Source organism: Ruegeria sp. AB10, assembly GCF_056542745.1.
Genome location: NZ_JBQGAI010000004.1, coordinates 173,014 through 288,356 on the forward strand (window position 1 = coordinate 173,014; position 115,343 = coordinate 288,356).

The window sequence follows — 115,343 nt, forward strand, 5'->3', positions numbered from 1 at the left end:
GATGGGGTCTGACCTGGCGATCTCGGGCACGACCGGCAATGTGCAGGACGGCCAGCAAGTCACAGTCAGCCTGAACGGCCAGACCTATACCGATACCGTCTCGGGCGGCACTTGGAGTGTGACAGTCCCCGCCGCCGATCTGGCCGCCCTGCCTGACGGTGGGAATTTCACAATCTCTGCGGACGTTTCGGATGCCGATGGTCTGGCGGCGCCTCAGGCCAATGTACCTTTGGCCAAGGACGCGACCGCCCCGGCGCTGTCGGTTGACAGTTTCTCGGATGGAGCCGTACTGAACGCGGCTGAGCAAGGCACCAACCTGACCATCACGGGTTCGACCACGGCCGAAGATGGCCAGACCGTGACCGTTTCGATGAATGGTCAAACCTACACCGGTGCAGCATCCGGTGGTGCGTGGTCCGTCACCGTTCCTGCTGCGGATTTGGCAGCCTTGTCGGACGGGGCCACCATTGCGGTCACTGCAGATGTGACCGACCAGGCAGGGAACCCTGCGATCCAGGCCAGCAACAGCTTTGATACCGATTTCACCGCACCAACGGTGAGCATCACAAACCTGTCGGATGGAGCTATCATGAACGCCGCGGAACAGGGCACTGACCTGACAGTGACCGGCACCTCTGACGCTGCCGATGGCACGGTGATCACGGTCGAAATCGCCCGCCCCGACGGGACTGTTGATGTCACCGGCACCGCCACGGTCAGCAGCGGCACCTGGAGCTACACGGCCCCGGCCGCGGACTTGGGCGCACTGCAGGATGGGGTCGCTTACGAAGTGGACGCGTCGGTGTCGGATGCGGCTGGCAACTCCGCCCAAAACAGCGCGAGCTTTGACACCGATTTCACTGCGCCGACCGTAACACTCGACCCCTTGTCCGTGGGTTCCGAACTGGACGTGACCGAGCAAGGCAGCGACCTGACCATCACGGGCACAACCAGCGCCGAAGACGGGCAAACTGTATCTGTCACCCTGAACGGCCAAACCTATTCCGGTGTCGCCTCGGGCGGTGCTTGGTCGGCAACTGTTCCTGCAGTCGATCTGGCCGCTTTGTCGGACAGCACCGGCTATCCGATCTCGGCCAGCGTCGCCGATCAGGCCGGCAACCCGGCAACACCGGCCATGACCACTCTGACTACGGATTTCCGGCCGGTTTTGACGCTGAACCCTGTCGGCACGAACAACGCTGTTTCGCTGGCTGACGCTCAGGCATCCGGCGTTACCGTTTCGGGAACATCAACCGGCCTGAGTGCCGGCCAGGCGGTTGATATTTCCCTCAACGGAAGCCCGATTGGAAGCACGACCGTGGCAGCCGACGGCAGCTGGTCTCTGGCGGTCCCGGCCTCGGACTTCTCGGGCATCGACTCGGGTGATGCCCTTGATTTTTCGGCGGACGCAACGGTTTCCGGCGGACCGGACCCGCTGACCGCAACCGACGAAAACACGGCGCACGAACCCGCAGGATATGTCATCACACAGGCTGGGATTTCCGGGAACACAGTGACCTTCGAGGTCTACGCCGACTCGGACATGGACATTTCGGGCGGGCTCGCACTGGACGTGAAGCTGGGTTTCGATCCTTCGGTCACGACCTATGACCTCGGTTCCGAGATCCCGAACAGTGGTATCTTCGGTTTCTTCGCCAATCCGGACGGGGCCTCGTTGATCCGTTTCTCCGGTATCTCGAACACCATCACAGATCTGAGCCAACCCTTGATGACCTTCGACATGACTGTTGTCGATGCAAGCAAACCCATTGAACTGACGATCGCGACCTCTGTTGGCGGGCATTCCGTCTTTCAGCTTGGCACCAATGGTGATGACACGCTGGTTGCAACCGACGTGGACAACATCATCCGCGGGCAGGATGGCAACGATGCGATTGATGTTTCGGCTGCAGGACGCGACGTTGTCGTGTTCGAGGCAGACCCGGCAGCCAATGGCATCGACACGGTGACGGGCTTCACAATCGGCCCCGCAGCCGAGGTGACCGACGCCATCATGTTCAGCGGTCTGAGTGTCGGAATCCTGCGCGGGGACGGAACGGATGTCGAAACTCTGGCTGCTGGAGATGCGATTGGTGCCGATACCGGTTTCGTCGGTCTGACAACGGTTTTGGGTGATTTGTCCCAAAACACGATCGAAACCGCGGTTGAGAGCTTTACCGGGCTCCAGACGGGTGACGAAATCTACGTCATGGCAACGGACGGGACTGACAGTGTGCTGGTCAAGGTCGATTACAGCGCTCCCAATGCCGCGTCGGTTGAAACCGTCGCGCAATTCACCGGTCTGGACGATCTGACCGGTCTGAACGCAGACAACATCCTGCACACCGATCCCACCGGGGCAACCGCCTAAACAATGAAATGGCTGCCGTTCGCACCGATCGGCAGCCATCCTGAAAAGCAAGGGGCAACAATGGCGCAGAACGGCCTGGTTCCAGTCACCGCCGCACGGCATGGGCATCAGTACTGGAAACGTTTCACCTCCTACAGATTTGCAACCAATCGCACTGATTGCGCGATTGTGTTGCAGGAAGTACCGCAAACTGCCGGAGCCTTTCCGATTGTTTTCCGGGAAACCAGCGAAGGCGTCGAACCCAAAGCCATCTTGTCCCTGTCAGAGGATATGCCCACCCCTTTCGTTTCCCCAAAGGGACAATGGTTGGCAGCCTATGTTCCATCCGACTTGCGCTGCCACCCCTTTCAGGCAGAGACCATCGGACAAAACACGCCTGACAGGCCTGCCCTGTTTCGGCTGACCGTGGATGAAACTTCAGGTCTTCTCAGCACAGATCCCAGAGATGAGTCCTTCTTTGACGGGGCTGGGTCTCTGTCACCAGCATTGCGCGACGTTCAACGCTTCCTTCAAACCCGCGCTGCTGCCCGCGAAGCGACTCTGAAGCTGTGCCAGACAATCAAAACCATGGGGCTATTTGAACCCGCTGACTCCCATGGTGGAATCGCTGTGCCCTCCGGGACCTTGGGCATTTCAGCCCTGCGGCTAAAGAAACTGTCACAGGCAGAAAAACTTGATCTGGTGGATTCGGGCGCGTTTCTGCTGATCCACGCCCACCAGATCTCACTATGCCATTTCGCTTGGCTGTCGCGTGTGCAGAACCAGCAGGCAGAGCAAATCTCGCAACGGAAATACACCGAAAATTCAGACATTTCCGGTTTTCTTAGTGCAATGGCCAACGCGCAGAATGACGATTTCCTTGGAACCAGTGGGGTGTGAAACACCTATGCCAATACTCAACCGCAGACTTGGATTTGCACCAGTACTCTTCTTTGCCGCCGTGTTGTCGGCCTGTACGCCCACGCCCGATCTGACGGGCGTTGCGATGTCCCTGTCCAGCGGGTCCGTCGGGGCTGGCGCAAGCGAGCCTGCGCCTCGGCTGGCGCAGAGCGCGTTTGGTCAGCGGATCAGGGCGGCTGTGGACTCAAACCCGGACTTCGCGCAAAGCGCGACGCGGTTGGAAATTGCTGCAGCCAACGAGGATGCCGCCAAGGGGGCCTTTCTGCCCCGGCTCTCCGTTGGCGTAAACGCGCGGTCAGAACGCATCGAGTCCGACATTGCCGATGTCACGCCGTATCTGCGCATCTCACAATTGGTGTATGATGGTGGGGCTGCATCGAATGAATTGGCGGCGGCAAAGGCGCGCGTGCTGCAAAGCCGCGGAGATCAGGTGCAAACCGCATCAGCCGTCGCGCTGTCGGCAATCGAAGCCTATGTCGTGGTTCTCAACCGGCGAAAAATTCTTGAAATTTCGATCCAAAACGTCACGGTTCATGACGAACTGGTGCGTCAGATCACAGAACGCTCGGCACAAGGAGTGGGGTCGAACGCTGACGTTCTGACAGCCCGGTCTCGTATGGCGGATGCGCAGACGCGGCTGGCAGATGCCAGGGCGCGTTTGGACCGTGCAGATGCCCAGTATCGTGAGTTCTTTGGCACGGCCCCCGGGGCTCTTCCACCTGCTGTCACGGCTCCGAAACTGTCGCGGACCGACTCTCAGATCGTGCTGGATAGCCCGCAGGTCAGACGAGCCGACGCAGCTCTGCTGTCGGCAAAGGCAGAGCAGGCGGCCGCGCATGCACGACGCCAGCCCGGCGTTGAAATCGCAGCTTTTGCCGACCGGGATGACAGCAACGACGCAAATTTCGGGGTCGATCTGTCATTCAACTACGAAATCGACAGTACGGGGCAACGTCAGGCCGCCATTGCGGCCGCAGAAGCACAGGTCAAGGAGGCGGAATTCGCACGGGATTCGGTGATCCGGGGCATTCGCCGTGAGCTGGAGTTCGTCCGTTCTGACCAACAAGCCGGCGCGGTTCGTCTGCAAGCCGCCCGGGTTGCCGTTCAGGCCAACGCCGACAGTGTTACCGCCGCGCGCGAGCAGTTCACCATCGGCAGGCGCAGCCTGATCGAGATACTGGATGCACAACGGGATTATGTGAACGCGCAGGAACGACTGATCCTGGCCGAACAGAGTTTCTTCCTGACCAACTACGCCGCGCTGAGCCTGACCGGTGACATTCTGGACCTGCTGGGTGTTTCAACGGTGAAATGGGATGACAGTCCATGACACAGCTTTTGCCAATTTCGCGCGCACCATCGCTTTCTGCTCTCGAGGCTTGTCTGTTGCATGTCGCGGCCCAACTGGACCGCCCCTTGACGGTGGCCGCCCTTCACGCCGCACAAACCGGCGCATCGGATGAGCTTACCCTTCGCGATGCCATTGAGGCGGCCCAGAACGCAGGGTTGCAAGCGGGTTATGGCAAGCGCAGGTTGCAGGATTTCGACACGAACCTGTCACCTGCACTGTTGCTCCTGCAGGATGACAAAGCCGTTGTCTTCCACGGTCGCACGCCCGACGGCAGCCTTCTGATTTTCGACCCTGACCTCGGCGATGGCATCGGTGAAGTGTCTGAGGGCAAACTGGCCCGCACCTACACCGGATACGCGATCCTGTTTCGCCGCAACCATCGGGCCGAGGTCTCAGGCGGAGAGGCCCCTACGTCAGGTCACTGGTTCTGGTCGGCGATGGCGGCAAACCGGTGGTCCTATACACAAGTGATCCTGGCCGCAGCGCTGGCGAATTTGCTGGGCCTGTCCACCTCGATCTTCATCATGGTCGTGTACGATCGCGTGCTTCCAAACGAAGCGACAGAGTCCCTGATTGCCCTGACTGCGGGGGTTGGCCTCGCCCTGGGGTTTGATTTCCTTCTGAAACTGTTGCGCGCTGGCTTCATCGACCGCGCCGGACAAAAGGCCGACATGCAGATGGGGCGGCGCGTGTTCGATCAGGTGCTGAACATTCGCATGAAGTCTCGCACCGGGTCTACCGGCGCCATGGCGAGCACCGTGCGCGAATTCGAAACCCTGCGAGAGTTCTTTACCTCGGCAACGTTGGTTGCATTGGTTGATCTGCCATTCATTGCCCTGTTCGTCTTTGTCATCCATTTGGTCGGCGGCCCGCTGGCCCTGATCCCGGCCCTTGCAGTTCCGGTTGTTTTGCTGGCCGGGGTGGCCGTGCAGCCGGTGTTGTCGCGTCTGGCCGAGAAGAGCTTTTCCGACGGCCAGTCCAAGCAATCCGTTCTGGTGGAAACCGTCTCGGGGCTTGAGACGATCAAGACCACAGCGGCAGCCAGACCAATGCGAACCCGCTGGGAAAGCGCAATCGAGCGTCAATCCTCGCACGGTGCGCGCAGCCGTATGGTGACGCAATTCGCCCTGAACCTGACCGGGTTCACCCAACAGGCAGCACAGGTTCTGATCGTCTTCTACGGCGTTTTCTTGATTACCGATGGTCAGGCGAGCATGGGGGCTCTGGTCGCCTCGGTGATGTTGACCGGGCGGGCTCTGGCGCCATTGGGACAACTTGCCCAGACCCTGACTCGCGTCAATCAGGCCCGCAGCGCGTATCGCAACCTGAACGCGTTGATGCAGGCCGAGAGCGAACGGCCACATGGGCGCAGCTGGATCAGCCGAAACAGCTTTGACGGGCGGATCAGTTTCAAGAATGTCCACTTCGCCTACCCGGATCAGCCCGAGGACACACTGGCCGGGGTGTCCTTCTCGATCGAGCCAGGTGAAAAGGTTGCGATTTTGGGGCCTATCGGGTCCGGGAAAAGTACAATCTCGCGCCTGTTGTTGGGGCTATACGAACCGCGGACCGGTTCAGTCATGCTGGATGGCGTGGATATCCGCCAGATCGATCCGGGCGATCTGCGCCGCAATGTCGGGTCGGTATTGCAAGATATCTGGCTGTTTTCCGGGACGGTGCGCGAGAACATAAACAGCGGCACGGTCCGGCCACGCGATCAGGACCTGATCCGCGCAGGAAAAGTGGCCGGAGTGGAGGATTTCGTCGCCCATCATCCCAATGGCTATGATTTGAAGCTGGCCGAACGCGGTGAAGGTCTGTCCGGCGGCCAACGACAGGCCATCGCGCTGGCCCGGGCTTTGATCGGGCACCCTCCGGTTCTGTTACTGGATGAACCAACCAGTGCGATGGACGTGAAAACCGAAGCCGAGGTGATCGGCCGTCTGAAACAGGCCACGCAGGACACTACCATGATCATTGTCACACATCGCACCAGCCTGTTGGAGCTGGTGGACCGGGTCATCGTGATCGAAGGCGGGCGTGTGTCTGCCGATGGGCCCAAGAGTATGCTCGCCCAACACGCGCGCAAGGCAGGGAGGCATCTGAATGTCGCGGCATCCTGATCTCGCCACCCTCGCGCGCGAGATGCGCGGGCGTTCACCGATGCGCGGATCCCTGCTTTTGCTGGTGATTGCGTCGTGCCTGATCGCACTGGGTCTTTGGGCGCATCTGACTGAGTTGGACGACGTGACCCGAGTGGACGGGCGAATTGTGCCTTCGGCTGATGTTCAGGTGATCGAAGCCACGGAACCCGGCGTTCTGCAATCGCTGAAAGTTCGCGAGGGACAAGTGGTCGACAAGGGCATGTTGTTGATGGAGTTCGAAACAACCCAGATCGACAGCCAGTTCAGCCAGGAGCAGCAACGCGCTTTTGGCCTGATGGCGCGAACGCAACGACTGCAGGCGGAAATCGACGGCACTGAACTGGATTTTTCACCGGAACTGATCAAAGGCGCGCCCGAGGTCGTGCGATCGGAAACGGCTCTGTACCAGGGGCGGCAATCTGAACTGTATGCCGAGATCGCCATCCTTGAACGCCAGCGCCTGCAAAGGCAGCAGGAATATGAAGAGGGCCTTGTGGATCGGGTCACTGCCGACGAAACGCTCAGGCTGTTGGCGGAAGAGCGCGCGATGATGGAACCTCTGGTGAAAAAGCGGATGGAGCCTGCGACGACGCTTTTGACGCTGCGCCGGGGAGAGGCCGAGTGGGAAGGTCGTAAAACCCGGGCTGTAGCCGCGACCAACCGCCTGAAAACCAGCCTGGACGAGATAGACGACCGCATCCGCGCAACCCGAAGCCGGTTTCGCAGTGCCGCGCTGACCGATCTGGCTGTGGCAACCACCGAGCTTGCTGCGCTGCGACCTGTCCTGCCCGCGCTTCGGGATCGGGCCGACAGGGCGCAGGTGCGGTCTCCGGTACGCGGCATCGTCAACCGGGTGCATCGCAGCACAATCGGGGGATTGGCGCGCAGCGGTGAGGAACTGGTTGAAATCGTTCCTTTGAACGACACTCTGCTTGTCGAAGCCTACGTTCGTCCCGAGGACATCGCATTCCTGCACGCGGGGCAATCGGTCAAGGTCAAGATTACGGCCTATGATTTTGCCCGGTACGGGGCGCTGGACGGTCAGATCATGCGGATCGGTGCCGATACGATCACGCGATCCGAGCGCAATGATGAAGAGGTTTTCGTCGTGGAAATCGAAACCAGCAATGTGATGCTGGATGCAGATGGTGTCGCCGTCGAGATCATTCCTGGCATGATTGCCGAGGTTGATATCCTGTCAGGCCGCAAGACGGTTCTGGAATATCTGCTGCAGCCCGTAGTCAAAATCAAGGACAGGGCTTTGCGCGAATAGGAGTTTCGACAGTCGGCACAGGCCTGCTTGTGCCGATTGCATCCCTTTGGCGCCCACACGTTATTGCGAAGAGGTAACCCCTTCGGACGCTGGCTGTTTGAACTGATGGTCGAACAACTGGCGGAACACCCCGTCCTTCTCGATCAGGGTTTCAAGATTGCCTTCTTCAAGAACTTCGCCTTCCTGAATGACGACGATCTTGTCTGCCTCAAGCACGGTCGACAATCGGTGGGCAATGACAATCGTGGTCACATTCTCGGTCAGCCGGTCCAAAGCCTTTTTCACAAGCGTCTCGGATTCCGCGTCAAGAGCACTGGTGGCCTCGTCCAGCAACAGAATTTCCGATTTGCGCAGAATTGCGCGTGCGATTGCGAGACGCTGTTTTTGCCCACCGGACAAAAACGCACCATTCTCTCCGACTGGCGTATCGTAGCCATATTCCAGCTTGCTGATGAAATCATGGGCATGGGCGGCGCGGGCGGCCTCCATCACTTCTTCATCGGTGGCGTCCGGGCGCGCATATCTCAGGTTATCCATAACCGAGGACGAAAACAAAAATGTTTCCTGGCCGACATAGGAAATCTTCTGGCGCAGTGAAGCAAAACTCACGCCCTGCAAGTCCTGATCATCGATCTCAACAGTTCCGGAATCGGGATCATAGAAACGCATGATCAGACCGAAGATCGTTGATTTACCACCACCGGATTGACCGACCAGAGCCGTCGTCTTGCCGGCCTCGAATGTCAGGTTCATATTCGAAAGGACCGGTGTGTCTCCTTTGTACCCAAACGTCAGGTCCTTGAGACGGATTTCACCCGCCCCCGTGACCAGGGTTTTGGCGTCGGGGCTTTCCCGCATCTGATCTTCTTCGTCCAGAAGCTCGAACATCATGTTGATCGGAACCAGGGTGGTTTCGATGATAACACGCATTTTCGACAGGCGTTTAGCGGGCTCGTAAGCCATCAGCAACGCTGTGATAAAGGACATCAGCTGACCTGCCGAAGTTGGTTCGCTGTTTCCGATGCCGATGGTGCTAATCACCAGAATACCCGCAATCGCAAAACCTGCCAGAAGTTCCATCAACGGGCTGGCGATCGACTGCAGCTTGGAAATCGAGTTTGCACGTTCCTCGACCGTCCGGATGGCCCCGTTCATGCGATTCGCCATGTGGTCTTCAAGGGCAAAGACTTTGATGATCGTGATCCCGCCAGACGTTTCCTGCAGAACCTTGATGATTTCAGACAGTGCCATCATCTCGGATTGCATGATCGCTTTCACGCGTTTCAGCAACATGCGAACGCTGATCAACGCAACCGGGCCGACGACGAAAAATAGCACCGAAAGCATCGGTTGCTGGTAAATCATGACGAATATCAGACCGATCAAAGTCAGCAGGTCACGCACAAAGCTTGTCACGACGACATCAACCAGCCGCCTAGCCGCCTGCGCACCCTGCGTCACGCGTAGCAACAGGCCCGAGGATTCGTTTCTTGAGAAAAAACCGACCCCGCGTTTGATCAGCTTTGCGTAAAGGCGCTCTTGCTGAACAGCAATGATGCGGTTGCCGGCGCGCGCCAGAAAGACTGCCTGAATGTACGACGCAAGCGCCTTGCCAAGAAACAGCCCTATCACGGCGGCGGCAATCAGCCCGACCTTGGATCGCATCTCCGGCTCGGTCATCGCGTTAACGATGTTTTCCATCATCCACGCGGTACCCGCCGTTGTTCCGGCGACACCGACCATGGCCACCATCGCGATCCCGTACAGCCAGCCCTGATTCCTGAGGCTTTCGAACAGCAGGCGGCCAATATTACCGGATTTCCATTTGGCCCAGGTTTTTTTGATCATTCTATTCTCCAAAACCCTCAGCGGTTCCGATGCCTGACTGCGTCATGGTCTTACCCCGACCCCAAACCACACCATTGCGGCAACGGTCGGACGCGGTGCTGTTAGTTATGCGCGACTGCGCCAAGAATCCATAGGCAGCGCGCAGATATTGGGGCCGATGTGTCCCGGTTGACATCCGAAGCAACCTTTTTCGGTTTGGTTTGCATGTAACAATATGTAATTGCTTGTCTATTTCATAAGTGTGACAACGATAACAACAGTCGCACCAGATATTGATCGGCGTTTTATCGCCACTCGACATCCCCCAGGAAAATATATCCCGCCCCATAGATCGTCTTGATAAGGCGCGGATTTTTGGGATCTTCGCCCAGTTTTGTCCGCAGCCGGGATATACGCACATCCATCGCCCGGTCGAAACTGCCACCTGCGGCACCGCCCAGTGCTTCCTGCATCTGCGCCCGGCTGATCAGGCGTTTGGGGCTTTCCAGAAACAGCCGCAAAACCTCGCCTTCCGCATGGCTGAATGGTGTTTCCGCGCCGCTGCCGTCCTCCAGCACATAGCGGTCAAAATGTGCGATCCAGCCATTGAAACGCGCCACATCCGATTGCGACACCTGCGTGCGCGGGGACCGCAACCTGGCCCGGATGCGCGCCACGACCTCGGCAGGGTCGAACGGTTTGGTTATATAGTCATCGGCTCCAAGTTCCAGCCCGGTGACGCGATCCTGCACCTGCGCCCGGCCCGAAATGATGATCACCGCCGCCCCTTGTTCCAGCGCCAACCGATGGACAAGCGCCAGACCGTCGGTATCGGGCAGGGAAAGATCGACCAGGCACACATCCGGTGTCACGCGTTTCAGTGCGGCTTCGAATTCCCGAGCTCGGGCGAAGCACTGGGTGCGAAACCCCGCCTCTTCCAGCGCATCGGTCAGAACACGCCGGATTTCAGGTTCATCATCAACAATAGTGACCAGCGGTTGTGTCATCAGGCGGCCTCGGTTCTGATCAGGGCGGACAGTTGCGCCCGGGTAAACGGTTTGCTCAGCACCGGGGCCAGCGTCAGCGCCTGCCGGTGCAGCGGATCGGAATAAGGCAAAGAGGTCATCAGAATGCACGGCAGCGCGGGTTTCAGCTGCGCCAACAAATCCAGCCCGGTCCCCTGCCCCTCCAGCCGAATGTCCGACAGCACAAACACGATATCGTCGATATCCGCCGTCAGCGCCAGGGCTTCATCGACCGAGGTCGCTTCGATCACCGAAAACCCGAGGTCGACCAGCATATCCCGAAACTGCCCGCGCAGCTCGTCATTGTCTTCGACCAGAAGGACAAGGCCCTCTTGTTTCGGTGGGGCGGGGCGAAAGGGCAAACGCATGGCCACGGTCGCGCCCGAAGGGGTATTGCGCAGATTCAGGTCTCCACCCGCAAGTTTGACGGTGTCGTAGACCATGGGCAGCCCCAGCCCGGATCCCTTACTGCCTTTGGTGGTAAAGAACGGGTTCAGCGCCTTTTCCAACCCTTCCTCGGAAAAGCCCGAGCCGGTGTCCGAAACCGCGACCTCGATCCAGATATCGCCAATCTTATGGGCGCTGATGGTGATCTGACCCGACCCGCCGCAAGCATCGCGCGCGTTCAACACCAGATTCAGCAGAGCATCCTGAACCATGCCCGGATCCAGCATCAGCGCCTCGTCGGGCAGTGTGTTCACCACCGACAACCCCACGCCACGCGGCAGGGAGGGCGAGGCCAGAATACGCAGGTCCTCGAGCAATCCGCGCATATCGGTCGCTTTCGGCTGAAAGGTGCGGTTTCCAGTCATATCCGCGATCCTGTTCAGCAACTGCCCCCCTCGCCGGGCCGTTTGCTGGGTGGCGGCCACCAGTTCCCGCGCCTCGGCGGACAGGTCCATCTTTTCCAGCCGGGACTGCATTCCCAGAATGATCGTCAACAGGTTTGAAAAATCATGCGCCAGCCCGCTGGTCATCTGCGCCGCCATGGCCCGGCGCCGGGTTTGTTGAAGGGCGACGCGCGCCTGGGTTTCTTCGGTGATATCGACCGACATCACATAGACGCCGCCTTCGCCATCCGGAGAAAACGACACGCGGATGCGGCGGGAATCCTGATCTTCGGTAAACTCGAACACCGAGGCTTCGCCGCCATAGGCCTTTTGCAGATGGGGTTCGACACGCGGGAAGGCCGCAGCTCCCAAAGCCTGAGAAACATGCATACCCAGAATCTCTGACGGGCGGCCCGGCATGACCGAGCTGAGCCGGCGGTTCGAATAATCGTACCGCCCATCCGGGTCGAGATGCGCAATATGGGCCGGCATCATTTCGGTCGTCATGCGCGTACGGGCTTCGATTTCGGTCAGCTGGCGCTTGGCCTCTTCCAACGCGGCATTGGTAGCGGCCAGTTTACGGTTGGTCGCTGAAAGCTCTTCGGCGCGGTCCAACAACTGATCCGATAATTCCTCGGACCGGGCGCGCAGCAGTGCCTCGGCCTGTTTGGTGTTGGTGATATCGGTGTAGACCGAAACCCAGCCACCTTTGGGCAGCGGCGCCCCTTCGACCGAAATCACCCGCCCGTCGGCCCGGACACGTTCCATATAGTGCGGCTCAAACGTCAGCGCCTGTTGGACCCGCAAATCCACGATGGCCTCGACATCTGCGTCGGTACCGTATTCGCCACGCGCCGCCAGATAGCGGATCGTGTCCCGGAACCGCGCCCCTGGCTGGACCAGCTCATCCGGCAAATCGAACATCGCCTGAAACGGCCGGTTGCTTACAACCAGCCGCAACTGACTGTCATAAATCGACAATGCCTGCCCGATCAGGTTCAGACCGGCGGTCGTCATCTCTTTTATGTGCTGTTCGGTAATGTCCAAACTTACCCTCTCCGTAACACATGCGTAACACCGGATTTGTCACAGGTGTAGAGGGCACAGACGCGACAGATTGGGATCGGCTGTTGTCGCCGCGGTTCAATACCGGGGTTTCGATTTCGGCCCTTCGGCGGTGATCGAATGCAGCGACAACGTATGATCCATGTTCCGCATCCGGTGCCGTAGCATCATCCGCCCCAGACGTGCCAAATCTGCGGCATAGTCGGGGTTTTCCGCCACGTTCTCCATTTCGCCTTTACCCTGTTGATCGAACAAAAGCGGCGGCAGGTCGGCGGCGAACTCGACCAGAGTGAACCGCTCGTCCCGCAGGATACCCAGACACGAGTCGCTGTTGCCCGTACCCAGCTGCTGTTGCCACAAGCTGGGTTTTTCGGGGGCCGAGAAATCCAACTCGCTGAACGAATAGCTGCGCCAATCCTCGGGGACCTCTCCTTGCAGCAACGGCATCAGGGACCGCCCGTCCATCGCGTTCGGAATAGGCAAACCGGTCCAGTCCAGTATCGTCGGGGTGATGTCGATGGACTCTGTCGGCACTGTCACCACGGTTCCTGCATGATGCTGGTTGCCGGGCATCCGGATCATCAACGGCGTATGATAGGCCGCGTCATAAACTGTCATCTTGCCCCAGGTGTGGTGATCGCCCAGCATCTCTCCGTGGTCGGCGGTGATCACCACAAGGGTATCGTCATATTGACCGCTGTCCTTGAGAAACTGGATGACACGACCAACATGATGATCCACCTCGGTCGCCAGTCCCAGATAGACCGAGCGTAACATCCGAACGTTTTCGGGTGTCGGGTCCAAGGTATCGAACCCTTCGACGAAATCCTTCGCCGACTGTTTTTCCATCGCCGGGCCAAAGAAGGGATGCATCGCGCGTTCGTCGGCTATATCTGCAAACCCGGCTGGCAGAGGCAAAGCACTGGGATCATACATGTCATTGTAGGGCGCCGGGGCAACCAGAGGCGGATGCGGCCGGATATAGGTCAGATGCGCAAACCAGCTCTGATCCTTGAACGGCGCCATGCTGCTGAGGAACGCGTCGGTCAGAAAGGCGGTGTCGCTGTCCTCGGCCCGGTACAAGGTCGGGCCGTTCAGACGCGGGGCACCACCATTTGGCGAAACCGGCTTGTATACGTCCCAATACTCGTCGAACGCGTACCCCTTTTGCATCAGATAGGACCGCCAGGGATAGGATTCCTCCAGCCGCATTTCGATGACCTCGTGAAACCCGGCCATCGGGTTTTCATAGGATTTCAGGATCGGATCACCCGGATCGAAAACTCGTGGATCGGCCGAGGTATCGGTGTAGCCGTACAACATGGGCAGGTAACCGGCCTTGCGCATCTCGGTCGCGATATTCGGCGTGTCGTGCCGCAACGGCGTACCGTTGCGAATTGACCGGTGGTTCATCGCATACTGCCCCGTCAGGATCGAAGCACGCGACGGCCCGCAAGGGTTGGTAACTGAAAAGTGCCGATCAAACGTTACGGCCTCAGCCATGAACGCGCGCAAGTTGGGCAGATCGACATGGGCCGCAAGGGCCCCATTCAGGCAATCCGCCCGCAACTGATCGATGATGACGAACAGGACATTTCCGGGTTTCTTCATTTGACCTAACCTGATTCCACCGAGGCGTTTCAGATGTGATCTTTGTCGCGGTTCGCCCCTTCCGCAACCACTTCGTGACGTTGGGTTTTGATCAGGCGTAAAAAACTGAACTTAAACGAAAAGCAGAGTTGATGCGCGCAATCCGCTGCTCTGACGCCCGGTCGATCCGAAATTGTCACACTGCTGCTATTGTGCGGCAACAATTCCCGGTGGTGCGCAGAAATCCGTTGCAGCGCTACCCGGTTTCACATCTCATACGGCCATGACGCAGCCCATGATACATTCGGACCCTGACGCCGACGGCGTCTGCCTGCGTATTTCGGGCGAAATGCTGACCCAGTCTCTGGAAAAGGTGGAACAGGCGTTTGCTGCGGTGCAGCCTCAGGGTCGCAAGGTCACATTTGATCTGTCCAATGTCGAGGCGCTGGACACTGGTGGGGCATGGCTGATCGCAAATCTGGCGCGGCGCGTGCGCGCCGTCGGGGCCGAGGTCAGGTATGAAGGGCTGAGCCCTGCGCATTCCGCCCTGCTGGATACCGTGGCTGAAAACATACCCGACGATCCGGGGATCGAGACCGAGCCCCGCAGCTTTGTCGACTGGGTCGCCAGCATTGGCGAACGTACGGTCGGGGCGTGGAAAGACTCGCTTTCGATGCTGGGTTTCCTGGGGCTGACGCTGCATCGCCTTGTCCGGACCATCGTCATGCCCTGGCGTCTGCGCCGCGCGGCGCTGGTGTCACAGATGGAAGAGGTCGGATTCAAGGCGATCCCGATTGTGGCTTTGATGGGGTTTCTGATCGGTGTCGTGCTGGCCTTTCAGGGGGCAACTCAGCTGAAACAGTTCGGGGCCGAGATTTTTGTCGTCGAGCTGATCTCGATCTCGGTTCTGCGTGAGTTGGGCATCCTGCTGACGGCCATCATTGTCGCGGGTCGGTCCGGGTCGGCCTTCACCGCCTCGATCGGCTCGATGAAGGTGCAGGAAGAGATCGACGCCATGCGCACGCTGGGTCTGGACCCGATCGAAGTGTTGGTCATTCCGCGGGTCGTCGCCCTGTTGATCATGCTGCCGATCCTTGGCTTCATTTCCGATATGGCCGCCCTGTTCGGCGGCGGTTTGATGAGCTGGATCGATCTGGACATCAGCCCCGGCATGTTCGTGACCCGATTGAAGGAAAGCACCGGTATCTGGCATTTTGCCATCGGCATGATCAAAGCCCCGTTCTTTGCGCTGGTGATCGGGGTTATCGCCTGCTGGCAGGCAATGCAGGTCAAGGGATCAGCCCAGAGCGTCGGCCAGAGAACGACCGCATCCGTGGTGCAGGCCATCTTCATGGTCATCGCGCTGGACGCGCTGTTCTCGATCTTCTTTTCGGCGTTGGATGTCTGATATGGACGGAACCGTGCTGGAACAGACCTCGGACACCAACGCCCAGCGAGAGGCAGTGATCCGCGTGCGCAACCTGACCAATCGGTTCGGACCACAGGTCGTGCATGAAAACCTCAATCTGGATGTCTGGCGCGGCGAGGTGCTGGGCATCGTTGGCGGCTCGGGTACCGGCAAATCGGTGCTGCTGCGAACGATTGTCGGGCTGAACAAACCCGCCGCCGGCAGTATCGAGGTGCTGGGCGTCGACGTGCTGAATGGCCCGGAACAGGAACGTCGTCGCATTGAAAAACGCTGGGGTGTTGCGTTTCAGGATGGCGCGCTGTTTTCCTCGCTGACTGTCCTGCAAAACGTCATGGCGCCGCTGCGCGAACATACCGGGATCAGCGAAAAGCTGATGCAGGCCCTAGGCAGCCTGAAGATCAGCCTTGTTGGCCTGCCGCAACTGAGCTGTGGCAAGTTTCCCTCGGAACTGTCCGGCGGGATGCGCAAACGCGCAGCGCTGGCCCGCGCTTTGGCGCTGGACCCCGAGATCGTGTTTCTGGACGAACCCACCGCCGGGTTGGACCCGATCGGGGCTGCGGCCTATGACGAGTTGATCGGAGAATTGCAGCACGCGCTGGGGCTGACGGTGTTCATGGTCACGCATGATCTGGACAGCCTTTACGCGATTTGCGACCGCATCGCGGTTCTTGCGGAAAAACGCGTTCTGGTTGAAGGTCCGATTGAAGAAATGACCAAAGTCGATCATCCTTGGGTGCAGGAATACTTCACCGGCCCCCGGGCGCGCGCAGCGCAAGAGAAGGGGTAGGACAGGTAGAGGCCATGGAAACCCGAGCGAACTATATCCTGATCGGCGCCTTCACCCTTGCGGGGATCCTTGGCGCATTTGGCTTTTTCCTGTGGCTCGCCAAATTCGAAGTCTCACGGCAATACGCCTATTACGACGTGCTGTTCGACAATGTCTCGGGCCTGTCGGCTGCGGGCGGCGTCAGCTATAACGGCCTGCCGGTCGGGCAGGTGATCTCGCTGCAACTGGACGATGAGGACCCGTCCAAGGTGCGGGTCAAGCTGGAGGTCGACGCCGATATCCCGGTGACCGATGATACAATCGCACAGCTGCAATCCCTGGGCGTGACGGGCGTCAGCTATGTCGAACTGACCGGCGGATCGGCCAGCGGCACCAAATTGCCGGAAAACAGCGTGATCAAAAGCAAGCGCAGCGCGATCCAATCGCTGTTCGAAGGCGCGCCGAAAGTGCTGGATGAGGCGGTCACGTTGCTGGAAAACCTCAATGCCGTGGTCGATGACAAGAACCGAAAGTCGGTCAGCGACATTCTGGACAACGTCGCCTCGGCGTCGGGCAAGCTGAACAAGACGCTCACGGATTTTGAGAACCTGTCAACGGATCTGGGCGGCGCGGCCAAGAAGCTTGGCGATTTCACGGATCGGCTGGACAAGTTGGCGGATACCGCCGAAAGCACTCTGAACGCAGGCACAGACACGCTGAACAGCGTGAAAACAGCATCGGAATCCGCAACGGACGCACTGGACAGCGCCAAAACCACTATCGAATCCGCCGACCGCGTCATTCAGCAAGATATCCGTCCGCTCATCGAGCGGGTGACGACATTGGCCGAAAACCTGAACGGCCTGTCGGGTGAGGCTGACGTTGCCCTGGCGACGATCTCGGAAACGTTCCTGAACGCCAACAAGACCCTGGGGTCGATCACCGGCACGATGGAGACCGCAAAAGGCACTCTGACCTCGGCGGAACGCGCCTTCGACTCGGCCAACAAGGTCATAAACGAAGACATCGGCACGGTAATGAATGACATCCGCACGGCCGCCAACGAAGTGTCCTCGACCGTCAAGAACGTCACCAAGCGGCTCGACGATATCTCGGCCGATATCCTCAGCGCCTCCCAATCCGCCTCGGAGCTGTTGGGCACCATCGACGGCATCGTGCAGGCCAACCGCCGCCAACTGTCGGACTTTCTGCGGGTCGGCCTGCCCCAATTCACGCGTTTTGTCGAAGAGTCACAGCGTCTGGTCATCAGCCTGGACCGGCTGGTGGACAAGGTCGAACGTGACCCCGCGCGCTTCCTACTTGGAACCCAGGCATCGGAGTTTCGTCAATGATCAGGTTTCTTCTTTTGGGTCTTGCCCTTGTGTCGTTGGGGGGATGCACGGGTTTGGAGACGCTCCGGCAAGCTTCCAAGCCTAATGACCTGTATCTGCTGACGCCCAAAAGCACGTTTTCTGCGTCCTTGCCGCGTGTTCAGAGGCAGATCGTGGTGCAGGAGCCGACGGCCACCGCAGCGGTCAACACCGATCAGATCGCCATCCAACCCACGCCGTTACAGGTTCAGTACCTGCCGCGCGCACGCTGGGTGGACCGGGCCCCGCTGATCGTGCAGGCACTGCTGGTCGAAAGCTATGAAAACAGTGGCAAAGTCGCCGCAGTTGGCCGATCCACTGTTGGCCTACGTGCGGATTACGTCATCGTGCCCGACCTGCGGGAATTTCAAGGGATAGTGATCAATGATGTTGACGGCAAACAAACCATCCGGGTGGAAGTGCGTATCAACATCAAGATCATCGACGAGTTCGAAGACAAGATCATCGCTTCGGACTCGTTTCAGGAATACGTGATCGCGGCCAGCGATCAGACACCGGATCTGGTTAAGGCTTTTGACGAAGCTCTGGGCAAGACCATGCGGGATGCGGTGGAATGGAGCGTGCGCAAGATCAACACCCACACCGCCAACACTCCGCGACAGTTCTAGGACCCGGAGAACTGGGCGCCGACGGATGCCAGCACCCAGAAGCCAGTGTTATCGCGCCAGCGTTTCGGCCAGGCGCATCAGTGTGATAGCCTCGGCCCGGTAGCCGAACGGGTCCTGACCCTTGGCGCCAATGGCCAAAGCGATTGCATCTTCATACGACCAACCGCCCAGATATTCCCCGCCACGCAGCAACTGGCCAAACCCTGCGATGGCATATGAGAACCGGACATCCTCGGTCGACTGTCCCTGCCCCGGCAGGATCGGTTCTTCAATCAACTGGCTTTCGGACGCGCCGGGCTGTTTGTAGCGCAACTTGAAGAACCCGATCTCGTCTGACCCATCGGAAGCCGATTGTTCGGCATAGCGCAGCGGACCATTTCGGATTGCATCCGAGCCCACGGGCGTCACCTCGTAGATTGCCGTCACCGTATGGCCAGCGCCGATATCCCCTGCATCCACCTTGTCGTTCGAAAAATCCTCGCGCCGCAGGGCACGGGTTTCATATCCGATCAGACGATATTCGGCGATTTGCGCCGGGTTGAATTCGACCTGAATTTTTACGTCATTTGCAATCGGAAACAGGGCGCCGGTCAGCTGATCGACCAGCACTTTGCGCGCCTCGCCCAGCGTATCGATATAGGCCGCCTGCCCGTTGCCGTTCTGCGCCAGCGCCTGCATGGTCGCGTCGTCCAGATTGCCGCGGCCAAAACCCAGAACGCTCAGGAAGGTGCCGCTGTCTCGTTTGCGGGCGATGAAGTCTTTCAAGGCGTCGGGGTCCGACAGGCCGACATTGAAATCCCCATCGGTGGCCAGAATGACGCGGGTCACCTCTCCGTCCTCGGCCATTCCTTCGGCTACCTGATAGGCTTGTTGCAGCCCGGCCTGCCCAGCCGTCGAGCCACCGGCCTGTAACTGATCCAGCGCCGTCAGGATATTGGTTTTCTCCGACGCCGCCGTCGGCTCCAGCACCTGCCCCGCGCTACCCGCGTATGTGACGATCGAGACCTGATCCTCGGGCCGCAGTTCCGACAGCAATAGGCGGAAGGACTGTTTCAGCAATGGCAGCTTGTTCGCATCCTGCATCGACCCCGAGGTATCGATCAGAAAGACGAGGTTCAGAGGCGGGCGATCCTCGACCTGCGGAAGCGCCCCCTGAATGCCGATATGGACCAGTTGCGTGCCCTCGTTCCACGGCGTTGGAGAAACGGTAATGGTCGGGCGGAACGGTGCATCCCCTTTGGGCGCGGGATAGCTGTAGGGGAAATAGTTCACCATCTCTTCCACCCGCACCGCGTCTTTCGGCGGCAACTGGCCGCGCAGCAACGAGGACCGGACAATCGAGTATGAGGCCGTATCGACGTCAATCGAGAAGGTCGATACCGGTTCGTCCGCTGTAACTTTCAACGGGTTGTTTTCGGCATTGGCAAAGGCTTCGGTGTTCTGTTCGGGTACAATATGAAGATCACTTTGAACGGGTGCCGGCGCCATTGAGGCTGTGCCGCCGAACCAGTCCGCACCCTCCCTAAGCTCGGTTGTAGCACCCAAACCTGTGGTTGCCCGTTTGCTTAAAACGCGGGGGCGCGTTGAAGACGGCATAGCTTCTTCAAGCACCATTGGTTCCTCAACAATCGAGTCCGGCAGGGCATCCTGCAATAGGCTGTGTTCAACCGCAGCCTCCTGATCTGTTTCCACTGTTTGAACCGGCACTTCAGCCCGTCGGTTTTCGGTCCAAGATGTGGGGTTCACCACGTAATCGCGGGTCTGCGGCAGGATCACGACCAGAGCCACAGCAGCGATTGCGGTTGTCGCGGTCAGAGCACCGCGATGCGAGAGGGCATTCAACATGGATTTCGCTCCTTCTGTCATGCGGGCCATCAGGCCTCGCTTGACAGTCGGACGCATGTCGGCGCGCGATCCTTGGACGCGGGCGAAAACTTTTTGCGCCTGTTGCAGATTTTCAGCCCGCCGCTGCGCATCAGGTGCGGGGGTGGCGGCATCTATCAGGGTTTTGAGGTCTTCAAGATCGTCTGTCATGGGGCCAGCTCCTCTTGCCGCAGGGCGCGCAGGCGCTTGCGGATATCCGACATGCGCCAGGACACCGTGCCCTCGGACACGCCCAGCACTTCGGCGGCTTCGGCATGGGTCATTTCGTCTTCCAGCGTCAGGGCCAGCGTGTCCTGCAAATCCTGCGGCAGGGATCGCATGGCCCGTTGCAGCCAATCGACAGCTTCGGCGGTTTCCGCAGCTTCGGCCCGCCGCATCTGTTCCACATCACCCCACCCCGCAGCAGCGCGGCTGTGGCTGGCCCGACGACGGCGCGCGTCTTCGGCGGCATTGACGACAACCCGGTACAGCCAGGTGGTGAATTTGGCCTGTGCCCGGAACCCGGCAATTTTAGCCGGTAAAGCAGCACAGATATCCTGCGTCAGGTCCTCGGCCTGATCGGCCCGCCCGGTGAGGCGAAAGGACAGGCGAAAAACCCGATCATAATGCCGCGCCAACAGGGCAGCGAACGCGTCAGCGTCGCCTTTTGCGGCGGCTTTGGCCAGATCCTCATCCGATGTTGTCATGCGCATCACGATGGGTAAGACGGATCGGAAAGGTCAATCCTTGGCGGCAGGACGAAAAAAATCAGAAATGATCCGCCGAGGCCATTTTCCAGTCCTTTGCAAACTCATCCGGGATCGCGTCCGTCAACAGAACACCTTCGTCGATGAACGTGTAGAGATCGGCATAGGACCATTCCCGTTCATCCGCCGTACGGCGGCGAATATCGCCCGGATGCAAGTCCAAGACCTTTTCCTTGCCCATGGCACCCAGAAGTTCGCGAAAGCTCTCCAATGTGGCGTCGTGGAAACGATGAACCCGTTTGCGTTTTTGCGGCACGTGTACCGCGCGTCCACGGATCGGGTCCTGCGTTGCCACGCCCGAAGGGCAGCGGTTGGTGTTGCAATGCAACGCCTGAATGCAGCCCACCGCGAACATCATCGCCCGCGCGGCGTTGCACATATCGGCCCCAAGCGCGAATTTTTCGACCATGTCATAGCCGGTGGCCACCTTGCCCGAACAGATGATCCGAATCTTGTCGCGCAGGCCCACGCCGCGCAGGCAGTTGTTGGCGAAGATCAGCGCCTCGTTCAGCGGCATCCCCAGACGGTTGGTGAATTCGACCGGTGCCGCGCCGGTGCCGCCCTCGGCGCCGTCGATTGTGATGAAATCGGGCAGAATGCCGGTTTCCAACATCGCCTTGCAGATCGCCATGAACTCGGACGGCCTGCCGATACACAGCTTGAACCCAATGGGTTTGCCGTCCGACATCTCTCGTAGATGTTGCACGAAATGCAACAAGCCGGTCGGCCCCTCAAAGGCCGAGTGGATGGGCGGAGAGATGACATCCTGATGCTCGGGCACGCCACGGATTTCCGCGATTTCCTTGTCGACCTTGGCGGCTGGCAGCACCCCGCCATGAGACGGCTTTGCACCCTGAGACAGCTTGATCTCAATCGCTTTGACCACATCCTTCTTGGCCTTTTCAGCGAACAGGTCCTTGTCGAACCCTCCTTCCGGCGTACGACACCCGAAATACCCGGTGCCAATCTGCCAGATGATATCGCCACCTTCGGCCAGATGGTGCGGGGACAGGCCCCCCTCACCCGTGTTATGCGCAAAACCGCCGTCCTTAGCCCCGCCGTTCAGTGCCCGGATCGCATTGGCGCTGAGCGCACCGAAGCTCATGGCCGACACGTTAAGACGCGAGGCGCTGTAGGGTTTGGTGCATTGCGGACCTCCCAGCATGATCCGCTCTTCGCTTTCCGGAACCTCTTTGGGCGCAAGCGAGTGATTGGCGCGGTGATATCCCACAGTCAGGATATCGTATTGCGTGCCGAAGGCCTGCGTATCCACCTGCCCTTTGGCCCGCGAATAGACCAGGCTTCGAATGATCCGGTTGTAAGGGCGCCCGCTTTCGTTGGTCTCCACGAAATACTGCCGGATTTCCGGGCTGACGAATTCCAGCATGTACCGGAAATGGCCCAGAACCGGGTAGTTGTTCAGTACGTTGTGCTTGGTGGTCAGCATGTCGTACAGGCCGATCACCGCATAAGGGACCAGAATGACCAGCAACCAATGGGCCGGTGGCCAGAAAAACCCCCACAGCAAGGTCAGGGGAAGGCACACATAGCTCAGGACATAATAGAGTCTGCGTACAATCATTTCGTGCTCTCCCAAAGTGCTGCCATATCAACCTTGTAGCAACCGTGGATCAAATCGGCATTTGATTGCAAGCGTTTGCGCCCCGGGCTCACGCGATCCGACGGGATTGTGAGGCAGGCAGAGGATTTGGCGGCAGTTGATCCAAGCTTCGGCAGTAGGTATGCCGAAACAGAGGTAAACTTGGGCAGGACAACCGGCCGTGACACAAACCCGACCCGCCGTCCGGACCACGGCCATCATGTTCACCGCCGTTTTCGTGGGCGGCGCGGCAGGGTCCCTGCTGCGCGAGGCGTTTTCGGCCCAGATTCCCGGCGCTCCGGTGCTGACGGCGACCTTCGGGATCAATGTCGTGGCCTGTTTCGTGCTTGGTTGGCTGTATGCGGTTCGAAACCGTGTCCACGCGCATGTGTTGCATCTGGGGGCTGTCGGGTTCTGCGGTGGGCTTTCGACCTTTTCCTCTTTTGTGGCCGAACTGGAACGAATGGCCGAAGCCCACCTATTGAGTGCGATTTCAGCCGCCTCGCTGGAAATTGCCGTCGGCCTTGCCGCTGCCATTCTGGGTGAGTCCATCGGGCGGCGGGTACACGGCCCGAGGTCGGCGGGATGAGCGCGTTTTTCCTTCACGCGATGTTCGGACTGGGCGGTGGATTGGGCGCAGTTCTGCGGCACTGGATCGCTTTGCGCGTCCACCATGACCTGCCCTTTGCAACGCTGATCGTAAACGTCTTGGGCAGCTTTCTTCTGGGTCTATGGGTTGGATACCTCGGCGGGCCGGTCGATCTGGGTGAGGAGGAAAGACGGCTGGTATTTGGCTTCTGCGGTGGCTTTACCACCTTTTCCAGCTTTGCCTATCAATCGCTGGAACTGCGGCGGGAACGGACGATTGTGCTGGCAGCCGGGAACATCCTGTTCAGCCTTGGCCTGTGCTGGTTTGCCCTGTGGCTGGGGTTGGTGCTGATGCGCTAATGCGCGGCAACGGCAGCCTGCGTGCCAGGTTTGGGCGCTTTGCAGAAAAACAGCAGCGGTATCGTTGCCAAGGCCAGCAATCCCAGATTGTTGAAGACAGTCAGATAAGAAATCAGCTCGGCCTGCTGGCCGATCACCTGCCCCAGAATGGCAGCCCCTTCGGCACTTTCCGGCGTCAGGCCGAGCGGCTGCAGATAGGCCTGCGCCGCCGAGTTGTAAGGCGTCACATTCTGGCTCAGCACCGCCGTATTTGTCTGCAACCCGCGCACGACCCATGTGCCCACCAGAGATATCCCAACCGATGAGCCCAGTTGCCGGGTCACGTTGAACAGGCCCGATGCCTCGTCCTGCCGCGATTTCGAAATGCTCTCGAAGGCCAGAATCGACATCGGAACAAAAACCAGCCCCATGCCCAACCCGCTTACAGCCCCCGGCCAGGCCAGTTCCCAAAACCCGGCATTCATGTTCAGCGCGCCCATCATGAAGTTGCTTGCGGCCGTCAACAGCATCCCCACCCCGGCCAGAAGACGCGGATCGAACCGCGACACCAGCACCGCTCCGGTCACAACCATCGATAGCCCGGCGGTGATGCCACGCGGAATGAACAGATGCCCCGAGGCGATAACGGGATAATCCAGCAGGTTCTGCACAAAGGTCGGCAGGATCGCGATGCCGCCAAACAGCGAGATGGCAAAACCCGCGATAACCAGATTGCACAGGGCAAAGTTGCGATCTGCGAAAAACCGCAGGTCCACTACTGGCCGTTTGGTGGTCAGCGCGTGGACGATGAACCCCAATGCGCCCAGAACCGACGCGATCAGCGCCACCTGAATGACGCGGGACGACAGCCAATCTTTGGTCTCGCCCTGATCAAGGATGAACTGCAAACAGCCGATGCCAATTGCCAGCAGGGCCAGACCCGCCCAATCGATCCGCACCTCTTCGGTTTCATCCTCTGGCAGCTCGCCCGCCAGCAGCAGCAGCGCCATCGCGGCCACCGGAAGGTTGACGAAAAACACCATCCGCCACGAGAAATACTCGGTCAGAAGCGCCCCGACCGTCGGCCCCAACACGGGGGCCACCACGACGCCCAGGCCAAAAACGGCCATCGCCTGTCCACGTTTTTCACGGGGGAAGGCATCGAACAGGATGGATTGGGATAGCGGGATCAGGAATGCGCCGAACATGCCCTGGGCAAGGCGAAAGATGACAATGGTCTCAAGGCTCCAGGACAGGCCGCACATGACGGACATCGTGGTGAAACCGGTGATGGCCGTCAGGATCAGCCGCCGGCGCCCGACCCGGCGGGCAACAAAGCCGGTCAGGGGCATGGCGACAACCGCAGAGACGATATAGCTGGTCAGAATCCAGGTCGCCTGATCGGTCGTGGCCCCGAACGCGGCCTGAATATGGGGCAGCGCGACGTTGACGATGGTGCTGTCCAGCACCTCGAGAATGGCGCTGAGCACAACGGCGACAACAATCACCGGGTTGACGCGGCTGGCTGCCGAATCGGTCATTTGCCGGGCTGGTCCGCTGTGGTGTCCACGGTCACTTTGCTGCTGCCACCCACGCGCAGCGGCATATCGGTCGGATCAAGTTCCACACGCACCGGGAACCGGCGGGTCACCTTGACCCAGTTGCCGCTGGCGTTCTCGGACGGCAACAGCGAGAACGTGTCCCCCGATCCGCGCCCGATCGAGGCCACTTTGCCGATCAAGGTCACCCCGGGAAGCATATCAACCTTCACCGTGACCGGCTGGCCGGGCCGGATCCGCGGCAGTGCAGTTTCCTTGAAATTCGCGTCCACCCACCATTCCGAAGCCTCGACGATGGAAAACTGTGGTGCGTTGGCTGAAACCGCCGATCCAGGACGCAGGGACAGGTTGGCGACCCAGCCATCTGCGGTGGCGTAGACTTTGGTCCAGTTCAGATCGGCCTGTGCAATCTCAAGCTGCGCGCGCGCGGCCAAGACTTCGTCCTGCTTCGCGGCAAGCCCGCTTTGCAGCGCCAACAGTTCGGATTGACTGGTGGTCAGACGGGCCGAGGCCTCGGCAAACGCCGTTGTCGCCTGATCCAGCGAGACCTGCGCCACATCGCCGTCCGAAAACAGCGCTTTGGACCTTTCAAAATTGTTTTTGGCGGTGTTGTAGGCCGATTGAGACGACTGAACCGCAGCCTCAGCTGCGGTAATCTGATTGGAATAGGATTGCGCCTGTTGCAGCGAACTGTCCAGATCGGCCTGTGCCTGATCCACAGAGGCCTTGAATTGCGTAGCGTCGATCGTGAACAGCAGATCACCCGCCTTGATCGGCTGGTTGTCGGTGATCGGAACCTCGGCGACCTGCCCGGTCACCTGCGCTGCCACGTTAATGATGTTGGCGCCGACATAAGCGTCTTTGGTCGAGGGATACCGTTCCTCGTGCTGCCAATACAGAAACAGCCCGGCGGCGATGGCGATCAGCATGGCTGCGACGGCGGCGATTTTGACGGACTTCATGCTTCGGGCCTCTCGCAGGTCATTACATCGGATAGGTGTGCATCCGCACCGCCAGATTTCCCATGATCCAGACGGTCCCGAGGATGATGATCAGCAGCACCAGCGTGGAAAACAGGATCAGATCGAGGTCTTCGCGGCTGCTGCGGCGGCGGTCGATATGCAGGAAATAGACCAGTTGCACGATCAGTTGCGCCAGCCCCAGCAATGCGATCGAAAGGTAAACCCCCTTGGTTTCGATGCCGTATTTGTAGGCGATGAGGAACACCGCCGCCGTCAGCAAAAGCGAGCCGCCATAGCCGATGACATACCGCCGACGTTCGCGCCGGTGCATCTCGCTGCGCTTATCCATAGGTCAGCCCTCCGAAATAAACGATGGTGATGATGCCGATCCAGATCAGGTCGAGAAAGTGCCAGAGCAGCGCCAGCCGCACGACGCGCGACATCAACAGGTCGGTCAGGCCGAACATCCGCAGTTGGATGCCCAGAACGATCAGCCACAAACACCCTGCCGCGACGTGTAGGCCGTGTAGCGGCACCAAGCCGTAGAACGCGGACAGGAATCCACTGCGCTGGGGGATGCCACCCTTTTCAGCCATGGCCAGGAAGTCGCGGATCTCCAGCACCAGAAAGCTTAGGCCCAATACCAGCGTCACGCAGAACCAGAATACGATCCGCCATCTCGGCAGGTTGTATTTCAGCGCCAGCATCGCCAGACCCACGGTCAGACTGCTGGTCAGCAGGATCAGCGTTTGGGCAAAGATGCTGTAAAGGTCGAACAGCTCATGCGGCCCCGGCCCCCCCACCTGTGCGTCGATCATGGTGATGTAGATCGCGAACATCAGGCCGAAATAGACCAGATCGCTCATCAGAAAGACCCAGAATCCGAAGGTGACGACCTCGGTGGCCCGGTGGGCGCTTTCATGGCGCCGCCCAAGGTTCAGACCGGGATAGCTATGGGTGGGCGCGCGCTTCATGTCGCAGCCTCCAGATCGGGACGGGCAAGGCCGCGGTTTTCCGGGGCGGTTTCATGGTCACGATCCACGGCTGAGGCGTTGCGCACCAGATCGAGCCAGGCTTCGTGCTGCCTGCGCACCTCTTCGGCGGGGATGACCTCTTCAAAGTTGATGTTGAAGGTCCAGGCGATAAGGGACACAAGCATCAGCACTGTCATCAAAGCCGCCAGCCACCAGATCCACCAGACCAGCGCGAACATCCACACACCGCTGAGCACACATAGGGTAAACCCGATCGCAGTATTGCGCGGCATCGTGATGTCCTCATAGGCGTCGGGGCTGGGGTAGGCCTCGCCCCGCTCTTTGGCGGCGGCGAAATTATCCCGGTCGGTCACCTGCGGGATGATGGCAAAGTTATAGGGCGGCGGCGGTGACGGGATCGACCATTCCAGCGTGCGCCCGTCCCAAGGGTCACCAACAGGGGCGCGGGTTTTCTCACGGTCCCGGATGCTGACCCACAGCTGGACGAGGATGGACAGCAGCCCGCATGTGATGATCAGAGCACCGACAATCGCGACGATCATGTAGGGATGGAAAGAGGCGTCGCTATAGCTGAAGGACCGGCGCGGCATCCCCATGAGACCCACGAAATAGAGCGGCATGAAGGTCAGCAGGAACCCGACTGTCCAGCACACGACCGAAACCCGGCCCCAAAACTCGTTCAGGCGGAACCCGAAGGCCTTGGGGAACCAGTAGTTATAAGCCGCCAGCAGGCCGAACAGCACGCCCGGTAGCAGCGCGTTGTGGAAATGCGCAACAAGAAACAGCGTATTGTGCACCTGATAGTCGACCGTCGGGTTGGCGAGGATCACGCCCGACAACCCACCGATGACAAACAGCATCAGGAAGGCCAGGCCATACAGCATCGGAACCGAAAACCGGATGCGACCGCGGTACAGGGTGGCCATCCAGTCATAGACCTTCACCCCGGTCGGGACGGCGATCAGCATGGTTGCAATGCCAAACACCGCATTGATCAGCGCGCTTTGGCCCATGGTGAAGAAGTGATGCAGCCAGACGGTGAAGGAGAGTACCGCGATACACATGGTGGCTATGACCAGCGAGTTGTACCCGTACAGCCGCTTGGCGGAGAAGGTGGCAAACACCTCGGAATAGATGCCATAGGCGGGCAGAACCAGCAGGTAGACCTCGGGGTGGCCGAACAGCCAGAACAGGTTGGCATAATTCATCATGTTGCCGCCCAGGTCGTTGGTGAAAAAGTGGAAGTCCAGATACCGGTCCGCCGCCAGCATCAGCGCGGCAACACCAAGCGGCGGCATGGCAAAGATGATCAGGATCGAGCTGCTGATGATCGTCCAGCAATACATCGGCAGCCGCATGAACTTCATCCCCGGTGCCCGCAGCTTGTAGATCGTGACGGCAAAGTTGATGCCGGTTAGCGTTGTCCCGATGCCCGAGACAAAGATGGCCCAGATCCAATAGTCCGGCCCCACCCCGGGATTGAACGCTGCACCGGTATAGGGCGGGTATGCCGTCCAACCTCCGGTCGAGAAATTGCCCACCACCAGCGACACCATCAGCATCATACCGGCCGAGACCGTCAGGCCGAGACTGATCTGGTTCATCACCGGAAAGGCCACGTCCCGCGCACCGATCATCAGCGGCACCAGATAGTTCGCAACGCCAAAGACAAAGGGCACGGCCACAAAGAACACCATGATAGTGCCGTGGGTGCTGAACAGTTCGGCGAAATGTTCGGCCTCAAGGAAACCATCGCCCGGCCCTGCCGCCTGCTGGGCGCGCATGACCACGCCCTCGAGCACGCCCCGCGCCAGCATGACGATGGCAAACACGATATACATGATGCCGATCTTCTTGTGATCGGCGCTGGTCAGCCAGTCACGCCACAGCGGCCCCCACAGGCGGAACCATGTCAGCAACCCGACCACGGCGATCACGCCGACGACAACAATGCCAGCGGCCGCGTTCGCCACGATTTCGTTGGTGTTGGGCGTTTGGATCAGACCTGCGATTGGAAACGCGTCCCAGCTCAGGCGGCCAAAGAAACCGGTATCGGTCATTGCGGGGCCTCCTGCCCAAACTCAACCGTTCCCGGCTGTTGATCCGTCGGCAGAGGTTGCCCGCCGTGATAACGATGCAGAATGGACTGGAACAGATCACCCTCCTCCAACGTGAAATACAGAGCATTGAGCGGCATAAGGGCAGTCCCCAAAGCCGCCTGTACTTCGTCCCGATCCGTACGCATCGCGAGCGTGCGATAGGTGTCCTCGGTCAGGGGGATGCCGTGGGCGCGGACACTTTCAACCCAGGCGTTGAAATCCTCAGGCTGCATGGCCTGAGTCAGGAACTTCTGTTTGGTGAAACCACGGCCGTTATACTGCGTGTTTTCGCCCTGCATCGTCTTGGGCGCGTCCGCCACCAGATGCAGTTTTGTCGTCATCCCCGGCATGGCGTAAATCTGCCCGGCCAATGCCGGGATCATGAACGACTGCATGACCGTGTCCGTGGTCAGCGTCATTGCAACCTGTTGTTTGACCGGAATGCCCAACTCACCGACGGTTGCGATACCCAGATCGGGGTAGATGAACAGCCATTTCCAATCGAGACCGACAACCTGCACGTTCAGCGCCGGGGTCTCGCCGAAAGCAGCGGAATAAGGATCCAGCCGATGCGTCGCTTTCCACAGATAGAAGGACAACAGCGCCACAATCAGCACCGGCACGCCCCACATGACGAATTCCAGCCGGGCGGAAAAATCCCATTTCGGCCGATAGGCGGCTGAGTCACCTTTGCGCCGCCGATACCGCAGGGCAATCAACGGCACCAGAACCAACACCGGCAGCACCGCCACCATGATCAGAACGGTTGCGCGCAACAGATGCGTTTTCTGGATCGCGGCAATCGGCCCCTGCGGGTCCATGAAACTGCCACTCGCCCACGCCATCTGCGCCGAAGCCGCCACAATCGTGACTGCAAGCGGTATTGCACATGACAGATTTGAAGGTCTGAGCAAAGCCACGCCTGGATGTCCTCTTGTCCTTCGTTTCGGCCAACTATCGGCAGAGTCAGGAAATTTCTCAAGGTTTTTTCCAAAACCACCAATTGTATCAGGCACTGTCCCATCAACCGGACCTCAACAGACGCAGGTGCCGCTGTTGACTTAACCTCACGACCGGGCGAGACATTCCGGTGATGCGTCGGATATTAATCGCTTTCAGTCTCTGGTGCCTGTCGACGGGTGCGTACGCGCAGGACCGCGCGGCGGTTGAACGGCAATTCCAGGCGTGGCTTCAAGATACGGTTTGGCCTCAGGCCAAGGCCAAAGGCGTCTCACGCAAGACGATGAAACGGGCTTTTGACGGGGTAACGCTCAACTGGAAGCTGCCGGATTTGGTACCGCCGGGCCAAGCGTCGCAGACACCCAAACACCAAAAACAGGCAGAGTTCGGGTCGCCCGGGCGCTATTTCAACGCGGGCTCCGTTCAGGGGGCCACGGCCATCGGGCGGCAGATGGCGCGCCGCCACGCGGCGGCCTTGGCTCAGGTCGAAGCGCAAACCGGCGTGCCCGGCCGCATCATCCTTGCCATCTGGGGCCGCGAGAGCGGATACGGTCAGGTCCCCATCCGCCACAACGCGTTTCAGGTGCTGGGCACAAAGGGCTTCATGAGCACCCGTGCCCGGTATTTCACCGATGAACTGATCGCCGCATTGCAAATTGCCGAGGCCGGGCACGCCCCGTCCAGCACTTTGAAAAGCAGCTGGGCCGGGGCGTTGGGCCAACCGCAATTCATGCCCTCGAACTTTCTGACCTATGCGGCGGATGGCAACGGTGACGGGCGGTCCGATATCTGGGCCTCACCCGAGGATACAATCGCATCCATCGGGAATTTCCTATCTCAACACGGCTGGATCGCCGGGCGCGACTGGGGATTCGAAGTGACCGTCCCAGCCTCGGTGTCTTGTGCCCTAGAAGGGCCGGATCAGGGCAAGCCCATTCAGGACTGGGCCGCGATGGGCATAACCCGCGTGTCGGGCAAACCGTTTCCGAACCATGAACTGCAGGGCGAAGGCTTTCTGATGATGCCCGCAGGGCGCAACGGCCCCGCCTTCCTCGTCACGCCAAATTTCTACGTTCTGAAGGATTACAACAAAAGCGATCTCTACGCCCTGTTCGTGGGCCATGTCGGAGACCGCATTCAATTTGGCGTAGGGGATTTCAGCGCCCGCTGGGGCAAGGTCGGCAATCTCTACCGGTCCGATGTGGCCGCCATGCAGAGAGCGTTGGAGCGCCACGGCCATGATGTTGGCGGCGCAGACGGGTTGCCGGGATTCAAAACCCGCCGTTCGATCGGGCGCTGGCAACAGGCCACTGGGCGCACCCCGACCTGCTTTCCCGAAACCAGCATGAAAGCCGCCCTGAAACCTTAGCGATTCGCCTTGCGCCTTGCGCCATCGGGGCGGTCAAACCCGCCCCCGAGGGCCAGCGCAAATTGCACCCTTCACAAAAGTGTTAAGAAGCTCGGCAGTTTCATCATTATATTTCGGAACCACCCCGGGTTTCATTCACAATCCACCTATAGCGGCCTCTTTTTCAGGCAAAGGCTTTATCCTTTTTTGAAATAGTGCCACTTTCCCCGGCAGTGAAAGGCGACTTTTGCAAACACGTTCCCGACTTCAAACCGAGAGACTGCGACGCGGTGTTCATTGCGATCTGACAGAGCAATCCTTGAACCATCGGCGATCTTTCTGAGTCGGACAAACATAGCGGTCGGCAGCCATCCTGAACTGATGCGGGTGCCGTGCCGCCAAAAATGGGAGTAGAACAACATGAACAAGTACATTCGGACATCTCTGGCGGGGCTGTTGACCTCGACCATGATTACCGGCGCTGCTTTTGCCGCAGGGACCCATCCTGAAACCGGCGAGGCGCTGGCGGATGACCAGACCTTTGTCTATCGCATTCTGGACGAGCACAGCTCGGTCGATCCGCAGGTGGTCGAGGACGTAACGGGCGCTGAAATCGTCCGCGACCTGTTCGAGGGCCTGATGAACCAGGACGCGGACGGAAACCTGATCCCCGGCGTTGCCACTGGTTACACCACCAACGACACCAAGGACGTTTACACCTTTACCCTGCGCGATGACGCCAAATGGTCCAACGGCGACCCGGTGACCGCCAGTGATTTTGTCTTTGCCTGGAAACGCGCCGTCGATCCCGCCCTGTCCTCGCCCTATGCCTGGTTCATGGAACTGATGTCGATCGAGAACGCATCGGAAATCATTGCCGGCGAAAAACCGGTGGATGAGTTGGGCGTGACTGCCATCGACGACAAAACGCTTGAGGTCAAGCTGAGCGCGCCGCTGCCGTATTTCGCGCAGATGACCACGCATTCGACCACCTTCCCCGCCCCGCAGAAAGTCATCGAAGAGTTCGGCGACGCCTGGACAAAACCTGAAAACATCGTCTCGAACGGCGCCTATGTGCTGACAGAACACCTGCCGCAGGAACGCTCGGTCCGCGAACGCAACGAGATGTATTGGGACAACGACAACACCATCATCGACAAGGTCGTGGCGATGGTCATCAACGACGAAAACGTCGCCCTGACCCGCTATCTGGCCGGTGAGCTGGATCGCACCGAAGTTCCCGCAGGCCAGTTCCCCCGTCTGCAGAAAGAAAACCCCGAAGAAGCCATCAGCTTCCCCCGTCTGTGCAACTATTATTACACCTTCAACCTGTCCGAAGGTGGCCCCGAAGAATTCAAGGACCCCAAGGTCCGTCAGGCCCTGTCGCTGGCCGTTGACCGTGACATCATCACCAAGAACGTCAAAGCAGGCGGCGAGCCGCCCGCATACACGTTCGTTCCCGAAGCCACCGCCGGCTTCACTGTCCCCGCCGTGGAAATGGCTTCGATGACGCAAGCCGAGCGCGACGAGTTGGCCAAGGAACTGCTGGCCGAGGCCGGTTATGGCCCGGACAATCCGCTGAGCTTCGAGATGGTCTACAACACCGACGAAGCGCATAAGAAAGTGGCCGTGGCCCTCAGCCAGATGTGGAAACAGAAGCTGGGCGTTCAGGTCGAACTGGCCAACATGGAATGGAAAGTGTTCCTGGAAGAGCGCGGCAACCAGAACTTCGATCTGGCCCGTGGTGCATGGTGTGGCGACTATAACGAAGCCTCGACCTTCCTGGACCTGCTGCAATCGGATTCCGGCTATAACGACGGCAAGTACAACAACGCCCGCGTTGACGAACTGCTGGCCGAGGCGAAAACCTCGGACGATCCGGCCCCCCTGTATACCGAGGTTGAACGGATCATCGCGCAGGAAACTCCGGTTATCCCGATCTATCACTATGCTGGTGTCTACATGATGGACAGCGATGTCGGAAACTGGCCGGTCAATAACGTAGAGCAGAACTGGTACTCCAAGAACCTCTACAAACGCGCCGAATAACCATCCTTAAAACACGCTTTGCCCCGAGAATCTCTTCGGGGCAAAGCCAATAATGGGGGCATGAAATGCTTGCCTATATCATCCGGCGATTGTTGATCGCCGTTCCGACGATACTGCTGCTGATCGTCGCCTGTTTCTTTCTGATGCACTTCGCGCCCGGCGGGCCATTCACGTCAGAGCGGCCTCTGCCGCCGGCGGTTCTGGCCAATATCGAGGCGCGCTACGGGCTGGACCAGCCGCTGTGGAAACAGCTTTGGGACTACCTCTACAATATCGTGGTGCATTTTGACTTCGGCCCGTCCTTCAAATTCAAGGACCGGGACGTCAATGACATCATCGCGCAGGGTTTCCCGATCTCGCTGACCTATGGCTCGCTGTCCTTTCTGGTTGCGACCGTCATCGGCGTGGGTCTTGGGATCGCCGCTGCGATCAAGCACAACAGCTGGATCGACTATTTCGCTGTTGGTCTGGGCATTGCCGCGCAGGCGCTGCCGAACTTCATCATGGGTCCGATTCTGATCCTGACTTTCACCCTGTGGCTGGGTTGGCTGCCCGGCGGGGGCTGGAACGGTGGTCAGTGGCAATATCTGATCATGCCGGTGATTGCACTGGCGACCTCATACATGGGGTCGATCGCCCGGATTACGCGGTCGTCGATGCTTGAGGTTCTGAACTCGAACTTCATCCGCACCGCCCGCGCCAAGGGTCTGCCGACCAGAACCGTGATCTGGCGCCATGCGCTGAAACCCACCTTGCTGCCGGTTGTGTCCTATCTGGGTCCGGTCTTTGTCTACGTGCTGACCGGATCGGTTTTTGTGGACATCTATTTCTCGACCGGTGGTCTGGGGCAGGCCTATGTCGGCTCAGCCCTGTCGCGGGATTACGCAGTGCTGCTGGGGGTCACGATCCTGTACGGCGCGCTGACCGTCATCGTGAACCTGCTAACCGACCTGGCCTACGCCTGGTTCGATCCGAAAATCCGCTACTGAGGGGCTGGCAATGCTTGGAAAATCACAAAAAGCCGCCCAACTGGCCGAAGATGTCACCGACTACACGGTCATTCAGGGGCGTTCGCTCTGGCAAGACGCGCGGATGCGCTTTGTCCGCAACAAGGCCGCAATGGCCAGTGTGTTCATTCTGGTGTTGATCGTTCTGTTCACGATCCTCGGCCCGTATTTCGCCGTGTGGAACAACGAGGAGATCGACTGGAACGTCATGGGTGACGTGCGCGGCATGGGTATGCCCTCCGTCGAGACCGGGCACTTTTTCGGGGTCGATGACTTGGGCCGCGACCTTTACAGCCGGGTCATTCAGGCGACGACCACCTCGTTGCTGGTGGGGCTGATCGGGGCTGCGACTGCGCTGATCGTAGGCACCTTCTATGGTATCGCGGCAGGCTACATCGGCGGGCGCACCGACAGCGTGATGATGCGTTTCGTCGATATCCTGCTGGCCATCCCGGCCACACTGATCATCATCCTGTTGCTGGTGGTCGCAGGGCGGTCGTTCTTCATGCTGTTCATCGCCCTCGGCGCGGTCGGCTGGCTGACTATGGCGCGGATCGTCCGGGGACAGACCCTGACCCTGAAAAACCGCGAATTCATCGAGGCCGCACGGGCCGCCGGTGTCAGCGAGTTCACCATCATGTATCGCCATATCCTGCCCAACCTGTTGGGTGTGGTGATCGTCTATGCCTCGTTGCTGGTGCCCGAGATGATCCTGACGGAAAGCTTCATCTCGTTCCTCGGCCTCGGGATCTCGGAACCCTACACTTCGTTGGGTCGTCTGATCGCCGAAGGGGCGGGCACGATGGGCTATGGTACCCTATGGCAGCTGTTGTTCCCCCTGACATTCTACGTCGCCATCATCATCACGATGTTCTTCATCGGCGATGGTCTGCGTGACGCTCTGGACCCGAAGGATCGCTGATATGAGCCTGTTTTCTGTAAAAGACCTGAGCGTCCAGTTCGACACCCCCGATGGCGTGGTCGAGGCCGTCAAAGGCATCAGTTTCGACATCAACCCGGGCGAATGCCTTGGTATCGTCGGCGAAAGCGGGTCTGGCAAAAGCCAGACCTTCATGGCCGCGATGGGACTGTTGCCACCGGCCGGGCGGGCCTTGGGATCCGCCACGCTGAACGGCGAGGAAATCCTGAACCTGCCCATCAATAAGCTGAACAAGATTCGCGGCGACGACGTCGGCATGATCTTTCAGGATCCGCTGACCGCGCTGACTCCGCATTTGCGGGTTGGCCAGCAAATGCGTGAGGTTCTGCAAGTTCATGAAGGGCTGCAGGGTTCTGCTGCACGGGCGCGGTGTCTGGAATGGCTGGAACGTGTCCGCATCCCTGAGGCGAAGCGGAGGCTGAACCAATACCCGCACGAGCTGTCGGGCGGGATGCGCCAGCGCGTCATGATAGCCATGTCGATGCTGTGCAATCCCAAGCTGCTGATCGCGGATGAGCCCACGACCGCGCTGGACGTGACCGTTCAGGCCGACATTCTGGACCTGATGGTGCGCCTGCAAAAGGACGAAGGCACCGCGATTGCACTGATCACCCATGACATGGGCGTTGTCGCACGGATGTGCGACCGCATTCAGGTCATGCGGTTGGGTCAGTTCGTCGAGGCCGGGGACACGCGCGAAATCTTCCGCGCGCCGCAGCACGAATACACCCGTACGCTGCTGGAGGCGATGCCGCGCATCGATGCGGGCGACGCACCAAAGGCGTTGGCCAAGGTCGATGAGCCGCTGCTTAAGGTCGATGACGTCAAGGTGCACTTCCCGATCCATGTCTCGGGCGGGTTGTTTGGGCACAAGGTACCGCTGAAGGCCGTCGATGGGGTCAGCTTTGACATCCGCAAGGGGGAAACACTGGGCGTCGTGGGCGAGTCCGGCTGCGGCAAGTCCACGCTGGCGCGGGCGGTGCTGCAACTGATCGAACCCAGCGCAGGCAACGTCAGCTGGCTGGGCCACCCAATCGTCGGGCTAAGACGGGCAGAACTGAACAAGTACCGCAAGGATCTTCAGATCGTGTTCCAGGACCCGCTGGCCAGCCTTGATCCACGGATGACGATCTCGGCCTCGATTGCCGAGCCGCTGAAGACCTACCGCCCCGACCTGACCGATCGCGAACGCAAGGACTTGGTCGCGCAGATGATGGAGCGGGTCGGCCTGAAAGCCAACATGATCAACCGCTACCCGCACGAGCTGTCCGGCGGTCAGAACCAACGGGTCGGAATTGCACGGGCGATGATCAACAAACCCAAGCTGATCATCTGTGACGAGGCGGTTTCGGCGCTGGATGTGTCCATTCAGGCGCAGATCGTGGAACTGCTGCGCGAGTTGCAGCAAGAATTCGGTCTGTCGATGATCTTCATCAGCCACGACCTGTCGGTGGTGCGGGCGGTGTCGAACCGGATCATGGTTCTGTATCTGGGCCGGATCGTCGAACTGGGTGACGGAGAGGTGATCTGTTCCGATCCGATCCACCCCTACACGAAGTCCCTGATTTCAGCGGTGCCGATCCCGGACCCGGAGGTCGAACGGACCCGTCAGCGGTTGAAACTGCCTGGTGAACTGCCCTCGCCTATGGATCCGAAAGCTGCGCTTCGGTTCCTGCCCAGCCGGTTGGCCGCAGGTGAAACCAACTATGTACCGAAGCTGAGCGAGGTGAGACCCGATCATTTCGTGGCCGAACATGACCCGCTGGACGCCATCATAAACACGGGCTGAGCCCCCTGCCCCGAAGCCAGTTACCCGGCTTCGGGGCAAATTGCTGCGACACCTCCGACCGGCCGCTTTTTCCCTGCCAGGGCACACATCGGGCGGATGCCTCATTTCGCCGCAGAGGGCGCAGAAAACCGCGATGTTTCAGCATGTGGGACCCGATCGTTTTGACTTATACCCCCCTGGGTGGCACCATCTCGGAAAATCGCGGTCTGAATTCCCGTTGGCGTTGAATGTTCGCGCCACGGGTCCTAAGAGGTCTTCGTAGCAAACAGACTGCCAGACATTGTTTAAGTAACTTGAGAGGTCAAATGGCACGTAAAGTCACAAAGGCGATCTTCCCCGTTGCAGGACTTGGCACCCGGTTCCTGCCAGCAACAAAGTCGGTCCCGAAAGAGATCATGACTTTGGTCGATCGCCCGCTGGTGCAATACGCCATCGACGAGGCGCGCGCCGCCGGTATCACCGAATTCATCTTTGTAACGTCACGGGGCAAATCCGCTCTGGAGGACTATTTCGACCACAATCTGGTTCTCGAGCAGGAATTGAAAGCCAAGGGCAAGGATCAACTGCTGGAAACGCTGAGCGCGACCAACATGGAAAGCGGCGCAATCGCCTATATCCGCCAGCACAAAGCGCTGGGTCTGGGCCACGCGGTCTGGTGTGCCCGCCGTCTGATCGGCGATGAACCCTTTGCGGTGATGCTGCCCGATGACGTGATCGCTGGCGACACGCCCTGCCTGAAGCAGATGGTCGAAGCCTATGAGGAAACCGGCGGCAACATGGTTGCGGCCATGGAAGTTCCGGCTGACAAAACCAGCGCTTACGGCGTTCTCGATGTGGGTGAAAACATCGGCTCGGTCGTCCGTGCACGCGGTATGGTCGAAAAACCGAAACCCGAAGAGGCGCCGTCGAACCTGGCCGTCATCGGGCGCTACATTCTGGGCCCATCGGTCCTGTATAACCTGAACCAGATGAAAAAGGGCAGCGGCGGTGAAATCCAGCTGACCGACGCCATTGCTGAAGACATCGGAAACGGTGTGCCAGTCTTTGGCTACAAGTTCGACGGTCAGCGGTTTGACTGCGGATCCAAATCCGGCTTCCTGCAGGCCACGGTTGCCTTTGCACTGGCCCGCGATGACCTACGCGAAGACCTGAGCCAATATCTGCACGACATCGTCGCCACAGGTCAGGCGGCGCAGTAAAGGGCTGCTTTCAGGATTTTGGCCGGGGCACTCAGCGCCCCGGCTTTTTTGTGCCCTCAAAGATTAGCAAAACGTTCTTCGGGCGTCCGGCCCGGTCAGACGGGATTCATGCACAGCACGGCAATGTGGCGCGCAATGCAATTGTCTGACCGACAGCCTCAGGAGGACGCCCGTGTCACAGAACTCTCCCCGATTTAACCTGCCTTTTCTGCAACCGTCGCAGGCTCAGAAACACGTCACTCATAACGAGGCGTTGCGGCAGTTGGACCTGATCACGCAACTGAGCGTGGCCACGACAAATGCCTCGACTCCGCCCGCCGTTCCGGATCAAGGAGAGGTGCACGCATTGGGCGCAGCCCCCACGGGGGATTGGACTGGGCAGGCCGGAAAGCTGGCCGCGTGGCTGGACAATGCCTGGCATTTCGTCACGCCCGGCACGGGCTGGCGTGCCTGGGACGAAAGCGCCGGGCAAACGAAAATCTGGGATGGTGCTGCTTGGATTGACCCTCCGGTCGCGACACAAAACCTGAACGGCATGGGGATCGCCACAAGTTATGACAGCACGAACCGCCTTTCGGTGCGGTCTCCGGCAACGCTTCTCAGCCATGACGGCGGCGGGCACCAGTTGAAGATCAACAAGGCCAATGCGGGCGACACTGCCTCGTTGCTGTTTCAATCCAACTGGACCGGACACGCCGAGATGGGTCTGTCGGGCAATACCAGCTTTGCGATCAAAGTCTCGCCCGATGGCAGCACCTGGACTGACGCGCTGAGCTTCGACCCCACGACCGGAGCCGCCAGCGGTGCGGCGATTCAGACCAGCGCCGATGACATTACCGCCGGTCGCCTGATGCGGGCGGATTATGGCTATGGCCCAGGCAACCTGCTGGGTGTCGCGGCGCAGAACGGCGGCACTCCGACCGGGGCCGTCATCGAACGCGGGTCGAACGCAAACGGTGATTATGTGCGCTTTGCCGATGGCACCCAGATTTGCACCGTCTCTCTGGCGGCCACAGGTTGCACGAATGCAGAAGGTGCCTTGTTCGCAAGCGGCGCAGCGGTCTGGGATTTCCCGGTGTCTTTCGCAGCAGGCTCAACCGTTGCGGTGTCCGGCAGCGGAGGCGCTGCCACCCGGTTCATGGGGTTTGATGCGCCGACTGACGCTCAGGTGGGGTTCAAGGTTCTGTCCACCGTAAGCGATGCGACGGCGCTGGCACCAACGGCCACTGCAATTGGCCGCTGGTTCTGATCTTGAATTGCCCGGGTTCGCGCCCGGGCTTTTACTTGGCGCGCAAATCCGCGTCTGCCTGATCCAGGAACCAGGCATAGGTTTCGCGAATTCCGTCTTCCAGACCAACACGCGCGCGCCAACCCATATCGGCCAGACGAGACACATCCATCAGTTTCCGCATGGTGCCATCCGGTTTGCTGACATCCTGTGTGATCTTGCCGGTGAATCCCGTGGTTTTCGCCACCAAGGCCGCCAGTTCCGCGATCGAGACATCCTCGCCGCAGCCCACGTTGATATGGCTCAGCATCGGTTGGGTGTTTGCCTCGTAGACGTCGCGCGGCAGGTCGAGCACGAACAGCGAGGCCTCGGCCATGTCATCCACATGCAGGAATTCGCGGCGGGGTTTGCCGGTGCCCCAGATCACGACCTCATCTTGCCCATCCCGCTGCGCCTCATGGAACCGACGGATCAAGGCAGGCAGCACATGGCTGTTTTCCGGGTGGAAATTGTCGCCCGGCCCATAGAGGTTGGTCGGCATGACCGAGCGGTAATCGACACCGTGTTGCCGGTTATAGCTTTCGCACAGTTTGATCCCGGCGATCTTGGCCACCGCATAGGGTTCGTTGGTCGGCTCAAGTACGCCGGTCAGCAACGCATCTTCGCGCATCGGCTGCGGCACAGCGCGCGGGTAGATGCAGGAACTGCCCAGTTGCAGCAGATGCTTCACCCCGGCGGCAAAGGCCTGATGGATCACGTTACATTCGATCATCAGGTTGTCGTAGATGAAATCCGCCGGATAGGTGTTGTTGGCGTGAATACCGCCCACCTTGGCCGCGGCCAGAATCACGACGTCCGGGCGTTCGGTCTGCATGAAGTCGCGCACGGCGGCCTGATCCGTCAGATCCAGCTCAGCATGCGTGCGGGTGACCAGCTCAAGCGCTTCGCCCGCATCCTTGCGATCCTGCAAACGGCGCAGGATTGCACCACCGACCATGCCGCGGTGACCTGCTACGTAGATCTTGCGCATGGCGCCCTCCTCAGCCGTTTTCCAGACTTACCGGCAACTCATAGCCATGCTCTTTCAACAGCGCATGGCGTTTCGCGGTCTTGAGGTCCTCGACGACCATCTCGGCGCACATTTCCTGAACAGTCAGTTCAGGTTCCCAACCCAGCTTGGTTTTGGCATTTGACGGATCACCCAGCAGCGTTTCCACCTCGGCCGGGCGGAAATATTGCGGATCGATCCGCATGATCACGTCGCCCGGCTTCAGGGCCGGTGCGTTGTCGCCCTCGATCGATTTGACCGTTGCAATCTCATCAACGCCCTCACCCGAGAACTCCAGCGTGACACCCAGTTCCGCCGCCGACCATTCGATGAACTGACGGACCGAGTACTGAACGCCGGTCGCGATCACGAAATCTTCGGGGTTGTCCTGTTGCAGCATCAGCCATTGCATCCGCACATAGTCTTTCGCGTGGCCCCAATCGCGCAGGCTGTCGATGTTGCCCATATACAGGCAGTTTTCCAGACCCTGCGCGATGTTTGCCAGACCACGGGTGATCTTGCGGGTCACGAATGTCTCGCCGCGGCGGGGGCTCTCGTGGTTGAACAGGATGCCGTTGCAGGCATACATGCCATAAGCCTCACGGTAGTTCACCGTGATCCAGTAGGAATACAGCTTGGCCACCGCATAGGGCGAGCGCGGGTGGAACGGCGTCGTCTCGCGCTGCGGGATTTCCTGCACCAGACCATACAGCTCCGAGGTCGAGGCCTGATAGAACCGGGTTTTCTTCTCAAGCCCGAGGAACCGGATCGCCTCAAGCAGGCGCAGCGTGCCGATGGCATCGACATCGGCAGTATATTCCGGGGATTCAAAACTGACCGCCACATGGGACTGCGCGCCGAGGTTGTAAACCTCGTCCGGCTGCACTTCTTGAATGATTCGCGTCAGGTTCGACGTGTCGCTGAGGTCACCGTAATGCAGGTGCAGTTTCGGGTTGGGAACATGCGGGTCCTGATAGATATGGTCGATCCGCTGCGTGTTGAACGAGGACGCGCGGCGCTTAATCCCATGAACTTCATAGCCTTTTTCCAGCAAGAATTCGGCCAGATAGGACCCGTCCTGTCCGGTAATACCGGTAATCAACGCCTTTTTTGTCATCGTTTTTTCCCACGGAATACTGTGTGCATCTTTGACGCCTCAGAAACAGCAAGAAGTCGCGGAATGCAACCCAAGGCGGGAAATCGCTGCGAAAACCGGCGGCAGGTTCCTGCCTGCACGCCGGTCAGGGAAATCGAACGATAACAGAGGTTTTGCAACAGCGACGAAGTCAGCGGCTACCGCTGTCTGCCGTGGTCAGCTTGCACCATATAACGGAACCGCGCTTTTGGCCCCATCCGCCAGCGCCTTGCTCTGATCCCGGCGCACCTGCTCGTAAAGGGCCAGCGCCTGATCCGAGAACAGGTGGCTTGGCGGCTCGACATGCACAAAGTTTGATTGCCCGTCCTGCCCACGCGCCAACATGGCATAGTCACGATCCGCAACCAGCTGTTTTGCATTGGGGTTCAGATAGCGGATGGCGAGGCCGATCCTACGGTCATCGGACCGGTTCGGGCCCGAGCCGTGAATGGTCAGCCCGTGATGCAGGGACATCTGTCCCGGTGCCAGTTCGATATGGGTCTTGTCGTCCTCTGCCACCTCAACGGCAACCTCCTGCCCGCGCGACAGCAGGTTGGTTTCGGAATAGGTGTCGTTATGCGGCAGGATCGGGTTCTTGTGGCTGCCCTGCACGAAATCCATGCAGCCGCTTGCGACCGTGGCCGGAGACAGCGCAATCCAGGCGGTGACCTGATCCGGCGTTTCACCCATGCCCCAATAGGTCAGGTCCTGATGCATACCCACGGTGTGATCGGTATGCGCCTCTTTGATGAAAAACTCGGCAGACCAGACCATGATATCCGGGCCCAAAACACCCTCGACCACATCCAAAACTCTGGGGTCCAGCGCGATCCTGGTCGCCAGCGGGATTACCAGATGCGCATTTACGCGCTTGTAGGTGTTCAACGGCAGGGGCAAATCCGCCGCCAGCCAATCCTGCTCGAGTTGTTCCAGTTCCGCACGTATCTCGGCGCTTTCCTGCGGTGAAAAAACCGTCAGTGGGAAAAGAAACCCGTCTTCCCAATATTGCGCGGATTGGGCTGCGGTCAGCGCGGTTTCAGACTGTGGGGCGGTTTGCGACATGGCTTACCTCATAGCTATGTGTCGCTGCAGGATAGGGCACAAACCAATCAGACCAGCGCGCAACCTCTTGCCCGTAAGGATAAGTTCAGCTTAGCCTTTGTTTATGTCGTCCCGCATCCCCTCTCTCAACTGGTTGCGCGTGTTCGAGGCCGCGGCCCGCACCGAAAGCTTTGCCCGCGCGGCCACTCAGCTGAACATGTCGGCAGCAGCCGTCAGCCAGCAGGTCAAGGCGTTGGAAACGCGGCTGGGCACCCCCCTGTTTCAACGTCATGCTCACGCGGTGACCCTGACCGAGGCGGGACGGGCCTATCTGCCGTCGGTCCAACAATCCCTGCTGATGCTGGAAACCGCCACTACAGGGCTATTTGGCGAAACCCGGGCACAACGGTTATTTGTGCAGTCCGTCCTGTTGTTCGCGCACGGCGTCATTGCCGGTGGCTTACCGGATTTTCAAACAGCGCATCCTCAGATCAACCTATCCCTGACCACTGGAAATCTGGTGTCGGATTTCGCCAACCAGTTCACCGATCTGCAGATCGTGTTCGGCAACCCGGCGCTTTATGGGGCTGAAAGCGACAGGGTGTTGCATGAAACGCTTTACCCGATGGCCCCGCCGGAGATTGCAGCGCAGATCCAAAGCCCGCCGGACCTGTTTCAATTCCCGCTGATCGAGGTGTCGACCCATCGCGCAAGCTGGCTGCACCTGTTCGAAACCCTGCGCCTTCCGGCCGGTCAGGCGCGGTTTTTCTTTGCCGACAATTCGCTGATGGCGGCCGAACTTTCGGCCAGCGGCGGTGGCATCGCGTTGGCCCGTGCGCCTGCTTCGGATCGCATCATGCACCTGTCGGGCCTGGTCCCCTGCCTGCCGGACATTCAGATTGCCGGGCAGGAAGCCTATCATCTGGTCTATCCCTCGCGCGCCGCGCTGCGCCCTCCGGCACGCGCCTTTCGCAATTGGCTGCTGGATTACAGCGCCGCAGTCCAGACCCGGTAACGCCCCTGCCCCGTCACCTCGCGGATCAAACCGCGCCGAGTGAAACGGTCGATATTGCGCTGCACCGCCGCGCGTGAGGCTTTGGTCAGTTCTTCGGCCAGCGGCGCCGAAACCATGGGCCATGCGGTCAGAACATCGATCAACAGGGGTGGTGTCCGCCCGCTAAGCCCGCTGGTGGCCTCGCGCGCGCGCTGCTCCCAGGCGCTGACCCGGTCCAGATGCATCAGCGCGGCCAGCGCCGCCTGCCCTGCCCCCCGAACCCAGGCCGAGAGCTTTTCGTCCACCTCCCCTGCCCCGCGCAACGCGCCAGGACCGGATAGGGCCAAAGGCATGAACATCGCCCCGCCCCGCCCCATCGTGGCCGCATGGCGGGCCGCGATGATTGCGGCCTCGGTATCCTGGCCAATGCCCTGCGACAGCGCGCGCCAGGCGTGAAAGGCCATTGCGGCCTGCGTGACCGGGTGCAACCCTGCGGAATTTCGCATCACTTCGGCCAGATCGGCCACTGTTTCCGGAATGTCCTCGTACCCCTGTGCCATCCGGTCCAGAAAGGCAGTCAGGCCAGTCTCCCACCCGCCCTCTGAGGGACCGGGACCTGCCGTAAGCCGCCGCACCGCCCATCCGGCGCGGAACAGCGCCTGAACGTCGTCTCCGGTTGCACCGATGCGCAGACCGGTCCACAGCGCCAGCCGATCCACACTGATCCGGTCGCCGGTCCACCAGCCCAGATCGGACACATCCATCAGGGCCAGCCGATGGGTCCACCCATCCGGCCCCGTACGCAACCGTTCGTCCAACGCACCGAAGATCGCAGCCAGATCGGCCAGTTCATAAGACAGCTCGGCCTGCGCCGCGCGCCAGTCCCGCGGATCGAACAACAGGCGACGGTCGGCCTTGGGGCCGGGGATCAGGTAATCTTCTGCCGCCTCTTCATCGTCGGGCGGCAGAAACCACAAATCTTCGTCTTCGGGCGGGTCCGCGTCATAGATACTGGGAGGACCAACCGCATCGGCGTCCTCATCCGGATCAGGTATGACAGGTTTTGTCGTCATATCCGGTATATTTCGGGGAATTGCCGCGGTTCACAAGGCGTTTTTGCACCCCGCGCGCTCAGCCCGGGAAACTTGTGGTCAGGATGTCCAGCTGCCCGGCCAGATCGGTCTGATCCCTGGCGCCAATCAGCATGTATCCATACCCATCCTGCGCCCAGGTCGCCGTGGCCAACCCGCTGAGAACCGCCTCTTTCAGTTCCCTTGTCGGCGCGCCTTCGCCCTGCCGGATCACACAAAAGGCAAAAGGCTGACCCTGTTCGTCGGCAAATACGACCTGAACCAGCGGCTTGCCTTTGAAGGACAGAATCTGCGCGCGCTTCAGCTCTCCGCCCGGCAGCGCCTCAAGCGCCGCGCGGTTCAGCGACCGCCCCAGCTGTTCCTCGGCCATCGCAAACTGCGCATCCAGCGCCTGGGGCGAGCTGTCCAGCGACGCGATCGTGTCCGGTGTATAGAGCGACTGATAAATCGCCGCCTGCGCGGCCCAGCCCAAAGGTTTCGGACGCGTGAACCAGTAGGTGGCGGATACGGCCACAACCGCGACCGAGGCCACTACGGCCAACAATCGCAACCCACCGCCCGCAGGCCGAACGGGCGCAGCAGGCGCGTGCTCGGGCAGATCGACCGAAGGCGTTTCGGCAGGGACACGCTCGAACACCGCCTGCACCACAGGCGCAAACGGGTCCAGCGCCATCAGGCGCTGTTCCAACTCGGGGTCGGCCTCAACCGCGCTTTCGATGGCGCGGGCCTCGGCCTCGTCCAGTTTGCCTTCCAGATACGCTGTCAGCGTCTCGTCGGAAAACTTCATTTGCCACTCCGTCGAACGGCGTCTGCCGCCTCATGCTGCATCACGGTTTTCAGTTTCTGCCGGGCGTTGGACAGCCGGCTCATGATCGTTCCTATCGGCACCTCCAGCAACGCGGCGGCCTCGCGGTAGCTATAGCCCTCGACGAACACAAGCATGACCGTCTCGCGCTGCGCTTCCGGCAGTTGCATCACTTGAGTAAACACTTCAGCGGCGAAAATATTCGTTTCCGCGTCCGGCCCGGCGGCAATCAGCTCCGCTTCGGGCGTGACCGACAGCGCCTGTGCCTTGCGGACCGAGCGCGCCCGCACCTCGTTCAGCCAGATCGAGCGGCAGATTGTGATCAGCCAACTGTCCAGCCGCTCATAGGATGTCACCTGATGATGGCGTTCCAGCGCGCGCAGACAGGTGGATTGCAACAGGTCGTCGGCCACGTCCGACGCACCGGACAGCGCCAGCCCGAACCGCCAGACACGTTTCGAGTGCATCTGGATCGCGCCGCGCACGGCCTGTTCCGAGCTTGTTTCACCACCCATCGAATAATTCGCGACCTGTGTATCTGTCATTCACGGACCGGGGTCCGAAGGCTCAGAATTGACATAGCCCGAGGAAGAAAGAAATGAAACGTCTGATCCGAGCCGATATGTCAAAGCCGCAAAATCCCGGTGCGATGATCCGCAGGGCTTTGCCGAACAGGTCCGATCCCCCTTCCCCTTGGGGATGCGGCTGGCTAAGAAGTTCGTCCAGACATTTTCAGGAGGCCCCCTTGGACCGCATTGCCCGCACCATCGCCACCGAGATCAGCGCCCGCCCCGAACAGGTTGGCGCCGCGGTGAAACTGCTGGATGAAGGGGCCACCGTCCCCTTCGTCGCCCGGTACCGCAAAGAGGTGACCGGCGGGTTGGACGATACCCAACTGCGCACCCTGTCCGACCGCCTGACCTATCTGCGAGAGCTTGAGGCCCGGCGCGAGACCATTCTGGGTTCGATCAAGGATCAGGGTAAACTGACCGACGATCTGGCCAAATCCATCGCGCAGGCCGAGACCAAGGCGCAGCTGGAAGACATTTATCTGCCTTACAAACCCAAGCGCCGCACCAAGGCAATGATTGCACGAGAAAACGGGCTGGAGCCGCTGGCCGATGCCATTCTGGACGACCGGTCCTCTGATCCCGAAGCTTTGGCGCAGGGCTATGTGACCGAGGCGGTGCCGACCACAAAAGACGCGCTGAACGGCGCACGGGACATCATCACGGAACGGCTGACGGAAAACGCCGCCTTGCTGGGCGAGCTGCGCGATTTCATGCAACGCGAGGCGCTGCTGACCTCGAAAGTGATTGACGGCAAGGAACAGGAAGGCGCCAAGTTCAGCGACTATTTCGGCCACACAGAGCTCTGGGCCAAAACTCCGTCGCACCGCGCGCTGGCGATGCTGCGGGCCTCGAAGGAAGGGATCGTTACGCTGGATATCGCGCCGGAACCCGAAGCGGGTGCCGCGCGGGCTGAAGCCATCGTCGCCGCCCATCTGCATACGCGCGGCGAAGGCCCCGCCGATGTGTGGCTGCGCAAAGTGGCCGGATGGACCTGGCGGGTGAAATTGTCCCTGTCGATGATGGTTGAACTGATGGCGGACCTGCGCAGCCGGGCTCAGGACGAGGCCATTCAGGTTTTCTCTCGCAATCTCAAAGACTTGCTATTTGCCGCACCAGCCGGAGCGCGGCCGACACTGGGTCTGGACCCCGGTATCCGTACCGGCGTCAAAGCAGCTGTGGTAGATGCCACGGGCAAGGTGGTCGCGACGGATACGCTCTACCCGTTTCAACCGAAAAACGATCTGCGCGGCGCGCAGGCGGCTGTTCTGAATCTGATTGCCACCCACAAGATCGAACTGATCGCCATCGGCAACGGCACCGCCAGCCGCGAAACCGAGAAGATGGTGGCCGACGCGTTGAAGCTGCTGCCTAAAACCGCCAAGGCCCCGACCAAGGTGGTTGTGTCCGAAGCCGGTGCGTCGGTCTATTCCGCCTCGGAACTGGCCGCGCGCGAATTTCCCGACCTCGACGTGTCGCTGCGCGGCGCCGTGTCCATCGCCCGACGATTGCAGGACCCGCTGGCCGAGTTGGTCAAAATCGAACCAAAGTCAATCGGCGTCGGTCAGTACCAGCATGACGTGGACCAGCACCGCCTGTCGCAATCCCTCGCCTCGGTGATCGAGGACGTGGTGAACGCAGTGGGCGTCGATCTGAACACGGCTTCTGCCCCCCTGCTCTCTCACGTCTCGGGCCTCGGACCCGGGCTGGCCGAAGCGATTGTGCTGCACCGCGACGTGAACGGCGCGTTTCAATCGCGCAAGGAGTTGCTGAAAGTGGCCCGCCTTGGCCCCCGCGCTTATGAGCAATGTGCCGGCTTTTTGCGCATACGCGACGGCTCGGAACCCTTGGACGCGTCTTCGGTTCACCCCGAAGCTTATGACGTGGCGCGTCGGGTCGTTTCCGCCTGTGGGCGCGATATCCGTCAGATCATGGGCCATGACGGCGCTTTGAAAGGATTGCGGGCCGAGCAATTCGTCAACGACACGTTCGGCCTGCCGACCATACGGGATATCTTTTCCGAATTGGAAAAGCCCGGCCGGGATCCAAGACCGAGTTTTGTCACCGCCTCGTTCACTGATGGCGTCGAAGAGATCACCGATCTGAAACCGGGTATGGTGCTGGAAGGCACCGTCACCAATGTCGCCGCCTTTGGTGCTTTTGTGGATATCGGCGTGCATCAGGACGGGCTGGTGCATGTCAGCCAACTGGCCGACAGGTTCGTCAAGGATCCGCACGAGGTGGTCAAGACCGGACAGGTGGTCAAAGTCACTGTGGTGGACGTGGACGTCCCTCGCAAACGGATCGGCCTGACGATGCGCAAAGACGGCGGTACTTCGGCACGCGAAGATCGGGCCAGTCGCGGGCCCAAAAAGAGCTCCTACTCATCAAAAGCCAAAGGATCACAACGCGCAAAATCTGACAGTAATGCGCATAACAGCGCGCTTGCGGATGCGCTCAAGTCGGCGATGAAGGACCATTGAAGTTCTGAGGGGCTGTGAGCAGCCTCTTTTTCCGACGCTTAGGTAAATGCGTCGGGCTCAAGTTCTTCCCAGAAATCAAAGATAGCGTTGGCGTTCAAACCCGAACGCCAGCCATGAGCGCGGAAATGTTCCCGGTCCAAATCGTTGTCGAGCCCAGCCAGAAACAGCCGTTTGTCCGCATCCCTCTGAGTCGGGTTTCGCCGCGAAACCAGCTCTTCGACGATGGATAGCTTGCGCGACCGCTCGGCTCGTTCCGCTGAGCGCGCGGCATAGGCCTGATCTTCCAGTGCCTTCTCGGCCTCTCGCACACGCGCGGCTTCGACGGCCTCGGGACTGGGCTCAGCCGGTGCTTCCTTTTCCGACGGCTGATAATCGTCGCGTAAAGCCGCAGATAGATATCCGACCGTGGACTTCACGTCGCCCTGCCCGCTGACATAGTCGAGCTTTTGCTGCACGTAGTCTTCTCCGTGTTCAGCGATCCATTGACGTGCAAGCCGATCCGACACCCCCTGTTTGCGCAGCGTCTTGTAGACCTGCAGATTGCGGACGCCATCGCTGTCGTCGATTTCGAACATCGCCTTTTGCGGGTTCCCCTTGATCAGAAACCGGATATCGGTGACGGTGCGGCCCTTTTTCTGAAACTCGGGTTCGATCAGAATGTCCGAGCTTTTGTTCACCTCGGCAACGGCCGGCTTGATGATCTTCGCATTGAGGTGCTTGAAGCTGCTGTAATAGTCGCTGCCATCCACCCCCATGAGCTTGCGGAACACATCCAGCGCCCACCACCCGGTCGAGCCGGTTCGTACGAAACGATAGCAATTCTCATAAAGCGCCAGGCCATGGCCCGAACTGAAGTTCCTTTGAATCTGGACGTTGATCAGGGCATAGATTTTAGGATCGTACAATTTCTGCGCCAGAGCCGGAGAATAGGCATATTCGCAAATTCCGTTCTTCAGCTTGGCAAAACTGAGCAGCGAAGACACGCCCCATTCCTGTCGCCCCTGTTCGTCCAGCATGTCCCATTCTGCGACGGTTTCGGCCAACGCCCGCAGGCTCGCGCGCAACGTGTCGAAGTCATTCGAGTTGTACCCAACCATCATCGCAAGGGTTCGTGCATCGATCGTGTGCGTCGGCGCAGAGGTCAGTGCGTCATAGGCGTTCAGCAACAGAACGTTGGACAGCTTACGCTGCAACAACGTGAGCTTGCCGCTGATGTGAATCGCGGCGACGTTTTTCTTGACCGTCTCCCGGCGCAAAGCACCCGAGAGCTGATCCATATCCAGTTGGGTATCCGGCATGATTCTGCCTGACTGCTCATTTTCCGTATTTGTGACATGAAAAGTACCTGCGGATCAAATCAATTTGGGTACCCAAATACAGGAAGACCCGAATCCCGTATCCGGGTACCTCATGCGAAATTTGCCCGAGTTATCCACAAAATTGATACGTACATGGGCCTCAAATGGACTCTGCCGCCGAGCTCGCGCCAACAGTAGGTCCGGATTTAGGGTCTAAACTCGCTGAAAATTCAAAGCCCTGCGAATCGGCTCCCTTCTTCCCGAAAGCCGGAACCCTTCATCCTGTGTACGGGTTCCTTTGGTACCGGAATCGGGTTCCTTTGGTACCGTATTCAGGTGCCCAAGCCAAGCTTACGTATTGTTTTATTTAGACTTTCGCGGCGCAAAGATTCTAAAACTTCTAAAAATAATAAACTCTTTGTTGGGCTGGGTGTTCATTTTTCTTTTAGTTTCGTGGCGAAACCCAAAGCTAATACCGAATTCTGCGGAAAACCTTCTTTCAAAGGATAGCTTCAACGCCAGATGTTCGCTATGTTGGGTAATATACGCCGCTAAGGCGAACATTATCTGAGGCATCGACAGTGAATAAATCTACCCAACCTCCCCTGCCGCCCTATTTGAATTTGGACCCCGAGCTTGCAGCGGGAAAGCTGCCCGATCCTATCGGCACCTCTCGATTCGCAAAAGCGGCTACATTCTGTGCCAAGGGGCGCGAAGATCTGGCTCGTCGCGGATATGCTCCGGATGGAGAGAAACGACTTCGCCGTTTCTCGATTTGGGAGATCACCAAATACCTTATCCCGGTGGCTCCGGCCCATCTGCGCCGGGTGTTAAAGGCCAACCCGGACCTGCCCCAAGGTGAGGGCGAGGCCGGTTCGAAATGGTTCACGCTCGAAGAAGTGCTCGCACTCAGAAAATACTTTGCTGCCGAAGGCGTCAGCACCAAGGAGTATTTGCCGTACCGACCGGAAGGATTGCCGGCAAAAGTTGTGGCAGTTGCCAATTTCAAAGGCGGTGTTGGCAAAACGTCGACTGCCGCGCATCTGGCCATGTCGGCCGCATTGGACGGGTACAAAGTGCTGGTCGTAGATCTGGACAGTCAAGGATCGATGACTTCCATCTTGGGGGGGGATGTTGCCGACGAATGGAAAACGGTATTCCCCCTGATTGCCAAGGATTATGCAAGGGCCGTGCAGGAAGAGAACCGGGTTCGGACTGCGGCAGGTCAGCCAGAGATTCCGCTGGATGAAACACTGCAAGAAGCACTGAACACCCTGCCCCGAGATGTTATCCAGAAAACGCACTGGCCAAATATCGATCTGATTGGCGCCCAGCTGAACCTGTATTGGGCCGAATTTCAGATTCCAGTCTGGCGCATGGGCTTGCGAAGCTGGCCGCTGTGGGACGGATTGACCAATTTCCTGCACGACGAGGGCGTTCTGAATGATTATGACATCGTATTCCTCGATACGCCTCCTGCACTTGGGTACCTAACGATCAATGCGCTGGCGGCGGCGGATATTCTGTTGGTTCCCCTGGGTGCGTCATTTCTTGAATTTGACTCGACGGGTCGGTTCTTCGACATGCTCTACACCACCTTTGCAAGCATTGAAGACGGTGAGAACGCGGCCCAGCGAGCCGCGGGCCTGCCCGAGCTCAAATTCGAATGGGACGTCGTAAGGGCGATCATCACCCGGTTCGACGCCAGCCAGCAGACGGATATGGCCAACGTCATTCAGGCCTATTTCGGCGATTTCATGAACGCTTACCGGCAGGACTACACCGCGCTGGTCGGGCAGGCCGGTGAACAGGTCAACGGCATCTATGAAGCCGACTACAGGGATTTCAACCGGGATACATACGTCAGGGGCCGGGAAACATTTGACCGCACCTACGCCGAATTCAAGCAGGTTCTGATCGGCTGCTGGTGGCGCGACGCTCAGATGGGAGGAGAAGCAGATGGCTAAACGCAGAAGATTGACCGCTCCGGATACCGCGGAACTGGAACAGCTCGAGGCCGGTTTCGCGGCGAAACCCTCAATCAGCCCGTTTGAAACCAAGTCGGCGACGCCTCCGATTGCTCAGGTCGCGGCAGAAGCTGCGACTTTGAATGGCATGACCGCTGTCACGGATCGGCTTGCACTGGCGCAGGACCAGGGGGATGCCGCCCGGTGGCGCGACGCACAGGATGCGGGATTGGTTGCAGAGCGGTTGCCGCTGGATCAGATCAATGCGGATTTCATTCGCCGCGACCGTATGGTCGAAGACGAAGAGGCCATGTCCGAACTGTTGGAATCGCTGCGCGTCCATGGCCTGCGTACCCCGATCGAGGTGACACGGGACGGAGACGGCTACGGGTTGATCTCGGGATTCAGGCGTCTGAACGCCTTTCGGCGCCTTGCGGGAACGGATCCGCGGTTTGCGGATATCCCCGCTTTCATTCGCGAGGCGGGCTCCGGTCAGGGTGCCTATGTCTCGATGGTCGAGGAAAACGAACTCAGGTCGAATCTCAGCCCCTATGAACGCGGTCGCATCGCGGTGCTGGCTGCGGGGCAGGGGGTGTTCGCGTCGACCGAGGCCGCCGTCGACGTTCTGTTCGCGGCGGCGTCCAAGGCCAAACGGTCCAAGGTTCGCAGCTTTGCGATGGTGCATGAGGCGTTGGGCGATCTGCTGCAACATCCCGTTGCCCTGTCTGAGAAGTCTGGCTTGAAACTGGCCTCGGCGTTGCGGGACGGTGCGCAGGGCAAACTGCGGCAGGCATTGGCCGGGGTAGGGGAACTGGACCCGAAATCGGAATGGGCTTTGCTGGAGGCTGCTCTGAAGACATCGCCTGCCCCTCCGAAAGACAAAGCGCGTGGGGGGCGGCCACAGCAGGTTCAGCGGCTTTCACCTGTCGCACTGTCTGGGGGGGGCGATATTGTAGCCGAGGTTTCTGCCGGAGAACTGCGCATTCGCATTCGCGGGAAAGATGTCTCTGCCGAAGACGCAGAGGTGATCGTCGGGCAGCTTGCTGAATACCTCGGAGAGTTTCGCAGCGAAACCTGAGCTTGGACCAAAGCACCTAGCGCGGCGGTGATATGGGTGGTGATGTGCATAATGATCATTTTTTGCGCATAACGGCGACTATACGCAACATAGCTGGTCACTGCGGATACTGATTATGAGTGGGTGAAACTGTAAGACGGAAATGTGTCGCAAGCCTTCTTGGAGCCTTCAATACTTGGGAGACTATTTCCTTGGCTTTCAGTTTAACGCCAAGCGCTGGCTGAATCTGGGCAACGAAAGACTGAAAGCCACGAAGGTCGACCCAAATTTACCCATTCACACGATGTGCATAGGAATAATACTCCACGCAAAAAACTTTCCGAAACTACCCAACATGGGTGCGTCGCTGACCAATTGCACCGGCGCTTGGGAATTCGCAGCCATGCTGTCAGCCGGATGGTCTGACTATGACACGCTCAGGGCGGGCGGGATCATTGGCATGTTGCCCGGCGGTGGCATTGTGGACACCATTGGCGTCAGCGCGATCAGGCACAAGATGAACCATCAGAATTTGCGGCTGAGCTTTGCCTATGACCGCAGGGGTGATGACATTGCCAGCCGTGTGACTGTCAATGCTCTGACAACATCCGGCGTTTTTCAGCCATGGTTTCGCGGCGGTCGCGTTCGATTCCCAGCCTGAAGGACTCTTCGACGAAATCGATGTGATCAACTGCGGCTTTTGCGGCGCGCGGCTCATCCCCGTCGATCACTGCCTTCCCCAGTTCCATATGCTGAGCCAGAAGCTGTTCGCCGGTGCCGTCAATCGTTTTCAGGAAATCGCGATTGTAGAATACGCCCTTGCGTGTGAGTTCGTAGATCGAGGCCATCATGTGGATCAAAGTCGCATTCTGACTGGCATCCACAATTGCCGTGTGCAGCGCGAAATCGGCCTCCTGCGCGGCCTTGGTGTCGTTCTCCTGCCAAGCCCGTTCATTTTCGGTCAGGATTTCCGCGATCCGTTCCTTGTCGGCCTTGGTCGCGCGCCGGGCGGCAAGACGGGCGGCAAAGCTCTCCTGTTCGCGCCGGTATTCCAGATAATCGAAAAAGGCAGGCTCGTGCCGTTCATAAAGCGCCAACAGTGCAGGCATCATCGCCTGACCGGTCAGGGCGGCGACAAACGTACCCTCGCCATGTTGAGTGGTGACAAGGCCGCGTTCTTCCAGAGCCGCCAGCGCTTCGCGCAGCTTGGGGCGTGACACCCGCAGCATTTCGGCAAGATCCCGTTCCGAGGGCAGTTTGCGGCCCTGTTTCAGGATGCCGGATGCGATCAGGTCCTCGATCTGGGCGATGACGGCCTCGGCCAGCGATTCGTGTCCGACCGGTTCAAAAATCGCCGTGGGCCTCATGGCGTTGTACCTCCGCTAGATGTCAGACTTAGACTTACTGGTAAACAAATATAACCATGTCAGTTAAAAATTCAAGCGATCGTGGAGTGCAGCAATTAAGGGCGTAGCCTTATGTAATTGAATGGAAATTACGAGAATCATGAATTCTTGCCGCATTGAAACGCGTCGAATGACGCAATTCAGATGTGGATGAGTGAATGAGTTGACGAGGCCAGTGGTTAACAAACTTGTTGACTGGTTGATACTGGTAAAGTTAGTTTACCACCGGAGAGGCGCTGGAAGAGCCTGCGCCACTGATTGGGGTAGATGCCCTGACCAACCTGGAGGAGATTTCATGAAAAAGACCCTGACGAGCCTCGCCGTGGCCGCCAGCCTGATGGCCGCACCTGCGGTCGCCGCTGACAAGCTGCTGCTGAAAACCCCGATCGCATTCTCGACCGAGCTGCCGGGCCTTGGCTCGCCGATCCCGCGTGTGGCCGAGCAGCTGGACCTGATGTCCGGCGGCACACTGAAGATGAAAGTCTACGAGCCGGGCAAACTGGTTCCGCCTTTCGAGATTCTGGATGCCGTTTCCACCGGCAAGATCAACTCGGGCTACACCACCGCCGGTTACTGGGCAGGTAAAATCCCGGCCGCGCCGCTGTTCTCGGCTGTCCCGTTCGGCCCTGAGGCGGGCGAATACATGGCGTGGATGTACTATGGCAACGGTCTGAAACTGTATCAGGAGATGTATGATCAGGCGGGCTATAACGTTCACGTCCTGCCTTGCGCCATCATCGCCCCCGAAACCTCGGGCTGGTTCGCAACCGAGATCAACTCGCCTGAAGACCTGAACGGTCTGAAGATGCGCTTCTTCGGTCTGGGTGGCAAAGTCATGCAGAAACTGGGCGTTGCGACCTCGCTGCTGCCGGGCGGTGAAATCTTCCCCGCGCTGGAAAAAGGCGCCATCGACGCGACCGAGTTCTCGATGCCTGCCATCGACGCGCGTCTGGGCTTCCACAAGCTGGTCAAGTTCAACTACTTCCCGGGCTGGCACCAGCAGGCGACCGTATTTGAACTGATGATCAACAAGGACGTCTGGAACGAAGCCAGCGATCAGCACAAGGCAATCATCGAAAACGCCTGCAAGGCGTCGATGGCGGACAGCTTTGCCGAAGGCGAAGCCATTCAGCACGCCGCTCTGATCGACAACGTTGAAAACAACGGTGTCACCATCAAGCAGTGGTCGCCTGAAATGCTGGATACGTTCCGTGCAACCTGGGAAGAGGTTGCCGCTGAAGAAGCAGCCAACGACGCCTTCTTTGCACAGGTTCTGGCCGACATGAACGAGTTCCGTGACGGCTACGACCTTTGGAAAACGAACGCTTTCCTCCCTCGTCAGTAACCTCCCAACTGACATCGTCGGGGCGGCTGTAACCGCCGCTCCGACCCTTTTCCTTTATTCTCGGAATTTCTAACCAATCACTGCCCGCACGCCGGGCTGCTGAGAGAGGAATGACCATGGCCAGCCAAAAAAACTTCAACGATCCGGTCGAAGCCTATGAGGGCATCCTGGAGCACCCCGAGACAGACCGTCAGAAAATTGCCGTCGCCATCGACTCGGGCGTAAAGGCCGTCGGCCATGTGGTCATGTGGGCAAACGTGTTGCTGATGGGGGCGATTTTCGCTCAGGTCTCGCTGCGTTACCTGTTCAGCCAGAACTATCCCAAACTGGATGAGATCCAGTGGCATTTCTACGGCATCGTCACGATGATCGGTATCTCTTATGCCTTGATCACGGACAGCCATGTGCGCGTCGACGTGCTGCATATGCAACTGTCACGCCGCGCGCAGCGGGTCATCGAGGTGATCGGCATTCTGACCCTGCTGACCCCGTTCATCTATCTGATGATCGATCAGGGATACGACTATTTCTATGAAAGCTTCCGCGTCAACGAACGGTCGGACAGCCCGACCGGTCTGCCTGCACGCTGGGCATTCAAGGCGGTCATTCCGCTCAGCTTTGTCCTGTTGGCACTGGCTGCTTTGGCGCGGCTGATCCATGACGGGCATGCGTTGCTGTACGGACCCGAGACCGAGCGCGAAGGCGCGCCGCTGCGCCGGATCCTGCTGGTGCTGGCCGTGTTCGCCGCCGTCTGCGTCGGCCTGACTTTCCTGGTCGAAACGACCGAGGAAAAGCTGGTCATCGCGATGTTCCTGACCTTCATCGCGCTGCTGTTCACCGGGTATCCGGTGGCCTGGGTTCTGGCCGGTGTCGGCGTGGCCTTCTGTGGCCTGGCCTATCTGTTCGACAATGACCTGATGCTGTGGACAGGCTTGGAAGGCACCCTGACCGGGCTGGATTACCTGACCCTTGGTGCGGTGGTGAACCGGGTCTATGCGACCATGTCCAACGCGGTTCTGGTGGCCCTGCCGATGTTCATCTTCATGGGCCTGATGCTGGACGAATCCGGTGTGGCCGAGCGTCTGATGTCCTCGATGCAGCGCCTGTTCGGCACCGTGCGCGGGGGTCTGGCGATCACCGTGACCCTGATCGGGATCATTCTGGCCGCCTCGACCGGTATCATCGGAGCATCCGTGGTGCTGCTGGGCGTGCTGTCGCTGCCCTCGATGATGCAGCAGAAATACCAGCCGACGCTGGCTGCCGGCGTGGTTTCCGCGTCGGGTACGCTGGGCATCCTGATCCCGCCGTCGATCATGCTGGTGATCATGGCCGACCAGATGGCCCTGTCGGTGGGCGACCTGTTCATGGCTGCGGTCTTTCCCGGTGTGATCATCGGCGGGCTTTACCTGACCTACATCTTCATCCTTGCGTTGGTGAAACGCGACGCGGCCCCTGTGCCCGAAGGCGCCAAGGCCCCCGACTGGGCCGCCGTCAAGGATGTGCTGATCGCGGTTATCCCGACGCTGATGCTGATCCTGGCCGTGTTGGGCTCGATCTTTGCCGGTCTGACCACTCCGACCGAGGCCTCGGGCATCGGTGCCTTGGGTGCTACGCTGCTGGCCCTGGGCTATCGCAAGCTGACCTTCAAAAAGCTGTGGAATGTGCTGGTCTCGACCTTCAACACCACCGCTTACATCTTCGCGATCTTCCTTGGCGCGACCGTGTTCTCATATGTCCTGCGTGAGTTGGGCGGGGATGAGCTGATCGAACATGTGGTGCAGTCCACCGGGTTTGGGGCCAATGGCACCATCCTGTTCATCCTGTTCATCGTCTTCCTGCTGGGCTTCGTGCTGGACTGGATCGAGATCACGCTGATCGTGCTGCCCCTGATGCGCCCGATCGTGAACGGGCTGGGCATCGACATTCCGGGCTTTGGTGTTCTGGACGAACCCGCGCTGGTCTGGTTCGTGATCCTGGTTGCGGTGACGCTGCAAACCAGCTTCCTGACCCCGCCGGTTGGCTTTGCGCTGTTCTACCTGAAAGGCGTCTGCCCGCCCGAGATCAAGCTGACGCACATCTACAAGGGCATCATCCCCTTCGTGCTACTGCAGCTGACCGGTCTGGCGCTGGTCTTCCTTTGGCCGACCCTCGCCACCTGGCTGCCCTCGGTCGCTTACTAAGGAGCTGCACCATGCGTCTGAACCAATGTCATAACTTCCACGACTTCCGGCGGCTGGCCAAACAGCGGCTGCCGGGGCCGATCTTCAACTACATCGACGGTGGCGCGGATGATGAGGTGACCTATCGGGAAAACACCCATTCGTTCGACCGCTGCGACCTGTTGCCGTCGGTGCTGCGCGGGGTGAAGGACGTGGACATGTCCGTTACCGTGATGGGGCAAAAGCTGGACATGCCGATCTATTGCTCACCCACCGCGCTGCAGCGCCTGTTCCACCATCAGGGCGAACGCGCCGTGGCGGCAGCGGCCGAGAAATACGGCACCATGTTCGGCGTGTCCTCGCTGGGCACCGTGTCGCTGGAAGAGTTGCGCAAGAAACACAAGAACCCGCAGGTCTATCAGTTCTATTTCCACAAGGACCGTGGTCTGAACGCGGCCATGATGCAACGCGCCAAAGAGGCGGGCGTCGAGGTGATGATGCTGACCGTCGACAGCATCACCGGCGGCAACCGCGAACGCGACCTGCGCACCGGCTTCTCGATCCCGTTTCGCCTGACGCTGGGCGGCATGATCCAGTTCGCAATCAAGCCGATGTGGGGGATCAACTATGTCACCCACGAGAAATTCCGCCTGCCGCAACTGGAAGAGCATGTGGATATGGGCGGTGGTGCCAGCTCGATCGGTGGGTACTTCACAGACATGCTGGACCCGTCGATGAACTGGGATGACGTGGCGCAGATGGTGCGTGACTGGGACGGTCAGTTCTGCCTCAAGGGCATCATGACCGTCGAGGATGCCAAGCGCGCGGCCGAGATCGGCTGCACCGGCATCATCCTGTCGAACCATGGCGGCCGTCAGCTGGACGGCTCGCGCACGCCTTTCGACCAACTGTCCGAGATCGTGGATGCGGTGGGCGACAAGCTGGACGTGATGATGGACAGCGGCATCCAGCGTGGCACCCATGTGCTGAAAGCCCTGTCGCTGGGGGCCAAGGCGGTCGGTGTCGGACGGCACTATCTGTATCCGTTGGCCGCCGCAGGGCAGGCGGGTGTCGAACGTGCTCTGGGTCTGATGCGGGCCGAGATCGAGCGTGACATGAAACTGATGGGCGTCACCAGCGTCGACCAGCTGAGCCGCGAGAGCATCCGGTTTCGCGCTGCATAAACCACAACGGGGGCTGCCATGACCAATGATGAGCTGATCAAACATTTCCGTTCCATCGTTGGGCCGCGCCATGTCTTGACCGGAGAACGCGCGACGGAGCGGTTTCGTCGCGGGTTTCGTTCGGGCGAGGGTGAGGCGCTGTGTGTCATTCAGCCCGGTACCTTGCTGGAACAGTGGAAAGTGCTGCAGGCCTGTGTTGCGGCGGACAAGATCGTCATCATGCAGGCCGCCAATACCGGCCTGACCGAAGGCTCGACCCCTTCGGGCAGCTATGACCGCGATGTGGTGCTGATCAATACGCGTCGGATGGACGCTCTGGTACCGTTGAACAATGGCGAGCAGATCGTCAGCTTTCCCGGCGCCACTCTGTTCGCGCTGGAAAAGATGTTGGCCCCGCTGGGGCGTGAGCCGCATTCGGTGATCGGATCTTCGTGTATCGGGGCCTCGATTGTCGGTGGCGTCTGCAACAATTCGGGCGGATCGCTGGTTGAACGCGGCCCGGTCTATACCGAACTGTCGGTCTATGCGCAGATCACCGAGGCAGGTGAGCTGGAACTGGTCAACCATCTGGGCATTGATCTGGGCAACACGCCCGAGGAAATCCTGGCCAGCCTGGATGCAGGCACGTTCGAGCGTAATCCGGGGGCAACGAACAAACGCGCCTCGGCCAGTGATTACGCGCAGATCGTGCGGGACGTAGACGCCGAAACTCCGGCGCGATTCAATGCGGACAAGGCCAAGCTGTTCGAATCCGCCGGGTCTGCTGGCAAGATGGCGGTCTTTGCCGTACGGCTTGATACCTTCCCCAAGAATGCGGCCGAGAAGGTTTTTTACATCGGCAGCAACAGCGCGGATGATCTGGCCGCGCTGCGCCGTCATATCCTGTCTGATTTCAAATCCTTGCCGGTCTCTGCCGAATACATGCAGCGCGAGGTGTTCGACATCACCGAACGTTACGGCAAAGACACGGTTGTCATGATCGACAAGCTGGGCACCGACCGGCTGCCGATGTTCTTTGCCATGAAGGGCGCAGTCGATGCGCGGCTGCGGCGCATTCCGTTCCTGCGCAACTTCACCGACCGGTTCATGCAGGCGGCGGTCTCGGTCTGGCCGCGGGTTCTGCCGAAACGGATGGTCGATTTCCGCGATCGCTATGAACATCACCTGATCCTGAAAATGAAGGATGACGGTATTGCCGAGGCCAGTGACTGGCTGCCCGAATTTCTGAAAGACCGCGATGCGGATTTCTTCGAATGCACCGCGCGTGAGGCGAAAATCGCCGGTCTGCACCGCTTTGCCGCCGCCGGAGCCGCCGTGCGTTACATGGCGATCCACGCGAATGAGGTCGAAGACATCATCGCGCTCGACGTCGCGCTGCGCCGCAACGATCAGGACTGGCTTGAGAAACTGCCGCCCGAGATCGAGAATCAACTGGTTCACAAGCTGTATTACGGTCACTTCATGTGCCACGTGATGCATCAGGACTATGTGGTCAAAAAAGGGGCCGATCCCAAGGCGCTGAAAGCGGCGATGCTGGACCTGTTCGATCAGCGCGGTGCCGAATACCCGGCCGAGCACAATGTCGGGCATCTCTACAAAGCCAAGCCCGATCTGGCGGCGCATTACAAATGCTGCGACCCGACCAACTCGTTCAACCCCGGTATTGGCAAGATGTCCAAGGTGCGCAATTACGGCGAGGACAGTGCCGCCTAGCCGGTTTTGCGCCGGCTGACCGATTGCCGTTCGACCAGCCGCGCCTCAAGCCGTTCCGCGCCGGGTCGCTTCTGCTCCGAGATCCAGCGCGCCAGGGCAATGGCGGCTTTCTCGCCCATTTGGGTTACGGGCAGATGCACCGTTGTAATCGGGGGCACTGCAACGGCGGAACTGGGCAGATCGTCGATGCCAACCAACGAAACGTCATCAGGCACGGAAATGCCCTCGGCCTGAAGCCCGAACAGGACACCCAGCGCAACCACGTCCGACAGGCAAAGAATGGCGTCCGGCTTTTGGGGCAGGGCGCAAATCTGTCTGGCGGCGTCCGCACCGCCCTGATGGCTGATATCGGTCTCGAAAGCTGTCAGCTCTGCGGTCATGGGCAAGGCGCGCAAACCGGACAAACGCGCGCGGGTCCGGTCGTTGTCATGGGTCGGGCCATGCACAACCGCAATGCGCTGATGGCGCAGATCTATCAGATGCTGCAAGGCAAGTCGCGCTGCGCCCGCGTTGTCGTATCCGATGGTCGGCAGCGGGTTTTCTGCATCATAGAAAGAGGTGATGATCGTTGGCAGCATTGTCCGCTCGATCAGGTCATGAAGCGCGGTGCTGTGTGCGGCACCCGTGATGATCAGACCTTCGGCCCCGATATCCACCAGACTTTTCGCTTTTTCGGCCTCGATATCCGGGTCCGAGTCAGTTGTGGCCACAACAAGGGACAGATCGTGCGCGGACAGGGTGCGTTCGAGCGCTGCAAGGAAGCGGGCAAAGATCGCGTTGTCCAGAGTGGGCACTAAGGCACCAACAAACCGGGTTCGCCCGGAATTGATCGCCCGCGCAGCGGCGCTGGGAACGAATTTCAGCCGGGCAATTGCGGCCTGAACCTTTTCCAGCGTGTCCTTCTTGACCACGCCGGGCTCATTCAGGACCCGCGACACCGTGGCGACCGATACGCCCGCAGTTTTTGCTACATCTCTGAGATTTGCGCGTTTTTTTGGCTCGGGGGCTTTTTGCGTCACCGGGTTTTGCGTCCGTTTTTCAGGGTCTCTGAGGAAAGAGTTGACATATGTAACTAGTTTCATCAACCTCTGTAACTAGTTACATTAGCGAGAATCTGACACACCATGCTGGGATCTTCGGTCTTACATGCGTTTACGAATACCGGGTTTGACGGCCCCGGACGCCGGTTTCCGGGGTTCCCAAAGGCCTCGGGTACGCGGACCCACAAGCTGGCCCCGCGTGAGGCGGTCAGGTTGGCGTTGGTGCCGGGGGACTTGCTGTCGCTGGAGGGGCTGGGTCAGTCCTTGGACCTCGTGGTGTTCACCGAGGACGGACAGGCCAGGCCGAAAGCTTTGGGGTTGGAGGCAAACACACAGATCGACTGCGCCGAATTCGACAGCGCCCGCTTCGTCGGCTGGACCCAGGCGCAGGGCGGCAGGCTGCCGGTCTCTGGTCATCGGCTGGGTCAGATCACCGATCCGCTGATCCTGCGCGCGGACCAAAAGATAACTGTCTGGGCAATCCGGCCCGTGCCGGTTGCGGCTTTGGTCGAGGGCGCAAATACCGGCTGCGCCTTTGTCCGGCACAAACCTGCGGTCTCGAGCGGTCCGCATCTACCGCCTCTGCTGGGTGATACGAGGGACGAATTCACCGTGCCGCGGGGCAGTGCCCTCGCCTATGAGCTCAAGGAAGGGGAATTCGTCCAGATCATCGATGTCGAAGGGCAGCAATGCTCCGATTTCATGGCGTTGCGGTCCGATGGTTTGGACCAAGGCGTTGAGCGGATGATCGACTCGACCGCGACCCGGTCGATGGTGCGCCGCGCCTATCCCGGCCCCGGTTTGCTGGACAAGTTCTTCGACCGTGAGATGCGGCCCCTGCTGAACGTCGTGCAGGATACTTGCGGGCGGCATGACACGTTTGGTCTGGCCTGCACCGCACGCGGGTACGAGGATCGGGGTTTTCCCGGTCATCTGAATTGTTCCGACAACATGTCGAACGCATTGGCGCCTTATGGCGTGGCGCGGCGGGCGGCATGGCCTGCGATCAACTTTTTCTGGAACACCTGGATCGACCCGGCGACCCACCACATCCTGACCGAAGAATCCCACTCGCGCCCCGGAGACTACGTCGCCATGCGCGCGTTAACGGATCTGGTTTGCGTCTCGACCGCCTGTCCTGATGACATCGATCCGATCAATGGCTGGAACCCGACGGATGTGCATGTGCGCATCTATCGCCCCGAAACGCCGATCCGCCGCGCGGTTGCCTATCGTGAAAAGGAAGATGCCCCGATGTCTATTAGTCAGGAATCCGCCTTTCACGACCGTCTGGCCCCGCTGACCCAACACTTTGCCCCGGCGCGGGATCTGTGGGCACCCGTCAGCTATCCGGCACATGGCACGCTGGGCGAATACTGGGCCTGCCGTCAAGCCGTAACCGTGCAGGACATGAGCGGTCTGCGCAAATTCGACATCATCGGTCCGGATGCCGAAGCGCTGTTGCAACAAGCCACCACGCGCAACGTCGCGAAACTGCCGGTCTGGCGCGGGTCTTATACGCTGATCTGTGACGAGAGCGGTTCGGTCATCGACGATGGCACCTTGTTCCGCCTCGCGCCCGAGATTTTCCGCTGGTGTTGCGGGTCCGAGGAAAGCGGTCGCGTGTTGCAGGCGCTGGCCGACGAACGCGGCCTGCAAGTTCGGGTCCATGCGTTGCGCGGCGCGATGCCGAATCTGGCCATTCAGGGGCCAAAGTCGCGCGACCTGCTGCGCAAGATCGCCTTTACGCAACCGCATGTGCCCGCGTTGGACCACCTGAAATGGTTCGGCGTGACCGTGGCCCGCCTGCGCGATCGCGAAGGCGCGCCGTTCATGCTGTCGCGCTCCGGGTACACCGGAGAACTGGGGTATGAGGTTTTCTGCGCCAAATCCGATGCCGTCGCGATCTGGGATGCGGTTATGGCGGCGGGTGAGGAATTCGGGATCACCCCGATGGGCTCGGCCGCGCTGGACATCATCCGGATCGAGGCCGGGCTGGCCGCAGCGAACGCCGAATTCGCGCCGGGCGTCGATGCCTTCGAGGCCGGGCTTGGCTTTGCCGTTGATCTGACGAAATCCGATTTTACCGGCAAAGCTGCGCTGGAACGCAATACACGCGACCCGCGCCGAATGCTCAAGGGGTTACTGATCGGCTGCGATGATGTGCCGGCCCATGCTGCCCCGGTTTTTGCCGGTGAGCGGCAAGTGGGTGTGGTCACATCAGCCACCCGCTCACCCATGCTGGAACACGCCGTCGCCATGGCGCGGCTGTCGGTCGAACATGCGGAAAACGGCACCCGGCTTGAGATCGGCCAGCTCGATGGGCGGATGAAGCGGCTGGGGGCCACCGTCACGGACATTCCATTCATAGACCCGCATCGCAAGCGGGCGCGCGCCTGACGCGCATGAACCTCAACCCAACGGGAGATTTAACATGAAGAAACTGACACTTACCGCAACTCTGGCATTGGCCTTGGGCGCGACAGGGGCGATGGCACAGGATAGAGTCATGGTCGGTGAGCCCAGCTGGCCCGGCGCCAAGATCATGAGCCGGGTGATCGGTCAGGTCATCGAAACCCGTTTGGGCGGCGAGGTGGGCTATGCCCCCGGTGCCAATGCGGTGATCTTTGCCGCCATGGACGGCGGTCGTGGTGACATTGACGTGCATCCGGATGTCTGGCTGCCGAACCAATCCTCTTTCACCGATGAATATGTCGACCAGAAAGGCACCGTCGCCTTGTCTTCGGGCAGCTATGAGGGCCGGGCCGGGATCTGTGTGCCGAATTACATGGTCGAGGATCACAACATCCGCTCGATCTACGATCTGGCCACCCCGATGGCGCAAGAGCTGTTCGATTCCGATGGTGACGGCATGGGCGAGGTCTGGGTTGGGGCCTCGGGTTGGGCCTCGACCAACACGTTCAAGGTGCGGGTGCGCGACTATGGGATCGAAACCTTCCTGACGCCGACCACCGAAGACGAAACCGTGTTCTATTCGCGGTTGAAGGATCAGATCGACCAGCAGAAAGGCGCGGCCTTCTACTGCTATGCGCCGCATTACGTCCATGCGCTGTACGACGTGACCATCCTGGAAGAGCCCGAGCATGACGCGGCCACCTACAAGATGGTGCAGCCCGATCAGGATGCCGACTGGTACAACAAATCCCATGTCAGCACCGGCGAGCCGGTGAAGACTGTGACCGTGGCGCATTCCAGGTCGCTGGAGCAGCGCAACCCGGCGGCGGCCTCTTTCCTGGCCAATATCAACATGGACGCCGGGCAGTTAAGCGGCCTGACCTATGAGGTCGTGGTCAAGGGGCGCGACACCGACGAGGTCGTTGCGGAATGGATCGCCGCCAATGGTGAGACCGTGGATGGTTGGCTTGGCCTGACCACCAACTGACACCAGCGCCCCCGGGGTCTCGGGGGTGCCGCCAAACACACTCAACAGCGGTGGGACCAGTATGACAGCGGATATCGCAATTGACGCAAAAGGCGTGTGGAAAGTGTTCGGTACACGCTCGAACGAGGCTTTGAACGCCATTCATAGCGAAGGCCTGAGCAAGGCAGAAGTGCTGGACCGGTTCAACTGCGTGGTCGGCGTGGCCGATGCCAGTTTCGAGATCGAGCGGGGTGAGCTGTTCTGCGTCATGGGCCTGTCGGGTTCGGGCAAATCGACCCTCGTGCGTCATGTGAACCGCCTGCTGGAGCCGACAGACGGTCATATCTATCTGGACGGCGACGATGTGATGGGCCTGAACGACGAGGGCCTGCGCGACCTGCGCAACCGCCGGGTCGCCATGGTGTTCCAGAATTTCGGCCTGATGCCTCACCGCACTGTGCGCGACAACGTGGCGATGCCGCTGGAAATTCGCGGCACCGGCAAGGCCCGCCGCTGGGAAGAGGCTGACCGGGTGCTGGAACTGGTGGAACTGAACGGTTGGGAAGACAAATACGCCCATGAACTGTCGGGTGGGATGCAGCAGCGTGTGGGCCTTGCCCGCGCCATCGCTGCCGATCCTGAAATCCTGCTGATGGATGAGCCGTTCTCGGCGTTGGACCCGCTGATCCGCAAGCAATTGCAGGATCAGTTCATGGAGTTGAGCCACAAGCTGAACAAAACCACGATGTTCATCACCCACGATCTGGATGAGGCGATCCGCATCGGCCATCGCATCGCGATCATGAAAGACGGGCGCATCGTGCAGATCGGCACCCCAGAAGAGATCATCCTGAACCCCGCCGATGATTATGTGGCCGACTTCGTGGCCGGGATTTCCAAACTCAACATGATCTTCGCCCATGCGGTGATGAAACCGGTGGACGAGTTCGAGGCGCGTCATGGCGAAGTGCCCGATGACGCCAAGAAAGCGCATCCGGATATGGATTTGTCCGATCTGATGAACCTTTGCGTCGAGGGTCACGGCGTCGTGGCGGTGACGCAGGATGGCAAGACCGTGGGGGTGATCAACCGCGCCGGCCTGATCCGCGCGATTCAGGACAGTCAGGCATAAGGGGGCCGCTATGAAACATGTTGATATGCAACAGATCCAACCGGAAACCGCCGACCGTCTGAACGGGCTGATCGGAGAGTTTGTCGGGCAGGGTCACGCCTACTATCAGAAGACTTTTGCCTACATGATGCAGGCGCCGGGCTATCGCTTTACCCTGAACAAGGCGGCAGCGGTTCTGGGGCCGATATGGTTTGGCGCGCGCGGGCTGTGGTCGTGGTTCCTGGGATTCCTGGTGCTGGAAACGCTGGCCTATATCCAGATCGGGCTGGGCCTGTTCGGCGATCTGGGTCGCGAGTTCCGCGAACGGGCCGAACAGATCGAACAGACGCTGGAACTGCGTCGGCAGCAGATCGCGGCGGCGGAACAGTCTGGTGCCGCGTCGCTGGAGTCCCTGAAACGTGCCGCAGAATCGCTGGAGGGTGCGCTGGCCGGAGCGCAGGACGCCGCTAAAAGCGCGGATTCAACCGGCCTGACCTACCTTGCAATCGGGATCATCCTGTTGTTGGCGGTGAAATTCCTGGCGGCATCGCTGGCCAATTGGACGCTTGAGGGGCAGTTTGCCCGCTGGCGCTCGGACCCGAGCGTTGCGCATGGCTGGTCCTTGCCCCGGTTGACCGTTGCCTCGGTGCTGAGCGGAGTGGTCGTGATCCTGTCGATGATCAAGTTTGCACAGCCTGATGCATTCGCGGTTCTGAAAGCTTTTCCAACCAATCGCGATTGGCGCCTGAACGTGGGGGATGGCGTTCAGGCAGTGTTCGAATGGACCAAAACCGCCGGGCGAGGGTTCTTTGACGGGCTGACCTATGGGATGCGCACCCTTCTGGACTGGATCGAGGTGGTTCTGGTCGATACCCCCTGGCCGGTTGTGGCGTTGGTGATCATCATGCTCGCCTACCTGTCTGCTGGCGCGCGCGTGGCGATTTTCACCGGCGCAGCGCTGGCCTATCTGGGTCTGCTGGACTTCTGGGAAAAGGCGATGACCACGATTGCCCTGCTGGGCGCGGCGGCGCTGATCTCGATCACGCTGGGCATTCCGCTGGGGATTTACTGTGCCCGCCGTCCGCGTGCCTTTGCCATCGTGCGACCCATTCTGGATTTCATGCAGTCGATGCCGTCCTTCGTCTATCTGATCCCGGTGGTGGCCTTCATCGGATCAGGCAAACCGGCGGGCGTGGTTGCGACGATGATATTCGGCAGCCCTCCGGTGATCCGGTTCACGGTTCTGGGTCTGCAACAGGTGCCGGAAACCGTACGCGAGGCTGCATTGGCCTTTGGCGCCACGCCCCGATATCTGCTGTGGCGCGTGGATCTGCCGCTGGCGCACAAGACGATCATGGCCGGGGTGAACCAGACCATTCTGATGTCGCTGGCGATGGTCGTCGTCGCCTCGCTGATCGGTGCCAAGGGGCTGGGCGAGGACGTGCTGGAAGCATTGCAATACGCAGCCGCGGGGCAGGGCATTCTGGCCGGTCTGGCGATCCTTTTCTGTGCTCTTATTCTGGATCGGATCGTGGCCGGTAAGAAATAGAGGTCAACTCACACTCACACCCACAATGGGCGCAGCTAGACCTGCGGCGCCCGGGCGTAGGGAAGATGCCCGGTTTTCATCCAGACCTTGGCGCCGTCGGAACCCGCGGTGGCCGACAGCGCCTGGCCCTCGGGCAAACGCAGCCAGTCGTTTGTGTTCAATACATCTTCTCCGGTGGTGATCGACCCGTCGATGATGAGAATTTCGATCCCGCCGGGTGCGTTTGATGACAGGGTCGCGCCCGCGTCCAGATGGCTATAGGTGACCACTTCGCGGGCGTCTTCGTGAAGGATCGCGGTGGCGACGCCGTTTATCGGCGCGGACAGCTCATCCGCCATGGTTTTGCGGAACTGCGTACGGTCATCCATGTCGAACTGCCAGAGCTTCACAAAGATGGTGCAGCCGGGTGCCGATCCCGGCGTATGCTGCGATGTCGGCGGGTTTCGCACATAGGTTCCGGCCGGAAAATCGCCGTGCTCGTCCTGAAACACGCCGTCCAGCACAATGAACTCCTCACCGCCGGTATGTGTGTGCGCCGAAAATTTGCTGCCCGGTGCGTAACGTACAATGGTTGTGGCGCGGGCGACCTCGCCCCCGATCCGGTCCAACATGCGCCGGTCCACGCCTTTCATGGGCGAGGCCTGCCACTCAAGCTGATCAGAGTGAACAACGACGCGGGCAGAAAAATCCGAGTTGAGTTCCATGAGGCGGGGTCCTTTCGTCGTAGCGGGTTGCGATCCGTGGGCGCGTCGTTTTTTGCACCACGTTTGAAGATGGGGCGGGCGTTCGGGCATTTCCACCTTTGCGCAAAGACAGAATTTCAGGTTCCGCGCAGTTGCGCCGCCAGAAAGTCAATCAACGCTCGTATCCGCGCTGTCAGGTGACGGTTTTGCGGGTAGGCTGCATAGAGGCCGACGGATACCGCCTCTTGTGCCTCAAAAATCAATTGCAACTGTCCTGCATCCAGAAACGGCTGCGCGGTGTATAGGGGAATGCGCCCGACCCCCAACCCGTCCGCGGCCATATGGGCCACCGCGCGTGGGGAATTAGCGCGGAAATTGCCGGACACCGGAACCGAATACGCGCCGTCCGGACCCTTGAATGTCCAATGGTCGATATTGCTGCCGGTGGCCTGCAACAGACAGTTATGAGAGGCCAGCGCCGATGGCTCTTTCGGGGTTCCGAATTCCGCCAGATAATCCGGCGACACACAGCACACGATCCGCATGTCCATGAGCTTGCGCGCCACGAGGTTCGAGTCCTTCAGGACACCGAAGCGAATGGCCAGATCATAGCCTTCCTCGACCATCGGGACGTGGTGATCTGATAGGTGCAGCTCGATCGAGACCTTGGGATGTTCGGTCTGAAATGGTTTCAACAGGTGGATCAGTTCCGCCGATCCGAACCCGGTGGGCGCGGTGATCCGGATACGGCCCGCCAATTCGGTTTGGCGCTGCTGAACAAGGCCCTCCAGTTCATCGAACTGCTCCAGCAAGGGCAGGCAACGTTCGTAATAGGCGCGTCCGGTATCGGTCAGGGTGACGCTGCGGGTGGTGCGGTTGAACAGTTGCGCGTTCAGTCGATCCTCGAGCTGGCCGACATATTTGCTGGCCAGTTTGGTGCTGATGCCAATCTGCCGCGCGCCTTCAGTGAAGGAAGAATGCGCGGCCACGGCCGCAAAGGCCCTCATGCCCTGAACAGTATCCATTATCTACACTACGTTCAAAGTAAATCACCAAATGGGTATATTATCGCCATGCGGAAAGCAAACTAAGTCTGGTGCTCAGATGCTGATCCTCAGCCGAACCCTTCACTCATAGAAAGAGCTATCAGATGTCCAACGCCATCCGAATCCACAGTTTCCCGCTGTCCGGCCATGCCCACCGCGCGGTTTTGTTCGCCAGCCTCGCCGGTATCAAGCACGACGTCATCGATGTTGATCTGGCCGGGGGCGAACACAAGGGCGACGCGTTTCTGGCGCTGAACCCGGCAGGGCAGGTGCCGGTGCTGGAGGACGGCGATGTGGTTGTCAGCGACAGCAATGCTATCCTGGTCTATCTGGCCCGGAAATATGCGCCGTCCTACCTGCCGACAGATCCGGTGCTTGAGGCCGAGGTGCAGAAATTCCTGACCCTCGCCGCAGGCGAGATTGCCTTTGGCCCTGCGGCTGCGCGGCTAATCACCGTGTTCAATGCGCCTTTGGACGTCGAGTTCACCCATGCCACCGCTGCCAAGGTTTTGGGCAAGCTGGACGCCCATCTTGAGGGGCGCGACTGGTTGGTCGGGAATGCGCCCTCAATCGCGGATGTTGCGATCTACAGCTACACTGCGCACGCGCCCGAAGGGGGTGTTTCGCTGGAACCCTACGCAAATGTCCGACGCCTGCTGAGCAATATCGAGGCGCTGGACGGATTTGTCCCAATGCCCCGCACAGCGGTTGGACTGAACGCCGCCTGACCCCAAACCTGGCCGGTTGCGCATTGGCGCAGCTGGTCCCTTCGCCCCATGAGGTCCGCCATGAATGTTCCGGTCGAAGCCAGCGCATCCCCCTTTCATAACGGCGAGCGCGCCATGCAGTCCCGTGTGGGGAAACGCGAACAGGTCGAAAAAATGGGTCGGGACTTTATCCGCCCCTACATGCCCGGCCAGCATCGGGAGTTTTTTGGCCAACTTCCCTTCATCGTTGTCGGCAGCGTTGATGCTAATGGGTGGCCTTGGGCGTCAATGATCTCGGGCAGGCCGGGATTTGTCAGCTCGCCGCATGACCGGCAGCTGGATGTTGCGACCCAACCGTTGAAGGACGACCCGCTTGGTGGCGCGTTGCAAGCCGGTGCACCGATCGGCGTGGTGGGGGTGGAGCTTTCCACACGTCGTCGCAACCGAATGAATGCAACCGTGCGCCGGGTGGATAAGAGCGGTTTCTCGTTGGATGTCGTGCAGTCCTTTGGGAACTGCCCGCAATACATCCAAACCCATGATGTGACCTTTGTCCGGGACTCTGAGGCCGATCCCGTCCGTCCCGCCAGTGATCGGTTTTCCGCGCTGGACGCGCAGGCCCGCAAGGTGATTTCGACGGCCAACTCGTTCTACGTGGCAAGTTCCGCCGATACGCCAGAACACGAAGGCGTAGACGTATCGCACAGGGGCGGGCGTTCCGGTTTCGTCAAAGTGCAAGGCAACAGCCTGTTGGTGCCCGACTTTGCCGGCAACAATTTTTTCAACACGCTGGGCAATTTCCTGGTGAATCCCCGGGCGGGTCTGCTGTTTCCGGACTATCAGACCGGAGATCTGTTGATGCTGACCGGAACGGTTGAGGTTCTGTCCGACGATCATCCCGATATTGCTGCCTTTCATGGTGCAAGGCGGGGGTGGTGGTTTCATCTGCATCATGGGCTGCGTATCCATGACGCGTTGCCGTTCCGGGCCGAATTTCTGGAGTTTTCGCCCAATAGCTTGACGAGTGATGACTGGAAGACGCTCGCCGCTCGGCAAAAGGCCAAAACGCAGCGCCGCCAATGGCGCGCCCTGCGGGTTGCCTCGGTGCGTGACGAAAGCGAGGTGATACGGTCCTTTACCTTTGAGCCGACAGACGGTTTGCCCCTGCTGCCCTTTGAAGCGGGCCAGTTTCTGACGCTGCGCGTGCGGCCCGACGGCAGGGCGCCAGTGACCCGGACCTACACGCTGTCCTCGGCACCGGGGGAACCCAGCTACAGGATTTCGGTCAAGTGCGAGCCGGGCGGCGCTGTGTCTAGCCACTTGCACGACACGTTGTCAGCCGGAGACCTTGTCGAGGTCCAGGCCCCCAAAGGCCAGTTCTTTCTGGACCCCGCCGAAACCCGCCCCGCCGTTCTGTTCGCCGGAGGGGTCGGTATCACGCCGATGATCTCGATGGTGCGTCACGTCCTGAACGAAGGTCTGCGCAGCCGCCACACCCGCAGGCTGACCGTTTTCCACGCGGCGCAAACCGTGGCGCAGCGAGCCTTCCATGCGGATTTGCGCGAGGCCGAGGCCATCAGCGACGGTAAGATCCGTTATGTGTCAATCGTCTCCCAGCCCGAACAAGGCCGGCGGGTGGGTGTGGATTATGATGCCGCAGGCTATATCACGCCCGCGCTGATCCGCGACACGCTGCCTTTGGATGACTATGATTTCTTTCTCTGCGGCCCGCCGCCGTTCATGCAGGCTGTCTACGACATGCTGCGTGAACTGGGTGCACGGGACGGTCGTATATTCGCCGAAAGCTTCGGCCCGGCGGCGCTGAAACGGCGATCTGATGACGGCGCACGCGACCCACAGCCCGAGGTCGGAGCGGCTCAGGTCACCTTTGCGGCCAGCGGGCAGAAGGCGCATTGGGTAAAAGACGGGCCGACCCTGTTGGAAACGGCCGAGGGGCAGGGGCTGGAGCCATCCTTCTCGTGCCGCTCGGGCTCTTGCGGCAGCTGCGCGACGCGCAAAATCGCTGGTAAAGTCGCCTATCGCGCGCAGCCGAGCGCGGACCATTCCGAAGATGAGGTGCTGATCTGCTGTGCGGTGCCCGGCCAGGGGACAGACGAAGTGATCCTGGACCTCTAGCGCCGCTGGGAAAGGGGTCGGGACTTTATCACGGACGCAGGTTAGAAAGATGGGATTGCACCTGTGATCATGTGAGGATTTCCAATGACCGACTCAAAGCTCAGAACCACCTCGGGCAATGGCCGTATTTATGACAGCGTGCTCGACACGATCGGCAACACGCCCACAATTCGCATCAACAATCTGGGGCCTGAAGGCGTCGACCTGTTCGTGAAGTTCGAGGCGTTCAACCCTGCCGGATCGGTCAAGGATCGCCTTGCGGTGAACATCATCGAGGCCGCGGAGCGCAACGGGACCCTGAAGCCCGGCCAAACCGTGGTCGAGGCGACCAGCGGCAATACCGGCATCGGTCTGGCCATGGTCTGCGCGCAAAAGGGCTACCCTCTGGTCGTCACAATGGCCGAGAGCTTTTCCACCGAACGTCGCCAACTGATGCGGATGCTGGGGGCCAAGGTCGTGCTGACCCCAAAAGAGGAAAAAGGCTTTGGCATGTATCGCAAAGCCGCCGAGCTGGCCGAAAAGCACGGCTGGTTTCTGGCCCGTCAGTTCGAAACCCAGGCCAATGCCGAAATTCACGCCGCCACGACCGCGCAGGAAATCCTGGGCGATTTCAATGGCGAACCGCTGGATTACTTCGTGACCGGCTATGGAACCGGCGGCACGATCACCGGAGTCTCGCGGGTGCTGCGCACCGAGTGGCCCAACACGAAAATCATCCTGTCCGAACCTGCCAACGCGCAGCTGGTGGGTAGCGGCATTGCAACCGAGCGGGGCAAGGACAACGATCCTGTCTCAAGCCACCCGGCGTTCGAGCCGCATGTGATACAAGGGTGGACGCCGGATTTCATCCCCTCGGTCCTGCAGGAATCCATCGACAACAGCTACTTCGATCAGCTGATCCCCGTGCCCGGTCCGACCGGTGTGGAATGGGCGCAGAAACTGGCCAGCCAAGAGGGGATTCTGACCGGCATTTCCGGCGGCGCGACCTTTGCTGTAGCCATTGAAATCGCCGAACAGGCCGAACCCGGCGCGTCGGTTCTGTGCATGTTACCCGACACCGGCGAGCGGTATCTGAGCACACCATTGTTCAGCGACATTTCGGTGGGCATGACCGATGAGGAAACCGAAATCGCACACTCGACACCGGGTTACACCATCGGCTGACGTCAAGTCGTGTGGATCCGCCCTGACGCGTTCCTTGCTTAAAGCCCCCCGTAACTGCAATGATATTGGCAGGTTACGGGGGTTAAGAGGGCGCGCAGATGCACAAAGGTCGACTGTTGCTGCGGGTGGCGATCCTGCTGCCCTTGTTCTGTGCCTTCCCATTTGCGGGCCGGGCGCAGACCCAGACATGGGCCGAGGTGAAACCGATCATGGATCGTCGCTGTGTCGTTTGCCACAGCTGCTATGACGCGCCGTGCCAGTTGAAGCTGACATCCCCGATGGGCGTTTTGCGCGGGGCCAGCAAAGAGGCGGTCTATCATACCGAGCGTTTGCAGGACGCCCAACCCACCCGGCTGGGGATCGACGCGCAGACCGTTCCCGAATGGCAGGCGCTGGGGTTTCATACTGTCCTTCGCGGGCAGGATGCGGGTTTGATTGAGCGCTATCTCGAACTGGGTCGTCAGAACCCGATGCCGGTTGATGCGCCCCTTCCAACTGAACTTGGTCTGGCAATCGACCGTCCTCTGGTCTGCCCGACATCCGATGAGTTCGACGCATTCAGCGCGGCCCATCCGCTTGCAGGTATGCCCTATGGCACGGCACCGCTTGCCGAGGCCGAGTTTCAGACCCTCATGGGCTGGGCGCGCAACGGTGCGGCCCTGCCATCCACCGCGTCCGACATCCCTGATGCGATCCAAGCCCAAATTACCGAGTGGGAGGCGTTTCTGAACGCAAGCGACCCCCGCAGCCAGTTGATGAGCCGGTATCTGTATGAGCATCTGTTTCTGGCCCGTCTCCATTTTCAGGGCGATGATCCGCGGCGGTTCTTCCAGCTTGTGCGCTCGACCACGCCGCCGGGCGCCGAGATCGACGTGATTGCAACGCGGCGACCGTTTGATGATCCCGGCGGGGCGTTTTATTATCGGTTGCAGCAGGTCACGGAAACGATCGTGCATAAGGAGCATCTGGTCTACACGCTTGGGCCGGATCGCATGGCGCGTTTCCAACAACTGTTTCTCGACACCGATTGGACGCTGGCGGACCTGCCCCCGTATGGGGATGCCGAGGGCGGCAATCCTTTCACCACCTTCATGCAAATGCCTGTGCGCAGCCGTTATCAGTTCCTTCTGGATGACGCGCTGTTTTTTGTCCGCAGCTTCATCCGCGGCCCCGTTTGCCACGGAGAGACCGCTGTAGATGTGATCGAGGACCGGTTCTGGGTCAGTTTCCTCGACCCGGACGCGGATTTGTCGATCACCGACCCCAGCTATCTGCAGGAGGGCGCCTCCTATCTGGAACTGCCCGTGTCCGGGGCCGATGCAGGTGTGCTGGGCATGTTGCAGGAGTTCTCGCACAAAAATCAGGTCGAGTATCTCGAATTCAGGCACGCGCGGTACCGGGCTGCTCCGGTGTATCAGACCGGGTTCGACTATGGCTCGATCTGGGATGGAGACGGCACCAATCCAAACGCGCTGATCACGGTGTTCCGGCATTTCGATAATGCCTCGGCCATGACCGGGTTTCACGGCGGCATTCCCGAAACCGCCTGGGTCATCGATTATCCGATTTTTGAACGCATCTACTATGACCTTGTGGCAGGCTACGACGTGTTCGGGCGGGTCGAGCATCAGCTGTCCACGCGGCTGTACATGGATGAACTACGGATGGAGAGCGAGGACACCTTTCTGGTCTTCATGCCACGGGACGTCCGGCCGCAAATGCATGAACACTGGTATCAGGGTGTTCTGGCCGAATTGCACACCTATTGGCATCGCCGCCGTGTCGATGACCGTTTCCCCACCGGTATTTCCTACCAGACAGATCAGCCGAAGCAGGAGTTCCTTCTGGCCTTGCTGAAACGCGGCAACGGGTTGTGGGCCGAGACGGACCCGATCAACAGATGCGCCACCGAAGAATGCCCCGCAGGACTGCCTGCTGAAACGCTGCGCGATCTGGCCAATCAAACCGGCGATTGGGTGAAATTTTTGCCGGATCTGTCTGTTCTTGCGGTCAAGCAAAATGGCGGAGAGATGGCACTGTTCACTCTTGCGCATGACAAAGCCCACTACAACGTAGCCTTCCTGTTCGATGAAAAGGCCCGCCGGGACCCCGGGGCGGATGTTCTGACGATCCTTCCGGGGCTGATCGGCAGCTACCCGAATTTCTATTTCCACGTCGGGCAGGATCAGTTGGCGTCCTTTGTCGCGGCCCTGAAAGACATACGATCGCAAAGCGACTATTTGGCCGTGGTTGCGGAATATGGTGTGCGTCGGACCAGCCCCGACTTTTGGGCGTTAAGTGACCGAATTCACGATATTTTCTTGCGCCAACATCCAATTCAGGCGGGTATATTCGATCTGAACAGGTACAAGGACCCGAAACAGGGGGATGACCCCACTTAAACGCAGGTGCCCACACAGAGCTTTGATCGGTCGCAACGCGCGTTAACTTGTCCGAAATCCCTTTGGCGCTTAAGTTAAGTGTATGTGGTCCTTTGCAGATATCCGTCCTGCCTATAGCCGCGCCGAGCGGGTGAGCGACGGAATTGTGCACGTTCTGGGCGTCACGTCGGCCCTTGTTGCGGTGCCCATCCTGATCACGATCACTGCCTTTCACCGGTCCGAGCCCGAGGCGATTCTGGGGGTCTCGGTCTATGGTGTGACGCTGCTGTTGATGCTGACGTTTTCTGCGCTCTACAACATGATCGAAAATGACAGGTGGGCCGAACTGCTGCGCCGTCTTGATCACTCGGGCATTTATGTGAAGATTGCCGGAACCTACACGCCGTTCCTTTTGCTGTCGGCCGGGCAGGGGCCGGGGCTTTTGATTGGCCTGTGGTCCTCGGCAACGCTGGGTTCGGTGCTCAAGCTGATTGATCCGGCCCGGTTTCGCTGGTTCGGGCTTGTCCTGTACCTGATGATGGGCTGGGCTGTCGTCTGGGCTGGTCCCGCCATGCTGGACGAGCTGCCCACTGTAGTAGTTTGGCTGATGATCGCAGGCGGTGTGGTCTATACCGTCGGAGTCGTCTTTTACCTTCTGGATCACCTGCCTTTTCACAATACAATCTGGCACGTGTTTGTTCTGACCGGTACGGTTTTGTTTTTCATAGCAATTTCTGCCAGGGTTCTGCTGGGACCACATCCGGTCGCCTGACGGGTTTTCGAGGTTGGTGCCTTTGTGGTGCAGAGCTGCGGGTGGTTTTTGCATATCAAAGACTGCAGCGCCTTCTTTCTGAGGAATGGGACGAGACGTGAGCAATTGGGGGGTTGACTTGCCTCGGTAGTAATCGACTAAAAGGGTCGGAAATAATTCCCGATAAAAAAAGTCGGACAGAACGAGGACTCCCCATGCTGAAACCCACACTCAAATTTACATCGGCGCTTGTTGCCGTGGCCCTGATCAGCGGTGCCGCCATGGCCGATCAGGCCTATGGCCCGTTTCCGGTCACCGTGAAAGGCTATGACGGCGACAAGACCAATTCGGTCTCGTATTCCGGCCAGATCGCGCGCCACGTGCTGCATGACAGCCTGAAAAAAGCGGCTGCCAAAGGGGATGGCGGCAACAACGCGGCCCAGGTCGAGGCGCTGATGCTGGCCTATTTCAACGGCTCCGAAGAAGATCTGGAAATCATTGCGCCGGTGTCAAAAGACGGCTTTCCGGTCAAGCAATCGACCGTGAATGAAATCTCCAAAGGCAAGAACATCTCGGGCAAGTTCTACAATGGCGCGATGCCTGCATGGCCGGGCAACCAGTCGGGCGTCGATGTTGCGCTGCAGATGATCAAGATGGCTGCCGCATCCGAGCAGGGCTATGACCCGGTCAACGGCATGGACTGGGCGCAGCTGATCTCGAAATTCACGCTGGGTGCGATGGCCTATAACCAGGCGGTCGACAACTATCTGGACGAAAAACTGGACGCCGGCACCAAGCCCAACGACCAGCCCTATAAAGAGGGCGCCTACTATACCGGCAAAGAACATGTCTGGGACGAGGCGTTCGGTTATTTCGGTGCGGCTACGCATTCGGCCAGCCTGTCGCCGGAACAGAACTATGCTGTGTCCAAGCAGAAAGACCTGACCGCTGCGGACGCCAATGGTGACGGTGTGGTCGATCTGAAAACCGAAATGGTCTTTGGTCCGGCTTACTATGCCGCCGGTGCCGACAAGGGTGGCAACCGGAACACCCAATATATGACCACCATCTTCAACGCCTTCCGCGATGGCCGCGCGCTGATCGCCTCGGCCAATGGTGAGGCACTGACCGACGCGCAGCGCGCCGAGCTGAAGGCCTATGCCGATATCATCGAAACAAACTGGGAGAAGACGCTGGCCGAGGCCACGTTCAAATATGCCGGTTCGGTTTACAAGGATATCGACAAGCTGAAATCGGGCGAGGACAGCGACAAGGCCCTGCGCAACTACGTCAAACATTGGGGTGAGCTGAAGGGCTTCTCGATGGCGTTGCAGTCGGGCAAGAACAACCTTGGCGCAACTGCGATCGACCTGAACTGGATGATCGGCTTCAGCCCGGCGATGCCCGACGGCAAGATGGTGTCGGACATCGATGCAGACGGCAACTTTGTTCGCGAGCGCGAGATGTCTCTGGACGACTATCAGGTCAACATGCTGAAAGTGCAAAAACTGCTGATCGACAAGTTCGGCATCGAAAGCCGCGCCAATGACGCAACCGCCGATCTGGCCGCGCTGGCCGAAAAGCTGGGCGCCACCGAGGCGGCCGAAACCGATTGAGAATCCTCTGATCCCACCCCGGCGGCTTTAGGGTCGCCGGGATTTCCATCGAAAGAGACCCTTTGGAATTTCTCGATCACATAGGCGCGGTCTTTGCCGATTTTTCCAACCCCAAGAAGCGTGTCTTCGTGGGGTATCTGTTTTTGACCGTTCTGCTTGCGCTGCTGTGGCTGGTGGCGGTGCGGCGGTCCTCGATCCGCGCGGCGGTGCGAGAGGTGTTTGATCGTACGGTCCTGTTCTCACCTTCGGCGCGAGCGGACTACAAGATATTTGTGATCAACCGTGTTTTCACCCTGTTCATCTCGCCGCTGCTGGTGTCGCAGCTGGCGATCGCAACCGCGCTGTTTTATGCGTTGCACGACGTCGATTTCCTGCGGCGGGGTTTGTTTGCGGATACGCCAAAGGCAGTGATTGTGGCGCTGTTCACAGGGGTGATCTTCCTGGTGGATGATTTCACCAAATACATCGTGCACCGCTGGATGCACCGTTGGCCGGTACTGTGGGCGATCCACAAGGTCCACCATTCGGCCGAGACGATGACCCCGATCACCGTTTACCGCGTTCACCCGTTGGAGGGTGTTCTGTACGGTCTGCGTGCGGCTGTGGCGCAGGGAACGGTGATGGCGGTCTTTCTGTTTTTCTTCGGCAGCGCCGTCGACCTTTACACCGTGCTGGGCGTCAATGTCCTGTCGTTCGTTTTCCATGTGACCGGCTCGAACCTGCGGCATTCGCATATCTCGATCCGGTACTGGCGCTGGCTGGAACATATCCTGATCTCTCCGGCGCAGCATCAGGTGCACCATTCGATTGCACGCAAACATCATGACAAGAATTTTGGCGTTGCCTTTGCAGTCTGGGACTGGCTGTTCGGGTCGCTGCATCTGTCCGAACGGGACAGCAAGCTGACCTTCGGGCTGAAACCGTCCGAGGCGCACGCCTCGAACCTGATCGACATCTATTTCCGCCCCCTTCGCGATATCGCGAATGTTCTGCGGCGGCGGGCCGGCAAGCTGCGGGCCGGACTGGCAGGACGGCCGGAGCATGAACGCGATCCCATAGCGTAACCCCTCAAACAGCTTTGGTGCGCCGGGCGGTTCCGCGCTGACCGGGCAGTTAGCAGTTGAAATTTTCATGTTTATCGATATTAGACAAAGCAGGCATGGAGTTTTGGATAGATTATCGATAAAATGGAAAACACCTCTCCCACATGGACCCGCGAGGCGGCGCAGGCCGTTTATGATCTTCCTCTGATGGACCTGCTGTTCCGCGCGCAGACCGTGCATCGCGAGAACTTCGATCCCAACAAGATCCAGACCTCCAAGCTGCTGTCGATCAAGACGGGCGGCTGCGCCGAGGATTGCTCCTACTGTTCGCAATCGGCCCGGAACGGCTCAAAGCTGTCGGCGTCGAAGCTGATCGAGGTTCAGCGCGTCCTGACCGAGGCCCGCAAGGCGAAAGAGGGCGGTGCGACCCGGTTCTGCATGGGCGCGGCCTGGCGCGAGCCGAAAGACCGCGACATGGATGCGCTGGTTGCGATGGTCGAAGGCGTCCGCGACATGGGGATGGAGACCTGCATGACGCTGGGGATGCTGGACGACAATCAGGTGTTTCGCCTGCGCGATGCGGGGCTGGATTACTACAACCACAACATCGACACGTCCGAGCGTTACTACCCCGAAGTCATCACCACCCGCACCTTCGCCGATCGGATCGACACGATGAACCGCGTGCAGGACGCCGGGATCAAAGTATGTTCGGGCGGTATTCTGGGCATGGGTGAACAGATCGGCGACCGCGTCGATATGCTGGTGACACTGGCCAATATGGGCCCCGCGCCCGACTCCGTGCCGATCAACATGCTGATGCCGCAGGAAGACACGCCGCTGGCCGATGCCAAGCCGATCGACCCGATCGACTTTGTGCGCGTGATTGCCACCGCCCGCATCATGATGCCGAAATCCTATGTGCGCCTCTCCGCTGGCCGCAGCGACATGACCGAAGAGATGCAGGCCATGTGTTTCTTCGCCGGTGCGAACTCGATCTTTGTGGGTGAAACGCTGCTGACCGCCGAGAACCCCGAAGAAGACACCGACGCGATCCTCTTTGCCAAGCTGGGGCTTCAGGCCGAAACCGTGGCCGGGCAAAGCTGTGCGGAAGCGGCTGAATGAAAGCATTGAGTCGCCTGCACTCGATGCTTGAAACGCTGGACGCCCGGCATCGTCGCCGGGCGCTGGCCCCGAGGCGTGGGCTGGACTTCGCCTCGAATGACTATCTGGGCCTTGCGGACTCAACGCTATTGCGCCGCGCCGCGCAAAAGGCGCTGGAGCGGGGTGTGCCGCTTGGATCAGGCGGGTCGCGGCTGTTGCGCGGGAACCATCCTGAACATGAGGCGCTGGAGGAAGAGGCAGCAGCCTTTTTCGGGGCTGAGGCCGCCTTGTTCATGGGAGGTGGGTTTCAGGCCAATCAGGCGATATTCTCGATCTTGCCCGCGGCGGGGGATCTGATCCTGTATGACGGTCTGGTCCATGCCAGTGCCCATGAGGGGATGCGCACGGGCCGAGCCGAAACCCGGTCCTTTGCCCATAACGACGTCGCAGATGCCCGCCGCGTTCTGGTGGATTGGCAGGCCACTGGCGGATCGGGGCAGGTCTGGATCGCGGTGGAAAGCGTCTACTCGATGGAGGGCGACATCGCGCCCTTGACCGCGCTGTCCGAACTGGCCGTCGAACACGGGGCCATTCTGGTCGTGGACGAAGCCCACGCCACCGGCGTTTTTGGTCCGAACGGAAAAGGTCTGGCCCATGGGCTGACGGCTGAGGTTCTGACCTTGCACACCTGCGGCAAAGGTCTGGGTGTTGCGGGCGGTCTGATCTGTGGGCCGCGGGTGATGATCGACGCGCTGATCAACCGAGCACGACCATTCATCTTTGCTACCGCACCGTCGCCGTTCAACGCGGCCCTTGTGCGGGCTGTGCTGGATCATCTGCGCTCCGACACCAGCCTGACCGACGCCGCAAACGCCCGACTGCACCATGCCCATGCCGAGGCACTTCGCACCGGAGTGCCGAAGGATGTGCTGATCAGCCAGATCATTCCCGTCATTCTGGGCGACGAAGCCCGGACGATGCAAATGGCCGCAACCCTGCAAGCGCAGGGCTTTGACGTCCGGGGTATCCGCCCGCCGACGGTTCCGCGTGGCACCTCGCGGCTTCGGGTCTCGGTGACCGGCAATGTGTCCAACGCTGATATCAGCGCCCTGTTCGAAACGCTTTCCCAGTACCAAAGCGAGGCCGCATGAGTACCGTAGTTGTTGTGGGCACAGATACCGGCATCGGTAAAACCGTCTTCGCGGCAGGTCTGACCGCTGCCCTTGGCGCGCGGTATTGGAAGCCGGTGCAGTCGGGGTTGGAAGAGGCAACGGACTCGGAAATCGTCGCCGAGCTGACGGGGGGCCAAGTCTTGCCCGAGGCCTACCGGTTGAACATGCCCGCCTCACCGCATTTGTCGGCCGAGGATATGGGGATCGAGATCGACCCGGCCCGTCTGGCCTTGCCGCAGGTGTCCGGCCCTCTGGTTGTCGAAGGCGCGGGCGGGTTGATGGTGCCGCTGAACCGTCAGGTCTTTTTCCTCGACGTGATCGCGCAATGGCAGGCTCCGGTCGTGCTGGTGGCGCGCACCGCCCTGGGCACGATCAACCACACGACCCTGTCTCTGATGGCTTTGCGCAATGCCGGGTGCGATGTGGTCGGCGTGGCCTTTGTCGGCGATGCCGAGCCGGATGTGGAACAGACCATCGCCGAAATGGGCAACACCCGTCATCTGGGCCGTCTGCCTTTCATCGACTCTCTGTCTCGCGACACGCTGACCGACGCTTTCGCCGCCATCGACGTCGACACAATCCGGAGCGCCCTGTGACCCCGCTTGAGTTCGACGCCCGCCACCTGTGGCACCCCTACACCAACGTGCTGGAACCCGGCCCGATGCACCTGATCACCGGGGCCGAGGGCGTCTGGCTGACTGCCGAGGACGGGACGCAGATGATTGATGCAATGTCCTCGTGGTGGTGCGCGGTACACGGGCATCGTCACCCGGCCATCATTGGCGCGATGCAGGCGCAATTGGATCAGATGCCGCATGTGATGTTTGGCGGGCTGACCCATTCCCCGGCGATCGAACTGGGCCGCAGAATGATCGACCTTTTGCCTGATGGGCTGGACCGCATCTTCTACAGCGACAGCGGCTCGGTCGCCATCGAGGTGGCACTAAAGATGGCGGTGCAATACCAGATGGCGCAGGGCCGTAAGAGCCGCACGCATTTTGCCACCATCCGTGGCGGCTATCACGGCGACACCTGGAAAGCGATGAGCGTCTGTGACCCGGTCAACGGGATGCACGGGCTGTTCGCAGGCGCTCTGTCGGTTCAGCATTTCCTGCCCCGCCCGCAGATCGCCTTTGGTCAGGACTGGTCCGAGGATGGTGACCTGAACGGCTTGAATGCGCTGGAAGAGTTGCTGGAAACCAAGGCCGACCAGATCGCCGGCCTGATCCTTGAACCCGTCGTTCAGGGCGCGGGCGGGATGTATTTCTATCACCCGACATGGCTGCAGCGGGCGCATGAGCTGTGCAAGGCGCATGACGTGCTGGTCATCTTCGATGAGATTGCCACCGGTTTCGGTCGCACCGGAGAGCTGTTTGCGCTGTACCATGCCGGTGTGGTGCCGGATATCCTGTGTCTGGGCAAGGCGCTGACCGGCGGACATATCACGCTTGCAGCGACCGTCACGACCGAGACCGTCGCGCGCAGGATCGGCGAAAGCGAGGCGGGGGTCATGATGCATGGCCCGACCTATATGGCCAACCCGCTGGCCTGCGCGGCGGCGGTTGCCAGTCTTGAACAGCTTTCCGTCCGGGATTGGCGGGCCGAAGTGGCCGCTATCGCCGACCAGATGGAGCAGGAACTGGCCCCCGCGCGCGGATTGCCCGGGGTCTCGGATGTGCGCGTTCTGGGCGCCATCGGCGTCATTGAGATGGAGGATTGGGTCGATCCGTCCGTTGCACATGGGCTGGCACCGGAAACCGGCGTCTGGCTACGGCCCTTCGCACGAAACATCTATTGTATGCCGCCCTACATCATCTCTCCGGACGAGCTGAGCCGTGTGACATCGGCCATGGTATCCTTGGCGAAAGGCGCGTCATGAAACAGCAGTGGCTGTCCCGCTCGGGCACCCAGGAGGTGCTGTTGGTCTTCGGAGGTTGGGCGCTTGGGCCTGCGCCATTTCAAGGGCTTTCCGGCGATGCAGATGTGTTGTTCCTGGATGACTACACCCGATTGGACAACCCGCTGAGCGATCTCGCGCAATATGACCGGGTCACCTTGATCGCCTTTTCCTTTGGGGTGGCATCGGCGGCGCACTGGCTGACGCAGATAGGGTTGCAAACGGATCGATTGATTGCGGTCAGCGGCACTCTGTCCCCAGCTGATGCCGAACACGGCATTGCGCCGTACATGATCCGCGCCACTGCAGAGCAGTTAAGTGCTGCCAGTTTTGCCAAGTTCTGCCGTCGCGCCGGTTTGGCGGGGCCATGCCCCGAAATCGATATCGACGCCGCGCAGTCCGAACTTTACGCGGTGATCGAACGTGGCACCGCGCCGGACCACAAGTTCGACCGGATTTGGATTCCACAGAAAGACCGGATCATTCCGACCCAAGCGCAACAGGCCGCATGGGCCGGGCAGCAGGACGCCGTGCGCGAGATTTCCGCGCCGCATGTTCCCTTTGCCGCAGGTCAAAGCTGGAAGGAGTGGATCGCATGAACGCCCAGTTGACCGACCGTGTCCAGCGCAGTTTCAGCCGCAGTTTCATGACCTATCACGACTCGGCGGGTCAGCAAGCCAAGATTGCGGACCGTTTGGCGCAGGATCTGCGCGACTGTGGTGCGCCGCAGCATTTCGCATCGGCGTTGGAATTCGGCTGCGGTACCGGTCATCTGACCCAGCAGCTTTGCGAGCATTTCGCGTTTAACAGCCTTGCGATCAATGACCTGTCGCCCGAGGCCGATGAAACCGCTTCCACCTATGGGGCCGCGTTTCTCTGCGGGGACGCCGAGACTGTCGCATGGCCCGCGCAACCGCATCTGATTGCGTCGGCCTCAATGATCCAATGGCTTCCCGATCCCGCCGCGTTCCTGCGCCGGGCTGCGATGGCATTGGCACCCGGAGGCTGGCTGGCCGTTTCGGGATTTGGTCCGCAGCAATACCGCGAGCTGGTTCAGGTCGGGTCGGCGGCGAAAGCGCCCGGGCTGTGCGGGCCGGACGTTCTGACCGCTGCTGTCGAAGGCATTATGGATGTTGTCTCTGCCGGGGAGGTGGAACGGCGGATGCACTTTTCTTCGCCCCGAAAGGTGTTGGAGCACCTGCGTCGGACCGGCGTGAACGGGCGGGCGCAGAAAACCTGGACCAAATCCAGCCTGATGGCCTTTACCAATGAATACATCCGGCAATTCGGGGGCGAGTCCGGCGTTTCGCTGACCTATCACCCGACATGGATCATCGCCCGCAAACCCGGCTGATCTAGGCCAATCGTGTCAGGTGGCGCTGCATCACCGAATGGGCCTTGGCCGCGTCGCGATCCTTGATGGCGGCCAGAATGGCCGCATGGTCCGGGTCGGCGCGTTGGCGCCATTTGGCGGTGTGCAGATTGTTGAAATGCCACGCATACAGCACTTGCAGGTTTCTGATCTCGGCGATCATACGCGGCATGTTGCAGGCGGCGATGACGGCCATGTGAAAGCGCTGGTTGGCGTCCTCCCAATCATCAGCGGTGGTGGCACCGTCGCATTCCTCGTGAATCTGTTCGATCGCCGCGATCTGGCGGGTCGTCAGGTTGGGCACGGAATGCAGCAACGCAATGGGTTCCAGTGCGCGCCGCATCACCCGAAGTTCCTGAATGGCGTTCTGATCCATCGGCGCCACGCACATCCCCCGGCGCGGAACGGCAACCGTCAGCCCCTTGGAGGCGAGGTTCAGCAGAGCTTCGCGCACAGTCACCTGGCTGACCCCGAACTCGCGGGCAATAAGGTCCTGCCGCAGCTTTTCACCGGGCTTCAGCGCCCCCTGAACAATCCGCGTCGACAGTTTGTCGGCGATGTTATCCGATTTCTTGATCTGCTGCTCGGACACCTGACCCTCGGTTCATTGCACGTGTTCACAGACGCTTACCGTCATGGAGAGGGTTGGGCAACAGAGCTGTGAACAGGTGGGTTTTGATGGCGGCCAGAGTGACCTCGCGGCAGTTGCGGCTTAGACCCTGTACGCAGGTTTCACAAATGCCGGTGGCACGGCTAGGGTACGAGGGGCAGTCTGCCGTAACAGCTTGAAAAGGGATCACAATGGATTTTGCCCCATCGCCGCGCGCCGAGGAATACCGCGACCAGCTGAAACGCTTTATGCAGGCGCATATCTATCCGCGTATCCGCGACCACAAGGAAGAGATCGAGGCGGGTAATTTCCCGGTGTCCTTCATCGAGGACCTCAAGGCGCTGGCCCGGTCCGAGGGGCTGTGGAACCTGTTCCTGCCCTCTTTGCGTGACGACGAACCTGGCACGCGGCTGACCAATCTGGAATACGCCCCGTTGGCCGAGTTGATGGGGCAGGTGACGTGGTCGTCCGAAGTGTTCAATTGCAGCGCGCCGGACACCGGCAACATGGAACTTCTGCATATGTTCGCCACGCCTCAGCAGCGCGAGGAATGGCTGGTGCCGCTACTGAATGGCGAAATCCGGTCGGCCTTTGCGATGACGGAACCGGATGTGGCCAGCTCGGACGCGACCAATATCACGACCTCGATCCGGCGTGAGGGCGATGACTATGTCATCAACGGCCGCAAATGGTTCATCACCAATGCCTGCCACCCGAACACCAAGATGTTCATCGTCATGGGCAAGACCGACCCGAACGCGGACCGGCACAAGCAACAAAGCATGGTGATCGTGCCCAAGGACACGCCCGGCCTTGAGATTGTACGCAACCCCACGATCCTGAACATGCACGATCCCGAGGGCCATGCAGAGCTGGTCTTCAAGGACGTGCGCGTACCGGCCAGCAATCTGCTGGGGGAAGAAGGCAGCGGTTTTGCTCTGGCGCAGGCGCGTTTGGGGCCGGGGCGGATTCACCACTGTATGCGCTCGGTTGGTGCAGCCGAGATGGCGCTGTCACTGATGGTCGAGCGCGCGCAGGAGCGGAAGACCTTTGGAAAACAGCTCTCGGAACAGGGCGTGATCCGGGAATGGATCGCAAAATCGCGACTTGAGATTGATCAGGCGCGGCTGCTGACCCTGCAGGCGGCATGGAAGATTGATCAGGTCGGCGCCAAGGCCGCCCGGCGCGAGATTTCGCTGATCAAGGTGGTGGCGCCTAATGTGCACGCCACCGTAACCGACCGCGCGATGCAGGTCTTTGGTGCGATGGGCATGACGCCAGACACGCCTTTGGCCGACAGTTACACTTGGGCGCGGGCGCTGCGCTATGCGGATGGCCCGGATGAGGTGCATCTGCAGGCCATCGCGAAACAAGAGCTGAAAGAGTCGAACTTCGGCATGTCAGCGCAATGGCTGACACCGCCGAAGCGTTGATCTTTTACTTGCCCTTCCAGACCGGGTCGCGTTTTTCCGCAAAGGCGCGGGCGCCTTCCAGCTGGTCGTCGCTGGCGTATAGAACGTCAACGGTGCGCAACTGGCGCTTGGTAATGCGGTTCATCGCGTCCTGGAACTTGCTGTCTTCGGCGTCGCGCACGACCTCCTTGATCGCGGCGTAGACCAGAGGGGGACCCGAGGCCAGCAGGCGGGCCAGCTCCCATGCGCGATCCATCAGCTGATCGGCGGCGACAATTTCGTTCACCAGACCCCAGCGGTTGGCTTCCTCGGCATCAAACCAGCGGCCGGTCAACAGCAGCTCCATGGCGATGTGATAGGGGATGCGTTTTGGCAGCTTGACGCTGGCCGCATCGGCCACGGTGCCCGAGCGGATTTCAGGCAGGGCAAAGGTGGCGTGCTCAGCAGCCAGGATCATGTCCGCCGAGATCGCCAGTTCCAGCCCGCCACCGCAGGCGATGCCGTTCACCGCGGCGATGACCGGCTTGTTCAGATCGCGCAGTTCCTGCAGGCCGCCGAAACCGCCAACGCCATAGTCGCCATCGACAGCGTCACCATCGGCGGCAGCTTTCAGGTCCCAGCCGGGGCAGAAGAACTTCTCGCCCGCGCCGGTCAGGATGGCCACGCGCAGTTCCGGGTCATCACGGAATTCGGCAAAGACCTCGCCCATTCTGCGGCTGGTGGCGAGGTCGATGGCATTGGCCTTGGGCCGGTCCAGCGTCACCTCAAGGATCGCCCCTTCGCGGTGGGTTTTGATCGGGTCCATATCTCAGGCCTTTCTAATGAGGGCATCCACCGCAACCGCTTTGTCGGGCGTGCAGAGGAGCGGGTTAATCTCGACCTCGCCAAGCGTGTCGGCATTTTGCATGACATAGGCCTGAACGACCTCAACTGCGGCTATGATCGCATCCATATCAGCCGCCGGTTGGCCGCGATAGCCTGCCAGCAGCGGTGCAATTCTCAGCTTGCCCAGGGCGGCGCGGATATCGTCGGGCGTGCTGGGCACCAGCAAGGATGCTGTATCGCGCAGAACCTCGGTCAGCACACCGCCTGCGCCCAAGGTCAGCACGAAACCGTGTGCCGGATCGCGGACCACACCGACCAGCAATTCGGCAACGGTTCCGGTGACCATCTCTTCGATCAGAATCTCGTTGGTGCCGATATCGGCGGCGACATCTGCCACGTTTTCGGCCTGAACGCCCAAGCGAACGGCGGAATGCTCGGATTTATGCGCAAGACCAACGCCCTTTACGGCGAAAGGAGCCTCCATTTGCTGTGCTGCGGCTTGGGCTTCGTCCGGCCCGCGCACGGTGCGGTTTTGCGGGATCCGCAAGCCACAATCGGCCAGCGCCTGTTTGGATTCGCCCTCGGTCAGGATCCGGTTGGCCTCGGCGGTTCCCGGTAGCCAGACCGGATGCGTGGAGGGAGCCGCGACCTGAGCCGCCGCGCGGGTGGCGGCCAGTGCTTCGCGCAGACCCATGAAGGGCACAACGCCTCCAGCCGTAAGCTCCTGCGCGACGTCTTCAGGAAGAAGTTCCGGCAATGTCGCGACAATGGCAAACCGCGCGCCGGTTTCGGCGCGGACTTTCATCGCCGCACGCGAGGCACAGGTCCAGTCGGTCGCGTCAGTTGTCGGATAGTCGACGATCGAGAAGGTCAGGTCGATATCGTCGCCGGTCATGCCGGACCACGCTTTGGCCATCGCCTCTTCGTCGCGCCAGATATAGGTGTGATAATCCAACGGGTTATTCAGCGCGACCATCGGCCCGAGCGCATCGCGCAGGCGGGTTTTCTTGTCGTCGGTCAGGCGCGGGAAGGTCAGGCCGGTGCCTACGGCTATATCCGCGATCAGGCTGGCCTCGCCCCCCGAACAGCTGATCGAGGCGATGTTGCCGCCCGGCAGAGGGCCATAGCAATGCAGCAGCTTCAGCGTTTCAAGAAAATCGGGCAGGGCGGACAGGCGCGGGATACCCAGACGTTCCAACAAGGCCTGAGCGCCGGCATCGCTGCCTGCCAGCGACGCGGTGTGCGACACGGTCGCCGCCTGCGCCTGTTCCGACGCGCCGACCTTGAGCGCGACCAGCGGGATGCCTTTGCTGTGCGCCTTGGCGGCCAGCGCTTCCCATTCGCGGATATCCTTGAAGCCTTCGATATGCAGGCCCACGGCGGTCACACGCGGATCGTCGATCAGGGCCGACGCGATCTCGGCTTGGCTGGTCTGCGCCATGTTCCCGCAGGTCACCATATAGGCAATCGGCAGGCCGCGTTTCTGCATAGTCAGGTTGATCGAGATGTTTGAACTTTGCGTCAGGATCGCAACGCCTTTTTCGACCGGGGTCGCCCCATGCTGATCCGGCCACAGCAGCGCGCCGTCCAGCGCATTGATGAACCCATAGCAGTTCGGCCCCAGAATGGGCATGTCCCCGGCGGCTGCGATCAACTGGTCCTGCAGGTCTCTGCCCATGTCATCCTCGGCCGCTGCCTCGGAAAAGCCCGAGGCAAAACACACCGCGCCACCAGCGCCCATGCTGGATAGGATATGAACCGCCTCGATCGTGGCGTGTCGGTTGATGCCGATGAACACGGCGTCGGGGGCCTCGGGCAGGTCTTCGAGGTGCCCATAGACCGAATGGCCCGCGATTTCTGTCGCCTTGGGGTGCACCGGCCAGATTTGACCCGCATAACCCATGCGTTCCGATTGCAGAATAACCTGTTGGCACCAGGCGCCGCCCCCAATGACGGCAATGGTTTTCGGGCGCAGCAGCCGGGTAAGATCTCTGTTCATCGACGATCCTGATCGTGTCGTTGGAAATAAACGACGGAGAGCGGGCCCTGGCAGGTTGAGAGCATTTGATGCCAGAGTCCGCCCACCGCCGGGACGTGGTCTTATGCGCCGAGGGGACGAAGAAGATCGCGGCTGATGATGTGACGCTGAATCTCGCTGGTGCCGTCCCAGATGCGCTCAACGCGGGCATCGCGCCAGAAACGCTCGATCGGGAAGTCATCCATCAGGCCCATGCCGCCATAGATCTGCAGCGTGGTGTCGGTGACCCGTGCCAGCATCTCGGATGCGTACAGTTTGGCCGAGGCGATTTCGCGGTTCGAGGGCAGGTTCTCGTCCAGGCGCCACGCAGCGGATAGGGTCAGCCAGTCAGCGGCGTCGATCTCGGTGATCATGTCGGCGATCTGAAAGCCGATGCCCTGGAACTTGCCAATGGGCTGACCGAACTGTTTGCGCTCGGCGGCATAGTTCAGAGCGTAGTCAAAGCACCGGCGCGCACGCCCGACTGAGAACGCCGCAACCGTCAGACGGGTCGCGTAAAGCCATTCGTTCATCACTGCAAAACCGCCATCGACCTCGCCCAGAACCTGCGCGTCGGGCAGGCGACAATTGTCGAAATACAGGATGTAGTTCTTGTAACCCTTGTGGCTGACCGAGTTGTAGCCCTCGCGCACTTCAAAGCCGGGTGTGCCGCGATCCACCAGAAACGTGGTGATGCGTTTCTTGGGGCCCTTCGGGGTTTCATCCACGCCAGTTGCGATGAAAACGATAAAGAAATCCGCGTGTTCAGCGCCCGAGATGAAGTGCTTTGAACCGTTCACGACCCAATCCCCATCATCGCGCATCGCCTGACATTTCATGCCACGCACGTCGGACCCTGCGTCCGGTTCGGTCATCGCCAGCGCGTCCATTTTCTCACCGCGCACGGCGGGCAGCAGGTAGCGTTCACGCTGTTCATCGTTACAGGCCATCAGAATGTTCTGCGGACGGCCAAAAAAATGCGTCAACGCCATCGATCCACGACCGAGTTCCCGCTCGACCAGAGTAAAATCGAGATGCGATAGGCCGGCGCCGCCGACCTCTTCGGGGAAGTTGCAGGCGTAAAAGCCCAAATCGATGCATTTCTGTTTGATCTGCTCACCCAGTTCGTGCGGGACCTGACCGGTGCGTTCAACCTCGGCCTCGTGCGGGTAGATTTCGTTTTCAACGAAGCTGCGAACAGTCGAAACGATCATTTCCTGTTCTTCTGACAGACCAAACTGCATGGCGCGTATCCTTAGATAGGTGATTGACGCAGGAAACGGCATTGCGCAGTGTGACGACATGCAGAGTTGGCTCAGAATCGTGCAGAGTTGGAAAAAATTTGACCCGGCAATATAACATATTGCTGTTCGATGGGTTCTCGAACCACTGCTTGGCCAACATGGTCGAGCCGTTGCGCGCCGCAAATACACTGTCACGGCAGGCCCTGTACGCGTGGCGATTCTGTTCGATTGATGGAGGGGTGGTTGAAAGCTCCAGCGGTCTTGCCGTCACGCCGAATGGGGCCCTGAGCGATCAGCGCGGAGACGTGCTGGTGGTCATGCCGTCTTATGGTTTTCTCAAACTGGACACGCGCGAAACCACCCGCGCGGTGCTGACGGCTGCGGGAAAACACACGCAGCTGGCGGGTCTGGACACGGGCAGCTGGCTGTTGGCGCGGGCCGGGTTGCTGAACGATCATCGGGCGACGATTCACTGGGACGAACTGGCCCGGTTCGAAGAGACCTTCCCTTCCGTCGACGCGGTCCACGAGCGGTTTGTCATCGACGGCGACCGGTTGACCTGTTCCGGGGCGATGGCGGCGTTTGATCTGGCCTCGGCCCTTATTCGCCGCGATCACGGGCCGCTGCTGTCGATGGAGGTTGCGCATCTGCTGATGAGCCGGGGCAGCGCGGATCATTATGCGCTGCCGCTGAAATCCGAAGACACTCTGGTCAATCGGGCGCTGACCGTGATGCAGGCGAATCTGGAAACGCCGCTGCCGATCAAAGAGGTCGCGCGCAAGATCGGATGTTCGCAAAAGCGGATCGAGGCGCGGATTCAGGCTGAACTGAAAACCACGCCGCAGGCGCTGTACCGGCGCCTGCGCCTGAACCTTGCGCGCAAGTTGGCGGAAGAGACGGAACAGTCCATCGCCGAAATCGCCGGGCGCTGCGGCTATGAGAACGCCAGCGCCATGACCCGCGCGTTCAAGACCGAGTTCGGGCAAACGCCAACCGCGTTCCGCAACGGCAGTTGAGGTATAGGACGTTGCGGACCCTTACGCTTTCTGCACAGTGGCGAGGCAAACCCAAGTCACAGAACGAGATCCAGAACAAAGGAGTCAGAACATGGCACAATCCCCAGACGTCAACCGACAGATCGTTCTGAACGAACGCCCCAGCGGCCAGCCCGACGAAAACACGCTGCGCCTGACCACGGCTGAGGTTCCGACCCCCGGACCGAATGAGATGCTGGTGCGCACGGTCTACCTGTCTCTCGACCCCTACATGCGCGGGCGCATGAACGACGCGAAATCTTATGCCGAACCCGTGGCCATCGGCGGTGTCATGACTGCGCAGGTCGTTGGGCAGGTCGTGACGTCGAATCTGAAAGGGTTTGAGGCCGGGGACTATGTCCTGTCGGGCAGCGGGTGGCAGGATTATGCGATTTCGGATGGGGCCGAGGTTATGAACCTTGGCAAGTCACCGCAGAACCCGTCCTGGGCATTGGGAATCCTTGGAATGCCCGGCTATACCGCCTATGCCGGTCTGCTGAAAATCGGTGAGCCGAAGCCGGGTGAAACCGTGGTGGTTGCGGCTGCTGCCGGGCCAGTGGGGGCCACGGTTGGGCAGATCGCAAAGCTCAAAGGCTGCCGGGTCGTCGGCGTCGCGGGTGGTGCGGAGAAATGCGCGCATATCGTTGAGAATTTGGGATTCGACGCCTGTATCGACCACAAGGCGCCGGATTTTGCCGAGCAGTTGAAACAGGCCTGCCCGGACGGGATCGACGTCTATTTTGAAAACGTCGGCGGCAAGGTGCTGTATGCGGTATTGCCGCTGCTGAACCCGTTTGCACGGATACCGGTCTGCGGTGTTGTCGCGTGGTACAACCTGCCGGGGCTGCCCGACGGGCCGGATATGGGCCCTGCAATCATGGGCACCTTGCTGCGCATGAAGGTGAAAATGCAGGGATTCATTATTTTCGATAGCTTCACGCGTGAGGTGTACGAGGAGTTCCGCCGTGACATGACCGGATGGATTGCCGATGGGTCGATCCAGTATAAGGAACACATGGTCGACGGGTTGGAAAACGCGCCCGAGGCCCTGAACCAACTGCTGAGCGGCGGTAATTTCGGAAAAATGGTGGTCAATGTAGGGGCGTAATTCTCGCCCCCTAAAACACGTTCACCCGGCGCCAGGCACCGGGTGAACTTTTCTCAGGCCGGTAAATTCAAGCCGTTGTGCCCTTGATGCGGATGGCTGAGCCCAGCGAACCGGCGCACAGACCGACAACCACGGCAATCAAAAGCTCGATCGTTTCGACATTGGCAAAGTTCCAATGGGCAAAGACCAGCGTTTCCAGCACGCCGACCGCACCGCCCATCAGGCCGCCCAGCCACACACGCCGTGTCATCATCCCCAGCGCAAGTCCCAGAATACCCGGCAGGCTGATGACGTTGGCCCCGATTGTTCCAAGAAATTCCAGCATGTCTTGCCCCTCTTATTCCGCCTGATCGGCCAGGAATGACCGGATTTCTGCGCTGCCATCCGCCACCTGTTGCTGCAGCTTGCCCGAGGGTTCGCCAGCCAGCTCTTCGGTAATTTCCTGATAGGTCTCAAGGTAGTTTGGCGGCAGAGTGTGCGCGATACCCTGGTGACAGTCGATGCAGGTCATGTTGTTGTCGATCGCGCGCTGGTGTTCAGACGCGGCGCGGGTTTCCTGAATGGTAAAGTCCATATAGTCGAAGTTGTGGCAGTTGCGGCATTCGCGGCTGTCAGACGCCTTCATCTTTTTCCACACGGCCGAGGCCATGCTCAGCCGGTGTTCTTCGTATTTTTCAGGCGTGCTGATGGTGCCTGCCAGCTCGTGATAGACGTCCTTGACGGCCATGATCTTGGCCTTGATCTTGTGGTTCCACTCATGCGGCACGTGGCAGTCGGAACAGATCGCGCGCACGCCCGAGTGGTTGTTGTAGTGGATCGTCTCGCGATATTCGCCCAGATTGGTTTCCATCGTGTGGCACGAGGTACAGAATTCCTCGGTATTGGTCAGTTCAAGGGTCCAGTGGAACCCGCCCCAGAACAGGATACCGGCCAGAAAACCTGCCAACACCAGAAAGCCCGAGCTGAACATGACAGCCGGTGTCCAGATTGCGTTCCAGATGCGGCCTATCCATCCGCGTTTTTCGGGGGAGTCTGCCATGTCGGTGCTCCTTTCAGACTTGCGTTGGATTAGTTGCCGGACGAGGGTTCAAACACGTTGTCGACCAACGCAGGAGCATCCGCCTGAGGGACGTGGCACTGGTTACAGAAATACCGGGTGCCTGCCACTTGGTCCAACTCGTTGCCGTCGCGATCCAGGTAGTGGGTCATCGACAGGGTCGGCGCGTTGCGGTCGCCGGCCTTGGTCCAGTCGTGGCAGGACAGGCACTGGTTGGTGCGCACGTCGATCTGGTACTGCTCGACCGAATGCGGGATCAGCGGCGGTTGCTGGCGATAGTTGCGCTGCATGCGCCCTTCGACATCCTTGTGGATCTGATGCAGGGGGATGGGCTCATCTACATCTGCCCCGCGCAGGGTTTCCACCTGGGCTGACTGGGCAAGGGCGAACCCGCTCAGGAGCAAAACGGGGATCAGGGCAATTCCGCCTGTCACGATTGATTTTTTCATCTTGGCACTCCCTTAGATAGGTCTGGCTTCGCGCGGCTCGGGCGCGGGAACTGGATCGGAAGGTGCGACGACATGATCGTCGAACCGGTGAGTAAATTGGAAAACATCGACGGCGCAGACATCGATGCAGCGGCCGCAATTGGTGCAGTCCGGCGACAGGATCAGCGGTGTCGTGCCGGGCTTGCCCTTCAATGCGGGCGAAATGATCTGGTTTTCGGGGCAGACCGCGTAGCAGTCCATGCAATCGTCACAGGCCGTCCGGTTGGCAGCGCTGACCCGCAGCAGGCTTTTGCTGCCGATAAGGCCATAGAAGGCGCCGACCGGGCAGATATGGCCGCACCAGCCGTGGCGCGCGACGATCAGATCAAAGATGAAGATTGCGGCGATCAGGGTCCAGACGAAACCGGCACCAAAGATCAGCCCGCGATGCAGCATGGTGATCGGATTGACCAATTCCCACGCGATCACGCCGGTCAGGCCCGAGACGATCAGCACCGTCGCCAGCACCCAGAGGCGCGTGTTGCGCTTTGGTTGCCAGCCTTTTGGCAGATCCAGTCGACGGTGCAGCCAGTTTGCGGCATCGGTCACCGGGTTGATCGGGCAGACCCAGGAACAATAGACGCGGCCCCCGATCAGCGCATAGGCGACCAGAACGATCACCCCGCCGATCAGCGCGGTCAGTTCGGGCCAATGCCCGGCCACGGTGCTTTGCAACAGCACCAGCGGATCGGTCAGGGGCAGCACGCCCAGGGTCAGCGACCCCGCCAGCGTGCCCTGAACGATCCAGATACCGAACCAGGGGCCCAGCAGGAACAGGGCCAGAAAGAACAGCTGGCTGGCGCGGCGCAGCAGCAGGAAACGGTGCGCGCCGATCCAGCCCTTGGCGGCCATGGCCTCTTGTCCGACCGGCAGATGGGTACGGGCGCTCATTGTCCAGTCCCCGGAAGATTATAAGATGGCGTGAAGCCGCCCGGCGCGGCCAGGTTGTCCGTACCCGGTCCCGGCAGGCGGTCGGGCAGGTCGATGAGACCGTCCACAAGGGGGCCGCCGTGGGTCTCTTTTTCTTCCCATCCTTTGCGATAGTGATCCGCACTGCTGCCGCGCGCTAGTCGGGCGGGCAGAACCTTGATCGCGGCTTCGGGAAGAACGCAGCTTTTCTCGCACATGCCGCAGCCGGTGCAGTGATCGGCATGCACGGTGGGAATGAACATCGCATGATGACCCGAGCGGTTGTTGTGCGCAGTCTCCAGCGTGATCGCCTCGTCAATGACGGGGCAGACGCGGTAGCAAACGTCACAGCGCAGGCCGAGGAAGTTCAGGCAGTTTTCCTGATCGACCAGAACCGCAACGCCCATATTGGCATCGTCGATATTGTCCAGCCCCGGATCCAGCGCACCGGTGGGGCAGGCGGCGACGCAGGGGATGTCGTCGCACATTTCGCACGGCACATCACGCGCCGTGAAATAGGGCGTGCCGGTGGCAACGGCATCGACCCCAAGCTCAGCCAGTTTCAGAGTGTCGTAAGGGCAGTCCCGCACGCAGAGCCCACAGCGGATGCAGGCCGACAGGAACTCTTTTTCCGGCAATGCGCCGGGCGGGCGCAATGCCTCGGCCGGCAGCGCGCGGGCATCGCGGGCCAGCCAGGCCAGCAATGACCCGGCGACCACGCAGCCGCCTGCCGCGCGCGCCGAATCCTGCAGGAATCGGCGCCGTTGCGGCGAGAGAGGAGTACCGGTCAGGGACATGGGGACTACCTTTGCGATCCTTCCCGGTTACGCGCGTTCGATCTTACACGCGCATTTCTTGAAGTCGGTCTCTTTCGACAGCGGGCAGGTTGCGTCCAGCGTCAGCTTGTTGGTCAGCTGATGTTCGTCGAAGAACGGCATGAACACCAACCCGCGCGGGGCCTTGTTGCGTCCACGGGTCTCGACCCGGCTGGTGACCTCGCCGCGACGGGTTGAGATCACGATCTCTTGCCCGCGCCGCAGGCCGCGGTCCTTGGCGTCCTGCGGATGCATATAGACGACGGCCGACGGGAACGAACGGTGCAGTTCCGGCACGCGGCGAGTCATCGAGCCCGTGTGCCAGTGTTCCAGCACGCGCCCGGTGCAGAGCCACAGATCATATTCTTCATCCGGCTCTTCGGCGGCGGGTTCGTAAGGGGCAAAGATGATATTGGCCTTGCCATCCTTCTTGCCATAGAACTTCACGCCCGCGCCTTCAGGCACGTAGGGGTCATAGCCTTCGCGGAACCGATAGAGCGTTTCCTTGCCATCCACGACCGGCCAGCGCAGACCACGCGCCTGGTGATAGGTTTCGAACGGCGCCAGATCGTGCGCGTGGCCGCGCCCGAACTCGGCATATTCTTCGAACAGGCCTTTCTGGACGTAATAGCCAAAGTGTTCGGATTCGTCGTTGTCGAACCCTTCGGCGGTCTCGGACAGCGGGTATTTGTCGATTACGCCATTGGCAAACAGCACGTCATACATGGTCTTGCCGCGATGTTCGGGCATGGTGGCCAGCAATTCCTCGCCCCAGACTTCTTCGACGGTGAAGCGTTTCGAGAATTCCATCACCTGCCAGACATCCGACTTGGCCTCACCCGGTGCCTTGACCTGCTGGCGCCAGAACTGGGTGCGGCGTTCGGCGTTGCCATAGGCGCCTTCTTTCTCGACCCACATGGCGGTGGGCAGGATCAGGTCGGCAGAGACAGCCGTGACGGTCGGATAGGGGTCCGAAACGGTGATGAAGTTTTCCGGGTTGCGATAGCCGGGATAGCCTTCTTCGTTGATGTTGGGCGCGGCCTGCATGTTGTTGGTGCACTGTACCCAATAGGCATTCAGATCGCCGTCTTTCAGCTTGCGGTGATGCAGAACAGCGTGGAAGCCGGGTTTGGGCGGGATAGTGCCTGCGGGTACGTTCCATGCGGTTTCGCAAATCTCGCGGTGCTTGTCGTTCATCACCACCATGTCGGCAGGCAGACGGTGGGCAAAGGTGCCGACCTCGCGCGCCGTGCCACAGGCCGAGGGCTGACCGGTCAGCGAGAAGGGCGAGTTGCCGGGTTCCGAGATTTTACCAACCAGCAGGTGCACGTTGTACATCAGCGAGTTCACCCAGGATCCGCGGGTGTGCTGGTTAAAGCCCATGGTCCACAGGCTCATGACCTTGCGGTTGGGGTCGGCGTATTGCTTGGCCAGACGCTCCAGCTTGTCGGCAGGCACGCCGGACAGTTCCGAGGTGTATTCCAGCGTGTATTTCGAAACCGCCTCGGCATATTCCTCAAAGCTGATCGGTTCCATCTTGCCGACATTGGGGTTCGCGGCGGCTTCCTGCAGCGGGTGATTGTCGCGCAGGCCATAGCCGATATCGGTGGCGGTTTTGGTGATGTTGACGTGGTTCTGGACGAACTCTTCGTTCACCGCGCCGGTCTGGATGATGTAGTTGGCGATATAGTTCAGGATCGCCAGATCGGTTTGCGGCGCAAACACCATACCGTTATCGGCCAGCTCGAACGAGCGGTGCTCGTAGGTCGACAGCACGTGCACCTCACAGCCCGGCTTGGTCAGGCGCGTGTCGGTCAGGCGTGACCACAAGATCGGGTGCATCTCGGCCATATTCGAGCCCCACAGAACGAAGGTGTCCGCGTGTTCGAGGTCGTCATAGCAGCCCATCGGCTCGTCGATGCCGAAAGTGCGGATAAAGCCCACAACGGCCGAGGCCATGCAGTGCCGCGCGTTCGGGTCGATATTGTTCGACCGGAACCCGGCCTTCATCATCTTGGCGGCGGCATAGCCTTCCCAGACGGTCCATTGACCGGACCCGAACATGCCGATGCTGGTCGGGCCTTTCTTGGCCAGCGCCTCTTTCCACTTGGCGGCCATGACGTCAAAGGCTTCGTCCCAGCTGACCGGCTCGAACTCGCCATTCTTGTCGTATTCGCCGTTGGTTTTGCGCAGCAGCGGGGTGGTCAGGCGGTCCTTGCCGTACATGATCTTGGACAGGAAATAGCCCTTGATGCAGTTCAGGCCGCGGTTGACCGGCGCGTCCGGGTCGCCCTGGGTGGCGACAACGCGGCCGTCCTTGGTGCCAACCAGGACCGAGCAGCCAGTGCCGCAGAACCGGCAGGCTGCCTTGTCCCAGCGGATATCGGGGGCACCGGTTTGCGCAACGGCCTGACCGGTGGCCAGAGGGATGCCTGCGGCAGACGCAGTTGCAGCGGCCGCAGAGGCCTTGAGGAAAGTCCGGCGAGATTCTGAAGTAGTCATAGCGTGAGCCTCCGGCTGGTGGTTTGGCTTGGGGCCTCGGGATGCGGAGCGCTTTCCGCGAGATCCTCGAAATGGTGATAAGTCAGCGTCAGAGAAATCACTCCGGGGATCTGATGCAGATCCATGATGATCTCGGACGCAAGGCGGTCGGGTGTATCTTCGACAACGATGACGAAACGGCCGTCTTCGGCCTGGGCGTGAACTTCGACGCCCGGTGTGTCGCGCATGGTTTGCGCCGCGGCGTCGGTCTGTTCTTGTGCAACATGTGCAAGGCAACCGCAGATATTCATTGAACCGTTTCCGTTTGAGTTATGGGCCGACGTTCAAACGCGACAGCATCGGCGGGGCAGAGCGCCACGCAGGCACCGCATCCGTTGCAGGTATCGATATCCAGCGACGGTTCAGCCCGTCCGCCCAGTTGCAGCCTGAACCGGATGGCGTCCTGTTCGCAATTGTCCTGACAGACGCGGCAGCTGACTCCGTTCATGGACAGGCACGAGGCCTCCTGAATGGCGGCCTGCCACGGCCAGTCGGCCAGACGTTCGACTTGCAGAGCGTCCGTCGGGCAGGCCCTGGCGCAATCGCCACAAAAGGTGCAGGGATCGTCGCCGGGCCGAAACACCGGGAAACCATCCTGGTCAGTCGCAATCACGTTTTCGGGGCAGGCCTCGGCGCAGTCACCGCATTTGGTGCATTGATCCACAAAGCCGGGCACAACCGAGCCCGGAGGGCGGACGGTATTGCTGCCCTCGCGGAACATGCTGGCGCGTAGAAACGCTCGGCGGCTCGTCATCTGGCTCATGCGGCTGGACTGTTCGCGTTTGATTCTTCTTCTATGGTACCTCAATAGCGTTTCTAAGTTTGATGAATTTTGATCCAGATCATAAACGTCTGCTTTATTTTTCATCCTTTTGTGGACCCTTTGACGGGTCAAAGCTGTCGGCTGGGTTGTCGAGGCAGGGATGAGTCGCCGATTCGGCCTTATTTTTAGGCGGATATCCTGCCAAACGGCCTCGTTCCACGTGTCCGAATTATGTTGTTGTGATTTCTTGCTATGCGGCATTGCAGCACTGAAATTGAGTCCCATATTGAAACTCGATATGCTGCACCGCAGAATGTGCGAAAGGACCGGCCCGAATGTTCAAGCTGGACGGGACCAATCACCAATTGATCGCCAAGGCATCGCCCGCGCCGAATTTCTGGCCAGCGGCGCGGCCATCAACCTCATCGGCGGCATTCACCTTGTTGACGGCGGCAATGGCATCGTCGGGAAAAGGACAGGCTCATGTTTTCAAATGTGCAGAAGACCTCGCTGAAACTTGGGTCCGAGATGGCGCAGGATGCGGCCGCAGTTCAGGATCGGACCTTTGATATTGTGACCCGCGCGCTGGATCAGTCAGGCGTGCAGTGGCACCTGCTGTCGCAGTCCTCTCGATTGCAGTCGCAGAAGATTGCCGAAGCCCACGCGGAACGCACCCGGAACCTGATGCAGGGATTTGCCGATGTGTCACAGCGCCTTACGCGTTCGCACTCCATGGCAAAGGACTGGGCCGCGTATCTGAAAGACGCCTCGCAGCGGGTGGTGCTGACCATGGATGCACTGCGTGAACGGGGTGACGTGTTTCTGCAGCATGAGGCTGCGGGCTGCCCGCCGGTGCTGATCTATGACAATGAGGTCATCGTTGACGGACAGACCCTGAAACGCGCCTGCAACTACCAGTTGCTGCGCATTCTGCCGCCCAAGGGTGTCACGGTTGAGGATACGAAACGCCCTTATATCATCATTGATCCGCGCGCAGGGCACGGTGGCGGGATCGGGGGTTTTAAGCCGGACAGTCAGGTGGGCGTTGCCCTGTCCAAGGGTCATCCCGTCTATTTCGTCAGTTTCGGGCGTGATCCGGTGCCCGGCCAGACCCTTGCCGATGTCATGCACGCCGAGGCCGGGTTCGTGCGCACCGTGCGGGCGCGCCACCCGAACAGCCCGCAGCCCGTGGTGACCGGAAATTGTCAGGGCGGGTGGGCAACCCTGCTGATGGCCGCCTGCAACCCGGACCTGACCGGGCCGCTGATCCTGAACGGTGCGCCGGTTGCGCCGTGGTCGGGTGAGGTAGGCGAGAACCCGATGCGCTATAACGCAGGTGTCCTGGGGGGCACATGGCAGCCGATGTTCTGGTCCGATCTGGGCACGGGCAAGTTCGACGGCGCCAATCTGGTGATGAACTTCGAACAACTGAACCCCGGCCGGAACTATTTCGGCAAATATTTCGACCTATACCGCGACCCCGAAGCGGGCTGGAAACGCTTCATCGATTTCGAGCGCTGGTGGGGTGGCTATTTCATTCTGAACGAGGCCGAAATCCATTGGATTGTCGAGCAGCTGTTTGTCGGCAATCGGCTGGTCAAGAACACCGCTCAGCTTGAGCCGGGCGTACCGGTGGATATCAAGGCCATCAAAGGCCCGATCTTTGTCTTCGCCAGCCAGGGCGACAACATCACGCCGCCGCAGCAGGCACTGAACTGGATTGCTGCCACTTATGCGGATGAAGAGGAAATCCGCCTGCGTGGCCAGCGGATCATCTACATGCTGCATGACGAGGTCGGCCATCTGGGCATCTTCGTCTCGTCCAAAGTGGCGCGGAAGGAACATACCGAGCTGGCCTCGACCTTGGAAACGGTCGAGGCGATGGCGCCGGGTCTTTATGAGATGGTGATCGAGAACACCGAAGGCGAGGGCCAGGACAAGCAGTTCGAAGTCCGGTTCTATGACCGAAACCTCGAAGACTTGGCCGCGCTGGATGATGGTCAGGAGGACGAAGCCAGCTTTGCCGCCGTGGCGCATATGTCCGAAGTGCAGGCCAATATCTACGAAACCTTCGGGCGTCCTCTTGTCCGGTCCCTGTCCACACCGATGGGGGCGAAGACGCTGCGCGACCTGCATCCGCTGCGGGTTCAGCGGGCTGCCATGTCATCGGCGAACCCGGTGATGAAGGGCGTGGAGCATCTGGCCGATACGGTGCGCGAACAACGTGACCCCGCCGCGCCGGACAGTCCTTTCCTTGAGCTTGAGAAACTGACCGCCGACTGGATCGAACAGGTCATGGATCTGAACCGCGACCTGCGCGATGCGTGGTATGAGGCCACGTTCTTTACCCTCTGGGGTGGGCCGCTGGCTGCGTGGTTCGGCAAGAAATACGCCGCGCATCGCACCTTGCCCGATCCCGAAACCCTGCGGTCCCTGCCGCAGGTCGAGGCTGCGTTGGCGCATATGAAGCAGGGCGGGCTGCCCGAGGCGGTGATCCGTCTTCTGATCCTGCTAGGCGATAGCAATCAAAGCTTCCGGGCCGAGATTCTGCATCGCTGGGCGCATGTGTTCCGCAATGAGGCGCCTTTCAAGGACCTGACTGTCGAACAACGCCAGCGGATGCTGCACGAACAGACCGTGATCGTGACCTTTGACGAACAGGGCGCGATGGATTCGTTGCCCGATCTGCTGCCGCGCGCCTCGGACAGAAAACAGGCGGTGGATCTGATCAAACGTGTCCTGGGCGATATCCCGAACCCGTCGCCCGAGCTTGTAGAGATGGCGCAGGCGCTGTACGAGACACTCGATCTTGCTGAGATCGAAAAGAAATCCGATGCACCGGCCAAACCTGCCCCCAAATCCCGGGCGCGCAAGGCTGCCGCAGTGAACAAGGCCAAGCCGCTATGAAGATAGAACAAAACCGCACTTACGCGCAGGTGGAGGTCGGGGACGAAGCGCAGCTGACGCGCCTGTGCACAATCGACGATCTTTACGCCTTTGCGTCAGCCTCGGGCGATCACAACCCGTTGCACCTGGCGGGATATGACGGCGATGGCGATGGTCGCCCCGAGGCGGTCGCCCCGGCCCTGTGGCCTGCTGGTCTGATTGCGGCGGTTCTGGGCAATATCCTGCCCGGTGCCGGGACCCAGGCCCGTTCGGCCAATCTGACGTTCCACCTTCCCGTGGTGGCAGGTGACGAAGTCACCGCCTTTGTCACCGTGATCGAAAAACGCGCGGATGGTGACTTGCTGTGTGCCGCCAAGGTGCGCCGCGTCGGTGACAACGCGCTGGTCCTCAGCGGTGAGGTGCAGGTCACGCCACCGGCCAAGCAGATGGCCTTCGACTCGGTTGAAGTGCCCGGCCTGATCGTTCAGCGCCACCGTCACTTCGACGCGTTGATCGCAAAAGCCGAACCGATGGACCCGATGCCCACTGCGGTGATCGCGCCGGAAGAGCCGAATTCGCTGGGCGGCGCGCTGCTGGGCAAGGCCAAGGGCATCATCACGCCGATCCTGTTGGGTGACCCGGACAAGATCGCTGCTGCTGCGGCTGAGCTGGGTGCCGATCTGTCGGGGATCGAAGTTATCGAGGCCAGCGGCCACGAGATCGCCGCCCACCGCGCCGTCGACCTGGTTGTCGAAGGCAAGGCTGAGACCCTGATGAAGGGGCATCTGCATACGGATGTGCTGCTGCACGCGGTGTTGCGCCGCGACAGGGGGCTGCGGACCGGGCGGCGCCTGTCACATGTGTTCGTGATGGACGTGCCGGGCATGTCACGACCGATCATGGTGACGGATGCGGCGGTCAACATTGCTCCGGACCTCGAAACCAAGGCCGATATCGTGCAGAACGCCATCCACCTGGCGCATTCCATCGGGATCGAAACGCCCAAGGTTGGCGTGTTGTCAGCGGTTGAGACGATCAACCCGCATATGCCCTCGTCCGTCGATGCGGCACTGCTGTCGAAAATGGCCGAGCGGGGTCAGATCACCGGCGGTCTGGTTGATGGCCCTCTGGCGATGGACAACGCGGTCGATCTGAATGCGGCGCGCACCAAGGGGATCACCTCCGAGGTCGCGGGGGTGGCGGATATCCTGGTGGCGCCGAATATCGAAGCGGGCAACATGGTGGCGAAACAGCTGACATTTATCTCACATGCCGAGGCAGCTGGGATCGTTGTTGGCGCCACCGTGCCGATCATTCTGACATCGCGGTCGGATGACGATGCGTCGCGTCTGGCCTCGTGCGCGGTGGCGGCGCTGCACGCGCTTGCGAACAAAGGTAAATTCCATGGCTGACTATGTTCTTGCGCTGAATGCCGGATCTTCTTCGTTAAAATTCGGATTGTACGAACTGGCCGAGGGCAACCGCCCCAGTATGCGCTGGCATGGCCAGATCGAACGTCTGGGGGACGCGCCCAGATTGCTGGCGCAATCTGCCGGAGGGCGCTCGGTCGACCGGCCGCTCACCAATGCCAAGAGCCATGATGAGGCCATTCAGGCCTTTTTGGATATGGCCCAAGAGTATCTGCCGAACATCAACATCCGCGCGATTGGCCACCGGGTCGTGCATGGCGGGACCGTTTATTCAGAGCCTGTGCAGATCGATGACAAAGTCATTGAAACGCTGACAGGGTTCATCCCCTTTGCGCCGCTGCACCAACCCTACAGCCTGGCCGGTATCCGCGCCGCCAGCGCCGCCTTTCCCGACACCGTTCAGGTTGCCTGTTTCGACACCGCGTTCCACCGGACGCATCCATGGGTCAACGACACATTCGCCCTGCCGCAGGGCTACTATGAAAAAGGCGTGCGCCGGTACGGTTTTCACGGTCTGAGCTACGATTATATCTCGCAGAAGCTGAAAGAAATCGCCCCGGGGCTTTACGACGGTCGCGTGGTCATCGCGCATCTGGGCAACGGGGCTTCGATGTGTGCGGTCTCGGGCGGGCGGGCCGTGGCATCGACCATGGGCTTTTCGGCGCTGGACGGGTTGCCGATGGGCACCCGCTGCGGTCAGCTGGACCCCGGTGTTGTGCTGTATATGATGCAACAGGAAGGCATGTCGGCGGACGAAATCGCCGAGATGCTCTATCGCAAATCCGGCTTGCTCGGCCTTTCGGGTATCTCATCGGATATGCGTACCCTGTTGGCGGCTGACACGCCCGACGCGCGCAAGGCCATCGACTATTACGTGTTCCGCATCCGCCGTGAACTGGGCGCGCTGTCAGCCGCGCTGGAGGGCATCGACGCGCTGGTCTTTACCGGCGGGGTTGGCGAGAACTCGGCCCAAATCCGTCAGCAGGTGTGTGACGGGATGCGCTGGATCGGGATTGACATGGACCATAACAGAAATGCCGATGGCGGCACGGTTCTGTCGACCGATTTCAGCCGCGTTCGGATTCTGACGATCCCCACGAACGAAGAGATGGTGATCGCCCGCGCAGCGGCGCAGATAATGTAACCGTCGCTACTGGTCCGGCTTGTTTTTACGCCGCCGGGCATACCGGACCAACGTCCCCAGGATCGCGCTGATGACATCAGGCGTCAGCGCGCCCAGCGGATCGCGGCGGAGGCCCGTCACGGTGCCGCGCACCTCGGACAGGGTGTCTGTTACCTCGGTTTCGATGTCCTGCAAGGCCATGTCGCGGAGTTCAACCGCCGCTGTGGTATCGGCCTGTGCACTCTGCGTGTTGGCCAGCAGAGCAAGGATCAGCGCCAGCAGCAGGTTGGCCCCCGCCATGATAAGCGCCGCCAGCGGTTTCGACAGGCTTGCCGACAGCCAGAAGAATCCGGCCACATTCAGCATGATGACGGCCAACCCGACGGCGAGCCCCGCAGCAGCGTAGAACCCGGTGCGCCGTGCGGCCACCGCCACATGGCGTTGCGCAATCAGCCTTTCGGCGCGCAGTACGATTGAAATATTGCGGGAAATGCGGCTCATGATTGGGCTCCTACCGGGACCGGCCTAGCAGATAGCCAAGCGTGAAAATGCCCAGGGCAAACAGGATCGGCCGCTTGTGGGGCAGGTCTTCCAGCTCGGTCAGGGCTTCTTCCAACTGACCTGACCAATTGTCGAAATTTTCGGCTATCCTGTCGGCCACCGTGTCATGCGGTTCGGGCTCGGGTGCCTTTTGACTGGCCGCAGTTTGCTCGGCCAGTTGGCGCCGCAGTTCGGCGACCTGGGCTTCAAGCTCGGCTTTCGTGACCATGGGACCGGTCCTTTTGCAATGGGTGCGCGCGGGTTGAGGCGAACACCCTAACCCCGGCTTCAAGGACCATGTTAATGCGCTTTTCCGGTTTAGGAAAAGGGACTTATCTTTTTTCAGGCATAGTAGTCCGCAACCAGAAGGAAATCGGGTGCGGCGTCTTCTTCGATGGTGGCGAAACGCGGGATGGGATCTTCGAACACGTTATCGGTGCGGTCGTCATTGACGGTCGAGACCTCTCCGATCAGGCAATCGCCCTTTTCGGCCCAGAACGCGTGCCAGATGCCGGGCATCAGGGTGACGCTTTCGCCCGGTTTCAGGCGCAGCAGTTCACCGGGTTTGATCGTGACCGGGCAGCCATCGCTGGGCACGACAACGGGAGTGTCGCGGTCTATGCCGCCTTCTGAGTCCGAGGCATAGATCTCCATCACCAGATCGCCGCCGCCCCGATTGATGATATCCTCGGCCTTGACGATATGACGGTGCATCGGCGACAGCTGCTTGTCGCGTGAGACCAGCAGCTTTTCCGCATAGAGCATACCGCGACCGCTGTTCAAATCCCCCACATCGCCATTGCGCAGGGTGAACAGAAACAGGCCAAGTTCGTCAAAGCGGCCCTGCCCATAATCGGTGATATCCCAACCCAACCCGCGTTCGCGAATGCCGGCGGCTTTGTCGCTGCGCATTTGATCCGGTGACCAGTTGGCAAAGGGTGGCAGCACCGCACCGAACGAGCGGATAAAGGCTTCGGCCTCGGTTTTGATGGTGTTTATGTCGGATCGTTTCATGTCGGTCTCTTATGGGTCAAAGCTCGTGCGACCAGGGCGGGTTTGCTCCGGCGCGGGATACGGTGACGGCAGCAACCTCAGCTCCTTTGGCGAGGGCGGACCGCAGCTGGTCGGGGGTCAGGGCGCGTAGGGCAGGTTTGCTCAGGTGCCCCGCGTGTTCGAATTCTGCCAGAACGCCGGCGTTGAAGGTGTCGCCTGCTCCGACCGTATCGACCACTTCGACAGGTGGAACAGGGACCGACGTCTCGGACCCATCCGCCAGATAACCGGACGCACCGTCGCTGCCTCGTGTCACGATGACAACCGCAGGTCCCGCCTGCAGCAGCAGCGGCACTTTCTCGGCGATGGTTTCAGGGCCGGGGACGATCCAGTCCAGATCCTCATCCGAGACCTTCACGATATCCGCCTGCGCGATCATGCCGTTCAGACGGGTGCGATAGCGGGTCTGGTCCTCGATGAAATCCGGCCGGATGTTCGGGTCGATCATCACCGCCCGGTCCGCCCCATGCTTGTCCAGCAGCGCGGCATAAGCATCCGCGCAGGGTTCACAGGCCAGGCTGATCCCGCCGAAATACAGCGCCGACACGGCGGACAACTGGTCGGGCATGTCTTCGGGCATCAACCTCCGCCCGGCCGAGTTCTCATCCATGAAGCTGTAGGTTGCCTGCCCGCCCTTCAACTGCACAAAGGCCAGCGTGGTGGGGCGGTCCGCGCGGATCACATGACTGCTGTCCACATGGCTGGCCCGCAGGGCCTCGGCCAATTGTTCCCCGAACATATCCGAAGACAGCCCCGTCAGCAGCCCGGCCGGAACCCCCAATCGCCCCAGCGCAATGGCCGTGTTGAAGATGGCGCCGCCGGAATGGGGCACAAACCCTTTTCCGCCCGAAACGGTCGGGGTGGGGATCATGTCGATCAGGGCTTCACCGCAGCATAGAATCATGCCGTGGTCCTTTCTGTTTCATGGGGTCGGGCGCGCATTCTGCCGCGCGAGCACACTTTTGCAGAAATTGTTAGCGCCAACAATGCCAAATTCATCCTGTTCCGAGACATAGAGGTTGAACGACCGCCGCAAATCGCTGAATCGCCCTCCGGCGTTGAAAGCGTTGCGAAATGCATCCTTGAACAGCCAGCGGTTCTTTTCGGCGACACCGCCCACAAGGAACACACCGCCCAAGGGCATGAGCACCACGGCCAGATCACCCATCACCGCGCCCAGATGGGTGGTAAACATATGCGCGGCTTTCACTGCGACCGGGTCGGTTTGCGTGCGGGCGTCTTCCAGAATGTCCCGGGCGTTGCGCTGTGGTGTATTGGCCTGCCCGGCGGCCATTCCGGCGGCTTGATACAGGATCGGCAAACCCGTGCCGCTGAGGAACATTTCGGCTTCAAGCACCAGGGTATCGTCGAAAAAGCAATCCGGCGCGATGTGACGGGCCGCGCGGAAAATCTCGACCTCATCCAAGTGGCGCGGAGACAGGCCGATATGACCGCCTTCGCCCGATGCGGTGTGGTAGCGGCCATCGGAATAGAGCAGGGCGCCGACACCAAGCCCGGTGCCCGGTCCCACCACCAGCCTGGTGCCGGGGGGCGGGGCTGCGGTGCCTTGCAGAACCTCGACATCATTGCCGGTGATCTCGGCAACCGACCAGGCCGCAGCGGTGAAGTCGTTAATTACAAAGGTGTGCTGCGCGCCGGTTGCCCTGCCGATATCACCCTCGGACAGATCGAGATTGGCGTTGGTCAGGCGGATCGTCCCGTCTTTTACCGGTCCGGCGCCGGCAGCAACCACGGCGCGCGGATCGGTGCCGATCTCGTCGCGCAGGCCGTGAAACGCCGCGAGCAATTCGGGCAGGGTGCCTGTCGGGTATTTGCGCAAGTCGGTCAGCTTGCCATTCGAGATCACACCCAGCCGTGTATTGGTGCCGCCGATATCGGCAACCAGATTCCAATGCTCGCGCATGGCTCCGGCGGGCTGCGCAAGCGGCAACGATACCGGCCCTGTTGCCAAAGCGGGCAGGTCTTCAAGCCCAGATGTCCGGATGAACAGACCCTTCACCGGCACGCCCTGTTCCAGAGCCTTGCGCACGGGTGACAGATGCTGATTAAGCCCGGCAGGATCTTTCTGGCGTCCCGAGTTGCCGTTTCCGATAAGATAGATGGGCAGGTCTTTGGTGTAGCTTTGCTGGATGTTGATCAGGGCTGCGGGGTCGATCAGCCCGTTGGCTTCGCACTGCAGACCGCACCAATCGACTGGGGAACCGATAATGTCGAAGTCGTCTTGCCAGCCTGCGGGCAGGTATGGCTCCAAGCGATCCAGCGCGCCCTCGGGGTAGGTCTTGTTGAATACCCCGCCTAACAGATCGGCGGTCCAAGGGCTGTTTTCCAACAATTCCAGAGGGGCCTCCACGCCCAGATTGGTCATGCCCAGCCCACGCATCGCCTCAATCGAGCGACCATGCGCCAACAGCATATGATGCATTCCGCGCGTGGCGGCGCGGACATCGCGCAAATCCGGGTCGCCGAAGCCCGCACGCGCATCCATGGGCGCAACACTGAACATGCGATCACCGATGCGACCTATGAGGGTCTCGGTGTAATCGGCAAACCAATCTGCAATATTGCGGTTTCGCCAGCCGCCCAGATCGGCTAGCGCCAACGGAAGATCGTTGCCACAAAGCGTTACACAAGGGCGCATACCATGCTCCAGCAAGGCATCGGCCAGCCGGTCGTAATGGTCCAGTCCGGTGTGGTTCACCGGTCCCCGGCCTTCGGGCAGGACATGCGCCCAACGGGTCAAAAAACGATAGCAATCAAACCCGGCCATTTGCACCGGACCAAGGTTCAGCGGTTCAGAATCGTGATGGCCACCAGAGGTCGCAAAGCCAAAGAGGAAGTCTTTGGGAAAATCAGCGCGGATATTTTGCATGATCAGTACCTGTTGCGGCGAGACCGGTAGGATCGCCACCTATCAGCTTGGCCTCCGGCATTCCAGTTTGATGCGGGTTTCGTGGTGTTATTGGGCAGTCCGGTTCTGTTTCATGAGAGCTGCGATATCAGGAAATGATAGCGCTAACAATACCTGAATCCTGACCGTCTGCCGGGTAAGGCGGTTCGCCTAGTGGGCCTTTATGCGTCGCTGAACCCTTGTCTTGACAAGTGAGGTTGCGCTGTTTCAACCTATTTGAAACGTTTCAATAAAGGATAAACCCGGTAAATGCGGATTGCGGCGCAGCTTTATACCGTTCGGCAGGTTGGGGATCTGGCATCCCAGCTTGAACTGATCGCCGCCTGCGGGTTCGAGGACATCGAAACGATTGGGTTCCATGATCTGGCCCCCGGGATATGGCGCAACAGGTGGCACGATCAGGTCTGACTGTGCGCTCGGCGCATTTCGACTGGTCCGAGTTTCAAACGCGGTTCGACGATATCGTGGAGCTGTTGCGTCTTTTGCACTGCCCTGTGGCCGTCATGCCATGGCTGGAGCCCGAGGAACGGCCCGCCACGCTCAGGGAATGGGCCGCGATGGCGGATCGGCTGGCGGGCTGGGCGAGGCAGCTTGCAGCACAGGGTGTTCGTCTAGCCTATCACAATCATGATTTCGATCTGGTGGGCGATCCCGGAGAAACGCCTCTGGACCTGATTCTGTCGCATGAAAGCCTGTACTGGCAGCCCGATATCGGGTGGCTGCAGGTGTCGCAGCAAGACCCGGAAAAGCTGCTGCAGCGCTATGCGGACCGGATCGTTTCGGTGCACGCCAAGGACGTAGATCCGTCAGCAGGGCAAGGCGACGAGCGCTGGCGCAATCTGGGGCAGGGTGTAGTGGACTGGCCCCGCGTGCTGCGCATTCTGGCTGGCAGCCCGTGCAGCGATCTGTTCGTCGAACATGACGAAACGCCCAACCACGCTCAGACCTTGCGGACGGGGCGGAGCTTTCTGATGCGACAGCTTGCGGCGAAGGTCGGGTGATGGCGCGCGCTACGATCAAGTCCATCGCGAAAGAGACGGGATACTCCGTCGGTACCGTCTCGAACGCGTTGCGTGGGGCGGCCTCGGTTAGGGAACAAACACGGCAAGAGATTCAGGCCGTTGCCACCCGGCTTGGCTATCGCGTCAACATGGACGGCCTGAAACTGCGCACCAACAAATCCTACCGCATCGCGGTTCTGGTCAGCGTGTCACCGGACGCGGCAGAGGAATGGGAAGGGGTCGAGTTCACGCGCATTCTGGCTGGAATCTCTGCGGCGCTGCAGGATTCGCGGTATGAAATGAGTGTGCTCAACGTGGCCGATATTCCGGATGCCATGACGGTATTGGCGCGGATCGTTCAGGATGGGCTGGCCGATGGCGTCATATTCTCGGGCACGCTGCACGATGATCCGCGCATCGCGTATCTGCAACAAAACGCGTTCCCCTTCGTGACCATGGGGATGACCGACAGCGCAATTCCTCATGCCTATGTCGATTTCGACAGTCAGGCCGCGGCCTTCGACGCCACGGCGCGGCTGGTGCGGCTGGGGCATCGGCGTATTGCTTTGGTCAACCCTCCGGACACGTTGATCTATGCGAGCCAGCGCCAAACCGGATACGAACAGGCCTTGGCCAATGGCGGAATCACTCCGGACCCGGCCCTGATCTTCAACGGCCCGACCACGGCGCGCACCGGGCAGCACAGCTTTGACGCGCTGATGCGGCTGCCGGATCGCCCCACGGCCTGTATCTGCGCCAACGAAGCGATGACGTTGGGCGTGCTGTCCGCCGCCCACGCCGCCGGAATCCGGATTGGCCGCGATCTGGTGGTGATTTCCACCGACGATCTGCAGCTCAGCCGCTATTTCGTGCCACCGCCCAGCACCTATTACGTGCCGATCGAAGAGACCAGCCGTCTGCTGGGTGAATACATGTTGAAAGCTTTGGATGGGGCCGACCCCTCCGAGATCCAAAAAAAGATCAGGGCCACACTTATCGAGCGCCAACCTGACACCCTTGCGCCGCAAACGGCGTCTGTCAAATAGACCAACAGAAGGAGTAATGAAGATGTTCAAGAACCTACTGGCCGCCGCCGCGCTGACTGCAATGGCCGCCCCGGCGGTCTTTGCTGCCGATCTGGAAGGGCGCGTGCTGAAAATCGGAACCGACGCCACCTATCCACCGATGGAAACGGTCGATGAGGCGACAGGCGAAATCGTGGGCTTTGACGTGGATGTGATGACTGCGATCTGCGAAAAGGTGAATTGCGTTCCGAACTTCGTCAACACCGCCTGGGACGGCATCTTTGCCGCGCTTCAGCAGGGGGAATTCGACCTGGTGATCTCGGGCGTGTCGATCACGCCGGAACGCGAAGAGACGATGGACTTCTCGGAACCTTACATCGTGGTCAGCCAGGCGATCCTGCTGCAGGTCGATAATGGTGACATGACGCTGGACGACTTCAAGGCCGGTGGCCAGAAACTGGCGGCGCAAACCGGCACCACCAACGCGCAACTGGCCGAAGACCTGGTCGGACGTGAGAATGTCAGCTTGTATGACAATTTCTCGGCCGCCATCCTGGCGCTGCAGAACGCAGACGTGCAGGGCGTGATCATCGACGGTACCTCGGCCGCGGCCTATGAACAGGAATTCGCGGGTGAGTTGACCGTCGGGATCACCGGATTGCAATCCGACCCGCTGGGCATCGTGTTCCAGGAAGGCGATGCCACTGTGGATGCCATCAACGAGGGGCTGGCGGCGATCAAGGCCGACGGTACTCTGGACACGTTGATCGGCAAATACTGGGGCACCGAATAACCCGGTCTGACCCGTAACGGCCTGGCGCCTCCGGTGGCCGGGCCGCATATCTGCAGAGAGGTCCCATGTCGCGCCTAAGCTCGATCCGCCCGAGCAACCTCGTGTTGCTCGCCGCTGCCCCGTTCATCATCTACCTGTTTGCCACCTCGTCGAAATACCTGCGCTCGCTGATTGCGATCCTGGGAATCGGCAATAACGCGGGGCCGATATTCGCTGGGTTTCTGATCATTCTCGGGGTGGCCATCTTGGGCTATCTCTGCGCCCGCAAAGCGCGGTTCCAGACAGCGCCGGGGTGGTTGCGCATTTCGGCGCTGGCGGCATTGCCGGCGGCTGGGGCCTTGGCGGTTCTGGGGTTTGTCGCGCCGCAGGTGCTGATGCCCTTTGCCGAGTCCGTCTTCTTTCACGCGCTCAGCGAGAATACATCGACCCTGATCGACCGGTCCTCGCAAACCTGGGTGCTGTTCCCCGAGGTGGTCGAGGCCGTTCAGACCGGTTTGCAGATCGTGCTGGTGCTCTACGCGATTGCCGTGGCCGCCATCCTGTTTTCCGCACGCCTGCCCAACGGTTTGCGGGGCTATGTGCAGCTGGGGTTTGAATTCCTGACCGGTGCGGTGCTGTTTTACCTGATGTTCATGGCACATTGGCAATTCGCAACCGGCGTGGCGATCACGTTCCGCGCGGCCATCTTTGCCTATATCTTTGCTGCCATTCTGGGCTTGATCTGGGTCGGGCTGCAATCGTTCAAACCCAAGGCCCGCACGACCGTCACCTATGGTTGCATCAGCCTGGCCTTGCTGGCCATCTCGGCGTTTTTCTTCATGCAGCCGCAGGTCAAATACGAACTCATCGGTACGCTGGACGCCCGCATCGCCATCGTGCGCGGCACCCCGCAAGCGCAGGCCGACATGATCCGCTTTGGCGAGTTTCAGGAAGGCGAAAGTCAGCAATACCGTATCCGCAGCGCCCCGGATGCGGCCAGCGCGCTGGAGCAGATAGAAACCGTGGACAGCGTATCCGGTGCCTTTGTTCCGGTTGGCACCAACACCAAGGGGTATCCGGTGATCTGGCAGACGCAATTTCTGCCGGACAAATACCGCAATCCAGCACTGGCCTTTGCCGTCTTTGGATTTCTGCTGCTGACGCTGACTGTTGGCGGCGCCCAGCACAAACTGCATCCGCTGGCCGTGGGGGCCGAGTTCTTTGTCGACACGATACGCGGCATCCCGATGTTGGTGATCATCCTCTATATCGGCCTGCCTTTGGCCGGTGCGGTCAAGGATGCCACTGGCGGCGGCATCGACATGACCAACATGACGCGCGGGATCATTGCCATTTCGGTTGGTTACTCTGCCTATATGGCCGAGATTTTCCGCTCTGGCATCGAAGCCATCCCGCGCGGGCAGATCGAGGCGGGCGGCTCGTTAGGCCTGTCGCGCTGGCAGACCGCGCGGCTGATCATCCTGCCGCAGGCGCTGCGGATCGTGACGCCGCCTTTGGGCAATGAGTTCATTGCGATGATCAAGGACACCTCGCTGCTTTCGATCCTGTCGGTGCGCGACATGACCCAGCGGATGCGCGAGTTTCAGGCGGCCAGCTTTCTGCCCTTTGCGCCGTTTAATACTGCGGCGATCCTCTATGTCGTGATCACGCTGGGCTGCGCCAGCTTCCTGAAATGGATCGAACGCCGTACGGCAAGGGAAGACCGATGAGCAAACTGGAACTGGGGGTTTGCTATTACCCCGAACAATGGGATCGGTCGCTGTGGCGCGAGGATGCCAGACGGATGGTCGAGATGGGCCTCGATTGGGTGCGCATTGCCGAATTTACCTGGGGCCTGATTGAACCCGAGCGAGGTCAGTTTCAATGGGGCTGGCTGGACGAGGTGATAGACATTCTGGGCGATGCGGGCCTGCGCGTGATGATGTCCACGCCGACAGCGGCGCCGCCGAAATGGCTGATTGATGCGCACCCCGAAATCCTTCCGATCAGCCCGGATGGGCGCGTGCGGGGTTTTGGGTCCCGCAGGCACTATTGCTTTTCAAGCGAGGTCTATCTGGCCGAGTCTCGCCGTATCGCCACCGAATACGCGCGCCGCTATGGTGAAAACCCTCATGTCCACGCCTGGCAGATCGACAATGAGTATAATGATCACGACACGGTGCTCAGCTACTCGGACGCGGCGCGCGACGGATTCCGGCGCTGGTTGGAACAGCGTTACGGCACCATCGACAGCCTGAACCAGACATGGGGCACCGTGTTCTGGTCCTCTGCCTATTCCAGCTTCGACCAGATTGAATTGCCCAACGGGCTGGTGGCCAACCCCAACCCGACTCATGCGCTGGATTTTATGCGCTATTCCTCGGACCGGGTGCGGCTGTTCAACCGGACACAGGTGGACATCCTGCGGCAATACTCTCCGGGCCGGGATA

Annotated in this window: 97 protein-coding genes (2 of these 97 only partly in view); 56 read left to right on the forward strand and 41 right to left on the reverse strand. The window is 60.2% G+C overall.

Going from position 1 to position 115,343, the window contains the following annotated elements:
- The 5 genes in view from ACR0NT_RS10350 to ACR0NT_RS10370 are tightly spaced (at most 7 nt apart) and all read left to right on the forward strand, a layout consistent with a single transcriptional unit that may run on beyond the window.
- On the forward strand, positions 1–2,371 hold the 3' portion of the coding sequence (locus tag ACR0NT_RS10350) for an Ig-like domain-containing protein (RefSeq protein WP_170673981.1). Its footprint begins 1,517 nt before the window's first position; 2,371 of the gene's 3,888 nt are visible here — the last part of the coding sequence; its start codon lies beyond the left edge, outside the window; the stop codon is at positions 2,369–2,371.
- A 3-nt stretch (positions 2,372–2,374) separates the two neighbouring features.
- Positions 2,375–3,250: a SapC family protein gene (locus ACR0NT_RS10355; protein WP_170446817.1), complete on the forward strand. Its 876-nt coding sequence runs from the start codon at positions 2,375–2,377 to the stop codon at positions 3,248–3,250.
- Between the two features lie 7 nt (positions 3,251–3,257).
- Positions 3,258–4,601 (forward strand): TolC family protein, encoded by a 1,344-nt coding sequence (locus ACR0NT_RS10360; protein WP_170673978.1) that lies wholly within the window; start codon positions 3,258–3,260, stop codon positions 4,599–4,601.
- Positions 4,598–6,745 carry a type I secretion system permease/ATPase gene (locus ACR0NT_RS10365; RefSeq protein WP_170446813.1) on the forward strand — a complete coding sequence of 716 codons (2,148 nt, stop codon included), beginning with the start codon at positions 4,598–4,600 and terminating at the stop codon, positions 6,743–6,745. The genes ACR0NT_RS10360 and ACR0NT_RS10365 overlap by 4 nt, the downstream gene beginning before the upstream one ends.
- Positions 6,729–8,039, forward strand: coding sequence for an HlyD family type I secretion periplasmic adaptor subunit (locus tag ACR0NT_RS10370; protein WP_170446811.1), 1,311 nt, complete (start codon positions 6,729–6,731; stop codon positions 8,037–8,039). The genes ACR0NT_RS10365 and ACR0NT_RS10370 overlap by 17 nt, the downstream gene beginning before the upstream one ends.
- A gap of 60 nt (positions 8,040–8,099) precedes the next feature.
- On the opposite strand, the gene ACR0NT_RS10375 is transcribed toward ACR0NT_RS10370, so the two are convergent.
- The 4 genes from ACR0NT_RS10375 to ACR0NT_RS10390 form a co-directional block, all read right to left on the reverse strand.
- A complete protein-coding gene (locus tag ACR0NT_RS10375; RefSeq protein ID WP_170446809.1) occupies positions 8,100–9,887 on the reverse strand; it encodes an ABC transporter ATP-binding protein in 1,788 nt (595 codons plus the stop codon).
- Positions 9,888–10,171: 284 nt separating this feature from the next.
- Positions 10,172–10,873 (reverse strand): response regulator transcription factor, encoded by a 702-nt coding sequence (locus ACR0NT_RS10380; RefSeq protein ID WP_170673975.1) that lies wholly within the window; start codon positions 10,871–10,873, stop codon positions 10,172–10,174.
- Positions 10,873–12,768, reverse strand: coding sequence for a PAS-domain containing protein (locus ACR0NT_RS10385; RefSeq protein ID WP_170446805.1), 1,896 nt, complete (start codon positions 12,766–12,768; stop codon positions 10,873–10,875). The genes ACR0NT_RS10380 and ACR0NT_RS10385 overlap by 1 nt, the downstream gene beginning before the upstream one ends.
- Positions 12,769–12,864: 96 nt before the next feature.
- Positions 12,865–14,397: an alkaline phosphatase family protein gene (locus tag ACR0NT_RS10390; protein ID WP_170446803.1), complete on the reverse strand. Its 1,533-nt coding sequence runs from the start codon at positions 14,395–14,397 to the stop codon at positions 12,865–12,867.
- Positions 14,398–14,671: 274 nt separating this feature from the next.
- Here ACR0NT_RS10390 and ACR0NT_RS10395 point away from each other — a divergent pair, with 274 nt between their 5' ends.
- The 4 genes from ACR0NT_RS10395 to ACR0NT_RS10410 are packed head-to-tail and all read left to right on the forward strand — an operon-like array spanning position 14,672 to position 18,570.
- The gene (locus ACR0NT_RS10395; protein ID WP_480443029.1) at positions 14,672–15,784 is read left to right on the forward strand and encodes an ABC transporter permease; all 1,113 of its coding nucleotides are present in this window, start codon (positions 14,672–14,674) and stop codon (positions 15,782–15,784) included.
- A gap of 1 nt (position 15,785) precedes the next feature.
- A complete protein-coding gene (locus ACR0NT_RS10400; protein ID WP_170673969.1) occupies positions 15,786–16,592 on the forward strand; it encodes an ATP-binding cassette domain-containing protein in 807 nt (268 codons plus the stop codon).
- Positions 16,593–16,606: 14 nt separating this feature from the next.
- Complete coding sequence (locus ACR0NT_RS10405; protein WP_170446797.1) at positions 16,607–17,923, forward strand: MlaD family protein; 1,317 nt, start codon at positions 16,607–16,609, stop codon at positions 17,921–17,923.
- Entirely contained in the window at positions 17,920–18,570 is a 651-nt protein-coding gene (locus tag ACR0NT_RS10410) for an ABC-type transport auxiliary lipoprotein family protein (protein ID WP_170446794.1), read from the forward strand. Before ACR0NT_RS10405 ends, ACR0NT_RS10410 begins: the two co-directional genes overlap by 4 nt.
- Positions 18,571–18,618: 48 nt before the next feature.
- Here ACR0NT_RS10410 and ACR0NT_RS10415 read toward each other — a convergent pair whose 3' ends face one another.
- The 3 genes from ACR0NT_RS10415 to ACR0NT_RS10425 all read right to left on the reverse strand — a co-directional run bounded on the left by ACR0NT_RS10415 (position 18,619) and on the right by ACR0NT_RS10425 (position 22,782).
- Positions 18,619–20,604, reverse strand: coding sequence for a VWA domain-containing protein (locus ACR0NT_RS10415; RefSeq protein ID WP_170446792.1), 1,986 nt, complete (start codon positions 20,602–20,604; stop codon positions 18,619–18,621).
- Positions 20,601–21,140 carry an RNA polymerase sigma factor gene (locus ACR0NT_RS10420; RefSeq protein ID WP_170446791.1) on the reverse strand — a complete coding sequence of 180 codons (540 nt, stop codon included), beginning with the start codon at positions 21,138–21,140 and terminating at the stop codon, positions 20,601–20,603. The genes ACR0NT_RS10415 and ACR0NT_RS10420 overlap by 4 nt, the downstream gene beginning before the upstream one ends.
- Before the next feature lie 61 nt (positions 21,141–21,201).
- Positions 21,202–22,782, reverse strand: a complete 1,581-nt coding sequence (locus ACR0NT_RS10425; RefSeq protein WP_170446789.1) for an FMN-binding glutamate synthase family protein — start codon at positions 22,780–22,782, stop codon at positions 21,202–21,204.
- 199 nt (positions 22,783–22,981) lie between these two features.
- Between ACR0NT_RS10425 and ACR0NT_RS10430 the strand changes: the two genes are divergently transcribed.
- Positions 22,982–23,389, forward strand: coding sequence for a fluoride efflux transporter FluC (locus ACR0NT_RS10430; protein ID WP_480443030.1), 408 nt, complete (start codon positions 22,982–22,984; stop codon positions 23,387–23,389).
- Positions 23,386–23,748: a fluoride efflux transporter FluC gene (locus ACR0NT_RS10435; protein WP_170446787.1), complete on the forward strand. Its 363-nt coding sequence runs from the start codon at positions 23,386–23,388 to the stop codon at positions 23,746–23,748. The genes ACR0NT_RS10430 and ACR0NT_RS10435 overlap by 4 nt, the downstream gene beginning before the upstream one ends.
- Here the strand turns inward: ACR0NT_RS10435 and ACR0NT_RS10440 are convergent.
- From ACR0NT_RS10440 to ACR0NT_RS10465, 6 genes are read right to left on the reverse strand one after another with little or no spacing between them, the layout of a single operon-like run.
- Positions 23,745–25,268, reverse strand: a complete 1,524-nt coding sequence (locus ACR0NT_RS10440) for a DHA2 family efflux MFS transporter permease subunit (RefSeq protein WP_170673966.1) — start codon at positions 25,266–25,268, stop codon at positions 23,745–23,747. The genes ACR0NT_RS10435 and ACR0NT_RS10440 overlap by 4 nt on opposite strands.
- Positions 25,265–26,248 carry an HlyD family secretion protein gene (locus ACR0NT_RS10445; RefSeq protein ID WP_170673961.1) on the reverse strand — a complete coding sequence of 328 codons (984 nt, stop codon included), beginning with the start codon at positions 26,246–26,248 and terminating at the stop codon, positions 25,265–25,267. Before ACR0NT_RS10445 ends, ACR0NT_RS10440 begins: the two co-directional genes overlap by 4 nt.
- Positions 26,249–26,270: 22 nt before the next feature.
- Entirely contained in the window at positions 26,271–26,597 is a 327-nt protein-coding gene (locus ACR0NT_RS10450) for a cytochrome o ubiquinol oxidase subunit IV (RefSeq protein ID WP_170446781.1), read from the reverse strand.
- Positions 26,590–27,222 carry a cytochrome c oxidase subunit 3 gene (locus tag ACR0NT_RS10455; RefSeq protein WP_170673958.1) on the reverse strand — a complete coding sequence of 211 codons (633 nt, stop codon included), beginning with the start codon at positions 27,220–27,222 and terminating at the stop codon, positions 26,590–26,592. Before ACR0NT_RS10455 ends, ACR0NT_RS10450 begins: the two co-directional genes overlap by 8 nt.
- A complete protein-coding gene (locus ACR0NT_RS10460; protein WP_170673954.1) occupies positions 27,219–29,303 on the reverse strand; it encodes a cbb3-type cytochrome c oxidase subunit I in 2,085 nt (694 codons plus the stop codon). Before ACR0NT_RS10460 ends, ACR0NT_RS10455 begins: the two co-directional genes overlap by 4 nt.
- On the reverse strand, positions 29,300–30,187 hold the full coding sequence (locus tag ACR0NT_RS10465; protein ID WP_480443032.1) for a cytochrome ubiquinol oxidase subunit II: 888 nt from the start codon (positions 30,185–30,187) through the stop codon (positions 29,300–29,302). Before ACR0NT_RS10465 ends, ACR0NT_RS10460 begins: the two co-directional genes overlap by 4 nt.
- Before the next feature lie 248 nt (positions 30,188–30,435).
- Between ACR0NT_RS10465 and ACR0NT_RS10470 the strand changes: the two genes are divergently transcribed.
- From ACR0NT_RS10470 to ACR0NT_RS10500, 7 genes are all read left to right on the forward strand, one after another.
- Positions 30,436–31,671, forward strand: a complete 1,236-nt coding sequence (locus tag ACR0NT_RS10470; protein WP_170673951.1) for a lytic murein transglycosylase — start codon at positions 30,436–30,438, stop codon at positions 31,669–31,671.
- A 399-nt stretch (positions 31,672–32,070) separates the two neighbouring features.
- On the forward strand, positions 32,071–33,699 hold the full coding sequence (locus ACR0NT_RS10475) for a peptide ABC transporter substrate-binding protein (protein WP_170673948.1): 1,629 nt from the start codon (positions 32,071–32,073) through the stop codon (positions 33,697–33,699).
- A 65-nt stretch (positions 33,700–33,764) separates the two neighbouring features.
- On the forward strand, positions 33,765–34,688 hold the full coding sequence (gene oppB, locus ACR0NT_RS10480) for an oligopeptide ABC transporter permease OppB (protein WP_170673946.1): 924 nt from the start codon (positions 33,765–33,767) through the stop codon (positions 34,686–34,688).
- A gap of 10 nt (positions 34,689–34,698) precedes the next feature.
- A complete protein-coding gene (locus tag ACR0NT_RS10485) occupies positions 34,699–35,628 on the forward strand; it encodes an ABC transporter permease subunit (RefSeq protein ID WP_170446769.1) in 930 nt (309 codons plus the stop codon).
- 1 nt (position 35,629) lies between these two features.
- Complete coding sequence (locus ACR0NT_RS10490) at positions 35,630–37,435, forward strand: ABC transporter ATP-binding protein (RefSeq protein WP_170446767.1); 1,806 nt, start codon at positions 35,630–35,632, stop codon at positions 37,433–37,435.
- 305 nt (positions 37,436–37,740) lie between these two features.
- Complete coding sequence (gene galU, locus ACR0NT_RS10495) at positions 37,741–38,634, forward strand: UTP--glucose-1-phosphate uridylyltransferase GalU (protein ID WP_170446765.1); 894 nt, start codon at positions 37,741–37,743, stop codon at positions 38,632–38,634.
- Positions 38,635–38,806: 172 nt separating this feature from the next.
- Positions 38,807–39,883, forward strand: a complete 1,077-nt coding sequence (locus ACR0NT_RS10500) for a DUF2793 domain-containing protein (RefSeq protein WP_170673943.1) — start codon at positions 38,807–38,809, stop codon at positions 39,881–39,883.
- Between the two features lie 31 nt (positions 39,884–39,914).
- Here ACR0NT_RS10500 and fcl read toward each other — a convergent pair whose 3' ends face one another.
- The 3 genes from fcl to ACR0NT_RS10515 form a co-directional block, all read right to left on the reverse strand.
- Complete coding sequence (gene fcl, locus ACR0NT_RS10505; protein ID WP_170446762.1) at positions 39,915–40,892, reverse strand: GDP-L-fucose synthase; 978 nt, start codon at positions 40,890–40,892, stop codon at positions 39,915–39,917.
- A gap of 10 nt (positions 40,893–40,902) precedes the next feature.
- Positions 40,903–42,027, reverse strand: coding sequence for a GDP-mannose 4,6-dehydratase (gmd, locus tag ACR0NT_RS10510; RefSeq protein ID WP_170446760.1), 1,125 nt, complete (start codon positions 42,025–42,027; stop codon positions 40,903–40,905).
- Positions 42,028–42,222: 195 nt separating this feature from the next.
- Complete coding sequence (locus ACR0NT_RS10515) at positions 42,223–43,107, reverse strand: phytanoyl-CoA dioxygenase family protein (RefSeq protein WP_170673941.1); 885 nt, start codon at positions 43,105–43,107, stop codon at positions 42,223–42,225.
- Positions 43,108–43,210: 103 nt separating this feature from the next.
- On the opposite strand from ACR0NT_RS10515, the gene ACR0NT_RS10520 reads away from it, so the two are divergent.
- Entirely contained in the window at positions 43,211–44,101 is an 891-nt protein-coding gene (locus tag ACR0NT_RS10520) for a LysR family transcriptional regulator (RefSeq protein ID WP_170673937.1), read from the forward strand.
- Here ACR0NT_RS10520 and ACR0NT_RS10525 read toward each other — a convergent pair.
- From ACR0NT_RS10525 to ACR0NT_RS10535, 3 genes are read right to left on the reverse strand one after another with little or no spacing between them, the layout of a single operon-like run.
- Positions 44,074–45,153 carry a helix-turn-helix domain-containing protein gene (locus ACR0NT_RS10525; protein WP_170673934.1) on the reverse strand — a complete coding sequence of 360 codons (1,080 nt, stop codon included), beginning with the start codon at positions 45,151–45,153 and terminating at the stop codon, positions 44,074–44,076. The genes ACR0NT_RS10520 and ACR0NT_RS10525 overlap by 28 nt on opposite strands.
- A 58-nt stretch (positions 45,154–45,211) precedes the next feature.
- Entirely contained in the window at positions 45,212–45,958 is a 747-nt protein-coding gene (locus ACR0NT_RS10530) for a hypothetical protein (RefSeq protein WP_170673931.1), read from the reverse strand.
- Positions 45,955–46,521, reverse strand: coding sequence for an RNA polymerase sigma factor (locus tag ACR0NT_RS10535; RefSeq protein ID WP_480443037.1), 567 nt, complete (start codon positions 46,519–46,521; stop codon positions 45,955–45,957). Before ACR0NT_RS10535 ends, ACR0NT_RS10530 begins: the two co-directional genes overlap by 4 nt.
- A 200-nt stretch (positions 46,522–46,721) precedes the next feature.
- Here ACR0NT_RS10535 and ACR0NT_RS10540 point away from each other — a divergent pair, with 200 nt between their 5' ends.
- Positions 46,722–49,028, forward strand: a complete 2,307-nt coding sequence (locus ACR0NT_RS10540) for a Tex family protein (RefSeq protein ID WP_170673929.1) — start codon at positions 46,722–46,724, stop codon at positions 49,026–49,028.
- A 38-nt stretch (positions 49,029–49,066) separates the two neighbouring features.
- On the opposite strand, the gene ACR0NT_RS10545 is transcribed toward ACR0NT_RS10540, so the two are convergent.
- Positions 49,067–50,326 carry a replication initiation protein gene (locus tag ACR0NT_RS10545; protein WP_170446746.1) on the reverse strand — a complete coding sequence of 420 codons (1,260 nt, stop codon included), beginning with the start codon at positions 50,324–50,326 and terminating at the stop codon, positions 49,067–49,069.
- 581 nt (positions 50,327–50,907) lie between these two features.
- On the opposite strand from ACR0NT_RS10545, the gene ACR0NT_RS10550 reads away from it, so the two are divergent.
- Positions 50,908–52,293 (forward strand): AAA family ATPase, encoded by a 1,386-nt coding sequence (locus tag ACR0NT_RS10550; RefSeq protein WP_170446744.1) that lies wholly within the window; start codon positions 50,908–50,910, stop codon positions 52,291–52,293.
- A complete protein-coding gene (locus tag ACR0NT_RS10555; RefSeq protein ID WP_170673926.1) occupies positions 52,286–53,371 on the forward strand; it encodes a ParB/RepB/Spo0J family partition protein in 1,086 nt (361 codons plus the stop codon). The genes ACR0NT_RS10550 and ACR0NT_RS10555 overlap by 8 nt, the downstream gene beginning before the upstream one ends.
- Positions 53,372–53,940: 569 nt before the next feature.
- On the opposite strand, the gene ACR0NT_RS10560 is transcribed toward ACR0NT_RS10555, so the two are convergent.
- Positions 53,941–54,717, reverse strand: a complete 777-nt coding sequence (locus tag ACR0NT_RS10560; RefSeq protein WP_170673923.1) for a FadR/GntR family transcriptional regulator — start codon at positions 54,715–54,717, stop codon at positions 53,941–53,943.
- Between the two features lie 334 nt (positions 54,718–55,051).
- Between ACR0NT_RS10560 and ACR0NT_RS10565 the strand changes: the two genes are divergently transcribed.
- From ACR0NT_RS10565 to dld, 4 genes are all read left to right on the forward strand, one after another.
- Positions 55,052–56,101 carry a TRAP transporter substrate-binding protein gene (locus tag ACR0NT_RS10565; protein ID WP_170446738.1) on the forward strand — a complete coding sequence of 350 codons (1,050 nt, stop codon included), beginning with the start codon at positions 55,052–55,054 and terminating at the stop codon, positions 56,099–56,101.
- 116 nt (positions 56,102–56,217) lie between these two features.
- On the forward strand, positions 56,218–58,281 hold the full coding sequence (locus tag ACR0NT_RS10570; protein WP_170673920.1) for a TRAP transporter large permease subunit: 2,064 nt from the start codon (positions 56,218–56,220) through the stop codon (positions 58,279–58,281).
- Between the two features lie 11 nt (positions 58,282–58,292).
- Entirely contained in the window at positions 58,293–59,444 is a 1,152-nt protein-coding gene (locus ACR0NT_RS10575; protein ID WP_170673916.1) for an alpha-hydroxy acid oxidase, read from the forward strand.
- An 18-nt stretch (positions 59,445–59,462) separates the two neighbouring features.
- On the forward strand, positions 59,463–61,157 hold the full coding sequence (gene dld, locus ACR0NT_RS10580; RefSeq protein ID WP_170673913.1) for a D-lactate dehydrogenase: 1,695 nt from the start codon (positions 59,463–59,465) through the stop codon (positions 61,155–61,157).
- On the opposite strand, the gene ACR0NT_RS10585 is transcribed toward dld, so the two are convergent.
- A complete protein-coding gene (locus ACR0NT_RS10585; protein ID WP_170446730.1) occupies positions 61,154–62,239 on the reverse strand; it encodes a LacI family DNA-binding transcriptional regulator in 1,086 nt (361 codons plus the stop codon). The two genes, dld and ACR0NT_RS10585, sit on opposite strands and share 4 nt — an antisense overlap.
- 42 nt (positions 62,240–62,281) lie before the next feature.
- Here ACR0NT_RS10585 and ACR0NT_RS10590 point away from each other — a divergent pair, with 42 nt between their 5' ends.
- From ACR0NT_RS10590 to ACR0NT_RS10605, 4 genes are all read left to right on the forward strand, one after another.
- A complete protein-coding gene (locus tag ACR0NT_RS10590) occupies positions 62,282–64,597 on the forward strand; it encodes an aminomethyltransferase family protein (protein ID WP_170446728.1) in 2,316 nt (771 codons plus the stop codon).
- 34 nt (positions 64,598–64,631) lie between these two features.
- Positions 64,632–65,600 (forward strand): ABC transporter substrate-binding protein, encoded by a 969-nt coding sequence (locus ACR0NT_RS10595; RefSeq protein WP_170673910.1) that lies wholly within the window; start codon positions 64,632–64,634, stop codon positions 65,598–65,600.
- 61 nt (positions 65,601–65,661) lie between these two features.
- Entirely contained in the window at positions 65,662–66,711 is a 1,050-nt protein-coding gene (locus tag ACR0NT_RS10600; RefSeq protein WP_170446724.1) for a betaine/proline/choline family ABC transporter ATP-binding protein, read from the forward strand.
- 10 nt (positions 66,712–66,721) lie between these two features.
- A complete protein-coding gene (locus tag ACR0NT_RS10605; protein ID WP_170673908.1) occupies positions 66,722–68,239 on the forward strand; it encodes an ABC transporter permease subunit in 1,518 nt (505 codons plus the stop codon).
- A 35-nt stretch (positions 68,240–68,274) separates the two neighbouring features.
- Here ACR0NT_RS10605 and ACR0NT_RS10610 read toward each other — a convergent pair whose 3' ends face one another.
- Entirely contained in the window at positions 68,275–68,943 is a 669-nt protein-coding gene (locus ACR0NT_RS10610) for a cupin domain-containing protein (protein ID WP_170446720.1), read from the reverse strand.
- Between the two features lie 116 nt (positions 68,944–69,059).
- Entirely contained in the window at positions 69,060–69,947 is an 888-nt protein-coding gene (locus ACR0NT_RS10615; RefSeq protein WP_170446718.1) for a LysR family transcriptional regulator, read from the reverse strand.
- A gap of 125 nt (positions 69,948–70,072) precedes the next feature.
- Between ACR0NT_RS10615 and ACR0NT_RS10620 the strand changes: the two genes are divergently transcribed.
- The 13 genes from ACR0NT_RS10620 (at position 70,073) to ACR0NT_RS10680 (ending at position 85,293) form a co-directional block, all read left to right on the forward strand.
- Positions 70,073–70,696, forward strand: coding sequence for a glutathione S-transferase (locus ACR0NT_RS10620; protein WP_170673906.1), 624 nt, complete (start codon positions 70,073–70,075; stop codon positions 70,694–70,696).
- 60 nt (positions 70,697–70,756) lie between these two features.
- A complete protein-coding gene (locus ACR0NT_RS10625; protein ID WP_170673904.1) occupies positions 70,757–72,811 on the forward strand; it encodes an FAD-binding oxidoreductase in 2,055 nt (684 codons plus the stop codon).
- Positions 72,812–72,895: 84 nt separating this feature from the next.
- A complete protein-coding gene (gene cysK, locus ACR0NT_RS10630) occupies positions 72,896–73,975 on the forward strand; it encodes a cysteine synthase A (RefSeq protein WP_170673902.1) in 1,080 nt (359 codons plus the stop codon).
- A gap of 98 nt (positions 73,976–74,073) precedes the next feature.
- Positions 74,074–76,377: a fatty acid cis/trans isomerase gene (locus ACR0NT_RS10635; protein WP_480443043.1), complete on the forward strand. Its 2,304-nt coding sequence runs from the start codon at positions 74,074–74,076 to the stop codon at positions 76,375–76,377.
- 82 nt (positions 76,378–76,459) lie between these two features.
- Positions 76,460–77,128, forward strand: a complete 669-nt coding sequence (trhA, locus tag ACR0NT_RS10640; RefSeq protein ID WP_170673900.1) for a PAQR family membrane homeostasis protein TrhA — start codon at positions 76,460–76,462, stop codon at positions 77,126–77,128.
- Positions 77,129–77,322: 194 nt separating this feature from the next.
- Entirely contained in the window at positions 77,323–78,723 is a 1,401-nt protein-coding gene (locus ACR0NT_RS10645; protein ID WP_170446707.1) for a DUF4856 domain-containing protein, read from the forward strand.
- A 62-nt stretch (positions 78,724–78,785) separates the two neighbouring features.
- Complete coding sequence (locus tag ACR0NT_RS10650) at positions 78,786–79,787, forward strand: sterol desaturase family protein (protein ID WP_170673889.1); 1,002 nt, start codon at positions 78,786–78,788, stop codon at positions 79,785–79,787.
- Positions 79,788–79,910: 123 nt separating this feature from the next.
- Positions 79,911–80,891: a biotin synthase BioB gene (gene bioB / locus ACR0NT_RS10655; protein WP_170446703.1), complete on the forward strand. Its 981-nt coding sequence runs from the start codon at positions 79,911–79,913 to the stop codon at positions 80,889–80,891.
- Positions 80,888–82,021 carry an 8-amino-7-oxononanoate synthase gene (locus ACR0NT_RS10660; RefSeq protein ID WP_170446701.1) on the forward strand — a complete coding sequence of 378 codons (1,134 nt, stop codon included), beginning with the start codon at positions 80,888–80,890 and terminating at the stop codon, positions 82,019–82,021. Before bioB ends, ACR0NT_RS10660 begins: the two co-directional genes overlap by 4 nt.
- Complete coding sequence (gene bioD / locus ACR0NT_RS10665; RefSeq protein ID WP_170446698.1) at positions 82,018–82,638, forward strand: dethiobiotin synthase; 621 nt, start codon at positions 82,018–82,020, stop codon at positions 82,636–82,638. The genes ACR0NT_RS10660 and bioD overlap by 4 nt, the downstream gene beginning before the upstream one ends.
- The gene (gene bioA, locus ACR0NT_RS10670; RefSeq protein WP_170446696.1) at positions 82,635–83,921 is read left to right on the forward strand and encodes an adenosylmethionine--8-amino-7-oxononanoate transaminase; all 1,287 of its coding nucleotides are present in this window, start codon (positions 82,635–82,637) and stop codon (positions 83,919–83,921) included. Before bioD ends, bioA begins: the two co-directional genes overlap by 4 nt.
- Complete coding sequence (locus ACR0NT_RS10675; RefSeq protein ID WP_170446694.1) at positions 83,918–84,538, forward strand: pimeloyl-ACP methyl esterase BioG family protein; 621 nt, start codon at positions 83,918–83,920, stop codon at positions 84,536–84,538. Before bioA ends, ACR0NT_RS10675 begins: the two co-directional genes overlap by 4 nt.
- On the forward strand, positions 84,535–85,293 hold the full coding sequence (locus ACR0NT_RS10680) for a methyltransferase domain-containing protein (protein ID WP_170446692.1): 759 nt from the start codon (positions 84,535–84,537) through the stop codon (positions 85,291–85,293). Before ACR0NT_RS10675 ends, ACR0NT_RS10680 begins: the two co-directional genes overlap by 4 nt.
- 1 nt (position 85,294) lies before the next feature.
- On the opposite strand, the gene ACR0NT_RS10685 is transcribed toward ACR0NT_RS10680, so the two are convergent.
- On the reverse strand, positions 85,295–85,903 hold the full coding sequence (locus ACR0NT_RS10685) for a GntR family transcriptional regulator (protein WP_170446691.1): 609 nt from the start codon (positions 85,901–85,903) through the stop codon (positions 85,295–85,297).
- A 209-nt stretch (positions 85,904–86,112) separates the two neighbouring features.
- On the opposite strand from ACR0NT_RS10685, the gene ACR0NT_RS10690 reads away from it, so the two are divergent.
- Positions 86,113–87,354 carry an acyl-CoA dehydrogenase family protein gene (locus ACR0NT_RS10690; RefSeq protein ID WP_170446688.1) on the forward strand — a complete coding sequence of 414 codons (1,242 nt, stop codon included), beginning with the start codon at positions 86,113–86,115 and terminating at the stop codon, positions 87,352–87,354.
- A gap of 4 nt (positions 87,355–87,358) precedes the next feature.
- On the opposite strand, the gene ACR0NT_RS10695 is transcribed toward ACR0NT_RS10690, so the two are convergent.
- From ACR0NT_RS10695 to ACR0NT_RS10705, 3 genes are all read right to left on the reverse strand, one after another.
- Complete coding sequence (locus tag ACR0NT_RS10695) at positions 87,359–88,138, reverse strand: carnitinyl-CoA dehydratase (RefSeq protein ID WP_170673887.1); 780 nt, start codon at positions 88,136–88,138, stop codon at positions 87,359–87,361.
- Between the two features lie 3 nt (positions 88,139–88,141).
- Positions 88,142–90,157 (reverse strand): acetate--CoA ligase family protein, encoded by a 2,016-nt coding sequence (locus tag ACR0NT_RS10700; protein ID WP_170673885.1) that lies wholly within the window; start codon positions 90,155–90,157, stop codon positions 88,142–88,144.
- Positions 90,158–90,258: 101 nt separating this feature from the next.
- The gene (locus tag ACR0NT_RS10705; RefSeq protein WP_170673883.1) at positions 90,259–91,419 is read right to left on the reverse strand and encodes an acyl-CoA dehydrogenase family protein; all 1,161 of its coding nucleotides are present in this window, start codon (positions 91,417–91,419) and stop codon (positions 90,259–90,261) included.
- A gap of 98 nt (positions 91,420–91,517) precedes the next feature.
- Here ACR0NT_RS10705 and ACR0NT_RS10710 point away from each other — a divergent pair, with 98 nt between their 5' ends.
- Positions 91,518–92,435 (forward strand): GlxA family transcriptional regulator, encoded by a 918-nt coding sequence (locus tag ACR0NT_RS10710; protein ID WP_480443049.1) that lies wholly within the window; start codon positions 91,518–91,520, stop codon positions 92,433–92,435.
- Between the two features lie 91 nt (positions 92,436–92,526).
- The gene (locus ACR0NT_RS10715; RefSeq protein WP_170673881.1) at positions 92,527–93,561 is read left to right on the forward strand and encodes an NADP-dependent oxidoreductase; all 1,035 of its coding nucleotides are present in this window, start codon (positions 92,527–92,529) and stop codon (positions 93,559–93,561) included.
- Positions 93,562–93,628: 67 nt separating this feature from the next.
- Here the strand turns inward: ACR0NT_RS10715 and ACR0NT_RS10720 are convergent, their stop codons facing one another.
- Genes ACR0NT_RS10720 through napF form a run of 8 tightly spaced genes read right to left on the reverse strand, consistent with a single transcriptional unit; the run spans position 93,629 to position 100,134 of the window.
- On the reverse strand, positions 93,629–93,886 hold the full coding sequence (locus ACR0NT_RS10720) for a hypothetical protein (protein ID WP_170446678.1): 258 nt from the start codon (positions 93,884–93,886) through the stop codon (positions 93,629–93,631).
- Between the two features lie 12 nt (positions 93,887–93,898).
- On the reverse strand, positions 93,899–94,600 hold the full coding sequence (locus ACR0NT_RS10725; RefSeq protein WP_170446676.1) for a NapC/NirT family cytochrome c: 702 nt from the start codon (positions 94,598–94,600) through the stop codon (positions 93,899–93,901).
- Between the two features lie 29 nt (positions 94,601–94,629).
- Positions 94,630–95,067: a nitrate reductase cytochrome c-type subunit gene (locus ACR0NT_RS10730; RefSeq protein WP_170446675.1), complete on the reverse strand. Its 438-nt coding sequence runs from the start codon at positions 95,065–95,067 to the stop codon at positions 94,630–94,632.
- 12 nt (positions 95,068–95,079) lie between these two features.
- Positions 95,080–95,997: a quinol dehydrogenase ferredoxin subunit NapH gene (gene napH, locus ACR0NT_RS10735; protein WP_170446673.1), complete on the reverse strand. Its 918-nt coding sequence runs from the start codon at positions 95,995–95,997 to the stop codon at positions 95,080–95,082.
- Positions 95,994–96,812: a ferredoxin-type protein NapG gene (napG, locus tag ACR0NT_RS10740; RefSeq protein ID WP_170673878.1), complete on the reverse strand. Its 819-nt coding sequence runs from the start codon at positions 96,810–96,812 to the stop codon at positions 95,994–95,996. Before napG ends, napH begins: the two co-directional genes overlap by 4 nt.
- A 27-nt stretch (positions 96,813–96,839) precedes the next feature.
- Complete coding sequence (gene napA / locus ACR0NT_RS10745) at positions 96,840–99,332, reverse strand: nitrate reductase catalytic subunit NapA (protein ID WP_170673875.1); 2,493 nt, start codon at positions 99,330–99,332, stop codon at positions 96,840–96,842.
- Positions 99,329–99,622 (reverse strand): chaperone NapD, encoded by a 294-nt coding sequence (locus tag ACR0NT_RS10750; RefSeq protein ID WP_170326570.1) that lies wholly within the window; start codon positions 99,620–99,622, stop codon positions 99,329–99,331. Before ACR0NT_RS10750 ends, napA begins: the two co-directional genes overlap by 4 nt.
- Positions 99,619–100,134, reverse strand: coding sequence for a ferredoxin-type protein NapF (gene napF, locus ACR0NT_RS10755; RefSeq protein WP_170673873.1), 516 nt, complete (start codon positions 100,132–100,134; stop codon positions 99,619–99,621). The genes ACR0NT_RS10750 and napF overlap by 4 nt, the downstream gene beginning before the upstream one ends.
- Positions 100,135–100,294: 160 nt before the next feature.
- On the opposite strand from napF, the gene ACR0NT_RS10760 reads away from it, so the two are divergent.
- The 4 genes from ACR0NT_RS10760 to ACR0NT_RS10775 are packed head-to-tail and all read left to right on the forward strand — an operon-like array spanning position 100,295 to position 105,594.
- Positions 100,295–100,648, forward strand: coding sequence for a hypothetical protein (locus tag ACR0NT_RS10760; RefSeq protein WP_170446665.1), 354 nt, complete (start codon positions 100,295–100,297; stop codon positions 100,646–100,648).
- Entirely contained in the window at positions 100,618–103,041 is a 2,424-nt protein-coding gene (locus ACR0NT_RS10765; RefSeq protein ID WP_170673871.1) for a DUF3141 domain-containing protein, read from the forward strand. Before ACR0NT_RS10760 ends, ACR0NT_RS10765 begins: the two co-directional genes overlap by 31 nt.
- Positions 103,038–104,432, forward strand: a complete 1,395-nt coding sequence (locus tag ACR0NT_RS10770) for a bifunctional enoyl-CoA hydratase/phosphate acetyltransferase (protein ID WP_170446661.1) — start codon at positions 103,038–103,040, stop codon at positions 104,430–104,432. The genes ACR0NT_RS10765 and ACR0NT_RS10770 overlap by 4 nt, the downstream gene beginning before the upstream one ends.
- Positions 104,425–105,594, forward strand: a complete 1,170-nt coding sequence (locus tag ACR0NT_RS10775) for an acetate/propionate family kinase (protein WP_170446659.1) — start codon at positions 104,425–104,427, stop codon at positions 105,592–105,594. The genes ACR0NT_RS10770 and ACR0NT_RS10775 overlap by 8 nt, the downstream gene beginning before the upstream one ends.
- Positions 105,595–105,600: 6 nt before the next feature.
- Here ACR0NT_RS10775 and ACR0NT_RS10780 read toward each other — a convergent pair whose 3' ends face one another.
- The 5 genes from ACR0NT_RS10780 to ACR0NT_RS10800 form a co-directional block, all read right to left on the reverse strand.
- Positions 105,601–106,074, reverse strand: a complete 474-nt coding sequence (locus ACR0NT_RS10780) for a hypothetical protein (protein WP_170446657.1) — start codon at positions 106,072–106,074, stop codon at positions 105,601–105,603.
- Positions 106,075–106,084: 10 nt separating this feature from the next.
- Positions 106,085–106,342, reverse strand: coding sequence for a hypothetical protein (locus ACR0NT_RS10785; RefSeq protein WP_170446655.1), 258 nt, complete (start codon positions 106,340–106,342; stop codon positions 106,085–106,087).
- 113 nt (positions 106,343–106,455) lie between these two features.
- Positions 106,456–107,127: a D-lyxose/D-mannose family sugar isomerase gene (locus ACR0NT_RS10790; protein WP_170446653.1), complete on the reverse strand. Its 672-nt coding sequence runs from the start codon at positions 107,125–107,127 to the stop codon at positions 106,456–106,458.
- Between the two features lie 16 nt (positions 107,128–107,143).
- Positions 107,144–108,070, reverse strand: coding sequence for a carbohydrate kinase family protein (locus ACR0NT_RS10795; RefSeq protein WP_170446651.1), 927 nt, complete (start codon positions 108,068–108,070; stop codon positions 107,144–107,146).
- Between the two features lie 18 nt (positions 108,071–108,088).
- Positions 108,089–110,056, reverse strand: a complete 1,968-nt coding sequence (locus ACR0NT_RS10800) for a family 1 glycosylhydrolase (RefSeq protein ID WP_170673869.1) — start codon at positions 110,054–110,056, stop codon at positions 108,089–108,091.
- A 288-nt stretch (positions 110,057–110,344) separates the two neighbouring features.
- Here ACR0NT_RS10800 and ACR0NT_RS10805 point away from each other — a divergent pair, with 288 nt between their 5' ends.
- From ACR0NT_RS10805 to ACR0NT_RS10830, 6 genes are all read left to right on the forward strand, one after another.
- Positions 110,345–110,503 (forward strand): hypothetical protein, encoded by a 159-nt coding sequence (locus ACR0NT_RS10805; RefSeq protein WP_170673867.1) that lies wholly within the window; start codon positions 110,345–110,347, stop codon positions 110,501–110,503.
- A complete protein-coding gene (locus ACR0NT_RS10810) occupies positions 110,485–111,096 on the forward strand; it encodes a sugar phosphate isomerase/epimerase family protein (protein WP_170673865.1) in 612 nt (203 codons plus the stop codon). The genes ACR0NT_RS10805 and ACR0NT_RS10810 overlap by 19 nt, the downstream gene beginning before the upstream one ends.
- Positions 111,096–112,142, forward strand: a complete 1,047-nt coding sequence (locus ACR0NT_RS10815) for a LacI family DNA-binding transcriptional regulator (protein WP_170673863.1) — start codon at positions 111,096–111,098, stop codon at positions 112,140–112,142. Before ACR0NT_RS10810 ends, ACR0NT_RS10815 begins: the two co-directional genes overlap by 1 nt.
- 22 nt (positions 112,143–112,164) lie before the next feature.
- On the forward strand, positions 112,165–112,914 hold the full coding sequence (locus ACR0NT_RS10820) for a basic amino acid ABC transporter substrate-binding protein (RefSeq protein WP_480443054.1): 750 nt from the start codon (positions 112,165–112,167) through the stop codon (positions 112,912–112,914).
- Positions 112,915–112,979: 65 nt separating this feature from the next.
- Positions 112,980–114,623, forward strand: coding sequence for an amino acid ABC transporter permease (locus ACR0NT_RS10825; protein ID WP_170446641.1), 1,644 nt, complete (start codon positions 112,980–112,982; stop codon positions 114,621–114,623).
- On the forward strand, positions 114,620–115,343 hold the beginning of the coding sequence (locus ACR0NT_RS10830) for a beta-galactosidase (RefSeq protein WP_170673861.1). Its footprint extends 1,241 nt past the window's final position; 724 of the gene's 1,965 nt are visible here — the first part of the coding sequence; its start codon is at positions 114,620–114,622; its stop codon lies beyond the right edge, outside the window. Before ACR0NT_RS10825 ends, ACR0NT_RS10830 begins: the two co-directional genes overlap by 4 nt.

Coding starts and splice junctions, on each gene's coding strand:
- ACR0NT_RS10355 (WP_170446817.1), top strand. CDS start 2,375: ATGAAATGGCTGCCGTTCGCACCGATCGGCAGCCATCCTGAAAAGCAA.
- ACR0NT_RS10360 (WP_170673978.1), top strand. CDS start 3,258: ATGCCAATACTCAACCGCAGACTTGGATTTGCACCAGTACTCTTCTTT.
- ACR0NT_RS10365 (WP_170446813.1), top strand. CDS start 4,598: ATGACACAGCTTTTGCCAATTTCGCGCGCACCATCGCTTTCTGCTCTC.
- ACR0NT_RS10370 (WP_170446811.1), top strand. CDS start 6,729: ATGTCGCGGCATCCTGATCTCGCCACCCTCGCGCGCGAGATGCGCGGG.
- ACR0NT_RS10375 (WP_170446809.1), bottom strand. CDS start 9,887: ATGATCAAAAAAACCTGGGCCAAATGGAAATCCGGTAATATTGGCCGC.
- ACR0NT_RS10380 (WP_170673975.1), bottom strand. CDS start 10,873: ATGACACAACCGCTGGTCACTATTGTTGATGATGAACCTGAAATCCGG.
- ACR0NT_RS10390 (WP_170446803.1), bottom strand. CDS start 14,397: ATGAAGAAACCCGGAAATGTCCTGTTCGTCATCATCGATCAGTTGCGG.
- ACR0NT_RS10395 (WP_480443029.1), top strand. CDS start 14,672: ATGATACATTCGGACCCTGACGCCGACGGCGTCTGCCTGCGTATTTCG.
- ACR0NT_RS10400 (WP_170673969.1), top strand. CDS start 15,786: ATGGACGGAACCGTGCTGGAACAGACCTCGGACACCAACGCCCAGCGA.
- ACR0NT_RS10405 (WP_170446797.1), top strand. CDS start 16,607: ATGGAAACCCGAGCGAACTATATCCTGATCGGCGCCTTCACCCTTGCG.
- ACR0NT_RS10410 (WP_170446794.1), top strand. CDS start 17,920: ATGATCAGGTTTCTTCTTTTGGGTCTTGCCCTTGTGTCGTTGGGGGGA.
- ACR0NT_RS10415 (WP_170446792.1), bottom strand. CDS start 20,604: ATGACAGACGATCTTGAAGACCTCAAAACCCTGATAGATGCCGCCACC.
- ACR0NT_RS10420 (WP_170446791.1), bottom strand. CDS start 21,140: ATGACAACATCGGATGAGGATCTGGCCAAAGCCGCCGCAAAAGGCGAC.
- ACR0NT_RS10425 (WP_170446789.1), bottom strand. CDS start 22,782: ATGATTGTACGCAGACTCTATTATGTCCTGAGCTATGTGTGCCTTCCC.
- ACR0NT_RS10435 (WP_170446787.1), top strand. CDS start 23,386: ATGAGCGCGTTTTTCCTTCACGCGATGTTCGGACTGGGCGGTGGATTG.
- ACR0NT_RS10440 (WP_170673966.1), bottom strand. CDS start 25,268: ATGACCGATTCGGCAGCCAGCCGCGTCAACCCGGTGATTGTTGTCGCC.
- ACR0NT_RS10445 (WP_170673961.1), bottom strand. CDS start 26,248: ATGAAGTCCGTCAAAATCGCCGCCGTCGCAGCCATGCTGATCGCCATC.
- ACR0NT_RS10450 (WP_170446781.1), bottom strand. CDS start 26,597: ATGGATAAGCGCAGCGAGATGCACCGGCGCGAACGTCGGCGGTATGTC.
- ACR0NT_RS10455 (WP_170673958.1), bottom strand. CDS start 27,222: ATGAAGCGCGCGCCCACCCATAGCTATCCCGGTCTGAACCTTGGGCGG.
- ACR0NT_RS10460 (WP_170673954.1), bottom strand. CDS start 29,303: ATGACCGATACCGGTTTCTTTGGCCGCCTGAGCTGGGACGCGTTTCCA.
- ACR0NT_RS10465 (WP_480443032.1), bottom strand. CDS start 30,187: ATGGCGTGGGCGAGTGGCAGTTTCATGGACCCGCAGGGGCCGATTGCC.
- ACR0NT_RS10470 (WP_170673951.1), top strand. CDS start 30,436: ATGCGTCGGATATTAATCGCTTTCAGTCTCTGGTGCCTGTCGACGGGT.
- ACR0NT_RS10475 (WP_170673948.1), top strand. CDS start 32,071: ATGAACAAGTACATTCGGACATCTCTGGCGGGGCTGTTGACCTCGACC.
- oppB (WP_170673946.1), top strand. CDS start 33,765: ATGCTTGCCTATATCATCCGGCGATTGTTGATCGCCGTTCCGACGATA.
- ACR0NT_RS10485 (WP_170446769.1), top strand. CDS start 34,699: ATGCTTGGAAAATCACAAAAAGCCGCCCAACTGGCCGAAGATGTCACC.
- ACR0NT_RS10490 (WP_170446767.1), top strand. CDS start 35,630: ATGAGCCTGTTTTCTGTAAAAGACCTGAGCGTCCAGTTCGACACCCCC.
- galU (WP_170446765.1), top strand. CDS start 37,741: ATGGCACGTAAAGTCACAAAGGCGATCTTCCCCGTTGCAGGACTTGGC.
- fcl (WP_170446762.1), bottom strand. CDS start 40,892: ATGCGCAAGATCTACGTAGCAGGTCACCGCGGCATGGTCGGTGGTGCA.
- gmd (WP_170446760.1), bottom strand. CDS start 42,027: ATGACAAAAAAGGCGTTGATTACCGGTATTACCGGACAGGACGGGTCC.
- ACR0NT_RS10515 (WP_170673941.1), bottom strand. CDS start 43,107: ATGTCGCAAACCGCCCCACAGTCTGAAACCGCGCTGACCGCAGCCCAA.
- ACR0NT_RS10520 (WP_170673937.1), top strand. CDS start 43,211: ATGTCGTCCCGCATCCCCTCTCTCAACTGGTTGCGCGTGTTCGAGGCC.
- ACR0NT_RS10525 (WP_170673934.1), bottom strand. CDS start 45,153: ATGACGACAAAACCTGTCATACCTGATCCGGATGAGGACGCCGATGCG.
- ACR0NT_RS10530 (WP_170673931.1), bottom strand. CDS start 45,958: ATGAAGTTTTCCGACGAGACGCTGACAGCGTATCTGGAAGGCAAACTG.
- ACR0NT_RS10535 (WP_480443037.1), bottom strand. CDS start 46,521: ATGACAGATACACAGGTCGCGAATTATTCGATGGGTGGTGAAACAAGC.
- ACR0NT_RS10545 (WP_170446746.1), bottom strand. CDS start 50,326: ATGCCGGATACCCAACTGGATATGGATCAGCTCTCGGGTGCTTTGCGC.
- ACR0NT_RS10555 (WP_170673926.1), top strand. CDS start 52,286: ATGGCTAAACGCAGAAGATTGACCGCTCCGGATACCGCGGAACTGGAA.
- ACR0NT_RS10560 (WP_170673923.1), bottom strand. CDS start 54,717: ATGAGGCCCACGGCGATTTTTGAACCGGTCGGACACGAATCGCTGGCC.
- ACR0NT_RS10565 (WP_170446738.1), top strand. CDS start 55,052: ATGAAAAAGACCCTGACGAGCCTCGCCGTGGCCGCCAGCCTGATGGCC.
- ACR0NT_RS10570 (WP_170673920.1), top strand. CDS start 56,218: ATGGCCAGCCAAAAAAACTTCAACGATCCGGTCGAAGCCTATGAGGGC.
- ACR0NT_RS10575 (WP_170673916.1), top strand. CDS start 58,293: ATGCGTCTGAACCAATGTCATAACTTCCACGACTTCCGGCGGCTGGCC.
- dld (WP_170673913.1), top strand. CDS start 59,463: ATGACCAATGATGAGCTGATCAAACATTTCCGTTCCATCGTTGGGCCG.
- ACR0NT_RS10585 (WP_170446730.1), bottom strand. CDS start 62,239: ATGAAACTAGTTACATATGTCAACTCTTTCCTCAGAGACCCTGAAAAA.
- ACR0NT_RS10590 (WP_170446728.1), top strand. CDS start 62,282: ATGCTGGGATCTTCGGTCTTACATGCGTTTACGAATACCGGGTTTGAC.
- ACR0NT_RS10595 (WP_170673910.1), top strand. CDS start 64,632: ATGAAGAAACTGACACTTACCGCAACTCTGGCATTGGCCTTGGGCGCG.
- ACR0NT_RS10600 (WP_170446724.1), top strand. CDS start 65,662: ATGACAGCGGATATCGCAATTGACGCAAAAGGCGTGTGGAAAGTGTTC.
- ACR0NT_RS10605 (WP_170673908.1), top strand. CDS start 66,722: ATGAAACATGTTGATATGCAACAGATCCAACCGGAAACCGCCGACCGT.
- ACR0NT_RS10610 (WP_170446720.1), bottom strand. CDS start 68,943: ATGGAACTCAACTCGGATTTTTCTGCCCGCGTCGTTGTTCACTCTGAT.
- ACR0NT_RS10615 (WP_170446718.1), bottom strand. CDS start 69,947: ATGGATACTGTTCAGGGCATGAGGGCCTTTGCGGCCGTGGCCGCGCAT.
- ACR0NT_RS10620 (WP_170673906.1), top strand. CDS start 70,073: ATGTCCAACGCCATCCGAATCCACAGTTTCCCGCTGTCCGGCCATGCC.
- ACR0NT_RS10625 (WP_170673904.1), top strand. CDS start 70,757: ATGAATGTTCCGGTCGAAGCCAGCGCATCCCCCTTTCATAACGGCGAG.
- cysK (WP_170673902.1), top strand. CDS start 72,896: ATGACCGACTCAAAGCTCAGAACCACCTCGGGCAATGGCCGTATTTAT.
- ACR0NT_RS10635 (WP_480443043.1), top strand. CDS start 74,074: ATGCACAAAGGTCGACTGTTGCTGCGGGTGGCGATCCTGCTGCCCTTG.
- trhA (WP_170673900.1), top strand. CDS start 76,460: ATGTGGTCCTTTGCAGATATCCGTCCTGCCTATAGCCGCGCCGAGCGG.
- ACR0NT_RS10645 (WP_170446707.1), top strand. CDS start 77,323: ATGCTGAAACCCACACTCAAATTTACATCGGCGCTTGTTGCCGTGGCC.
- bioB (WP_170446703.1), top strand. CDS start 79,911: ATGGAAAACACCTCTCCCACATGGACCCGCGAGGCGGCGCAGGCCGTT.
- ACR0NT_RS10660 (WP_170446701.1), top strand. CDS start 80,888: ATGAAAGCATTGAGTCGCCTGCACTCGATGCTTGAAACGCTGGACGCC.
- bioD (WP_170446698.1), top strand. CDS start 82,018: ATGAGTACCGTAGTTGTTGTGGGCACAGATACCGGCATCGGTAAAACC.
- ACR0NT_RS10675 (WP_170446694.1), top strand. CDS start 83,918: ATGAAACAGCAGTGGCTGTCCCGCTCGGGCACCCAGGAGGTGCTGTTG.
- ACR0NT_RS10680 (WP_170446692.1), top strand. CDS start 84,535: ATGAACGCCCAGTTGACCGACCGTGTCCAGCGCAGTTTCAGCCGCAGT.
- ACR0NT_RS10690 (WP_170446688.1), top strand. CDS start 86,113: ATGGATTTTGCCCCATCGCCGCGCGCCGAGGAATACCGCGACCAGCTG.
- ACR0NT_RS10695 (WP_170673887.1), bottom strand. CDS start 88,138: ATGGACCCGATCAAAACCCACCGCGAAGGGGCGATCCTTGAGGTGACG.
- ACR0NT_RS10700 (WP_170673885.1), bottom strand. CDS start 90,157: ATGAACAGAGATCTTACCCGGCTGCTGCGCCCGAAAACCATTGCCGTC.
- ACR0NT_RS10705 (WP_170673883.1), bottom strand. CDS start 91,419: ATGCAGTTTGGTCTGTCAGAAGAACAGGAAATGATCGTTTCGACTGTT.
- ACR0NT_RS10715 (WP_170673881.1), top strand. CDS start 92,527: ATGGCACAATCCCCAGACGTCAACCGACAGATCGTTCTGAACGAACGC.
- ACR0NT_RS10720 (WP_170446678.1), bottom strand. CDS start 93,886: ATGCTGGAATTTCTTGGAACAATCGGGGCCAACGTCATCAGCCTGCCG.
- ACR0NT_RS10725 (WP_170446676.1), bottom strand. CDS start 94,600: ATGGCAGACTCCCCCGAAAAACGCGGATGGATAGGCCGCATCTGGAAC.
- ACR0NT_RS10730 (WP_170446675.1), bottom strand. CDS start 95,067: ATGAAAAAATCAATCGTGACAGGCGGAATTGCCCTGATCCCCGTTTTG.
- napH (WP_170446673.1), bottom strand. CDS start 95,997: ATGAGCGCCCGTACCCATCTGCCGGTCGGACAAGAGGCCATGGCCGCC.
- napG (WP_170673878.1), bottom strand. CDS start 96,812: ATGTCCCTGACCGGTACTCCTCTCTCGCCGCAACGGCGCCGATTCCTG.
- napA (WP_170673875.1), bottom strand. CDS start 99,332: ATGACTACTTCAGAATCTCGCCGGACTTTCCTCAAGGCCTCTGCGGCC.
- ACR0NT_RS10750 (WP_170326570.1), bottom strand. CDS start 99,622: ATGAATATCTGCGGTTGCCTTGCACATGTTGCACAAGAACAGACCGAC.
- napF (WP_170673873.1), bottom strand. CDS start 100,134: ATGAGCCAGATGACGAGCCGCCGAGCGTTTCTACGCGCCAGCATGTTC.
- ACR0NT_RS10760 (WP_170446665.1), top strand. CDS start 100,295: ATGAGTCGCCGATTCGGCCTTATTTTTAGGCGGATATCCTGCCAAACG.
- ACR0NT_RS10765 (WP_170673871.1), top strand. CDS start 100,618: ATGTTTTCAAATGTGCAGAAGACCTCGCTGAAACTTGGGTCCGAGATG.
- ACR0NT_RS10770 (WP_170446661.1), top strand. CDS start 103,038: ATGAAGATAGAACAAAACCGCACTTACGCGCAGGTGGAGGTCGGGGAC.
- ACR0NT_RS10775 (WP_170446659.1), top strand. CDS start 104,425: ATGGCTGACTATGTTCTTGCGCTGAATGCCGGATCTTCTTCGTTAAAA.
- ACR0NT_RS10780 (WP_170446657.1), bottom strand. CDS start 106,074: ATGAGCCGCATTTCCCGCAATATTTCAATCGTACTGCGCGCCGAAAGG.
- ACR0NT_RS10785 (WP_170446655.1), bottom strand. CDS start 106,342: ATGGTCACGAAAGCCGAGCTTGAAGCCCAGGTCGCCGAACTGCGGCGC.
- ACR0NT_RS10790 (WP_170446653.1), bottom strand. CDS start 107,127: ATGAAACGATCCGACATAAACACCATCAAAACCGAGGCCGAAGCCTTT.
- ACR0NT_RS10795 (WP_170446651.1), bottom strand. CDS start 108,070: ATGATTCTATGCTGCGGTGAAGCCCTGATCGACATGATCCCCACCCCG.
- ACR0NT_RS10800 (WP_170673869.1), bottom strand. CDS start 110,056: ATGCAAAATATCCGCGCTGATTTTCCCAAAGACTTCCTCTTTGGCTTT.
- ACR0NT_RS10805 (WP_170673867.1), top strand. CDS start 110,345: ATGCGGATTGCGGCGCAGCTTTATACCGTTCGGCAGGTTGGGGATCTG.
- ACR0NT_RS10815 (WP_170673863.1), top strand. CDS start 111,096: ATGGCGCGCGCTACGATCAAGTCCATCGCGAAAGAGACGGGATACTCC.
- ACR0NT_RS10820 (WP_480443054.1), top strand. CDS start 112,165: ATGTTCAAGAACCTACTGGCCGCCGCCGCGCTGACTGCAATGGCCGCC.
- ACR0NT_RS10825 (WP_170446641.1), top strand. CDS start 112,980: ATGTCGCGCCTAAGCTCGATCCGCCCGAGCAACCTCGTGTTGCTCGCC.